The organism is Microbacterium sp. 16-032, assembly GCF_041079455.1.
In the GTDB taxonomy this organism is placed as follows: Bacteria; Actinomycetota; Actinomycetes; order Actinomycetales; family Microbacteriaceae; genus Microbacterium; species Microbacterium testaceum_A.
Window position 1 is genome coordinate 446924 of record NZ_JBFYGQ010000002.1, and the last position, 83152, is coordinate 530075.

At 70.4% G+C, this 83152-nt stretch carries 67 protein-coding genes (1 of these 67 only partly in view); 35 read left to right on the forward strand and 32 right to left on the reverse strand.

Features of this window, described 5'->3' with window-relative positions; genetic code table 11:
- Positions 1 to 500: the 3' portion of a glycoside hydrolase family 76 protein gene (locus tag AB6V31_RS05850; protein WP_369364567.1), read on the forward strand. 535 nt of this gene lie to the left of the window's left edge; the window shows 500 of its 1035 coding nt (coding positions 536-1035); its start codon lies off the left edge, out of view; the stop codon is at positions 498 to 500.
- Here AB6V31_RS05850 and AB6V31_RS05855 read toward each other — a convergent pair.
- Entirely contained in the window at positions 490 to 1950 is a 1461-nt protein-coding gene (locus AB6V31_RS05855; RefSeq protein ID WP_074694128.1) for a GuaB1 family IMP dehydrogenase-related protein, read from the reverse strand. The genes AB6V31_RS05850 and AB6V31_RS05855 overlap by 11 nt on opposite strands.
- A 137-nt stretch (positions 1951 to 2087) precedes the next feature.
- On the opposite strand from AB6V31_RS05855, the gene AB6V31_RS05860 reads away from it, so the two are divergent.
- Positions 2088 to 5774, forward strand: coding sequence for a multifunctional oxoglutarate decarboxylase/oxoglutarate dehydrogenase thiamine pyrophosphate-binding subunit/dihydrolipoyllysine-residue succinyltransferase subunit (locus tag AB6V31_RS05860; protein WP_369364569.1), 3687 nt, complete (start codon positions 2088 to 2090; stop codon positions 5772 to 5774).
- Between the two features lie 373 nt (positions 5775 to 6147).
- On the opposite strand, the gene AB6V31_RS05865 is transcribed toward AB6V31_RS05860, so the two are convergent.
- The 5 genes from AB6V31_RS05865 to AB6V31_RS05885 are packed head-to-tail and all read right to left on the reverse strand — an operon-like array spanning position 6148 to position 12191.
- Positions 6148 to 7449: an alpha/beta hydrolase gene (locus AB6V31_RS05865; RefSeq protein ID WP_369364571.1), complete on the reverse strand. Its 1302-nt coding sequence runs from the start codon at positions 7447 to 7449 to the stop codon at positions 6148 to 6150.
- A complete protein-coding gene (locus tag AB6V31_RS05870) occupies positions 7446 to 9956 on the reverse strand; it encodes a bifunctional lysylphosphatidylglycerol flippase/synthetase MprF (protein WP_369364573.1) in 2511 nt (836 codons plus the stop codon). The genes AB6V31_RS05865 and AB6V31_RS05870 overlap by 4 nt, the downstream gene beginning before the upstream one ends.
- 36 nt (positions 9957 to 9992) lie before the next feature.
- The gene (locus AB6V31_RS05875; protein ID WP_369364575.1) at positions 9993 to 11297 is read right to left on the reverse strand and encodes a GNAT family N-acetyltransferase; all 1305 of its coding nucleotides are present in this window, start codon (positions 11295 to 11297) and stop codon (positions 9993 to 9995) included.
- A 52-nt stretch (positions 11298 to 11349) separates the two neighbouring features.
- Entirely contained in the window at positions 11350 to 11592 is a 243-nt protein-coding gene (locus AB6V31_RS05880; protein ID WP_369364576.1) for a zf-HC2 domain-containing protein, read from the reverse strand.
- Entirely contained in the window at positions 11589 to 12191 is a 603-nt protein-coding gene (locus AB6V31_RS05885; protein ID WP_056228410.1) for a sigma-70 family RNA polymerase sigma factor, read from the reverse strand. The genes AB6V31_RS05880 and AB6V31_RS05885 overlap by 4 nt, the downstream gene beginning before the upstream one ends.
- 112 nt (positions 12192 to 12303) lie before the next feature.
- Here AB6V31_RS05885 and aroA point away from each other — a divergent pair, with 112 nt between their 5' ends.
- Genes aroA through bcp form a run of 3 tightly spaced genes read left to right on the forward strand, consistent with a single transcriptional unit; the run spans position 12304 to position 15186 of the window.
- The gene (aroA, locus tag AB6V31_RS05890; RefSeq protein WP_074694123.1) at positions 12304 to 13641 is read left to right on the forward strand and encodes a 3-phosphoshikimate 1-carboxyvinyltransferase; all 1338 of its coding nucleotides are present in this window, start codon (positions 12304 to 12306) and stop codon (positions 13639 to 13641) included.
- Positions 13642 to 13654: 13 nt separating this feature from the next.
- Positions 13655 to 14716, forward strand: coding sequence for a ribosome small subunit-dependent GTPase A (gene rsgA, locus AB6V31_RS05895; RefSeq protein WP_369364578.1), 1062 nt, complete (start codon positions 13655 to 13657; stop codon positions 14714 to 14716).
- On the forward strand, positions 14713 to 15186 hold the full coding sequence (bcp, locus tag AB6V31_RS05900; protein ID WP_056226909.1) for a thioredoxin-dependent thiol peroxidase: 474 nt from the start codon (positions 14713 to 14715) through the stop codon (positions 15184 to 15186). The genes rsgA and bcp overlap by 4 nt, the downstream gene beginning before the upstream one ends.
- 65 nt (positions 15187 to 15251) lie before the next feature.
- Here the strand turns inward: bcp and AB6V31_RS05905 are convergent, their stop codons facing one another.
- Positions 15252 to 15632: a hypothetical protein gene (locus AB6V31_RS05905; protein ID WP_056226908.1), complete on the reverse strand. Its 381-nt coding sequence runs from the start codon at positions 15630 to 15632 to the stop codon at positions 15252 to 15254.
- Positions 15633 to 15844: 212 nt separating this feature from the next.
- On the opposite strand from AB6V31_RS05905, the gene AB6V31_RS05910 reads away from it, so the two are divergent.
- Positions 15845 to 16093, forward strand: a complete 249-nt coding sequence (locus tag AB6V31_RS05910) for a WhiB family transcriptional regulator (protein WP_013583608.1) — start codon at positions 15845 to 15847, stop codon at positions 16091 to 16093.
- Between the two features lie 189 nt (positions 16094 to 16282).
- On the opposite strand, the gene AB6V31_RS05915 is transcribed toward AB6V31_RS05910, so the two are convergent.
- Positions 16283 to 17779: a sensor histidine kinase gene (locus AB6V31_RS05915; RefSeq protein ID WP_369364580.1), complete on the reverse strand. Its 1497-nt coding sequence runs from the start codon at positions 17777 to 17779 to the stop codon at positions 16283 to 16285.
- Positions 17780 to 18496: 717 nt separating this feature from the next.
- Between AB6V31_RS05915 and AB6V31_RS05920 the strand changes: the two genes are divergently transcribed.
- Positions 18497 to 18871 (forward strand): Rv3235 family protein, encoded by a 375-nt coding sequence (locus AB6V31_RS05920; RefSeq protein ID WP_369364582.1) that lies wholly within the window; start codon positions 18497 to 18499, stop codon positions 18869 to 18871.
- A gap of 59 nt (positions 18872 to 18930) precedes the next feature.
- On the opposite strand, the gene AB6V31_RS05925 is transcribed toward AB6V31_RS05920, so the two are convergent.
- On the reverse strand, positions 18931 to 20157 hold the full coding sequence (locus AB6V31_RS05925; RefSeq protein ID WP_144782283.1) for a pyridoxal phosphate-dependent aminotransferase: 1227 nt from the start codon (positions 20155 to 20157) through the stop codon (positions 18931 to 18933).
- A 148-nt stretch (positions 20158 to 20305) separates the two neighbouring features.
- Positions 20306 to 23101 carry a preprotein translocase subunit SecA gene (secA, locus tag AB6V31_RS05930; RefSeq protein WP_369364583.1) on the reverse strand — a complete coding sequence of 932 codons (2796 nt, stop codon included), beginning with the start codon at positions 23099 to 23101 and terminating at the stop codon, positions 20306 to 20308.
- Between the two features lie 183 nt (positions 23102 to 23284).
- Here secA and AB6V31_RS05935 point away from each other — a divergent pair, with 183 nt between their 5' ends.
- Positions 23285 to 24592 (forward strand): hypothetical protein, encoded by a 1308-nt coding sequence (locus AB6V31_RS05935; RefSeq protein WP_369364584.1) that lies wholly within the window; start codon positions 23285 to 23287, stop codon positions 24590 to 24592.
- Positions 24593 to 24666: 74 nt separating this feature from the next.
- Here the strand turns inward: AB6V31_RS05935 and raiA are convergent, their stop codons facing one another.
- From raiA to mtrA, 5 genes are all read right to left on the reverse strand, one after another.
- The gene (gene raiA, locus AB6V31_RS05940; RefSeq protein WP_369364585.1) at positions 24667 to 25329 is read right to left on the reverse strand and encodes a ribosome-associated translation inhibitor RaiA; all 663 of its coding nucleotides are present in this window, start codon (positions 25327 to 25329) and stop codon (positions 24667 to 24669) included.
- Positions 25330 to 25422: 93 nt separating this feature from the next.
- On the reverse strand, positions 25423 to 26091 hold the full coding sequence (locus AB6V31_RS05945; protein WP_369364586.1) for a ComF family protein: 669 nt from the start codon (positions 26089 to 26091) through the stop codon (positions 25423 to 25425).
- 91 nt (positions 26092 to 26182) lie between these two features.
- Positions 26183 to 27841, reverse strand: a complete 1659-nt coding sequence (locus tag AB6V31_RS05950) for an LpqB family beta-propeller domain-containing protein (RefSeq protein WP_056226890.1) — start codon at positions 27839 to 27841, stop codon at positions 26183 to 26185.
- The gene (gene mtrB / locus AB6V31_RS05955; RefSeq protein ID WP_056226887.1) at positions 27838 to 29523 is read right to left on the reverse strand and encodes an MtrAB system histidine kinase MtrB; all 1686 of its coding nucleotides are present in this window, start codon (positions 29521 to 29523) and stop codon (positions 27838 to 27840) included. Before mtrB ends, AB6V31_RS05950 begins: the two co-directional genes overlap by 4 nt.
- A gap of 7 nt (positions 29524 to 29530) precedes the next feature.
- A complete protein-coding gene (gene mtrA / locus AB6V31_RS05960) occupies positions 29531 to 30211 on the reverse strand; it encodes an MtrAB system response regulator MtrA (protein ID WP_056226885.1) in 681 nt (226 codons plus the stop codon).
- A 163-nt stretch (positions 30212 to 30374) separates the two neighbouring features.
- Between mtrA and AB6V31_RS05965 the strand changes: the two genes are divergently transcribed.
- The 8 genes from AB6V31_RS05965 to AB6V31_RS06000 all read left to right on the forward strand — a co-directional run bounded on the left by AB6V31_RS05965 (position 30375) and on the right by AB6V31_RS06000 (position 40662).
- Complete coding sequence (locus AB6V31_RS05965; RefSeq protein WP_369364588.1) at positions 30375 to 31754, forward strand: glycerophosphoryl diester phosphodiesterase membrane domain-containing protein; 1380 nt, start codon at positions 30375 to 30377, stop codon at positions 31752 to 31754.
- The gene (locus tag AB6V31_RS05970; RefSeq protein WP_369364590.1) at positions 31751 to 32404 is read left to right on the forward strand and encodes a DUF4129 domain-containing protein; all 654 of its coding nucleotides are present in this window, start codon (positions 31751 to 31753) and stop codon (positions 32402 to 32404) included. The genes AB6V31_RS05965 and AB6V31_RS05970 overlap by 4 nt, the downstream gene beginning before the upstream one ends.
- Positions 32401 to 33579 (forward strand): DUF4350 domain-containing protein, encoded by a 1179-nt coding sequence (locus AB6V31_RS05975; protein WP_369364591.1) that lies wholly within the window; start codon positions 32401 to 32403, stop codon positions 33577 to 33579. The genes AB6V31_RS05970 and AB6V31_RS05975 overlap by 4 nt, the downstream gene beginning before the upstream one ends.
- Before the next feature lie 74 nt (positions 33580 to 33653).
- Positions 33654 to 34583, forward strand: coding sequence for a MoxR family ATPase (locus AB6V31_RS05980; RefSeq protein WP_143017800.1), 930 nt, complete (start codon positions 33654 to 33656; stop codon positions 34581 to 34583).
- A complete protein-coding gene (locus AB6V31_RS05985; protein WP_074694116.1) occupies positions 34583 to 35884 on the forward strand; it encodes a DUF58 domain-containing protein in 1302 nt (433 codons plus the stop codon). The genes AB6V31_RS05980 and AB6V31_RS05985 overlap by 1 nt, the downstream gene beginning before the upstream one ends.
- 124 nt (positions 35885 to 36008) lie before the next feature.
- Positions 36009 to 37031: a 3-oxoacyl-ACP synthase III gene (locus tag AB6V31_RS05990; RefSeq protein ID WP_056226871.1), complete on the forward strand. Its 1023-nt coding sequence runs from the start codon at positions 36009 to 36011 to the stop codon at positions 37029 to 37031.
- On the forward strand, positions 37028 to 39706 hold the full coding sequence (locus AB6V31_RS05995) for an alpha/beta fold hydrolase (RefSeq protein WP_369364592.1): 2679 nt from the start codon (positions 37028 to 37030) through the stop codon (positions 39704 to 39706). The genes AB6V31_RS05990 and AB6V31_RS05995 overlap by 4 nt, the downstream gene beginning before the upstream one ends.
- A complete protein-coding gene (locus tag AB6V31_RS06000; RefSeq protein WP_369364593.1) occupies positions 39703 to 40662 on the forward strand; it encodes an NAD-dependent epimerase/dehydratase family protein in 960 nt (319 codons plus the stop codon). Before AB6V31_RS05995 ends, AB6V31_RS06000 begins: the two co-directional genes overlap by 4 nt.
- A 275-nt stretch (positions 40663 to 40937) precedes the next feature.
- Here the strand turns inward: AB6V31_RS06000 and katG are convergent, their stop codons facing one another.
- The 3 genes from katG to AB6V31_RS06015 all read right to left on the reverse strand — a co-directional run bounded on the left by katG (position 40938) and on the right by AB6V31_RS06015 (position 44738).
- Complete coding sequence (gene katG / locus AB6V31_RS06005) at positions 40938 to 43190, reverse strand: catalase/peroxidase HPI (RefSeq protein WP_369364594.1); 2253 nt, start codon at positions 43188 to 43190, stop codon at positions 40938 to 40940.
- Positions 43187 to 43648: a Fur family transcriptional regulator gene (locus tag AB6V31_RS06010; protein WP_369364595.1), complete on the reverse strand. Its 462-nt coding sequence runs from the start codon at positions 43646 to 43648 to the stop codon at positions 43187 to 43189. The genes katG and AB6V31_RS06010 overlap by 4 nt, the downstream gene beginning before the upstream one ends.
- Before the next feature lie 94 nt (positions 43649 to 43742).
- A complete protein-coding gene (locus tag AB6V31_RS06015; RefSeq protein ID WP_369364596.1) occupies positions 43743 to 44738 on the reverse strand; it encodes a stage II sporulation protein M in 996 nt (331 codons plus the stop codon).
- Positions 44739 to 44754: 16 nt separating this feature from the next.
- On the opposite strand from AB6V31_RS06015, the gene AB6V31_RS06020 reads away from it, so the two are divergent.
- The gene (locus tag AB6V31_RS06020) at positions 44755 to 45585 is read left to right on the forward strand and encodes an RDD family protein (protein WP_369364597.1); all 831 of its coding nucleotides are present in this window, start codon (positions 44755 to 44757) and stop codon (positions 45583 to 45585) included.
- Between the two features lie 82 nt (positions 45586 to 45667).
- Here the strand turns inward: AB6V31_RS06020 and AB6V31_RS06025 are convergent, their stop codons facing one another.
- Together AB6V31_RS06025 and AB6V31_RS06030 are read right to left on the reverse strand one after the other, a co-directional pair.
- Positions 45668 to 45874, reverse strand: coding sequence for a DUF3499 family protein (locus AB6V31_RS06025; protein WP_056226859.1), 207 nt, complete (start codon positions 45872 to 45874; stop codon positions 45668 to 45670).
- A 100-nt stretch (positions 45875 to 45974) separates the two neighbouring features.
- Positions 45975 to 46472 carry a MarR family winged helix-turn-helix transcriptional regulator gene (locus tag AB6V31_RS06030; RefSeq protein WP_144782317.1) on the reverse strand — a complete coding sequence of 166 codons (498 nt, stop codon included), beginning with the start codon at positions 46470 to 46472 and terminating at the stop codon, positions 45975 to 45977.
- A gap of 88 nt (positions 46473 to 46560) precedes the next feature.
- Between AB6V31_RS06030 and AB6V31_RS06035 the strand changes: the two genes are divergently transcribed.
- Together AB6V31_RS06035 and AB6V31_RS06040 are read left to right on the forward strand one after the other, a co-directional pair.
- Positions 46561 to 47490: an NADP-dependent oxidoreductase gene (locus AB6V31_RS06035; protein ID WP_369364599.1), complete on the forward strand. Its 930-nt coding sequence runs from the start codon at positions 46561 to 46563 to the stop codon at positions 47488 to 47490.
- 105 nt (positions 47491 to 47595) lie between these two features.
- Positions 47596 to 48030, forward strand: a complete 435-nt coding sequence (locus tag AB6V31_RS06040; RefSeq protein WP_074694109.1) for a hypothetical protein — start codon at positions 47596 to 47598, stop codon at positions 48028 to 48030.
- 21 nt (positions 48031 to 48051) lie between these two features.
- Here the strand turns inward: AB6V31_RS06040 and AB6V31_RS06045 are convergent, their stop codons facing one another.
- The 4 genes from AB6V31_RS06045 to manA form a co-directional block, all read right to left on the reverse strand.
- Positions 48052 to 49443 carry a DUF5719 family protein gene (locus AB6V31_RS06045; RefSeq protein ID WP_369364600.1) on the reverse strand — a complete coding sequence of 464 codons (1392 nt, stop codon included), beginning with the start codon at positions 49441 to 49443 and terminating at the stop codon, positions 48052 to 48054.
- The gene (locus AB6V31_RS06050; RefSeq protein ID WP_369364601.1) at positions 49440 to 52283 is read right to left on the reverse strand and encodes a glycosyltransferase; all 2844 of its coding nucleotides are present in this window, start codon (positions 52281 to 52283) and stop codon (positions 49440 to 49442) included. Before AB6V31_RS06050 ends, AB6V31_RS06045 begins: the two co-directional genes overlap by 4 nt.
- An 88-nt stretch (positions 52284 to 52371) precedes the next feature.
- Positions 52372 to 52695, reverse strand: a complete 324-nt coding sequence (locus AB6V31_RS06055; RefSeq protein WP_074694106.1) for a WhiB family transcriptional regulator — start codon at positions 52693 to 52695, stop codon at positions 52372 to 52374.
- A 146-nt stretch (positions 52696 to 52841) separates the two neighbouring features.
- Complete coding sequence (gene manA, locus AB6V31_RS06060; RefSeq protein ID WP_369364602.1) at positions 52842 to 53996, reverse strand: mannose-6-phosphate isomerase, class I; 1155 nt, start codon at positions 53994 to 53996, stop codon at positions 52842 to 52844.
- Between the two features lie 61 nt (positions 53997 to 54057).
- On the opposite strand from manA, the gene AB6V31_RS06065 reads away from it, so the two are divergent.
- The 3 genes from AB6V31_RS06065 (at position 54058) to AB6V31_RS06075 (ending at position 58437) form a co-directional block, all read left to right on the forward strand.
- Entirely contained in the window at positions 54058 to 55458 is a 1401-nt protein-coding gene (locus AB6V31_RS06065; RefSeq protein ID WP_056226847.1) for an O-antigen ligase, read from the forward strand.
- A 97-nt stretch (positions 55459 to 55555) separates the two neighbouring features.
- Positions 55556 to 57469 carry a glycosyltransferase gene (locus AB6V31_RS06070; protein ID WP_369364604.1) on the forward strand — a complete coding sequence of 638 codons (1914 nt, stop codon included), beginning with the start codon at positions 55556 to 55558 and terminating at the stop codon, positions 57467 to 57469.
- On the forward strand, positions 57466 to 58437 hold the full coding sequence (locus tag AB6V31_RS06075; RefSeq protein WP_056226842.1) for a glycosyltransferase family 2 protein: 972 nt from the start codon (positions 57466 to 57468) through the stop codon (positions 58435 to 58437). The genes AB6V31_RS06070 and AB6V31_RS06075 overlap by 4 nt, the downstream gene beginning before the upstream one ends.
- Positions 58438 to 58542: 105 nt before the next feature.
- Here AB6V31_RS06075 and AB6V31_RS06080 read toward each other — a convergent pair whose 3' ends face one another.
- Entirely contained in the window at positions 58543 to 60585 is a 2043-nt protein-coding gene (locus AB6V31_RS06080) for an acyltransferase family protein (RefSeq protein WP_369364605.1), read from the reverse strand.
- Between the two features lie 7 nt (positions 60586 to 60592).
- Entirely contained in the window at positions 60593 to 61729 is a 1137-nt protein-coding gene (glf, locus tag AB6V31_RS06085) for a UDP-galactopyranose mutase (RefSeq protein WP_369364606.1), read from the reverse strand.
- 149 nt (positions 61730 to 61878) lie between these two features.
- On the opposite strand from glf, the gene AB6V31_RS06090 reads away from it, so the two are divergent.
- Genes AB6V31_RS06090 through AB6V31_RS06145 form a run of 12 tightly spaced genes read left to right on the forward strand, consistent with a single transcriptional unit; the run spans position 61879 to position 75834 of the window.
- Positions 61879 to 63804: a DUF6541 family protein gene (locus tag AB6V31_RS06090; protein ID WP_369364607.1), complete on the forward strand. Its 1926-nt coding sequence runs from the start codon at positions 61879 to 61881 to the stop codon at positions 63802 to 63804.
- Positions 63805 to 65001, forward strand: coding sequence for a glycosyltransferase family 4 protein (locus tag AB6V31_RS06095; protein WP_369364608.1), 1197 nt, complete (start codon positions 63805 to 63807; stop codon positions 64999 to 65001). It begins immediately after the preceding gene.
- Positions 64998 to 66194 carry a glycosyltransferase family 2 protein gene (locus AB6V31_RS06100; protein WP_082450348.1) on the forward strand — a complete coding sequence of 399 codons (1197 nt, stop codon included), beginning with the start codon at positions 64998 to 65000 and terminating at the stop codon, positions 66192 to 66194. The genes AB6V31_RS06095 and AB6V31_RS06100 overlap by 4 nt, the downstream gene beginning before the upstream one ends.
- Positions 66194 to 67321, forward strand: a complete 1128-nt coding sequence (locus AB6V31_RS06105) for a glycosyltransferase family 4 protein (RefSeq protein ID WP_369364609.1) — start codon at positions 66194 to 66196, stop codon at positions 67319 to 67321. The genes AB6V31_RS06100 and AB6V31_RS06105 overlap by 1 nt, the downstream gene beginning before the upstream one ends.
- Positions 67318 to 68562 carry a lipopolysaccharide biosynthesis protein gene (locus AB6V31_RS06110; RefSeq protein ID WP_056226829.1) on the forward strand — a complete coding sequence of 415 codons (1245 nt, stop codon included), beginning with the start codon at positions 67318 to 67320 and terminating at the stop codon, positions 68560 to 68562. The genes AB6V31_RS06105 and AB6V31_RS06110 overlap by 4 nt, the downstream gene beginning before the upstream one ends.
- Before the next feature lie 37 nt (positions 68563 to 68599).
- Complete coding sequence (locus AB6V31_RS06115; protein WP_369364610.1) at positions 68600 to 69661, forward strand: glycosyltransferase family 4 protein; 1062 nt, start codon at positions 68600 to 68602, stop codon at positions 69659 to 69661.
- A 37-nt stretch (positions 69662 to 69698) separates the two neighbouring features.
- On the forward strand, positions 69699 to 70580 hold the full coding sequence (locus tag AB6V31_RS06120) for a glycosyltransferase family 2 protein (protein WP_369364612.1): 882 nt from the start codon (positions 69699 to 69701) through the stop codon (positions 70578 to 70580).
- Positions 70581 to 70628: 48 nt separating this feature from the next.
- Positions 70629 to 71573: a UDP-glucuronic acid decarboxylase family protein gene (locus AB6V31_RS06125; protein WP_369364613.1), complete on the forward strand. Its 945-nt coding sequence runs from the start codon at positions 70629 to 70631 to the stop codon at positions 71571 to 71573.
- On the forward strand, positions 71570 to 72460 hold the full coding sequence (locus AB6V31_RS06130) for a glycosyltransferase (protein ID WP_369364615.1): 891 nt from the start codon (positions 71570 to 71572) through the stop codon (positions 72458 to 72460). The genes AB6V31_RS06125 and AB6V31_RS06130 overlap by 4 nt, the downstream gene beginning before the upstream one ends.
- A gap of 43 nt (positions 72461 to 72503) precedes the next feature.
- Positions 72504 to 73640 carry an NAD-dependent epimerase/dehydratase family protein gene (locus tag AB6V31_RS06135; RefSeq protein ID WP_369364616.1) on the forward strand — a complete coding sequence of 379 codons (1137 nt, stop codon included), beginning with the start codon at positions 72504 to 72506 and terminating at the stop codon, positions 73638 to 73640.
- A gap of 50 nt (positions 73641 to 73690) precedes the next feature.
- Complete coding sequence (locus AB6V31_RS06140) at positions 73691 to 74722, forward strand: acyltransferase family protein (protein ID WP_369364617.1); 1032 nt, start codon at positions 73691 to 73693, stop codon at positions 74720 to 74722.
- 14 nt (positions 74723 to 74736) lie between these two features.
- Entirely contained in the window at positions 74737 to 75834 is a 1098-nt protein-coding gene (locus AB6V31_RS06145; RefSeq protein ID WP_369364618.1) for a glycosyltransferase family 4 protein, read from the forward strand.
- A 93-nt stretch (positions 75835 to 75927) separates the two neighbouring features.
- Here the strand turns inward: AB6V31_RS06145 and AB6V31_RS06150 are convergent, their stop codons facing one another.
- From AB6V31_RS06150 to AB6V31_RS06175, 6 genes are read right to left on the reverse strand one after another with little or no spacing between them, the layout of a single operon-like run.
- Positions 75928 to 77112 carry a DegT/DnrJ/EryC1/StrS family aminotransferase gene (locus AB6V31_RS06150; protein WP_369364619.1) on the reverse strand — a complete coding sequence of 395 codons (1185 nt, stop codon included), beginning with the start codon at positions 77110 to 77112 and terminating at the stop codon, positions 75928 to 75930.
- A complete protein-coding gene (locus AB6V31_RS06155) occupies positions 77109 to 78047 on the reverse strand; it encodes an NAD-dependent epimerase/dehydratase family protein (RefSeq protein ID WP_369364620.1) in 939 nt (312 codons plus the stop codon). The genes AB6V31_RS06150 and AB6V31_RS06155 overlap by 4 nt, the downstream gene beginning before the upstream one ends.
- A gap of 7 nt (positions 78048 to 78054) precedes the next feature.
- Positions 78055 to 79083, reverse strand: coding sequence for a GDP-mannose 4,6-dehydratase (gene gmd, locus AB6V31_RS06160; RefSeq protein ID WP_369364621.1), 1029 nt, complete (start codon positions 79081 to 79083; stop codon positions 78055 to 78057).
- Between the two features lie 51 nt (positions 79084 to 79134).
- Positions 79135 to 80331: a hypothetical protein gene (locus AB6V31_RS06165; RefSeq protein WP_369364622.1), complete on the reverse strand. Its 1197-nt coding sequence runs from the start codon at positions 80329 to 80331 to the stop codon at positions 79135 to 79137.
- 31 nt (positions 80332 to 80362) lie between these two features.
- Entirely contained in the window at positions 80363 to 80770 is a 408-nt protein-coding gene (locus tag AB6V31_RS06170; protein ID WP_369364623.1) for a DUF2304 domain-containing protein, read from the reverse strand.
- On the reverse strand, positions 80767 to 81495 hold the full coding sequence (locus AB6V31_RS06175) for a glycosyltransferase family 2 protein (RefSeq protein ID WP_103206513.1): 729 nt from the start codon (positions 81493 to 81495) through the stop codon (positions 80767 to 80769). The genes AB6V31_RS06170 and AB6V31_RS06175 overlap by 4 nt, the downstream gene beginning before the upstream one ends.
- A gap of 86 nt (positions 81496 to 81581) precedes the next feature.
- On the opposite strand from AB6V31_RS06175, the gene AB6V31_RS06180 reads away from it, so the two are divergent.
- Positions 81582 to 83075 (forward strand): DUF2142 domain-containing protein, encoded by a 1494-nt coding sequence (locus AB6V31_RS06180; RefSeq protein WP_369364635.1) that lies wholly within the window; start codon positions 81582 to 81584, stop codon positions 83073 to 83075.
- Positions 83076 to 83152 lie beyond the last annotated feature (77 nt).

Consider the following 83152-nt stretch of genomic DNA (forward strand, 5'->3'; position numbering starts at 1 on the left):
TCGTCCGCGACGGCATCGAGCACGACGCGGTGCGCCCCGACCTGTGGACCTACAACCAGGGCGCGACGATCGGGCTCGAGCTGCTGCTGGGCGAGTCGGCGATCGACGAGACCGACGCCGCCTGGAGGCACGTGCGCCGGGCGCGCGAACTCGTGCACGCGGTCGAGCGATGGTGTGCCGACGACGAGGGGCTCATGCCCGCGGCCGGAGGCGGCGACGGGGGCCTGTTCGCCGGCATCCTGGCCCGCTATCTCGCCGACGCGGCCGTCGAGCTGTCCGAGAGCGAAGACGACGAGGGCGAGGCCGCGGCGCACGCGGCCCGGCGACTGGTCGAGCGCAACGCCGACGCCCTGTGGGAGGGGCGCCGCGACGGGCTGTTCCCGGCCGACCCGCGCCGCGCGGCCGTCGCCGACGGCGACGACCTGGACTTCTCGGTGCAGCTGGGCGCCTGGATCACGCTCGAGGCCGCGGCGACCCTCGACCGCCTGCTCACCAGCTGACGGGGAGCGCCTTGCCCTCGTCGTACCCGGCGGCCGACTGCAGGCCGACGCGGGCGCGCTCGTGGAACTCGGCGACGGTGGCCGCTCCCGCGTACGTGAACGAGGAGCGCACGCCCGAGGTGATCATGTCGAGCAGGTCCTCCAGGCCCGGACGCTGCGGGTCGAGGTAGATGCGCGACGACGAGATGCCCTCGGCGAACAGCTCCTTGCGCGCCCGCTCGAACGGGTCGAGCGCACCGAACCGTCCCTGCACCGCCTTCGTCGAGGCCATGCCCCACGACTCCTTGTAGATGCGCCCTCCGGCGTCGGTCTGCAACTCTCCCGGCGCCTCGATGGTCCCGGCGAACCACGAGCCGACCATGACCGATGCCGCGCCCGCGGCGAGTGCGAGGGCCACGTCGCGGGGGTAGCGCACGCCGCCGTCCGCCCACACGTGCGCCCCCACCGACCGGGCGGCTTCGGCGGTCTCGAGCACCGCCGAGAACTGGGGCCGCCCGACCGCGGTCATCATGCGGGTCGTGCACATCGCGCCCGGTCCCACGCCCACCTTGAGGATCGTCGCCCCGGCGTCGGTCAGGTCGGCGACGCCGTCCGCGGTCACCACGTTGCCGGCGGCGATCGGGATGCCGAGATCGAGGGCGGACACCGCGCGCAGCGCCCGGAGCATCTGGGCCTGGTGGCCGTGGGCGGTGTCGACGACGAGGACGTCCACCCCGGCGTCCGCGAGGGCGCGCGCCTTGGTGGCGACGTCGCCGTTCACCCCGACGGCCGCGGCGACGATGAGGCGCCCCCGGTCGTCGACACCCGGGCGGTAGACGGAGGCGCGCAACGCGCTGCGTGCGGAAAGGGTGCCGACCAGCCGGTCGCCGTCGACCACCGGCACGATGTCGACGCCCGCGGCCTCGATCCGCGCGAACACCTCGCGCGGGTCGTGCACGTCCGCCGCGTCGAGCGCAGCGGCGTCCCGACGAGCGATGTCACCCAGCGTGGCGTCAGGGAGGGCCGTGGCGAGGCGCCCCGCGGACACGATGCCCCGCACCGCGGACACGTCCACCACCCCGTCCTCACGAGCGACGGCCACGACGATGCCCCGACCGGGCACCGCCGGGAGGATGCGGCGGGCGTCGGCGACGGTGGCCTCGGGCGGGAGGATCAGGGGCGTGTCCCACGCGGTCGGCTGGGCCTTGACCCACGACACGGCCTCGACCAGATCTTCCAGCGCCATGTCCTGCGGCAACACGCCGAGGCCACCGCGACGCGCCAGGGTCGCCGCGAGCCGCGTGCCCGTGACCGAGTTCATGTTCGCCGAGACGAGCGGGATCGTCGCCCCGCTGCCGTCGGCGGGGGCGAGGTCCACGTCGAGGCGGCTGCGCACCTCGGAATGGCGGGGGACGAGGAACACGTCCGAGTACGTCAGGTCGACATCGGGCTGCGCGCCGGAGAACTCCATGGCATCCACCTCACCACATCAGGGGAATGTAAAGACCCGAAAGGCGTCCAGAATCCTCGGCTAGGCTGGCAGGAACGCAGGACGGCGACGTCCGCGTATCCACAGGAATCTTCATCGAGGAAAGCAGGCGATCGACTGTGTCGAGCCAGGTGACGGGCGTCGGTACTTCGAGCGAGGGCGAGTTCGGCGCGAACGAGTGGCTCGTAGACGAACTCTACGAACAGTTCAAAGTCGACAAGCACTCCGTAGACAAGGCCTGGTGGCCGATTCTGGAGGCGTACCACCCGGTCGTCGATGGATCCTCCGCCGCCGCTCCCCCGCCCTCCGCGCCGCCGGCGGCGTCCGAGCCCAAGCCGGTGACGGCTCCCATCCCCGTGGTCGGTCAGGCGCCGGTCGCCCGCACCACGGCGAAGCCGGCCAAGCCGCAGCCGATCCCGGCGCAGGCGCCCAGCGTGGTGCCCTCCGCTGCCGGAGAGAGCACCGAAGAAGACCGCGTGACGGTCCTCAAGGGCATGCCGAAGGCCCTGGCGTCCAACATGGACGACTCGCTCACGGTGCCCACCGCGACCAGCGTGCGCACGATCCCGGCGAAGCTGATGATCGACAACCGCATCGTCATCAACAACCACATGTCGCGCACGCGCGGCGGCAAGGTGAGCTTTACCCACCTCATCGGCTGGGCGCTGATCCAGGCGCTCAAGGAGTTCCCCAGCCAGAACGTGTACTACGCCGAGATCGACGGCAAGCCCTCGGTCGTGGCCCCCGCGCACGTCAACCTCGGCATCGCGATCGACATGCCCAAGCCCGACGGGTCGCGCGCCCTCCTTGTCCCGAGCATCAAGCGGGCCGACACCCTCACCTTCGGCGAGTTCCTCGCCTCGTACGAAGACCTCGTGCGCCGCGCCCGCACCAACAAGCTGACCCCCGCCGACTTCCAGGGCACCACGGTCTCGCTCACCAACCCCGGCGGCATCGGAACGGTCCACTCGGTCCCCCGCCTCATGCGCGGCCAGGGCGCGATCATCGGCGCCGGTGCGCTCGACTACCCCGCCGAGTTCATGGGCGCGAGCGAGAAGACGCTCAACGAGCTGGCGATCGGCAAGACGATCACGCTCACCAGCACCTACGACCACCGGGTCATCCAGGGCGCCGGCTCGGGCGAGTTCCTCAAGAAGGTCCACGAGCTGCTCATCGGGCAGCGCGGCTTCTACGACGACATCTTCGCCGCCCTGCGCATCCCCTACGCACCCATCCACTGGGCCGCCGACATCAGCGTCGATATCTCCGAGCGCATCGACAAGAGCGCCCGCGTGCAGGAGCTCATCAACTCCTTCCGCGTGCGCGGCCACCTCATGGCCGACATCGACCCGCTCGAGTACGTCCAGCGCACGCACCCCGACCTCGAGATCGAATCGCACGGGCTGACCTTCTGGGATCTCGACCGCGAGTTCGTGACCGGTGGTCTCGGCAACAAGCGCGTCGCCAAGCTGCGTGACATCCTCGGCGTGCTGCGCGACTCCTACTGCCGCACCATGGGCGTCGAGTACATGCACATCCAGGACCCGGCCCAGCGTCAGTGGTTCCAGAGCAACCTCGAGGTCAAGTACACCAAGCCCGGCCACGACGAGCAGCTGCGCATCCTGTCGAAGCTGAACCAGGCCGAGGCGTTCGAGACGTTCCTGCAGACCAAGTACGTCGGTCAGAAGCGCTTCAGCCTCGAGGGCGGCGAGTCCCTCATCCCCCTGCTCGACCAGATCCTCCAGGGTGCGGCCTCCGCCGGACTCGACGGGGCCGCCATCGGTATGGCCCACCGCGGGCGTCTGAACGTGCTCACCAACATCGCCGGCAAGACCTACGGGCACGTGTTCCGCGAGTTCGAGGGCGCCGTCGCGATCGGCAGCAAGCGCGGCTCCGGAGACGTCAAGTACCACCTCGGCACCGAGGGCACCTTCATCGGTGACGCCGGCGACGAGCTCCCCGTGTACCTGGCGGCCAACCCCTCGCACCTCGAGACCGTCGACGGCGTGCTCGAGGGCATCGTCCGCGCCAAGCAGGACCGCAAGCCCATCGGCACGTTCTCGTGGCTGCCCATCCTCGTGCACGGCGACGCCGCGTTCGCGGGTCAGGGCGTCGTGGTCGAGACGCTGCAGATGTCGCAGCTGCGCGGCTACCGCACCGGCGGCACAATCCACGTGGTCGTGAACAACCAGGTCGGCTTCACGACGACTCCGACCGACGCCCGCACCTCGGTGTACGCCACCGACGTCGCCAAGACGATCCAGGCTCCGATCCTGCACGTGAACGGCGACGACCCCGAGGCTGTCGTCCGCGCCGCGGAGCTCGCGTTCATGTACCGCGAGGAATTCCACCGCGACATCGTGATCGACCTCGTCTGCTACCGCCGCCGCGGTCACAACGAGGGCGACGACCCCTCGATGACCCAGCCCCTGATGACGAACCTCATCGAGGCGAAGCGTTCGGTCCGCCGTCTGTACACCGAGTCTCTCGTCGGCCGCGGTGACATCACCGAAGACGAGTACGAGCAGGCGAAGCAGGACTTCCAGAACCGCCTCGAGGTCGCCTTCGCCGACACGCACGAGGCCGAGACCGGTGCGAACCCCGTCGTCACCATCGACGCGGCTGAGGAGCCGGCGGTGGGTGCTCCCGAGACCACGGGTGTTTCCCGCGAGGTCGTCCAGCACATCGGCGACGCCTTCGTGAACAAGCCCGACGGCTTCACGGTGCACACCAAGCTCCAGCAGCTGCTCGAGAAGCGCCACGACATGAGCCGCAACGGCAACATCGACTGGGCTTTCGGCGAGCTCCTCGCCTTCGGCTCGGTGCTGATGGAGGGCACCCCGGTGCGCCTCGCGGGTCAGGACTCGCGTCGCGGCACCTTCGTGCAGCGTCACTCGGTGCTCCACGATCGCGATAACGGCCAGGAGTGGCTGCCGCTGGCGAACCTCAGCGAGAACCAGGGCCGTTTCTGGGTCTACGACTCCCTGCTGAGCGAGTACGCCGCCATGGCGTTCGAGTACGGCTACTCGGTCGAGCGCTCCGACGCGCTCGTGCTGTGGGAGGCGCAGTTCGGAGACTTCGCCAACGGCGCCCAGTCGGTCATCGACGAGTTCATCTCGTCGGCCGACCAGAAGTGGGCGCAGCAGTCGAGCGTCGTGCTGCTGCTCCCCCACGGCTACGAGGGCCAGGGACCCGACCACTCGTCGGCCCGCATCGAGCGCTACCTGCAGATGTGCGCGCAGGACAACATGATCGTCGCCCGCCCCTCGACCCCCGCGTCGTACTTCCACCTGCTGCGTCGTCAGGCCTACCAGCGTCCCCGTCGCCCGCTCGTGGTCTTCACCCCGAAGGCGATGCTGCGTCTGCGCGGCGCGACGAGCCCCGTCGAGGACTTCCTCGAGGGTCGCTTCGAGCCCGTGCTCGACGACAACCGCGGGGTCGACAAGGGCGCCGTCACGCGTGTCCTGCTGCACGCGGGCAAAATCCACTGGGATCTGCGCGCCGAGCTCGACAAGAACCCCAACCCCGAGATCGCCCTCGTGCGCCTGGAGCAGTACTACCCGGCGCCCATCGAGGAGCTGACCCGAGTCCTCGGCGAGTACCCCAACGCCGAGCTGGTGTGGGTGCAGGACGAGCCCGAGAACCAGGGGGCGTGGCCGTTCATCGCCCTCGAAGTCGCCGATCAGCTCGGTGGCCGCTCGATCCGCCGCATCTCGCGCGCCGCCGCGGCCTCGACCGCGACGGGTTCGCCGAAGGTGCACGCCAACGAGCACGCCGCGATCATGAAAGAAGCGCTCGCGCGCTGACCCGCACGCCGAGGGGCCCGATCGACATCCGTGTCGGTCGGGCCCCTCGGCGTTTCACCGCACCGGCGGCAGAGGGCTACAGCGTGTCCCCGGGCGCCGCGCTCTCACCGGGAGCTGTCACCGCCGCCGTCCCCGCACCCGAGGGTGCGCACACGCGCGCCGCGGCCGGACGCCTGGCGGGGCCATGATCGCCGAAACGGCATCTCGCCGACGAAGCGGCGTCATCCTGCGGCCCCGTTGTCAGCGAGATGCCGTCTCGCGCTCCCCGCGCCCCGCGTTCCCCGCGCCCGCGGATCGGGCCTACCGCGTCGCCAAGCCGGGTCCGCGATCCATTTCCGGGCGAAGCCGCTCACGCGGTCTTCCGGCGGTGGCCTCAGGATGCCGGCGCAGCCAGCCCCAACGTGGGCGCCAAGGCCGGGATCGCCCAGGCCAGACTGCCGTCGAGAGCCTCGCCGGTGTGCCCGGCTCCCTCGACGATGTGCGTCTGCACCGTGAATCCCGCGGCCTCCGCCGCCTTCGAGTTCGCGAGTTGCCCCGGGCCGTAGGTCTTGTCTTCGCTCCCCCACGTGAAGATCGCCGTGTGGCCGCTGAACGTCCCGGGCGCCGCGGCCGCCATAACCACCGACGGCTTGTTCGCCTGGAAGGCCCCGGCATCTCCGTTGTACACGTCCTTGACCGTCTGATCGACGTGCTCCGACCCCGGGAATTCGTTGCCCATCACGTCGAGCATCTGCCCCCACGTGCCGGGGTACTTGGCCCCGTACAGCGCGGCGCACGAGCCGCCGTTGGAGAACCCGCCGATGGTCCAGTACTTGTGGTCGGTGGTGATGTTGAGGTTCTTTTCGGCCCACTGCGGCACGAGCTGATTGATGTAGGTCGCGACGGCGCCGTATTTAGCGGAGTCGACGCACGTCGGATCGCGATCCGGTGCGGTCAGCTGGTCGACGACGATCGCGATGGGCGCGAGTCCCTTGTTCTTCGCGGCGAAGGCGTCGAGCGCCTTGGCCAGCACCGTCGGGTCGGGGGAACCGGGCTGCCCCATCATGAACACCAGGAGAGGGAGAGCGGGAGGCTTGGCGACCTGGGCCGCGGGGGGCAGGTAGAGCGACGCGTCGCGCGCGGCGTACTGCCCCGTGGGGATCTTCGTGTTCCCCGTCAGAGCGCTGACCGATCCCTTGGCCGGCATGTCGGCCGGCGGCTCCCACGTCTGGTACAGCGTGGCGGGATCTTCGGCGACGGCGTCCTGCTGCGGCAGAGACGCCGGATCGAGGGCCTGGACGCCGAGGATCGCGGCGAGGTTGTGCGTCACCCCGTACGAGGTGTTCACGCCGAGGATCCCCGCCAGCAGGGAGGCGATCACCGCGACGACGCCGAGGACGCGACGCGGCCACGGGGCGCGGAAGATCCCGACGACGCCGATCGCGACGGCGACCATCGATCCCGATGCCCACCAGATCGCCGCGCCGGGCAGCGGACCCTGGAAGGTGTTCATCGCCTCGAGGATCTTCGCGACGACGACCATCACGACGCCGGCAGCGATCCCGATCACGAGCGTGCTCACGATCCGACGCGGACGCCACACGATGACGGCGATCACGCCGAGGGCCGCGATGATGGCGCTGATGAGCAGCATGGGGCTGTCGATCAGGTCGAACGACAGGATGAACTTGTTCACCGGCGTCCCTCCCAGGCGGTTCGGGCCAGTGCGACGATCTCGCGGCGTGAGGCGTCGGGCAGATAGGCGCGTCCGACCGCGGCCCCGATAGCGGGAAGCTGCAGCGGATCGCGGTAGGCGAGCGAGAGCGGGCGGTACCGGGGCCGGAACTTGCCCTTGAAGCGGAAGAGCGACGCGAAACCGTACGCCGGCTCGAGGACCTCGGCGAGCCAGCGCAGAAGTGCCCGGAGAGGTGCCGGGTCGCCGTCGACGGCTTCGTCCGGGTCGTCGGCGAGAGGCGCCCCCGACAGGCTCAACACCGTGGCCCCTTCTTCTTGCAGCTCGAGGGCCGCCTTGGCGATGAGGAACTCCATCATGCCGTTGGGGCCGTCCGTGCGCCGCCGCATGAAGTCCAGCGTCCACCCCGAGATCTCGCCCGCCGTCCACGACGGCATCCAGCTGGTGACCGCCTCGATGCGATCGTCGGGGCCGACCGCCAACAGCAGCCGCACGTCGCGGTCGCGGAGTTCGTCGAGGGAGCCCAGCGTGAAGCCCATTTCGGGCAGGGCGCGGTCGGCGACCCACTCCTCGTCGATGGCGATCACCTGCGAGGCCTGACCGACGCTCAGTTCGTGCCAGCGCGACCACACGGCCGTGTATCCCTCGCGTTCGGCCCGGGTGAGGGGCTGACGCACTTTCTGCCAGCTCTTGCCGGCGAAGGTCAGGCCCGGAAGGTCCATGACCGTCTCGACCCCGACGGGGACGTGTCTCCATCCCAGGTCGACAAGATCGTCGAGGGTGTCGGAGTGAATGCTGTAGAACGCCGGGGTCCACCCGTGCTCGACGCAGTAATCGGTGAAGCCCCGCAACGCCTCCGGGCGCCGCCCCTCGGGGGCGAGGGGGTCGCCGACCGCCAGTGCCACGTCGCCGCTCAGCCGATAGGCGACGGCGCACTCCCGGTCGTCGGAGTACCAGTGGCTGTTCCCGGCCCAGGTGCCGAGGAAGCCGAGGGTGTCGCTCCCGCGTCGCAGCAGATCGCGGTAGTGGCTGTCGTCGACCGCGGCGGGGCGCCGCGAGCGCCGATAGAGCCACAGGAGCGCGGCGACGACGATGGCCCAGAAGAGCACGCCGATCCACTGGTACGCGAACAGAGCGGGCCCGCTGTGCGGGAACGCCATGGACCCGCCCGGATGGGTGAAGGACGGGGGAAGGAACCGTCGCAGCGTCAATCCGAACAGATCGAGCACGGACACCTCCCGGTCGAAGGCGCGGTGCCCGATCGCCTCGACGACGAACAGCGTCGTCGCGCACACGACGAAGGCGAGGGTGACCACCACGGCGACGGTCCGCGCCGCGCGCGGGGTGGCGCGCACCGAGAAGCGCGCGCGGGCGACGACCAGGGCGGCGGCCAGCGCGAGGGGGATCACGATCGTCGCGATCGCCCACAGCACGTACTCCGCGCCGCTGCCGTCGACCCACGGGTCGATGCGCAGGCGCCCGTCCAGCAGGGAGATGACGGGCAGGACGGCGGATGCCACGAGCACGAACTCCGCGACGATCCAGGCCGAGCGCCTCCCCTGCCGCAGCCCCCACGCGGCGACCAGGAGCAGCACGAGCGGCACGATCGCGAGGAGGGCGGGGCCCACACCCCGGGTCATGAGGAGGCCGATCTGCTCGTCACAGACCGACGACGCGACTCTGCCGCACTGCGCGAGCAGTTCGTCGTCGTATTGCGTGTAGGCGTCCACCACGAGCGAGAGCGGCCCGCGGCCTCCGCCGCTGACGAGCGCGACGATCGGGCCGCTGCCCACGACCGCGACCAGCAGGGCGAGGAGGGTCCGCGTCTCGCGCGTCGAACTGCGGTGCCACGACCGGCGCTCCCGGCCCCGCCCGAGCAGAGCCCCCACAAAGAGTCCGATGACCGCCGCCGACAGGCGGTACCAGGAGTCGGCGTCACCCGCGTAGAGCGCGAAGAGGGCCAACAGGGCGAAGCCGACCAGGCGCAGACGACGACGCCAGAGCGTCGGCGCGAAGGCCGATCCGGCCATGACGGCCCCGGCGATCGCCGTGGTCGGGTCGAGCACGGGGACCTCGGCCGCGACGACGGGGCGGAGATCGGTGATCGTCCAGGCGGCGGCGTGCAGGCCGATGCCCACGAGCAATCCGCTGAGCCCGATGGCGGCGAGGAACAGGCTCGTGCGCCGCGATCCGACCAGACGTTCGACGTACGCGAGCGCGGTCAGAGCGAGTAGCACCGACGAGAACGCGTCGATCGTCGAATCCGGCACGACGAGTGCGGTCAGGAGGGTCCACCAGCGGCCGCTGGCGAACGTGGCCAACGGCCCTGCTCCCCAGACCAGCGCGTCGTCGCCCCACAGCGACCCGGTCGCCGCGGCGGACGCCACGACGATCACCGCGACGACGATCGCCACCGGGTTGTGCGACAGGTAGCGACGCAGCGACGCGCCCACCCTCGTCAAGCGCGACGGCGGTCGGTCGGCGACCGGAGGAGCGGCGGATTCGGACATCGGCGAAAGCGTATTGCCAATTCCTATGAGAAGGCGTCAGTACCAGATGTCGAGCAGCGGGGTCGCCTCGGGGGTGAAAGCCCGGTCGACGGAGACGAGGACGTCGGCCCCTGCCCGCACGAGTCCCGCGTGGGCGAGCTCCGTCGAGCGCACCCCGCCGAGCAGGAGCGAGCTCAGGGCGCCGACCGTCAGCTCGACCTCCGACGCCTCGCTTTCGTCCGCCCGGGTGACGACGGCTTCTCCGTCCGCGCCGACGCGCAGACGCCACGTTCCCTCGGCGAAGCCGAGCGGGTCGGCCACGCGGAGCACCACGTCGAGTGCTCCCGCGTACCGCCGCGAGCCCAGGGCCCCGGGCACATCGAGAATGCGCAACCAGTGGTGGTCGGTGAGGGTCGCCGTCACGGCGCGACGGTCGGCGACCATCCACTGCACCGGCGGCACGGCGGGCTGCAGCCACGCTTTCACCCGACCGACGAGGTCGTGCTCGATCGCGAATCGCCAGAGGGCCGCGGACGCCTCGGCGTCGACGGCGAACAGGGCGCGCACTTCGAGCTCGTGCGCCGAGAAGTCGTCGCGCCCGTCGATCGTGTAGACGAGGATGCCCGTCTCGTCGCCGTCCGCGCCACGATAGGCGACCGCGCGGACCTTCTCGCCCGACTTGTCGCCGGGCGCGAGACCCGCGATCCCGCGCCACCGCCCGTCCCACCCGGGTACCGACCCGGGGCGCTGGATGCGCACTCGCTCGTGGACGGCCGCCACGCGCTCCACGACTGCCTCGCGCGGCACGAAGTCGAGCCGCCCGGGTGCCGTCGGACCCGTCCAGCGGGCGCGGCCCGTGTCGATCTGCACGTCGGAGGCCCACGCGGCAGGCGAGAAACCCCAGCGCCCGTAGATCGTCGCCTCGGTGACGGTGAGGCCCGCGATGGCGAAGCCGGCCGCGGCCGCCGTCCGCAGTTCACCGCCGATCATCGCGCGCGCGATCCCCCGGCGACGGTGCGTCGCGGCCACCGTGACGGCGCTGATGGACCACAGCGGGGCGACGCGCCCCGGCGAGGTCGTCAGCTCGGAGGCCCACGAGTCGATCGTGCCGACCGGCACCGCGGGCTCGACGCCCCGACGGTCGTAGACCGCCGTCAGACGGCGGGTCCGCAGGGTCTTGCGCGCGTTCTCGGCCTCGTCGTCGGTCGACTCCCCGCCCAGGAAACCCCGGGCGACCGCCCGCTGGAACGGACGGAACCCCTCGCCGTCGGCATCCACCCGCTCGTATTCGAGCCCGGAGGCGGCGAGGTCGGCGGCGGAGGTCGGGTCGAGGGGCAGCGTCAGAGTGTCGAGGGATGCCATGACCCCAGCCTAGGGATCACCTCCGACACGCGGCGAGCGAACGCCCGCGACGTCAGTGAGTGGCCTGGATGGCGCGCAGGCGCGAGAGCACCTGGTCGCGAAGTTCGTCGGGCGCCGTCTCTTTGCACGCACGCGCGACCACCTCGGTCAGCGTCCGTGCCACGAGGGCCTCGTCCTGGCATCCGGGGCAGTTCTCGAGGTGCGCCCGGATGTCCTTCTGCTGGGTCTTGCAGACCTCGTTGCGGAGGTACTCCTCAAGGTCGCGTCGCGCCTTGTCGCAGCCGCAGTCGCTCATTTCTTCTCTCCCGTCGCGGCCTGGATGCCGCGCTCCTTGGCGTAGTCCGACAGCAGGTCGCGCAGCAGCCGCCGGCCGCGGTGCAGACGGCTCATGACCGTACCGATCGGAGTCTTCATGATGTCGGCGATCTCCTGGTAGGCGAAGCCCTCGACGTCGGCGAGGTACACCGCCATCCGGAAATCTTCGGGGATCGACTGCAACGCGTCCTTCACGACGGATGCCGGCATGTGGTCGATCGCTTCGGCCTCGGCCGAACGGGCGCTGCTCGCGGTGGTCGATTCGGCTCCGCCGAGCTGCCAGTCCTCGAGATCGTCGATCGCGCTCTGGTAGGGCTCGCGCTGCTTCTTGCGATACGTGTTGATGTACGTGTTCGTCAGGATGCGGTAGAGCCACGCCTTCAGATTGGTGCCCTGCGTGAACGTCGCCCACGAGCCGAAGGCCTTCACGAAGGTCTCCTGCACGAGATCGGCGGCGTCGGCCGGATTGCGCGTCATGCGCATCGCTGCGGCGTACAGCTGATCCATGAAGGGCAGCGCCTGCTCTTCGAACTGTGCGCGGGGCTCCGCCTGCGGGCCGGCGTCTGCGGTGTCGTTCATCGCGCGCCAGTCTACGTCGAGCGTGTCGGCGACCACCGGGATGGCCTCCGGCAGGCGGTCGCGTTCGAGAAGTGCGGTCACGTGTCGTCCCCTTTCAGTAGGCTAGGAACCGATGACTCCCCTCGGGTATTCCCTTTCCGCCGCCACTCCCCGCGGTGAGTGGGACGCGCCCGTGTCCGACGGCCCCCTGGATGCCACGGTCACCGTGCCGGGTTCGAAGTCGCTGACCAATCGCGAACTGATCCTCGCCGCGATCGCCGACGGCCCCGGCACGCTGCACGGGCCGCTGCACTCCGACGATTCCGCGCGCATGGTCGACGCGTTGCGCGTCCTCGGCGTCGGGATCGACGAGATCGACACCGGCTCGCCGTTCGGCCCCGACCTGCAGGTGACCCCTCCGTCCTCGTTCACGGGCGACGGCACGATCGACTGCGGCCAGGCCGGAACCGTCATGCGGTTCATCGCCCCCGTGGCGGGCTTCGCCCGTGGCGACGTGCACGTCACCGCCCACGAGAGCGCACTGCATCGTCCGATGGGCGCCATGATCCACGCCCTGCGCGACGTCGGTGTCGACATCGACGACGGCGGCCACTGGGCCCTGCCGTTCTCGGTGCGCGGGCACGGACACGTGCGCGGCGGCGAAGTCGAGATCGATGCGAGTCAGTCGAGCCAGTTCGTCTCGGGGCTCCTGCTCGCGGCCGCGCGCTTCGACGTGGGGCTTCACCTGCGTCACGTCGGCTCGCGCCTGCCCAGCATCCCGCACATCGACATGACCGTCGAAGCCCTCGCCCACCGCGCCGTGCACGTCGAACGCCCCGCTCCCGGCGAGTGGATCGTGCCAGCCGGCCCCGTGCGCGCGAAGGACGTGGCGATCGAGCCCGATCTCTCCAACGCCTCGCCGTTCCTCGCCGCGGCCATGGTCACGGGCGGCTCCGTCACCGTCACGGGCTGGCCGTTGCACAGCACGCAGCCGGGCGCTCTCCTCGTCGACATCCTCGCCGAGATGGGAGCCCGCGTCAGCCGTCGCGGCGGCGCCCTCACCGTGGCCGCCGGAGACGACGGCATCCTGGGTGTCGATCTCGACCTGTCCGCGGCGGGCGAGCTGGCGCCGACTTTATTCGGCCTGGCGGCGTTCGCCGACGGTCCCACCACGCTCCACGGGATCGGGCACATCCGCGGTCATGAGACCGATCGCATCAGCGCCCTCGTCGGAAACCTCCGCTCGCTCGGCGGCGAGGCCCACGAGCTCGACGACGGCATCCGCATCGTGCCGCGGCCTCTTGTCGGCGGCGAGTGGAAGGCCCACCACGACCACCGTCTCGCCACCACCGGCGCCCTGATCGGTCTGCGTGTTCCCGGCGTGCGGATCGACGACATCGGAACCACCGCCAAGACCCTCCCCCAGTTCGCGGCGCTGTGGCAGGCGATGCTGCGCGCTCCCCGCGTATGAGCGAGCAGCGACCGTGAGCTGGCTGGACGACGCCGACGACGAGGACGACCTCCGCTACGACGAGTCGTCCATCCGCGTCCGCCCCAATCCCAAGGCGAACAGGCCGCGGACGAAGCGGCGTCCCGCCCATGCCGACGCGCAGATCGCCCGCGTGCTCGGTGTCGACCGCGGCCGCTACACGGTCCTCGTCGACGAGGACGGCCCCGACGAACGTCGTGTGCTGGCCACTCGCGCGCGCGAGCTCCGCAAGCAGCCCATCGTCAACGGCGACCGCGCCCGCGTCGTCGGCGACCTCACGGGCGACGAAGGGACCCTCGGGCGCATCATCGGTCTCGAGGAGCGCACGTCTCTGCTGCGCCGCAGCGCCGACGACACCGACCAGGTCGAGCGCGTGATCGTGGCCAATGCCGACCAGATGCTCGTCGTGGTCGCCGCGGCCGACCCCGAACCCCGCGCCCGCCTCGTCGACCGCTACCTCGTGGCGGCGCTGGATGCCGGCATCCGTCCCCTGCTCGTCGTCACCAAGACCGACCTGGCCGACCCCACGGAGTTCCTCGCGCACTTCGTCGGTCTCGACCTGCGCGTGTTCACCAGCGCGCAGGGGCAGATGCCCCTCGACGAGATCGGCGAGGCCCTCGTCGGCCACTCGACGGTGTTCGTGGGGCACTCGGGCGTGGGCAAGTCGACGCTGGTGAACGCCCTCACGGGGTCGGAGCGCGCGATCGGTCATGTGAACACCGTCACCGGGCGGGGGCGTCACACCTCCTCGTCCGCGGTGTCGCTGCGGTACCGCGGACGCGCCGGCTCGGGCTGGGTCATCGACACCCCCGGCGTGCGGTCGTTCGGTCTCGGACACGTCGACCCCGCGCACGTCCTCGGCGCGTTCACGGATCTGGCCGAGGTGGCCGAGGAGTGCCCGCGCGGCTGCACGCACCTGCCCGACGCTCCCGACTGCGCCATCATCGAGGCGGTCGAGTCCGGCCGCCTCGGCCCCGGGGCCGCCGCCCGGTTGGACTCCCTGCAGCGCCTGCTGACGACGTTCCAGGGCATCGAGCGTTCTAGGCTGGAGGGGTGACGAACCTCGAAAAGGGCGACATCGCCCCCGACTTCACCCTCATCGACCAGGACGAACACCCCGTCTCGCTGGGCGACTTCCGCGGCCGCCGCGTGATCCTCTACTTCTACCCCGCGGCTCAGACGCCGGGATGCACCACGCAGGCATGCGACTTCCGCGACAGCCTCGCCTCTCTCCAGGGCGCCGGGTACACGGTGCTCGGGATCTCGCGCGACACCCCCGAGAAGCTGCGCGCGTTCCGCGACAGCGACGGTCTGACCTTCCCGCTGCTGAGCGACGCCGACCACGCCGTGCACGAGGCCTACGGCGCGTGGGGCGAGAAGCAGAACTACGGCAAGACGGTCACGGGCGTGCTCCGCTCGACCTTCGTCGTCGACGAAGAGGGCAAGATCGTCGAGGCGATGTACAACGTCAAGGCCACCGGCCACGTGGCGCGTCTGCGCAAGACCCTCGGTCTCGCCGTCGCCTGATCCGCGGATGCCGCGACCCCGCCCCGCACGAGCGGTCGGCGGGGTCTTCGCGTCTGCGCCGTGACTCAGTCGTCGTCGCGACGTCGCGGCGCCGCCGCGCGCACCGCCAGCGCGAGCAGCACGAGACCGACGACGGCCGGCACCGCGATGAGCACGGCGATCGCCGGAGACGCCCACTCCCCCGTCACCGCGCCGATGGCGACCGAGAGGATGAGCAGTTGCGTGACGATCCCCCCGGATCGACCGGCCGAGACATCGCGGGCCGTGGCGACGCCGAAGGCACCGACGATGGCCGCACCGATCACGGTGAGGACGATGAGGGCGACCGAGCTCACCACCGAATCGGTGTCGCCGCCGACGAGGGCGACCGTCTGCCAGCCCGCGAGCGCCAGGATGCCGAGGCTTTCGAGTCCGAGCAGGACCGCGGCAGCGAGACGAATCGGCATCCGGAAAGCCTCCCCGGCGGGCGAATCCGCGCCGTTACGATCTGGAAACCTCGCGGTTACCTCTTGATCAGGCGGAACCGCTATGGGAGCATGGAACAAGCCGTGTGCTCCCACAGCGAAGTGGGGCGAGCAATCGCTCGCGTTCCCACCAGGGTACCGGACCCGAATCCCGGTGCCGAATCGACCAATTTTCTGTTACAAGGAGCACCCCTATGGATTGGCGCGACAAAGCAGCCTGCCTCACCGTCGACCCCGAACTGTTCTTCCCGGTCGGCAACACCGGCCCCGCGGTCGACCAGATCGAGAAGGCCAAGTCGGTCTGCGCTCGCTGCACCGTCACCGAGGTCTGCCTGCAGTACGCCCTCGAGTCCGGCCAGGACTCGGGCGTCTGGGGTGGTCTGAGCGAAGACGAGCGTCGCGCGCTCAAGCGCCGCGCCGCTCGCGCCCGCCGCGCCTCCTGACGTCCGTCGCCGCGCCGAAGCCCGCCCCTCGGGGCGGGCTTTCGCGCGCTCAGGGGCCTCGGCTCGCGCCTGAGCGCTCCGCGCGCCCGACGGCATCCCGAACCTCCGAGACCCGCGCAGGGAGCGCGACGCGGCAGGGAGCCGACGCGACACCGTCCGGATGGGGGGATGCCGCGGGGCGGTGCCGCGTCAGGCCGCGGCACCGCCGATGTAGCGCAGCGGGATCTCGATGGTGACCTCGGTTCCGCTGCCCATCAGCGTGTGCCAATCGATGGTTCCGCCGAGCTCGCCCTGGATGAGGGTGCGCACGATCTGCGTGCCCAGGCCGCGGCCCACCTGGCCCTCGGGCAGGCCGACGCCCGTGTCGCGGACGCTGACCTCGAGCATCTCGCCGGTGCGTTCGGCGGCGATCTCGACGTCGCCCTCCTGACCGGCGAGCCCGTGCTCGACCGCGTTGGTCACCAGCTCGGTGAGCGCGAGCGCGAGGGGCGTGGCGAACTGGCTGGGCAGCGTGCCGAACTTGCCCGTGCTGCGCGTGCGCGCGCGGGTGTTGGGGGCCGCCGCAACCTCGGCGACGAGCTTGAGCACGCGCGCGAAGACGTCGTCGAAGTCGACGTTCTGCGCGAGGCCCTCCGACAGCGTGTCGTGCACGACGGCGATGGCCGAGACCCGTCGCATGGCCTGCGTGAGCGCGTCTCGCGCCTCGTCGGAATGCGTGCGCCGCGCCTGGATGCGCAGGAGCGACGCCACCGTCTGCAGGTTGTTCTTCACCCGGTGGTGGATCTCGCGGATCGTCGCGTCCTTGGTGATGAGCTCCTGCTCCTGGTGGCGGATCTCGGTGACGTCGCGACTCAGCACGATCGCGCCGATGCGCGTGCCGCGGTCGCGCAGTGGGATCGTGCGCAACGAGACCTGGACGCCACGCGCCTCCATGTCGGCACGCCAGGGAGCGCGTCCGCTCACGACGACGGGAAGGGACTCGTCGACGTCCTGGCGCTTGGCCGGGAGGATGCGCGCGGTCACCTCGGCGAGCGACTCACCCTCGAGCTCGTCGTCGAAGCCCATGCGGTTGAACGCCGAGAGCGCGTTCGGGCTCGCGAAGGTGGTGATGCCGTCGACGTCGAGACGGATGAGTCCGTCGGAGGCGCGGGGAGCCCCGCGCCGGGGGGCGGTCGGGGCCGAGAGGTCGGGGAACTCGGCCGAGGCGATCATGCCGAAGACGTCGTCGGCGCAGTCGTTGAAGGTGATCTGCTGCCGCGAGGGGGTTCGCGTCTCGCCGAGATTGGTGTGGCGGGTCAGCACGCCCACCGTCGTCACCGCGTGGCCGTCGCGCGAGAGCTCGCGCACGATCGGCACCGCGCGCACGCGCGTGGGCGTCTCTTCGAACCAATCGGGAGATGCCGAGTCGACGATGCGACCGCTCTGGAAGGCCTCTCGCACCTGGGTACGCCACTGCGGACGGACGCGGTCGCCGACGATGTCGCGGTAGAAGAGCGTCGCCGCTCCCCCGGGCCGCGTGTGGGCGACGGCGACGAACGAGTCGTCGGGAGTGGGGACCCAGATGACGATGTCGGCGAACGCGAGGTCGGCGAGCAACTGCCCGTCGCCCGCGAGCCGGTGCAGCCACTCGACGTCCGCCTCGCTGGAGCGGCCCTGGGCGTAGACGAGTTCACTGAGTGTCGACACCCCTCCACCCTAGGGGGAGCCTCCGATGCGGGCATCCGCACGAGGCGTCCGGCCGGCGCTCGGTGAGGGTGCGGGTGAGGTTCGACCGCCTCGAATGCGTCGGCAGGCTAAGGCGCGGGCGAGAGAAACCAACCCGTCCCCTCGAGCTCTCCTGCCCGGCAGGCCCGGGCGGTGCGCAGGGTGAGGTCGCGACGTCCGCACAACGGTGGACGTGGTGAGGCCAAGACGGAGAGGCACTCACCCCGCGGACGATTTACCGTGACGACGAACGTCGCACAATCGCCCGGAAGCGATCCCGTCCGGGTGGTCGCGCCAGCGCCCGACGATGCGTGCCGCGACCTCGAGGTCTGGGCTCCTCCGCGCCGGGACGCCGATCCCGAAGGCGTTCCCGCGTCCGCCGGCGAGCAGCCCGACATGACGCGGAGAGCGTCCCTCTCGAGCGACTCGTGGGTGACGAGGTCCGTGGAGCTGAGGGAAAGAGTCGCGGTGCGGGACGGTCGGCGCTGCGACGAGAAGAATGACCGCGGCTCCTCCTCAACCTCACCCCGTCGAAAGCCCTCCACAGACACCGCGAAAACTCCATGGCCCGTGCGATGACTGTCCTACTGTCGGCCTCACCCCGACTCGCCGAACCTACGACGCACAGACAGAGGACCCATGCCCGAATCAGCACGGCGACGCGAACCTTCGCGGCGTGCCCAGCAGAACGCCCGTCCAGTGAGCAATCCGGGTCCGGAGCACGCCGCTGACGGCCTCCCCGCCATCGAGGTCTTCGTCGGCAACATGGTCCGCGGTGTCCTCGAGGTGGTCGCCGGCGTCCGTGACCCGGAGCAGTTGGCACGGTGGATGTCCGAAGAGGTCTACCGTGCGCTCCTCGTGCGAACGAGCCTCGCCGCCCGCGCCCGGAGTGCGCGAGGCGTTCAGATGTACCGCGCCGTCCACCATGTCCGCGGCATCCGCCTCTTCTCACCTCGGGAAGGTGCCCTCGAAGCGACCGTCATCGTCTCGGGTCGTCTGCGCACCCGCGCCATCGCCCTCCGGCTCGAGACGGTCGAGCGACGGTGGCGCATCACGGCGCTCCACCTGCTGTAAACGGCGACCGCCCGACGAGACCGCGCCGACCGTGCGGAGAGGTCCCCGCCCGCCCGGGGTCAGGGACGCCAGGACGCCAAGAAGTTGCCGAGACGCTCGATCGCGTCGGTGATGACGCGAGCCTCGGGGAGCGTGACGATGCGCACGTGATCGGTCGCGGGCCAGTTGAAGCCCGACCCCTGGACCAGCAGCACGTGCTCGGCCAGAAGGAAGTCGCGGACGAACTGCGCGTCATCCGGGATCTCATACACGTCGGGATCGAAGCGCGGGAAGGCGTAGAGCGCCCCCCGCGGCATGACGCACGAGACGCCCGGAATGGCCTCGAGGCCCTGCCACGCGGCATCCCTCTGCTCGTGAAGACGACCGGTCGGGGCGATGAGCGCGTCGATCGACTGCACCCCCGACAACGCCGCCTGCACCGCGAACTGCGCCGGCACGTTCGGGCACAGACGAGTGGATGCCAGCAGGTTGATGCCGTGCAGGAATCCCTGCGCGTGCTCCTTGGGTCCGGTGATCGCGAGCCAGCCGGAGCGGTATCCCGCCACCCGATAGGTCTTGGAGAGGCCGTTGAAGGTGAGGCAGAGCAGGTCGGGGGCGACCGTGGCCATCGGGATGTGCACGGCGTCGTCGAACAGGATCCGGTCGTAGATCTCGTCGGCCAGCAGCAGGAGCGAGTGCTCCCGGGCGATGTCGGCGATGCCCTCGAGGATCTCGCGCGAGTACACCGCGCCCGTGGGGTTGTTCGGGTTGATGACGACGATCGCCTTGGTGCGGGGCGTGACCTTGGAGCGGATGTCCTCGAGGTCGGGCTGCCACTCGCGCTGCTCATCGCACAGGTAGTGCACGGGCGTGCCGCCGCCCAGGCTGGTCATCGCCGTCCACAGCGGATAGTCGGGGGCGGGGATGAGCACCTCGTCGCCCTCATCGAGCAGCGCCTGCATCGTCATCGTGATGAGCTCGGACACGCCGTTGCCCAAGAAGACGTGATCGGGGTCGAGGTGGGGGAAGTCGGGCTCCTGCTCGTACCGCGAGACGACCGCGCGACGAGCGGACAGGATGCCGCGGCTGTCGCTGTAGCCGTGGGCGTTGGGGACCGAGGCGATCATGTCGCGCACGATCTGGTGCGGCGCCTCGAAGCCGAAGATCGCCGGGTTGCCGGTGTTGAGCTTGAGGATCGAGTGCCCCTCGGCCTCGAGTCGGTCGGCCTCGACGAGGGCCTCCCCGCGGATCTCGTACAGGACGTCCTTCAGCTTGGATGACTGGTCGAGGGGGCGCAGCGGGCTCATCGGTTCAGGATATCCCCGGGCCGTCGCGGCCAATCGACACCGCGTGGACCCCTCGGTCGGGCCAGTCCCCCGACCGGCGGCCGGACGACGTACCCGGAAACAACGGATGCCGCGCCCCCGACCTCGGGGCGCGGCATCCGTCGTGCGATCACTTCTTCTTGGCGGCGCGACGATCGGCGCGGTTGCTCGCGGCGGGCTCGTCGCTCGGGGCCACCCGCTGCCCGAAGGCTCCGCGGGCGGCGGGGGCCTGCTCGGCAGCCGGCTCGGCCTGCTGCTCGGCCTGACGGAGGCGGTTGGTGGCGGCCTGCTGCACCTGACCGCGGTCGTTGCGGACCTCGACCTCGCCGGCGTCGTTGGCCGCGGAGTACTCGAGGCGCTGGGTCTCGACCGGCGTCGGGGCGAGGCCCTTCGCCTCGACCTGAGCCTCGTCACCCTCGACCTTGCGCACTTCGACCTCGAGGTTGTAGAGGAAGCCGACCGACTCCTCCTTGATCTGCCCCATCATCGACTGGAACATCTGGTAGCCCTCGCGCTGGTACTCGATGAGCGGGTCGCGCTGGGCCATGGCGCGCAGGCCGATGCCGTCCTTGAGGTAGTCCATCTCGTACAGGTGCTCGCGCCAGCGGCGGTCGAGGACCTGCAGCACGACGCGTCGCTCGAGCTCGCGCAGCGCCTGCTCGCCGAGGGCCTTCTCGCGGTTCTCGTACGCGATGCGGGCGTCGGAGATGATCTCTCGCTTGAGGCCCTCGGGCGTGATGCGACCCTTGTTGCCACCCGCCTCGGCCACGACCTCGTCGATCGTGACGCTCACGGGGTACATGGTCTTCAGCTCGGTCCACAGGGCGTCGAAGTCCCACGACTCGGTGTGACCCGAGCCGGTGTGGTCGTCGATGACGGCGGTGATCGCGTCCTCGATGAAGTGCTGCACGCGATCGGCGATGTCGTCGCCCTGGAGCATGTGACGACGGTCGGCGTAGATCGCCTCGCGCTGACGGTTCAGCACGTCGTCGTACTTCAGCACGTTCTTGCGCATCTCGGCGTTGCGCGCCTCGACCTGCGACTGGGCGCTCTTGATCGCTCGCGAGACCAGGCCCGACTCGATCGCGACGTCGTCGGGGAAGTTCGTGCGCGCGAGGATCGCCTCCGCCGCACCCGACTGGAACAGGCGCATGAGGTCGTCGGTGAGCGAGAGGTAGAAGCGGCTCTCGCCGGGGTCGCCCTGACGACCCGAACGACCGCGCAGCTGGTTGTCGATGCGACGCGACTCGTGACGCTCGGTGCCCAGCACGTACAGGCCACCGGCCTCGACCACCTTCGCGGCCTCTTCGGCCACGGTGTCGCGCATGCCCTGGTACACAGTGTCCCACTCGGACTCGTAGGCCTCGGGGGTCTCGACCGGGTCGAGGTTCTTCGCCTTCATCTCCTGCACGGCGAGGAACTCGGCGTTTCCGCCGAGCATGATGTCGGTTCCGCGACCGGCCATGTTGGTGGCGACGGTGACGGCGCCCAGGCGACCTGCGCGCGCGACGATCTCGGCCTCGCGCGCGTGGTTCTTGGCGTTGAGGACCTCGTGACGCACGCCCTTCTTCGCCAGAAGCCGCGAGAGGTACTCGCTCTTCTCGACGCTCGTGGTGCCCACGAGGACCGGCTGGCCCTTCTCATGGCGCTCGACGATGTCTTCGACGACCTGCGCGAACTTGGCCGTCTCGTTCTTGTAGACGAGGTCGGACTGGTCCTTGCGGATCATCGGCTTGTTCGTGGGGATGGGAACCACGCCGAGCTTGTAGGTCGACATGAACTCGGCCGCCTCGGTCTCGGCGGTACCGGTCATGCCGGCGAGCTTGTCGTACAGACGGAAGTAGTTCTGCAGGGTGACGGTCGCGAGGGTCTGGTTCTCGGCCTTGACCGGCACGCCCTCTTTGGCCTCGATCGCCTGGTGGATGCCCTCGTTGTAGCGACGGCCCACGAGGATGCGACCGGTGTGCTCGTCGACGATCATGACCTCGTCGTTCATCACGACGTAGTCGGTGTCGCGCTTGAACAGCGCGATCGCCTTGATCGAGTTGTTCAGGAACGAGATCAGCGGGGTGTTGGCCGATTCGTACAGGTTGTCGATGCCGAGGTAGTCCTCGACCTTCTCGATACCGGGCTCGAGCACGCCGATCGTGCGCTTCTTCTCGTCGACCTCGTAGTCGACGCCGGCCTCGAGCGTGCGGGCGAGCTTGGCGAACTCCGCGAACCAGCGGTTGGCTTCGCCGGATGCCGGGCCCGAGATGATCAGCGGGGTGCGGGCCTCGTCGATGAGGATCGAGTCGACCTCGTCGACGATGGCGTAGAAGTGACCGCGCTGCACGAGGTCTTCTTTGCGCCAGGCCATGTTGTCGCGCAGGTAGTCGAACCCGAACTCGTTGTTCGTGCCGTAGCTGATGTCGGCCTCGTACTGCTCGCGGCGCACCTCGGGGGTCTGTCCCGCGACGACCGTTCCCGTGGTCATGCCGAGGGCGCGGTAGACGCGGCCCATGAGCTCGGACTGGTAGCTCGCGAGGAAGTCGTTGACCGTGATGACGTGCACGCCCTGGCCGGCGATCGCGTTGAGGTACGCGGGAAGCGCCGCGGTCAGCGTCTTGCCCTCACCGGTCTTCATCTCGGCGATGTTGCCGAGGTGGAGGGCTGCCCCACCCATGATCTGCACGTCGTAGGGACGCTGGCCGAGCGTGCGCTTGGCCGCCTCGCGAACGGCGGCGAAGGCCTCGGGCATGAGCTGGTCGAGCGTCTCACCGGCTTCGTAACGCGCGCGCAGCTCGACGGTCTCGTTGCGCAGCTCGTCGTCGGTGAGCTGCTCGTAGTCCTCTTCGAGCGCTCCGGTCGCTTTCACGACGCCCTGCAGTCGGCGCAGGATGCGGCCCTCGCCGGCGCGCAGCAGTTTCTCGAGCGGATTGGCCACGGAGCATCTCCATCTGTCGGGTGCGGCGCCCGCGTGGACGCCGGCCTGCGAACAGGCATACATCGCCCATGTTATCCGTGTTACCCGTTCGTGACCTGCGAGGAGGCCGCAATCCGAAAGAGGAGCGCGCGCCCGCAGCGAACACACGGCGACGCCGCCGAACCCGACGCCTAGGATCGACCCATGGCCGGTTTCTGGGGCAAGAGGAAGCGCGAAGAGCAGGACGCGGCGGATGCCGATCTGGCACGCCGAGCGGAGCTCGCGATCGTCGCGGCCGACGAACGCGTGCGCCTGACCTCGGACGAACTCGATTTCGCCCGCGCCGAACTCGGCGACAAGGCGACCGAGGACCTCGCGGCGGCCCTCGACTCCGTGCGCACCCACCTCGCCGAGGCGTTCCAGCTGCACCAGCTGAACCACGACGAGATCCCCGACACCAAAGAAGAACTTCGCACGCGCAACGCCCGCATCATCCAGCTGTCGCAGTGGGCCGAAGACCTGCTCGAAGAGCGCACCCAGGTGCTCCAGCCCAAGATCGACGCCGTGCGCCGCGCGCCCGAGACCCTGGCGCGGGTGCGCGCGGATCGCGACCGGCTCGCCGAGCGCATCCCGAACGCCCGCGAGGTCGTCGACCGGCTGTCCCGCCGCTACAGCGATTCGGCCCTGGCACAGATCGGCGGCAACCCCGAAGAGATCGAGCAGTTGCTCGACTTCGCCGTGCACACCGCGGCCGTCTCGGAGCGCCGCCGCGAAGCGGGCCAGCGCGAGCAGGCGTCGGTCGCCCTCGAGGCGGCCACCGAAGCCGTTCGTCGGGCGGAATCGCTCCTGGATGCCGTGGACACCTTCGAGATCGAAGCCCTCCGCGCCGAGTCGACTCTCGCCGCCGTGGTCGACGACTCCCGCAACGACCTGATCGAAGCGCGCCTCGGCGCGCAGACGCCGGCCGTGGTCCAGGCCATGGCCACGCTGCAGAAGGCCTTGACCGCGCTCCCCGCCTCGGGATCGCGCAGCGATCCCTTCCAGGCGCTGTCGTCGCTGCGCCAGGCCAACGCCGATCTCGACCTCGCGCGCGAGCGTGCCGCCCGCCCCGTCCCCTCGCAGGATCAGGTGGAGCACGCGATCGACGACGCCGACCGGCAGATCGCCGTCGCCCGCGGCCTCATCACCGGTCACCGCGGATGGATCGGTGCCGACGCGCGCACCCGCTTCGTCGAGGCCGAACGCCTTCGCGCGGGTCTGCCGCTCGGTCCCGTGCCCGAGGACCGGCGCGAGACGGTTCTGGCGACCGCGCGGCGCGCCGGGTCGCTGGCATCCGAGGCCCTGCAGATCGCTCAGCGCGACATCGAGCAGTCCCGCCCGAACGACTGGGGCGGAGATAACCGCGGCGGCGGGTACGGCCGCGGGGGCGGAATGGGCGGCGGCAACATGGTCGGCGGCATGCTCGGCGGCCTCGTCATCGGCTCGCTGCTGGGCGACATCTTCGACGGCTGAGCCTGCCTTCCACGGCTCGCCCCGCACGACGACGCCCCCGGTCCGAGGACCGGGGGCGTCGTGTCGTTCTCAGGTCAGGATGCGACCCCGACGGCCGGGGCGGCCTGGGTTGCCAGCGCGATCACACCGTAGTCCCAGCCCTTGCGGCGGTAGACGACGCTCGGGTGATCGGTGCGGGCGTCGATGAAGAGGAAGAAGTCGTGGCCGACGAGTTCCATGCGGTCGACGGCGTCTTCGACCGTCATCCACTCGGCGCCGAACTCCTTCTGTCGGATGACCACGGGCGAGTAGTCCTCTTCGTCGGCACCGGTCTCTTGCACGGGCACCGAGCCGGTCGCGACGGCACGCAGCACCTCGACGGAGGCGGGCTCGACGTCGATGCCGGCGAGCTCTCCCGTGCCCTTCTCGAACTTCGCGCCCCGGGGGTGGTTTCGCGCGTCGATGCGCTTGTCCTTCGCGCGGCGCACCTGCTCGGAGATCTTGTCGACCGCGAGGTCGAGGGCCGCGAACTTGTCGGTGTCGGTCGCCTCCGCGCGAACGACCGGGCCCTTGCCGTCGAGCGTGAGCTCGACGGTGTCGTCTTCGAGACGACCGTTGCGATAGGAGCGGTGGGTCACCTTGACCTCGAGCGCTTGAGCGCGCGGCGCCAGGTGCTCGATGCGACCGACCTTCTCTTCGACCACCGAGCGGAAACGATCGGTGATACCGACTCCCACGCCGACGATGTTGGTGTCCATCTGTGACCTCCTTGTTCCGGGTTCCGCCCGGTCTAAGGGCGGAACATCCGTCGCCTTCAGTCATCCTTACGCTAGTAGCCCGCCACCCCCGTGTCACGTCTCAATCACCCGGGATTCACCTTCGATGTTCCTGCGACGCGGCGTGTGCGCCAGCGCCACGGCAATCACCTCGTCCGCCCCCGCCGCGCGCAGGGCGCGTGCCGCCTCGGACAGCGTCGATCCGGTGGTCACGACATCGTCCACGACCACGACGACCCCGCCCGGCACCGGTCGGGCGGCGAAGGCTCCCCCGACGTTCTCGCGGCGAGCGCTGCGACCGAGCCCCCGCTGGTCATCGGTCGCGCGGGCCACCCGCAGCAGTCGCTCGTGCGTCCACCCCGCCCGCCGCAGCAGGATGTCGAGGGGGCGGAAGCCCCGTCGCCGGAAGGCCGCACGCGTCCCCGGCACGGTCGTCAGCCGCGCTCCGACGGGCACCGCGAGACGCAGCACGGCATCGAGCGCCGGGGCCAGGTCGCGCGCGAGGCCGGTCCGCCCCTCCTCTTTGAGCGAACGGATGACGCGGGCCGCGACCCCGTCGAACGCGAGCGCGCTCGTGACCGTCATCCCCGATCCGATGGCGCGGTGGATCGGGCTCGGGGCCAGGGCGTCACGGCATCCGGCACAGAGATCGGTGTCGACGACACCGCACCCGGCGCACGCGACGGGGAGCCAGAACGTCAGGGCCTCTCGGAACGACGAGGTCAGGGCGGCGGACAGTGACATGCGCTCAGCCTGCTCCGCGGCGCGAGGGCTCCGCCCGCCCCGCCGCCCCATCGGGGCGGAACTGCCCGGACGAGCGCGCTGGGGAGAAGGGTCAGGAGGTCGTGCCCTGCTGGGCCGCGAGCACGCGGATGCCGGTCGCCACCAGGGTCCACGAGCTGCCGCGACGGCTGTAGAGGCGACCGGTGTCGTCGAGGACGCGGACGCTCGTGCTGCCGGCGGCGAGAGTCGTCGCGCCGTCCGGTGCCGCGGCCTCGGTGCCCCGGCCCCCCACATTGAGCTCGCGCAGACGGCTGGCGCCGTCGACATCGGCCAGGACGCCGACCGTGGTGTCGTCGAGCCACGCCAGATCGAACGCCCCCTGCTGCGCGAACGACAGCACGTGAGGAACCCCGAGATCCACCTCGCCGCCCTCGCGCTGGATGCCGGCCACCCACACCTCGCGCGTACCCGAGACCGTCACGATCGCCGCGACCCGTGTGCCGTCGCGCGAGATCTGCATCGCACTGATTTCGGAGGCATCGGGCCACGCGTTGCCCACGTTGCGCGGAACGCCCTCGGCCGTGATGACCCGCAGCTGCGTCGGAGCGGCGCTCGGCACGCTCCAGATCGCCCCCTCGGCATCGATCGTGGGCGCGATGAGCCCCGAGCGCTCGTCGAGGAGGAAGGTGCGCCCGTCGGCGAGCGCGCTCGCGACGGTGCCCTGCTGCGTGCGGACGGCCGCCAGGCTCCGATCGGCCTCGAGCTCCACCGAGGCCGGCGAGAGCGACTCGATCGCGTCGGAGAGCCCGCCGAGCGACTCGACCGTGTCGCCGGCGAGCGCGCCGAACGCCCCCGCCGTCGTGAGCACGGCCGGAGAGGGGTCGACGCGCGTGACGCGGACCGACACCTCGGACGCGGGGACGGGAGTGCCCTCGACCGTCATCTGGACGTCGCTGATCCCCGCCGTGACGAGACTCTTCGACAGCTGGGTCTGCATGCGGTCCAGCGTCGTCCGGTCGAGGCTCAGAGCGGCCCGCGGCAGCTGCACCTGGGCGACCCCGCTCGACGAGAGCGTCACCGACCGCCCCACCAGGGAGAGCTCGTCGGGGAACGCCGTCTTGACCGCCCCCGCGAGCCACGCACTCGGCTGACCGTCGACCAGGGCCGTCGCCACCCGGCTGGCCACCAGAGCCCGCGGGAACCAGCGGACGTCGGGGACGATGAAACTCCACGTGGGATCGAAGTACGCGATGGATGCCGACTGGTAGACGGTCGGGAACACCTCCTCGTACAGCACGACCCCGTCGGGCGCCGAGGTGATGCGCCACTGATCGTCGACGCGCGCGAGGGTGAACGACAGCGTCTCCGCGGTCCCCGAGGCCGTCGGAGCGTAGGCGCCGTTGGCATCCACTCCCGCCATCGTCGTGAGCGAGACCGTCACCCCGGTGCCGTCGGCGTTCGCAGTGGCGCGGCGATCGGCCAGACGGTCGATCGTGACGCGCGCTCGCGGATCCCACTGCGTCCCGGACGCCAGGAACAGCTTCGCCGTGGCCCAGTCGTCGGCGGGACCGGAGCCGGCGCGGAGGAACCCCTCCACGATCTCGGCGGGAGACGCGTCGTCCTGCGGCCCGTCGGGGACGAACGCGAAGGCCTGCGTGTCGTCGACCTGCGGGCCGCGACCGGGGTTGACGTACCCGGAGGTCGGCAGGCCCGTGCAGGCGGTGAGCACGAGGACGAGGGCGAGGCCGACGAAGGCGATAGCGCGTCTCATGTCGTCTTCCTCACTCCCGGACGGGTGGAGATGGGCTGTGTGAGCCCGAGGGCCTCCAGGGCCCCACCCTGCTCGTCGTCGGGGACGAGCGGCAGGGGCGAGCTGCTGACCGGCTCGCCGGCCCGCGGGAGCGTGAGCACGAAGTTCGAGCCGCGTCCCGGCTCCGACCAGACCGACAGGGTCCCCCCGTGCAGCTTGGCGTCGCCGAGCGCGATCGACAGGCCGAGGCCCGTGCCGCCGATGGTGCGCACGCGCGAGGGGTCGGCGCGCCAGAAGCGGTCGAAGACGCGCTCGACGTCGTCGGGCTGCATGCCCAGACCGAAGTCGCGGACGCCGAGGGCCACGGCATCCCGATCACTGTCGACCGACACCACGATCGGGCGTCCCTCCCCGTGCTCGATGGCGTTGCCGAGGAGGTTGCGCACGATCCGGCGCACGCGCCGGGCGTCCATGTCGACCGGGGTGTACCCGCCCGGCGCGACCAGACGCACGTCCGAACCGTGCCCCTCGGCGAGCTGCTCCATCGAGAGGATGACGTCTTCGGCGAGGTGGGCCAGGCTCGTCGGCTCGAGCTCGAGCTGCACGGACCCGGCGTCGTACCGGCTGATCTCGAGCAGGTCGGTGAGCAGCACCTCGAAGCGCTGCACCTGCGCGTGGAGGAGCTCGGCCGCGCGGCCGGTGGCGGGGTCGAACTCCTCGCGCTGATCGTTGATCATGTCCGCGGCGAGCTTGATCGTGGTCAGGGGCGTCCGCAGCTCGTGGGAGACGTCCGAGACGAAGCGCTGCTGCACGAGCGAGAGGTCGGCCAGCTCCTTGATCTGCGACTCGATGCTGTCGGCCATCGCGTTGAACGAACGGTTCAGGGTCGCCAACTCGTCCTCGCCGCGCACCGGCAGGCGCACGCCGAGGTCACCCGCGGCGAGCTTGGCACTGGTCTCGGCGGCATCCGCGATCGGGGTCGTCACCGATCGGAGGACGAACCACGCGATCGCACCGATCAGCAGGACCAGGACGAGCCCGACCACCCACAGCAGCACCTGAACGAACGCGAGGGTCTGCGAGGCGCTGGTGAGGTCGTATCCCATGTACAGCTCGTAGGAATCGACCCCGTCCTCGGCGGGGAAACGCAGTTGATGACCGACCAGGATGCCGGGAACCTCACGGCCGTCGTCGGCGGGCAGCGCCACCGATTGCCACCACTGCAGATCGGGGCTGGACTGCACCTGCGTGCGCAGGGCATCGGTGACCATGCTCGACTCGAAAGCCGGGGAGATGAAGGGCTGCGGGGCCAGGGGCGACGGCGGGCCGATGCGGTACAGCGCGATGAGATCGCTCGACGACTGCTGCGACAGGCGCGTCGCAATGCCGTTCATCAACGTCTGCGCGGCGGCGGGATCGGTCGAGTCGACGGCGGCGTCGAGGGTGGCCTGGGCCGCCGCGGTGGCGCGCTGGGCCTCGAGGAGCACCTGGTCTTTGCGGGCCGTGAACAGCTCGTTCTGGATGACGAGCGCCATGGCGACGCAGGTCACGAGGATGGTCGCCGCCGTGAGCGTCACCGTCAGCACGATGGTGCGGAACCGCAGCGAGCGGCGCCACAGGGTGGCCAGGCGGTCGCGCACCACGCGCCAATCCCGCCATCCCCGCACCCGTGGCCGCGGGAGGGTGCGCACCGCCCCCGTCATGAGGGGATCAGGCCACCGCGCCGGCGCGGTAGCCCACGCCGCGCACGGTCGTCACGATGCGCGGGTTGTCGGGGTCGGCCTCGATCTTGGCGCGCAGTCGCTGGACGTGCACGTTGACCAGGCGCGTGTCGGCCTTGTAGTGGTAGCCCCACACCTGCTCGAGCAGCATCTCGCGGGAGAACACCTGCTGCGGCTTCTCGGCCAGGGCGACGAGGAGCTCGAACTCGAGGGGCGTCAGGGCGATCGGGACGTCGCCGCGGCGGACCTCGTGCGCGGCGACGTCGACGACCAGGTCGCCGATGCGCAGCGTCTCGTCGACGGGGGCCTGCACGGGACGCAGACGCGTGCGGATGCGCGCGACCAGCTCCTTCGGGTTGAAGGGCTTCATGATGTAGTCGTCCGCACCCGACTCGAGGCCCTTGACCACGTCGGCCGTATCGGTGCGCGCCGTCAACATGATGATCGGGACGCCGGACTCGGCCCGCACGCGCGTGCAGATCTCGATGCCGTCGACGCCCGGGAGCATGAGGTCGAGCAGGATGAGGTCGGGACGCTCGGTGCGCCAGGCGTCGACGGCCTGGGCGCCGTCCGCGCAGAACACCGTGTCGAATCCCTCGGTGCGCAGCACGATGCCGATCATCTCGGCCAGCGCGGTGTCGTCGTCGACCACCAGGATCCGTGAAGTCATTCGGGTGCAGGTCTTCCGTCTCGAACCCGCTCGGGGACGGGTGGAGCGCCCCGGGTGAGGGCGCGTCGTATCGAGAGTAGTCGACCTGCCTGGACGACGGGGGTGCGTGTCGGGGGTGTGTGACACGATGAGGGCACCGCCATGTGACGAGGAGGGGCCCCACATGACCGCGTACCCGGCTTGGACACCGGCATCACGACCGGGCATCGTCCCGCTGCACCCCTACGGGTTCGGCACGATCCTGGCCCGCTCGTTCGTCGCTCTGCGGCACAACCCCAAGGTGCTGCTGGGGTTCGCGCTCGTCGTGCAGGCCGTGGCGTACATCCTCGTGACGGTCGCGATCGGCGGGGTGGCGATCGCGAGCTTCTCGCGACTCGACACCGTCGCCCCGGGCAGCGACGAGTTCGACGCGATCACCGCGGGCTCGGTCGCGCTGACCGGTATCACCGCTCTCGTGCTGGGGGTGCTGTCGGGAGCGCTCGGCGTCGTCGTCCAGGGCGTCGTCGTCGCCGAGGTCGCCCACGCGGTGGTCTCCGAGAAGCCGACCCTGCGGGCCGTCTGGGGCCGTGTCCGCCCGGTGTTCTGGCGGCTGATCGGCTACAGCGCGCTCACGATCGGCGTCGTCGTGATCGTGGTCGGCGTGCTCGCCGGGATCGTGACGTTGCTGGTGATCGCCGCGACCTGGGTCGGAGCGCTCGTCGGCGTGCTGTTCTTCCTCGCGCTCATCCCGCTATCCCTGTGGCTGACCCCGAAGCTGTTCCTCGTCCCCTCGGTCATCATCCTCGAGCAGGCCCCCGTGTTCCGGGCGATCGCCCGGTCGTGGCAGCTGACCCGGGGGCGCTTCTGGTCGACGCTCGGCGTCATCATCGTGATCTCGATGGCGTTCGGCCTCGTCGCCCAGATCATCTCGATCCCCCTCAGCCTCGTGAGCGGGTTGGTGCCGGCCATCATCGCCCCCACGGGCGACAGCGACGTCAGCACCGTCATCGGGTTCATCGCCCTGCAGGTCGTCGGGCAGTTCGGCATCCTCCTCGTCCAGTGCATCGCCCTCGTGGTGCAGTCGACCTCCGCCGTCCTCGTCTACGTCGACGCCCGCATGCGCGTCGAGGCGCTCGATCACGACCTTCAGTCGTACGTCGAGGCCCGCGACGCCGGTGCGAGCGACCTGAGCGACCCCTACCTCGTGGGGGTCGGTCGCGTCGTCGAGCGCCCCGCCCCCGTGCCGTTCGGCGCTGCCCCCGCGTTCGCGGGCTACGCGCCGCCCGTGGGCGCCGCGGGTTACGCCGCACCCGCCGGATACGGCCCGCCGTCGGCCGGTGGTTACGCTCCCGCCCCGCAGGGGTACGCAGCGCCGCAGGGGTACGCACCGCCGCAGGGGCCGCCGGCTCCGCAGGGGCCCGCCGCCCCGCAGGGGTATGGGCCGCCGCAGGGACCCGCGGTGACGCAGGTGCCGGCGCCCGGCGCGACGACCGAGCCCTCGCCGCCCGCAGCGGACCGCTCGCGAACGACGTGGGCAGCCCCCGGGTCGAGCGAAGACGCGTGATCCCCACCGCGCTGGCGGCGGCGTTCCCGCTGCTCCCCGACCCCGACCAGGCCCGCGAATGGGCCGAGCAGGAACTGCGCGATCCCACCTACCAGGCCGCCGAGCCCACGTTCATCGACCGCATCTCGCAGGCGGTCGGGCGGTTCCTCGATGACCTTTTGCGCGTCCCCGACACAGGAGGATGGGGGCCGTCGGCCCTGATCGTGCTGGGCGTCATCGTGGTCGCCGCGATCATCGTCGGCATCCTGATCTGGGGCCGCCCGCGGCTGTCGATGCGCGCCACCGAGCCGGCTCGCGCGCTGTTCGACGACGATGATGCGCGCTCCGCCGACGAACTCCGCGCCGACGCCGCCGCTGCCGCCGGCAGAGGCGAGTGGGACGAAGCGATCGTGCTGCGCTTCCGTGCCGTCGCCCGCGGCCTCACCGAACGCGGGCTCGTCGACCCTCCGCCGGGCGCCACCGTGCGCGCATTCGCCCGCGAGACGGCCGCCGCTCTGCCCTCGCTCGTCCCCCTGCTCGATCCGGCGGCGACGACCTTCGACGACGTCCGATACCTCCGCCGCCCCGGCACCGCCGAGCGCTACCGCGCGGTGGCCGATCTCGACGACGCGGCGGTGCGCGCCCGCGCTCTGCCGGTGGCACCCCGATGAGCGCGCCGACGGCGACCGCCGCTCCCGTGCGCTCCCGGCGCAAAGCCGCGCTCGGGTGGGTCGCACTCGTCGTCGGGCTCCTCGTCGTGGCCCTCGTCGGCGGCACCCTCGTCTTCGGCGGATACACGCAGCGCGCGATCCTCGATCCCGAGTCGGCGGGGCCCGAAGGCAGCCGCGCGGCCGTGCGCATCCTCGAACAGCAGGGGGTCACGGTCACCGTCGCCCGTGACCGGTCCGCCGCCGAGCGCGCCCTCGCGGGCGGCGGGGCCACCCTCGTCATGCGGGACGCGCCGATGCTGTCCGACGAGGGCCTGCGCGATCTGGCCGGACGCGCCGCGCACGTGGTCCTCGTCGAGCCCCGCTCCCGCGCTCTCGACGTCCTCCTCGACGGTTCGGCGCTCGGGGGCTTCTCCGCCGACCTGGCCACGAGTCCCGAGTGCGCCGTCCCCGCCGCGGCGAACGCCGGAACCGCCCGCGTGGGCGAGCTCCTGCGTCCCGGCGACGGCGTCGACGGGTGCTATCGCGTCGACGGCCAGTTCGGACTCCTCCGCTCCGTCGCGGCAGACGGCACGACGGTGACGGCCCTCGACGGCCTCTCGGTGCTGACCAACACCGCACTCCCCCTCGACGGCAACGCCGCTCTCACCCTCGGCGTGCTCGGGCAGACCGACTCCGTGGTCTGGTACGTCCCCTCGCTCTCCGACGCGGATCAGGGGACCACCGCCCCCACCCTCGGCGACCTCACCCCCGACTGGGTGACGCCCGCCCTGCTGTTGCTGCTGACCGCGGCCGTCGCGGCCGCGATCTGGCGCGGCCGTCGCTTCGGGCCCCTCGTCGCCGAGCGCCTTCCCGTCACCGTCCGCGCCACCGAGACCACCGAGGGTCGCGCTCGTCTGTACGCCTCGTCCAAGGACGCCGCGCACGCGCTCGACGAGCTGCGACGCGCCGCCCGCTCCCGCCTGGGACGACTGCTCGGCCTGACAGCACGCACCTCGCCGAACGACGTCGCCGACGCCGTGGCGCAACGCCTCGGCGCGGACCGCGCCCAGGTGCGCGGCATCCTCGTCGACGACACCCCCCGCACCGACCGCGAACTCGTCGCGGCGGCCGATCGCCTCCGCGACCTCGAAGAGAGCGTGCGCGCCGCCGTCCGAACCGAAGGGACCACCCGATGACCGACAGCCCCGAGACCCCCGCAGCCGCGGCCCCCGTCGCGCGCGGCGACGACCACGCGGAGCTGCGCGACGCGATGCACCGCGTCCGCCTCGAGGTCGGCAAAGCCGTCGTCGGACAGGACGGAACCATCACGGGCCTGCTCATCGCCCTCCTCTCCCGGGGGCACGTGCTCCTCGAGGGCGTCCCCGGCGTGGCCAAGACCCTTCTCGTGCGCTCCTTCAGCCGCGCCCTCGGCCTCGACACGCGCCGGGTGCAGTTCACGCCCGACCTCATGCCCGGCGACGTCACCGGGTCGCTCGTGTACGACGCCCGCGCGGGGAACTTCGAGTTCCGCCCCGGTCCGGTCTTCACCCACGTGCTGCTCGCCGACGAGATCAACCGCACGCCCCCGAAGACGCAGGCGGCGCTGCTCGAGGCCATGGAAGAGCGACAGGTGTCGTCTGACGGCGAGAGCCGCGCACTCCCCGATCCCTTCCTCGTCGCCGCGACGCAGAACCCCATCGAGCACGAGGGCACCTACACCCTGCCCGAGGCGCAGCTCGACCGCTTCCTCCTCAAGCTCGTCGTCGACCTGCCCGGTCGCGACGCCGAGGTCGACGTGCTGCGGCGGCACGCCTCCGGCTTCGACCCGCGCCGCCTCGACGACGCCGGTGTCGCGCCGGTCGTCACGGCGCCGCAGATCCTCGCGGCCCAGCGTGCCGCGGCATCCGTCGCCGTCGACGACGACCTGCTCGGCTACGTCGTCGACCTCGCCCGCGCGACCCGCCAGAGCCCCTCGGTGCTGGTGGGCGTGAGCCCCCGCGCCTCCACGGGTCTGCTGGCCGCGGCCAAGGCCTGGGCCTGGCTGAGCGGCTACCCCGCGATCACACCCGACCACGTGCAGACGATGCTCGTGCCCGTGTGGCGCCACCGGATCCGCCTGCGCCCCGAGGCCGAGATCGAGGGCGTCTCGGTGGATGCCATCCTCACCTCGGTCCTGCAGCAGACCCGCGTTCCCATCTGATGTTCGTCACCGGCCGTCTCGCCCTGCTCGTCGCCCTCGGCGTCGTCCCCCTCGTGCTGTTGAGCACGGCGGGGGTTCCGGCGTGGGCGGTCGCCGGCGGATGGGTCCTGCTGTGCGTCGTGCTGGCGGTCGTCGACACGACGCTCGCGGCCGATCCGCGTCGCGTCGAGATCACGCGCACGCACCCCGAGCGGGCGCTGCGCGATGAACCCGTGGCCGGCGAGCTGAGGGTCCGCAACCTCGGTACCCGCTTGCTGCGCGCGCGCGTGCGCGACGCGTGGCAGCCGACGGCCGGCGCCCCCGACGAGCGCCAGCGCTTCACGGTTCCCCCGGGCGAGCGGCGTGCCGCCCCCCTGCCGCTGCTCCCCCGCCGTCGGGGAGAGCTGCGCAGCGCCTTCGTGGTGGTGCGCGCCCTGGGCCCCCTGGGGCTGGCCGGCCGGCAGGGGCGCGTCGACGCCCCCGCCCGGATCCGCGTGCTGCCGCCGTTCACCTCGCGGCGGCATCTGCCGTCTCGTCTCGCCCGGCTCCGCGAACTCGACGGCAACACGAGCCTGCAGGTGCGCGGGCAGGGCACCGAGTTCGACAGCCTGCGCGAGTACGTGCGCGGAGACGACGTGCGCTCGATCGACTGGCGCGCCACCGCCCGCGCGGGGACCACGATGCTCCGCACCTGGCGGCCCGAGCGCGACAGACACGTCGTGATCGTCATCGACACGGGTCGGACGGCGGCAGCGCGCGTGGGCGACGGGGTGCGCCTCGACGCCGCGATGGAAGCGGCCCTGCTCCTATCGGTGCTGGCGACGCGCGCGGGCGACCACGTGCACCTGCTGATGTTCGACCGCCTGCCCCGGGCGCGCGTCACCCGCGTCGACGGGACCCAGCTGCTTCCCGCCCTGGTGGATGCCATGGCCCCGGTCGACCCGCAGCTCATCGACACCGACTGGGATGCCGCCTTCGCCCACGTTCGCGGGTTCACCGTGCGCCCGGCGCTGGTCGTCCTGCTGACGGCGGCCGACGACCCCGACGCCGCGCGGGCCTTCCTCGCCTCGCTCCCCGCGGTCGCCTCGCGCTCGCGCCTGCTGGTGGCGACCGCCACCGACGGCCCCGGAGACACCCCGGTGCACCGCGACGCGTCGGACGTCTACGCCGCCGCCGCGATCGAGCGGGCACGTCACGACGCCGAGCGGGTCGCCGCGGCCATCGTGCGCGCCGGGGGCGACGCCGTCTCGGCATCTGCCGACGACCTGCCGCCCCTCGTCGCCGACCGTTACCTGGCGCTGAAAGCCGCCGGTCGGCTGTAGCACACCCACCCCCATGCAGCCTGCGACATATCTCGCGGCTTATCCTGGGGGGTACCCTTCCAGCCGTCGATGCGTTCCCTCCGCGCCCGGCTGCGCCGTCTACGCACAGGATGCGGGAGATCTCTTGCCAGGTAACGCCACCACGCACTTCGACGATGTGGCCCTCGTTTCGGTGGCGAGCGTCCTGCCCAGCCGCGTCACGACGTCGGACGACATCGAAGACCGTCTCGCCCCGGCGCTGCAGCGCCTGAAGCTCAAGCCGGGACTCCTGCGTCGCGTGGCGGGCGTCAACGAGCGCCGCAACTGGGCGGAGGGCGAGTCCTCCGACGAGGCGACGATCGCCGCCGGCAAGCAGGCCCTCGCCGAGGCGGGCGTCGACCCGAGCGAGATCGGGCTGATCATCAACACCTCGGTGACGCGCAAGCACCTCGAGCCCTCGGTGGCCGTGCGCCTGCACCACGGCCTGGGCCTGCCGAGCTCGGCGATCAACTTCGACGTCGCGAACGCGTGCCTCGGTTTCATCAACGGCATGAGCCTGGCCGCCGGCATGATCCAGTCGGGTCAGGTCAAGTACGCCCTCATCGTCAACGGTGAGGATGCCGACGAGATCCAGGTCAACACGATCAACCGTCTCGTCCGCGAGGACCTCGACCGCGACGCCTTCATGCAGGAGTTCGCCTCCCTGACCCTCGGCTCGGGAGCCGCCGCCGCCGTCCTCGGCCGCGCGAGCGACCACCCCGAGGGCCACCGCATCGTGGGCGGCGTCACGCGCGCCGCGACGCAGTTCTACGACCTCTGCGTCGGCAGCGTCGACGGCATGTTCACCGACGCCAAGGCCCTGCTGAAGGGCGGGCTCGACCTCGTCGTCTCCGCCTGGAAAGAGGCGAAGGGCGAGTTCTCGTGGACCGGCATGGACCGCTACATCACGCACCAGGTGTCCTCCGTGCACACCTCGGCCATCGTCCGCGCCGCCAAGCTCGATCGCGAGCGCGTCCCCGTGACCTACCCCACCCTCGGCAATGTCGGCCCGGCCTCGATCCCGATCACGCTCGCCGCCGAGCAGAAGACGCTGCGCCGAGGTGATCGCGTCCTCCTGATGGGAGTGGGCTCCGGCCTGAACACCGGCATGCTGGAGCTGGCCTGGTGAGCTTCGCGCGCGTCACAGGCCCCCAGGCCACGCTTCCCCCCGCGGGTCTGCCCGGGCTCGACCCGGCCCTGTCGCGCCTCGTGAGTGTCGACGGCGTCCTCGCCGATGCCGGCGCCACGCGCCTCTGGCACGTCCTCGACACGGGCGACGCCCTCGCCGAGCGCGGCCTCGAGCCGATCGGCACGATCGTCGCCGTGCACGGCAATCCCACGTGGTCGTACCTGTGGCGAGCCCTCGTGAACGCCTCCCTCGCGCGCGCCGAAGCCGGAGCGGCCGTGTGGCGCGTGGTGGCCGTCGACCAACTCGAGATGGGCTTCTCGGAGCGATCGTCGCTGCGGCGCACCCTGGCCCAGCGCATCGCCGACCTCGACGCTCTCGTCGAGGGTCTCGGCATCCGGGGTCCGATCGTGACCATCGGTCACGACTGGGGCGGGCCGGTCTCGCTCGGCTGGGCCGTGGAGCATCGCGATCGTCTCGCCGCGGTGATTGCCTTGAACACCGCCGTGCACCATCCCGAGGGGGCGTCGCTGCCGTTCGCGTTGCGCGTGGCCACGGCTCGCGGCATGCTCGCCGCCGGCACGACGGGCACGACGGCGTTCCTCGACACCACCTTGGCGCTGGCCGAGCTCGATCCGGCGGTCAAGGCCGCGTTCCGGGCGCCGTACGCCACCGTCGCGCGTCGCCGCGGGATCGGCGGCTTCGTCGCCGACATCCCCGCGACCCCCGAGCATGAGAGCACGCCCGCGCTGCACCGCATGTCGGCGGGTCTGCGCGAGCTCGAGGTGCCCGCACTGCTGCTGCGCGGCCCGAAGGACCCGGTGTTCGGCGAGGACCATCTCGACGACCTCACCGACCGCCTGCCGCACGCGGACGTGCACCGTTTCGAGGGGGCCGGCCACCTGGTCGCCGAGGAGCGCCCCTACGCCGACGTCGTGCTCGACTGGCTCGACGAGAAGGTCGTGGATGCCGTCGCCCCCGCGACCCGTTCGCGTCGCTCCGCCGCCGCGAAGCGCGCCGGCGCCGTTCCCGCCCCCGAGGCCGCCGCCGCGCCCTCCGGCCACCTGTGGGATGCTCTCGACGCCCGGCGCGATGACGACGGCACCGCCGTCATCGACATGACCACCGAGACCGACGGGGCACCGCTGCGCGTGAGCTGGCGCCGGCTGTCCGTCCGCGTCGACGAGCTCGCCGCGGGACTCGACGCCTTCGGCGTGCGCGCGGGCGACCGTGTCTCGCTGCTCGTGCAGCCCGGCCCGACCCTCACCGCCGCCCTGTACGCGTGCCTGCGCATCGGGGCCGTGGTCGTCGTGGCCGACCGGGGTCTCGGCATCCGGGGTCTGTCGCGCGCCGTGCGCGGTGCCGTCCCCGACGTCGTCATCGGCGAGGTCGCCGGTCTGGCCGCCGCTCGCGCGCTCGGCTGGCCGGGGCGTCGAATCTCGGCCGCGGCCCTTCCCGCCGTCACCTCCCGCGCGCTCGGTGTCGAAGCGAGCCTGTCCGACCTGGCCCGCGCCGGTCGGGGCCGCGCCGTGCCCGCTGCCCCGGGCCCCGACGCCGACGCCGCGGTGCTCTTCACCTCGGGTTCGACGGGACCGGCGAAGGGCGTCGTCTATACGCACGCGCAGCTGACCGCGTTGCGCGACACCCTCGCCGCGCACTTCGGCGTCACTGCCGAAACGGGCCTGGTCACCGGCTTCGCCCCCTTCGCCCTGCTCGGACCGGCGCTCGGCACGCGCTCGGCGACGCCCGACATGGACGTGTCCGCCCCGCGCACCCTGACCGCGTCCGCCGTCGCCGCCGCCGTCCGGGCGTCCGACGCGCGGATCGTGTTCCTGTCGCCGGCGGCGGTCTCGAACGTCGTCGCGACGGCGTCCGACCTGACCCGCGACGACCGCGCGGCCCTCGAGAAGGTCGAGACGTTCCTCTCGACCGGTGCCCCCGTGAGCGTCGATCTGCTGCGCCGCGCGCAAGAGCTCATGCCGAACGCCGTGGCCCACACCCCCTACGGCATGACCGAGTGCCTGCTCGTCGCCGACGTGACCCTGCCCGAGATCGAACAGGCGCGCGGCGACCGCGGGGTCTGCGTCGGCCGCCCGCTCGGCACCGGCCAGGTGCGCATCTCGGCCCTCGACGCCGAGGGTCGCGCCGCGGGCGAACCCCGGACGGATGCCGGGGTCACCGGCGAGGTCGTCATCTCGGCGCCCCACCTCAAGCGCGGCTATTTCCGGCTGTACCTCACCGACCGCGAGGCCCGGCGCGGGCTTCCCGAACGCTGGCACCGCACGGGCGACGTCGGTCACCTCGACGCCGACGGCCGCCTCTGGATCGAGGGGCGCCTCCCCCACGTGATCACCACCGCCGACGGCCCGGTCACTCCCGTCGGGATCGAGCAGGACGTCGAGTCGGTTCCCGCCGTCGAACGCGCCGCCGCCGTGGGCGTGGGACCGGTGGGCCGACAGGTCGTCGTGACGGTCGTCGAAGCCGGCGTGCGGCGCCCCGGTCTGGCATCCCCCGATCTGACCGAGAGCGTCCGCGCGGCGACGTCGCAGCGTCTCGCGGCCGTGCTCGTGGTCCCGACGCTCCCGACCGACATCCGCCACAACTCGAAGATCGACCGCTCGCGCCTGGCCCGGTGGGCGGAGCGCGTGTTGGCCGGAGAGAAACCGACGGCGCCGTGAAGGTCCTCGCCACCGGGTCGTCCGGCTTCCTCGGCCGCGCCGTCGTTCGCGCTCTCCACGACGCGGGGCACGAGGTGCGTACCCTGCAGCGCCGCCCCTCGGGCGTCGACGGCGCCGACGACCGGCTCGGATCGGTCACGGATCCGGATGCCGTGGCATCCGCCCTCGAGGGCATCGACGGGATCGTCCACCTCGCGGCGAAGGTCTCGCTCGCCGGTGACCCCGCGCAGTTCCGCGCCGTGAACGTCGACGGCACCCGCACCCTGCTCGACGCCGCCGCGGCGGCGGGCGTCACGCGCGTCGTGCACGTGTCGTCGCCCTCGGTCGCGCACGCGGGACACGCTCTGGCCGGCGTGGGCGCGGAGCCCGCTGATCCGGATGCCGCGCGCGGCGAATACGCCCGCACGAAGGCCGAGGCGGAGGTGCTCGCGCTCTCCCGCGCCGGCGGGGGGACGGCCCTCGTCGCGATCCGCCCGCACCTCGTCTGGGGCCCGGGCGACACCCAACTCATCGAGCGCGTCGTCGCCCGCGCGCGCCGGGGCACCCTGCCCCTGCTCGACGGCGGCACGGCGCTCATCGACTCCACGTTCGTCGACAACGCGGCATCCGGGATCGTCGCCGCCCTGCACCGTGTCGACGAGGTCAGCGGGCGCGCCTACGTGCTGACCAACGGCGAACCGCGGCCGGTCGGCGACCTTCTCGCCGGCATCTGCCGCGCCTCGGGCGTGACCCCCCCGCGTTTCAGTGTGCCCGCGGGAGTGGCCAAGGCTGCAGGCTCGCTCATCGAGCGGGTCTGGTCCGTGCGCCCGGGTCAGGACGAACCGCCCATGACCCGCTTCCTCGCCGAGCAGCTGTCGACCGCGCACTGGTTCGACCAGACCGAGATCCGCCGCGACCTGCGGTGGACGCCGTCGGTGACGATCGACGAGGGCCTCCGCCGCCTCGCGCGCGCCTGACCCCGCGGCATCCGGCCCCTCCGCCGACCCCCGCGTCCCACTTTTCGCAGAGCATGTCCCGAAAAGGGCTGCCTGACGCCGGCCCAGACAGCCAGAAGTGGGACATGGTCCGCCCCGACCCCCGCGTCCCACTTTTCGCAGAGCATGTTCCGAAAAGGGCTGCCTGACCCCCGCCCAGACAGCCAGAAGTGGGACATGGTCCGCCCCGACCCCGACGCTCCACACGCGCGAAAGGCCCGCCCCCGCGAGGGGGCGGGCCTTCCGGGTGCCGCGGCTCAGACCAGGTCGAACCGGTCGAGCTCGGTGACCTTGCGCCACGCGGCGACGAAGTCGCGCACGAACTTCTCCTTGGCGTCGTCCGAGGCGTAGACCTCGGCGAGCGCGCGCAGCTCGGAGTTCGACGAGAACACCAGGTCGACGCGGGTGCCGATGCCGACCTTCTCGCCCGAGCCGTCCTTGGTGCCCTCGAACGCGTGCTTGCCGCTGTCGAGCGGCTTCCACGTCGTGCCGAGGTCGAGGAGGTTCGCGAACACGTCGTTGGTCAGGGCGCCGGGGGTGTCGGTGAACACGCCCCAGTCGCTGCCGTCCCAGTTGGCACCGATCGCGCGCAGGCCGCCGACCAGTACGGTCATCTCGGGAGCCGTGAGCGTCAGCAGGTTGGCCTTGTCGAGCAGCAGGAACTCCGCGGGCAGACGCGCCTCGCGCGAGGCGTAGTTGCGGAAGCCGTCGGCGATCGGCTCGAGCCAGCGGAACGACTCGATCTCGGTCTGCTCCTGCGAGGCGTCGGTGCGGCCGGGGGTGAAAGGCACCTCGACCTCGACGCCGCCGGCGAGGGCGGCCTGCTCGACACCGGCGTTGCCCGCGAGGACGAGCAGGTCGGCGATAGAGACCTTCTTCTCGCCCTGCGCGTCGAACTCCGCCTTGATCTTCTCGAGGACTTCCAGGACGGATGCCAGCTGCTCCGGGTTGTTGACCGTCCAGCTCTTCTGCGGCTCGAGGCGGATGCGCGCACCGTTCACACCACCGCGCTTGTCGCTGCCGCGGAAGGTCGAGGCGGCGGCCCACGTCGTGGTGACCAGCTGCTGCACCGACAGACCGCTGTCGAGGATCTGCTGCTTGAGGGCAGCGGCATCCGTCTGATCGATCAGCGGGTGGTCGACGGCGGGCACGGGGTCCTGCCAGACGAGCACCTCGGCGGGCACCTCGGAGCCAAGGTAGCGCTCGCGCGGGCCCATGTCGCGGTGGGTGAGCTTGAACCAGGCGCGGGCGAAGGCGTCCTGGAAAGCGGCCGGGTCCTCGGCGAAGCGACGCGAGATCTTCTCGTACGCCGGGTCGACGCGCAGCGCCAGGTCGCTCGTGAGCATGCGGGGCTCGCGGCGGCCGTCGGAGTGCGCCTCGGGGACCATGTCGGCTCCCCCGCCGTTCTTGGGACGCCACTGGTGCGCACCCGCGGGGCTCTGGAAGAGCTCCCACTCGTAGGCGAAGAGGATGTGGAAGAACTCGTTGTCCCAGCGGGTGGGGTGGTAGGTCCACGTGACTTCGAGGCCGCTGGTGATGGTGTCGTCGCCCTTGCCGGTGCCGTGGCTGTTCTTCCAGCCCAGGCCCTGGTCGTTGATGTCGGCGGCCTCGGGGTTGGCGCCGACGTGCGAGTCGCTCGCGGCCCCGTGCGTCTTGCCGAAGGTGTGACCACCGGCGATGAGGGCGACGGTCTCCTCGTCGTTCATGGCCATGCGACCGAACGTCTCGCGGATGTCGTGGGCCGACAGCTGCGGGTCGGGGTTGCCGTTAGGGCCCTCAGGGTTGACGTAGATCAGGCCCATCTGCACCGCCGCGAGCGGCTTCTCGAGCTCGCGGTTGCCCGTGTAACGCTCGTCGCCGAGCCACGTGGTCTCGGGGCCCCAGTACACGTCGTCGTCGGGCTCCCACACGTCGGTGCGGCCGCCGGCGAAGCCGAAGGTGGGGAAACCCATGTCCTCGAGCGCGACGTTGCCGGCGAGGATCATCAGGTCGGCCCACGAGATCGACTGGCCGTACTTCTTCTTGACGGGCCAGAGCAGACGGCGGGCCTTGTCGAGGTTGACGTTGTCGGGCCAGCTGTTCAGCGGGGCGAAGCGCTGCATGCCCGCGCCCGAGCCGCCGCGGCCATCGGTCACGCGGTAGGTACCGGCGCTGTGCCACGCCATGCGGATCATGAGGGGCCCGTAGTGACCAAAGTCGGCGGGCCACCAGTCCTGCGACGTCGTCATGACCTCTTTGAGGTCGCGCTTGACGGCGTCGAGGTCGAGCGCCTCAAAGGCGGCCTTGTAGTCGAAGCCCTCATCGAGCGGGTCGCGCAGGGCGTTGTTCTTCGCGAGGATCTTGACGTTCAGGCTCTCGGGCCACCACACGCGGTTGGCGGAGCCCTGGGTGGGGTGGGGCAGGGCGCCGGCGGGCTCGCTGTCGGCGGGGGCTTCGCCCACGGGCAGTCGGTTGTCGTCGGGGGCGGCACCATCGTGGAAGACGGGGCACCCGTTCAGAGCGTCGCTCATCGGGATCCTCTCGGTTTTTCGGCTTCGGACTTCGCCCGACAATCGGAGCACACGCCCCAGAACGTCACCTCTGCGGTTTCGATGAGAAAGCCGCTTCCCTCCGGCATGTGCAGGCACGGCGCAGACCCGACGACGCAGTCCACGTCGTCGATGCGGCCGCACCCGGTGCACACCACGTGGTGGTGGTTGTCGCCCACGCGCAGTTCGAAGGTTCCGGCGTGGCCGGCGGGTTCGATACGGCGGGCGAGTCCCGCGTCGGCGAAATCGCCGAGCGCGTTGTACACCGACTGCTTGCTCGTTCCGGGGAGGGAGCCGACGATCCGGTCGAAGACGTCGTCGGCGGTGGCGTGCGGCCGGGCGCGGAGGGCTTCGAGGACGGCGATGCGTGTCGCCGTCACCCGCAGACCCGCCCCGCGGATGAGGGCATCCGCGGGAGCGTCCGGTCGACTGTTGAGCATACGACCAGCGTATCTTTTTTTGAGTGAATCAAAAATGACACGCCGGGAAACAGACGGAACCTCGAACCTGGTTCACCCGAGTGAGCGGATGCCGTCACCCCGCCGTCAGCGTCGGAGTGCCCGCCTCGTACTCGGTGAGATCGCCCGTCTCGCCCACGCGCGCCGCACGACGACCCACGACCAGCATGTAGAAGAGGAAGACCCCGAGGGCCAGAGCGCCGATCGCGATCTTGATCTGCCACGGCCACTCGCGCGGGGTCACGAACCCCTCTACGAGGCCCGACAGGGCCAGGGCGAAGACGAGACCCACGGCCACGGTCGCGAGCGACCGACCCGCCGCCGCGAGCGCCTCCGCCCGCGTCCGCCGGCCCGGGGCGACCCATGCCCAGAAGATCTGCAGGCCCGCCCCTCCCGCGACGAAGATCGCCGTGAGCTCGAGCAGACCGTGCGGGAGGATGAACTGGAAGAACAGGTCGCCGCGGTCGAACGAGAACATGATCGCCGCCGACGTCCCCACCCCCACGGCGTTCTGCATGATCACCATGAGCGGCCAGATGCCCGTGACCCCGAACAGCACGCACTGCGCCGCGATCCAGGCGTTGTTCGTCCAGACCGACCCGGCGAAGATCGCGTTCGGGTTCTCGCGGTAGTAGCTCACGAACTGCTCGTCGGCGTAGTTCTGCAGCTGACTCCTATCCCCCAACGCCGCCACGGCCGCGGGGTCGCCCGAGATCCACAGGGCGACGAGCGTCGCGACCACGAGGAAGCCCAGGGTCACGGCGAGCGTGCTCCAGCGCACGCGGTACAACGCCGCCGGAAGCTGCAGCACGAAGAAGCGCGGGAGCTGCCGCAGGACGTTGTCGCGGACGCCCGTGAGACGCAGGCGCGTCCGCGCCAGCAGGATCGAGACGTAGTCGCCCTCGGGCGTGCGTCCGGCCGAGGTCTTGATGTCGGCCAGGTCGGCCGAAGCCGCGCGGTAACGGGTGACGAGTTCGTCGACGTCGGGGCCGCTCAGGCGCTTGCGGCGGCCCAGTTCGTCGAGCCGCGCCCACTCGTCGCGCCGGGCGGCCGTCAGGGCGTCGAGGTCCATGTGGTCAACTGTACGCATGGCTTCGTCGTCGACCCCCGCTCCCGCGGTCGCCCTCGTCCACACGAGCGCCGATGAGACGCTGACCGGAGAGGCCGTCGCCCTCGACGTCCAGCCCGTCGGTTTCTTCTTGCGCGCGGTCGGCGCCGTCATCGACTTCCTCGTCGGGGTCGTCCTCCTCATCGGCGGCGCACTGCTGCTGGTGTCGATGGTCGGGGCGGGCACCCTGCCCGAGTCCGCCGTCCGGATCGGCGTCATCTCGCTGCTGGTGCTCGTGACGGTCGCGATCCCCACCACCGTCGAGACCCTCTCGCGCGGCCGGAGCCTCGGCCGCCTCGCCGTGGGCGCGCGCATCGTCCGTACCGACGGCGGGGCCGCGGGCTTCCGCCAGGCCCTCATCCGCTCGCTCACCGGGGTGCTCGAGGTGTGGTTCACGCTCGGCGCGATCGCGGCGGTCGTCGGCATGTTCACCCCGCGCGCTCAGCGTCTGGGCGATCTGCTCGCCGGGACCGCGAGCGAGCGCACGCGCACGCGCCGGCTTCCTGCTCCGGCCCCGGGTCTGCCCCCGGGGTGGGAATCCTGGGCAGCGATCGCCGACGTGTCGCGCCTGCCCGATCGACTGGCCGCGCGCGTCGCGCAGTTCGTCCGCGGAGCCGACGCGCTCGAGCCGGCCGCCCGGGTACGCGTGGCCGCCTCGCTCGCCGAGGCCGTGCGTCCCTTCGTCTCGCCGCTGCCCCCGTCCGACCCGGAGGGGCTCGTTCGCGCGGTGTCGGCGGTGCGCCGGGACCGCGAGTACCGCGCGCTGCTGCTCGAGAACGAGCGGGCAGCGGCCCTGACCGAAAAAGCGTGAGTCGCCGAAAGCCGTCCCCGCGAGCGGCTATTCCCAGCGACGCGCGCCTGAGGGACGCTCCCTCGCGAGAGCGCTCAGCGGATCAGGTGCGCAGCGTCTCGTGACGAACGACGACCCAACCCTTGGGCACCGACAGCCGGTCGGCGTGGATCGCGCACAGATCGTGCGCGTGCGGGTCGCCCGAGGGACCGAGGGGGCCGAGGGCCGCCATCTGGTCGCCGTAGTCGTAGGTGAGGGTGCTCATCGCCTCGCGGGCGCATCCCACCTTCGAGCAGAGTCTGTCGCGCATCGCGGGTCAGCCTAGTCAGCCCCTCCGACACCGCGCGGACGCCGCGCCGCGCTTCGCTCGCCGAGCGACCGGCATGGACGGTCCGCCGATCGACCGCTCGTCACGCCTTGCGTCGACGCGGAGCCGCGGATCGCGGCGGATCCGCCCGCAGGTGATCGGCGGCGCGCTGCAGGATCCGCGCCAGGTCGGCGATGTCCGCGTCGGTGAGCGATGAGAAGAGCAGTCGGTGCAACGCATCGATGTGGCCGGGGAAGACGGCGCCGAGCACGTCGCGCCCCGCCGAGGTGAGGGCGACCACCACGCTACGCTCGTCGTCGGGCGACGGCGCCCGCGTCACCAGACCCCGCCCCTCGAGCACCTGCGCCTGGTAGGTCAGACCGCTACGACTGTAGACGACCCGGTCGGCGAGGTCCGTCATGCGCAGGCGCCCGTCGGGACTGTCACCCAGGGTCGCCAGCAGCTGGAACTGCACGTAGCTCAGATCACCGGCATCGCGGAGCTGCTTCTCGACCGCGTGACGCAGCAGGCTGCTCACTTCGGTGAAGGCGAAGTACGCCTGGAGCTGCGTGCGGGTGACTTCCGCGGTGTTCCGTGTCATGCCGGAATCCTATCTTGCTTCGAGTTCGTAGCAGTGTTAGCGTCCGGTATTGCTTCGAATCCGAAGCACAACGCGAAAGGACATCCCCATGAAGGCCATGCGATTCCGCGAAGTGGGCGGACCCGACGTCTTGCGACTCGACGACGTCGAGCTGCCGACACCCGGCCCGGGGCAGGTGCGACTGAAGGTCGCGGCATCCGCGTTCAACGCCGCCGACAACGGCATGCGCGCCGGCTTCCTCCCGATTCCCGTACAGCTCCCCCATGTCCCCGGCTACAACGTGTCGGGCACCATCGACGCGGTCGGTGCCGGCGTCGAGGGCGTCGAGATGGGTCAGGCCGTGATCGGGTTCCTCCCCATGCAGACCGACGGCGGCGCCGCGGAGTACGTCGTGGCCCCCGCCGATGCGGTCACGGCGGCTCCCCGCGCCGTCGATCTCGTCGATGCGGCAGCCCTTCCTTCCGTCGCGCTGACCGCGTGGCAGGCGCTGTTCGACGACGGCGGGCTCCGCGTCGGCCAGCGGGTGCTGATCGTGGGCGCGGGAGGAGCCGTCGGCATCCACGCCGTGCGCCTCGCCCACCGCGCGGGGGCGCACGTCATCGCCACGGCGAGCCCGCGCAGCCTCGACGCCGTCGGTGCGGCGGGGGCCGACCAGATCGTCGACCGCACGCGGGCCTCGCTGCTCGACGTCGTCGACGAACCCGTCGACGTGCTGCTGAACCTCGCCCCTCTCGATCCCGACGACTTCGCCGCTCTGGTCGGCCTGGTGCGCGACGGCGGGGTCGTCGTCAGCACCACGGCGTTCATGGCGACCCCCGGCGACGAACGCCGCGGCGTCGACGCCAAGACCGTCTTCGTCCGGGCCGACACCCCGCGGCTCGCCGCGATCGTCGCTCTCGTCGACGCGGGCGAGCTCATCGTCGAGGTGGACCGGCGCATCGACCTCGTCGACCTGCCCGCCCTGCACGCCGAGGCCATGGCGGGGCGCATCGCCGGCAAGGTCGTCGTCGTCCCGTGAGTCGATCGCGGCCCGCCTCTTCGCCCGACGCGCCGACGCCGACCCGCGGGCCGTCCGGCGTCCGCCGGATGACTTCGGGTCGGCGGGCGAACGTAGGATGAACGCATGATGCGTCGTCGGTCCCGCGAAGCGCGACCCGTGGCCCGCCCCTCGCGGCACGGTCGTCACGGCCGTGAGAATCGCAGCCCGGTCGTACGCCCGCCGTTGCCTCCGATCGACACCCGCGTCGAGAGATTCGACATCGCGGTCGGCGCCGCCGCCGAGTTCCTCCGCTCGGCCTGGACCGACCTGCGCGAGGTCTCGTTCGAGATCGGGATCATGCCTCCCGCCGCGGCCGACGGCATCCCGCGCTGGACCGTCCTGCGCGAAGAGAAGCGCATCATCCTCTACCGCGTGCCGATCGAACGCCTGGGTCACCCCCATCACGACGATGACCTGCACCGGCGGATGATGATCGAGGGCGCGGTCTTCCGGGCGGCCGCCGAGTACCTCGACCGCGACCCGTGGGACCTCGGCCCCGAACGCTTCCGCTTCTTCTGACCCGCACCGGGCGGCGCGACGCTACGGCAGGATCGTGAGCGCCGAGGCCGCGGCATCCGCCGGCCACAGGGGGTACGACGCCAGCGCACCGGCGCCCGCGTACGTGACGGCCGCGCGCACGGGCGCCCCCGTCTCGAGACGATAGACGCCCGCCGCGACCGGCACGGCGACGCTCGCGCCGGCGGCGACCGCCGTGGTCACCGCGGCGCCCCCGTCCGCGGGGGTGAGGGTGACGGTCGTGTCGGTGTCGCCGCCGGCGATCACCAGGTTCGCGCCCACGCCCGAGGCGACCGCGATCGCGCTGGGCGTCGAGACGGCGGGCGCGGGGACGTACCAGGCGAAATCGGAGCCCTCACCGAAACCGGTGGTCGACCACGTCGACCCGACGATCGGCGCGGTGGCCGACACGTCGACCGTGTACGCGCCGGCAGCGGCACCCGACAGGTTCACCGAGGTGGGCAGCCCCGCCGTGAGGGGGATGTCGGTGGGGGCGGGAGCGCTGACCGAGGGGTCGTTCGGCACGAGCGTCACGGTCGCCGAGGCGTCGGATCCGGGAGACAGCAGGCGCAGCACCGTGCCCGCCTGACTGGCGTCCGCGGCGGGGACCTGGACGCCAGGCATGACCAGTCGCGTGTCGGCCTGCGCGAGAGGCGCGACCTGATCCACCCCGCCCGGCAGCAGCAGACGCGTCAGCTGCGCCTGCAGCGACGCGTGCACCGGGGCACCCGACGACACCACGCGCACGACCGGGCTCTCTTCTCCGAGCAGCAGACCGGCGAGGGGCACGACACGGCGACCGCCCGCGGGGACCACGAGGTTCTGACCGCTGGGCGGATCCGACACCCCCTTGGCGCCGTAGACCGACAGCTGGACGGTCGCGGGGACGGCTCCGGGATTGGCGAGGACGACCAGATCGTTGGCGCCCGTCGTGGTCGCGCCCCCGACGAGCCACGATTCCGCCAGGGGCGGGCGGCAGGCGGATGCCGCGAAACCGACGAGGTCGCTCGCGGCGGCCGTGGCGGACCCGGCGGCGGCGAGCGGGGACGGGGCGCCGTCACGGGGGGCCGCGCGCAGGGCCTCGGCGTCGCCCGAGGCGTCGGAGGTCGCCCCCGTCAGCGCGGTCGGGGAGGCGTCAGAGTCGGCGGGACCGCTGACCACCTGCTGGCCGGCCGCCGAGCTCAGCGAGCTCGCGGAGTCGGCGCTTCGCCCGAGGGCCAGCAGCGGACCGTCGCACGCCAGGAGCGTGTCGCCGGGCGCCGGCGTGGCCTGCACGCGCACGGGGGTCGCGGAGTACTGCGGCCAGGGCGCGGCGATGCCGACGACCGTGCCGATGACGGCGGCCGTCGCCACCGCGGCTCCCGCGACGACGCGGGCGCTCGTGGCGGCGACACGGACGAGACGACGCTCGCTCATCGGGATCCTCCCGGGTTCGGGCCGACGATGCGCGGCGTCCGGCGGGCGACCCGACGCGAGGCCGCGGTGGGTACCGCGAGCAGGAGCGCGACGAGCACGACACCGAGCGAACCGACGGCGACGAGTCGCTGGAGGCCCAGACGGTGGTCGTCGAGCGCGGGACGCGGCGTGATCGCCGTGTTCACCCGCCACAGGTCGCCGCGTGTGGTCGCCCCCACGGGGTCGAGCAGGTCGCGCTGGTCGAGCGAGGTGGCCGCTCCGAGTCGCGTGCCCCGGATCACGTCGTCCTCGCCGGCGGGGGCCGACTCGAGCAGCACGAACGAGATCCCGCGCGCGGCGAGCCGCGACACGACGTCGTCGGCGGAGGGGGTGACCAGGTCGGCCGCGAGGGCCGCGAGCTCGACGTCCTGATCGTCGGCCGTCGTGCGCGTGGCTTCGACGGTGCTCTGCCCCGAGAGGGTGGCGCTCCCGCCCCACACCACCTGTACGCGCAGCCCGTCGGAGCGCGGGTCGAGGACGATCGTGCCGATGTCGAGCGAACCGCGGCCCTCGGCGGCGACGAACGCCGGGAGGGTCGAGACGGGACCGTTCGTGAGGACGGAGCGGTCGGTGCCGGGGCCGGCGGTCTGCGCGGTCAGGGCCGGGGCGACCGAGACGGCGAGAGCGGCGAGGGCGAGGAGCGCGCCGACGGGTCGGAGCACGCGAACGCGCGCGGGGATGCCAGCGTCCAGGGCCACTACGGCCCCGCCGACGAGCCCGATCCACGCGAGGCTGAGACCCGCTCCCGGCCAGATCGGCACGGGCTCCGAATGGTCGAACGACACGGCGATCCCCACCGCGGCGAAGGCGGTGGCCAGGCCCGCGACGGCGATGACGATGAGGGCGGATGCCGTTATCCACCGCGGCGTGAGCACGGCGAGCACGGCGAGGACCGCGAGAGGGGCCACGAGCAGGCCCACCCACCAGACCGGTCCCTCCGTCAGGCTGGCCCACCCGCCCGGGTCGGACGTGGGGAACCCGGCTGCCAACAGCGCGCGGCCGAGCGGCGTGGCCGAGGCCTCGGCTCCCGCGTAGACGATGCCGGGGTCGGCGAGCAGGCCCCAGGGGTTGCCGGCGCGCACCTGGGTCCACACGAGCGGGGCGAAGACGACGGCCGAGGGGATCAGGAGCCACACGACGCGGGCGACACCGCGGCCGGCCACGAGCGCGACGACGACGAGCGCCGCCGACCACAGGACCACGACCGCCGGCGCGAGCGAGGGCGCGCACGCGAGGACGGCGACGAGCAGGAGGGATGCCGCCCCCGCGGGAGCCCACGAGCGATGCGCCACGCACGCGGCGTAGAAGAGCCACGGCAGAAGCAGGTGGACGAGCACACCGGCCGGGCGCCCCTCGGTGAGGGACGCGAGGAAGGTGGGGGCGAGCGCCCAGGCGACACCGGTGACGATGCGCAGCATCGACGACTCGGTCACGCGGGTCGCGGCGAACCACCCGCCCAGCACCGCGAGCGGAAGAGCGAGCACCCACAGCACGACGAACGCGCGCGAGGGGTCACCGGGCGACAGTGTGCCGATCAGGGCGACGAGAGCCGAGAACGGGTCAGCCGGGCCGATGGCATCCAGGCCGAGGGGGCGCGCTCCCCACGCGGCGTCCTGCCACAGCTGGGCGACGCTCTGGCGCAGCGGGGCGAGCGCTCCCCCGCCGAGCACGGGCCACGCCAGCAACGGGGCGAAGAGGGCCGCCGAGACCGCGAGGGCGCCGAGCACCGCCCATGCTCCCCCGCCGACGAAGAAGCGCAGTTCCGAGCGCACGGGGGCGTCGGGGTCGGCGACGTCGCTCTCCCAGCGCAGCCGCATCTCCGAGCGGGAGACCCGGAGCGGCGCGAGTCGTGACCATCCGACCACCCGCGAGGAGCGGATGCGACGACGGGCCCGGGCGATGGCCGCCGGTCGGGCCATGACGAGCAGCGTCGCCCCCCACTCGGGGAGGACGCGGTACGGGACCTTCGAGACCAGGTGCAGGATCGTGCGCCACAGGGCGAGCGGCAGCAACGACAGCCAGTGCAGCGCCACCGCCGGAGCGGGCGCGTAGACCAGACGGCGGTGGAGTTGCGCGGTCCGTGTCGCGAAGGCGCGCCGCCGCGCGCGGCGGCGACCGCGGGCCATCGCCGCGACCCCGTCGCCGGCGACGGCGACACGGGCGGCGGGCACGAGCGAGACGAGGTGGCCCGCGAGACGCGCGCGCACGCCCAGATCGAGCCCCTCGTCGGCGCCGCCCAGCGCGGGGTCGAGACCGCCGAGCGCGGTCCAGGCGTCGCGGCGGACGAGCAGGCCGCGGACGTCGGCGCCGAGCACGTCGGCATCGCCGTCGCGCTGTCCCTGATCGAGCTCGCCGGCCGCGAGTTCGACGGTGCCGCCGTAGCGGTTCATGCTCACGCCCAGCGAGAGGATCGCGTCGCGGTCGTCCCACGCGACGAGCTTGGGGGCCGCGACGACCAGCGGGGGCGAGAGTTCGAGGGCGCCGGCCAGGCGCACCAGGGCGTCGGGGTCGGGCGCGGTGTCCTGCGCGAGCAGCCAGACCGCATCGCCGGTGAGGCGTGGGGTGGCCAGGGCCGTGGCGGCGGCGAACGAGGTGCCGGCCGGGGCCGTGATGACTCCCTCCGCACCGGAGGAGGCGGCGAGACGCGTCAGCGCGGAGTCGGAGCCGCACAGCACGATCGTGAGGGCGTCGACCGGGCGGGTCTGGGCGGCGAGGGCCGAGAGAGTGCGCTCCAGATGGTTCGCTGCAGGAGTGCGTCCTTCGGGACGCACGACGAGGATGGCGTGAACACGGGCGGGCATGACGCGGATCAGCCTAAGCGCGTGCTCCTCCGATCACGGACGCCGCGCCGTCGGCGCGAGGATCGTTCGAGCGGACGGATGACGCGGATCAGGCGCGACGCTTGAGCTTGCGGCGCTCGCGCTCGCTGAGGCCGCCCCAGATGCCGAAGCGCTCGTCGTTCTGCAGCGCGTACTCGAGGCACTCCGACTTGACGTCGCACGACGTGCAGATGCGCTTGGCATCTCGCGTCGAGCCGCCCTTCTCGGGGAAGAACGCCTCGGGGTCGGTCTGCGAGCAGAGCGCGTCGGTCTGCCAGGCGAGTGTGTTCTCTTCGGTGGAGTCGATGTCGCGGCGGACGCCGGGTACACCCAGATCGACCGGATCGACGAACCAATTCTCCGGGACACCGGACCGGTACTGCGACGTCGCCATATCGTCCTCCGCCTCGTTCAAGCCCCCATGACGCGGTTCCGCGCAGTCATAATTACACCCGTGTCATTCCGCTGAGTCAAGTCGCGGATCGTAAACCCTCAAGGGCGAGGTGAACCTTTAGCCGCGTCCCCGGCGTGTCGCGGCTCTCACGCACCGGGCATGGCGACGAAGACCTCGCCGCCACCGTCCGCGGCGAGAGGGGACTCGTCGGGCGTGACGAGGGCGGCCTGACCCGGGAGCACGGTGATGCTCCGCCCCGAGGCGCCCGTGAGCACGGTCCCGCCCGTCACGCCGAGGGCGATCGCGACACCGCGGAGCTCCAGGCTGCCCGCGGCGCCCACCTCGAAGCGACCGAGCGCGAAGTCGGCGATCCCGGGCGCGAAGACCTCGGCGTTCTCCCCCGTCGCGACCGGGCGCAGGAACGGGGGCTCGGCCGGCCGGAAGTCGACCAGGGCGAGCAGTTCGGACACGTCGATGTGCTTGGGTGTCAGGCCCCCGCGCAGCACGTTGTCGCTCGCCGCCATGATCTCGACGCCGAGACCGGCGACGTAAGCGTGCAGGACGCCGGCGGGGACGAAGATCGCCTCCCCGCGGCGCAGCTCGACGAGGTTCATCAGCAGGGCCACCACGATGCCCGGGTCGGCGGGGTACGCTGCGTGCAGCGAGCGCGTCAGGGCCAGCTCGGCGCCGAACTCCGGCGCCTCGGCCGAGGCCGCGGCATCCACGATCTCTTCGATCTCGGCGCGCTCAGCCTCGCCGAGCAGCCAACCGATCGCGGAGCGCAGCGCGTCGTCGCCGGCCAGGTGGGCCCGCAGGGTCTCGACGGCGGGAGCGTCACCCAGGGCCGAGACGAGGGTACGCGTGCGCTCCAGGTCGCGGAGCCCCGCGAGGGCGGTGAAGGTGTCGCTCAGCGCGACGATCACCTCGGGCTTGTGGTTGTCGTCCTTGTAATTGCGCTCCCCCGCATCGCGGGGAATCCCGGCACGCTCCTCACGGGCGAAGCCCTCGACCGCCTGCTCCTTCGAGGGGTGCACCTGGATCGAGAGGGGAGCTCCCGCGGCGAGGAGCTTCAACAGGTACGGCAGCTTCGCGGGAACACCCTGCTCGGCCGCGACGGCCGGCAGCCACGCGTCGAGCGTGCGGGCGGAGCCGTCGTGCACCTCGGCCGGCGATCCCGGGTGGTCGCCGAACCACACCTCGGCTTCGGGGGCCCCGGTGGGCTCGCGCCCCTCCAGGTCGGCGATGAGGGTCGGGCTCCCCCAGGCGTAGTCGCGGGGGGTGTTCGAGATGGCGATCAGCACGGCGTCAGCATAATGTGCGCACCCGACGGCGACGGATGCCGACCGCTACCCTGAACAGACCATGGCGATGCACACGAATCACCCGGTGTCGGCGCTGCCGACGGCACCGGCGCGCGAGACGACCGGGCACCTGCTGCTCCGGGCCTGGTGCGTCCTCCTGCTCGTGCTCGCCCTCGGCGGTGTCGGCCTCGTACACGCCGTCGGACCGGCCGCGACCGCCGTGGTCGTGGCGGCCACCGCCGTCGTGTCGGCAGTCGTGTGGCTCGTGGTCCGCCCACCCCTCGCGGTCCGGCGACTGCCGTGGATCGCCGCCGGCTACCTCGTCTGGGCGACCGCATCGCTCGCATGGAGCGCGTGGCCCGCGGCATCCGTCCTGACTCTCCTTCTGCTGTGGATCACGACCTTCCAGGGACTGTTCGTCGGCGCCGTCCTCACCTGGAGGGATGTCGTGCGGGCGATTGCGTCCGCCGCGAAGTGGGTAGTCGGGCTCTCGCTCCTCTTCGAGATCGCGGTCGCTCTGATCGTCCGGGGACCGCTGCTCCCGGGATTCGCCGCGCCGACCGCAGGCGCGGATCCGGTCGCCCCCTGGTCCGACGGCGCCCTCCTCACGGGCGGCCGGATCCAGGGGATCTACGGCGACGCCGACCTGTTGGCGGCCGTCATGCTCGTCGCCATCATCGTCTTCGGCGTGCGGTTGGCGGCGGGGGCGCCTCGGCGGGCCCTGCTCATCGTGTGGATCGCGGTGGCCGGATTCCTCTTCGTCCGCGCCGCGTCGATCACCGCCGTCATCGCCGCGGCCTTCGTCGCGCTCGTGCTGGGGACCGTCCTGGTCATGCGGACGGCCAAGCGCCCCGGCGAGCGCACGCGGTGGTACCTGCTCTACGCCGCGATCGGGCTCGGTGGCGCGGCGGCGCTGTGGTTCGGGCGCGACACGATCTTCGAGATGCTGGGCCGCGGCGCCGACCTCACGGGTCGCGAGGGCATCTGGGCCGACGTGCTCACCCGGGCCGACCAGCATCCGTTCATCGGCTGGGGGTTCTCGACGCCGTGGATCACCACGGAGCCGCTCATCGACGGCTGGATCGTCGACCAGGGACAGACCGTCGCCCAGGCGCACGGCATGTGGCTCGACGCGTACCTGCAGCTCGGCGGGGTGGGCGTGGCACTGCTGGCGCTCGTGTACCTCGCCTACCTGTGGAGGTCGTGGTTCTTCGCCGTCGATCGCCCCCGGTGGGACCTGCGTGCCGACCGCCCGCACTCTCCCCTCACGCTCCTGCCGACCCTCGTCGGCGCCCTCCTCGTCGCGCAGGGACTGACCGACTCGGGCCCCCTGCTGCTGTGGGGCTGGATGTTCGTGGTCCTGTTCGGCGCGAAGATCAAGCAGACCCCGCTCGTGGGGGTCGGCCCGAGCGAACAGAGCATCTCGATCGAACGCGGCGAACTGCAGCGCCCCGCGCTCTGACCGGCAAGCGTCGGACGCTCAGGGTGGCGCGGAGAGCGCCCGGTAGACTTCCCGCTGGCCGTCCGCGGCCGCGGCTCCTCGACCGAAAGATCTCTTCGTGACGTACACCCTGCAGAACGCCGTGCTGCCGCTCGACCGCGACCCCGACCTCCTCCCGTTGTACGTCGACCCCGAGACGTGGTCGACCATCGACGAGGAACCGGTGCGGGTCACCAACGTCGCCCAGCTCAGCAACATCCTCGATCGCCACCGCGCCCGCATCGTCGCGGGTCGACGCGTGTCGTTCGGCACGTACTTCAACGCCTTCCCCGCCTCGTACTGGCAGCACTGGACGGCCGTGCGCCAGGTCCGCCTCACGGTGCACACCTCGGGCGACGCCACGGTGCTCGTGTACCGCTCGAACGGCGGCGGCACCAAGCAGCGCATCGAGACCCGTGAGGTGCGCGGCGATGCCGTCGCCACCTCGTTCGACCTCGTCCTCGATCAGTACAGCGACGGCGGCTGGATCTGGTTCGACGTCGCCGCCGACCGCGCGGACGCCATGTTCGAGGGCGCCGAATGGACCACCGAGCAAGAGCCGGTCCGCGGCGGCAAGGCGAGCATCGGCGTCACGACCTACAACAAACCCGACTACTGCGTCGAGACGCTGAAGGCCCTCGCCGACGCGCCCGACGTCCTCGACGTCGTCGACCGGGTGTTCATCATCGACCAGGGCACCGACCTGGTCGAGGCGCAGGACGCCTACCCGGAGGTGGCCGAGCGTCTCGGCGACACTCTCCAGGTGCTGCGTCAGCCCAACCTCGGCGGCTCCGGCGGCTTCGCCCGCGCCATGGTCGAGACCCTCGCCCGCGAGGGCAGCGACTTCGTGCAGCTGCTCGACGACGACGTGCGCATCGAGCCGGAGTCGATCCGCCGCTCCGTGGTGTTCGGACGGTACGCCTCGGTGCCCACGATCGTCGGCGCCCACATGTTCGACCTGCTCGACCGGCCCAAGCTGCACGCGTGGGCCGAGGTCGTCGACGACGCCCCCTTCATGTGGCGCGCGCTGTACCAGGAGCGCCTCCCCCACGACTTCAGCGTCGCCAACCTGCGCCAGAGCCCCCTGCTGCACATGCGGCTCGACGCCGACTACAACGGCTGGTGGATGTGCCTCATCCCCACCCGCATCCTGCGCGAGATCGGCCTGTCGCTCCCCGCCTTCATCAAGTGGGACGACGCGGAGTTCTGCGTCCGGGCTCGGGATGCCGGCTACCCCACGGTCTCCATGCCCGGTGTCGCGCTCTGGCACGTGTCGTGGCTGGGCAAGGACGACTCGATCGACTGGCAGGCGTACTTCCACGCGCGCAACCGCATCGTCGCCGCCCTCCTGCACTCGCGATCGTCGCTGGGCGGGACGCTCATCCGCCACAGCCGTCGCGTCGACCTCAAGCACCTCATGATGATGCAGTACTACCCCGTCGAGCTGCGTCACCGCGCCCTGCGCGACGTCCTGTCGGGTCCCGATCACATGCGCGCGAACCTCGCCACCGCCATGCCCGAGGCCCGGCTGGTGGCGAAGAAGCACGCCGAGACCGTCGTGCACAAGGACTCCGGCGTCCCGCTGCGCTCGCGTCGCGGCCGCCAGGTCTTCAAGCTGCTCAAGAAGCACGAGTTCGACAGCCCGACCGGCCTGTCGCTGCGCACCTTCACGGCGCGGACGCTGGTGTCGCACTGGTTCCACACCCCCAAGCCCGAGAACGTCGCGCAGCCCGAGGTCGAGTTCGGCAAGGGCGACGCGCACTGGTGGCGCGTGCCGCGCTTCGACAGCGCTCTCGTGAGCGCCGCCGACGGGTCGGGCAAGAACATCTACACGCGCGATCGCGCGATGTTCCGCCGCATGCTCATCGACAGCTGGAAGCTGCACCGCCGCCTCCAGCGCGAATGGCCCCGCCTGTCCCGTCAGTACCGCCGCGCCCTGCCCGACCTCGTCTCCGAGGCCAACTGGCGCGCGACCTTCGAGGAGCGTCCGTGACCACGGCCCCGTTCGACCCGAAGACCGCGACGATCGTCGTGGTCACCTACAACCGCACGCACCTGCTGACGCGGTTGCTTGAGAGCATCGAGCGCATGGACCCGGCGCCCGGTCGCCTCGTCGTGATCGACAACGCCTCGACCGACGACACGACCGCGGTGGTCGAGTCGTTCCGCGACCGCCTGCCCACCGAACTGGTCTACCGCCGCCTCGACACGAACACCGGTGGTTCCGGGGGCTTCAGCGAGGGCATGCGCGTCGCCTACGAACTCGGGTCCGAGTGGATCTGGCTCATGGACGACGACGTCGAGGTGGTCACCGACGGGCTCGCCCGCATGGGCCACTGGACCCCCCGCTTCCGCAGCATCCAGGGCCGCCGGTACGACTACGACGGCAGCGAGTTCTACTGGCAGTACCGGGTGGCCGAGTCGATGGCGATCCCCATCCCCTTCGCTCCGGCGGAGTTCGACGACTCCGGCTTCAAGCCGATGAACTCGGGCTGCTTCGAGGGCATGTTCATCCACCGCGACATCGTGGCCAAGATCGGCCTCCCCGATCCGCGCTTCTTCATCTACTGGGACGACCAGCTCTACGGGTGGTTGGCCTCGCGCCAGACGCCGTCGGTCATCGTGAACGAGTTCGTGCTGCGTCGCACGCGCGAGATCAAGCAGTGGGACATGGGCATCCGGCACATGAACGCCTCGAGCGACGCGTACCGGTACTACATCATGCGCAACCGCGCCTACCTGCAGAAGTACTACCGCGCGCTCGGCGTCTACCGCGCGCTGCCCTTCACCCTCGGGACGACGCTCACCTTCGTCAAGGAACTCATCCGCCTCGTCGTCGTCGAGCGCAAGATCACCGGCACGAGCCACCTCTTCCGCGGACTCCGCGACGGCCGGCGCATCCTGCACGACGCGTCGTGGAAGCCCATGCCGCCGCTGGAGCAGTCGCAGCCGGTCAGCTGAACCGATCGCGCGGCTCGACGCGGGGCACCACCCGCGGGGCCGCACGGCCGTCCGCCGAGACGGCAAGCGCACCCGTGATCGGCGGGCTCCGCCGCACCCCTCGGCTCAGCCGATCGTGACGGGGAGCTGCTCCGCCACCGACGGGCCGAGCGATCGCCCGTAGAGGCGGGTCAGGTGATTGTCGTCGCGGTAGACCGCGACGTTCCCGATCACGCCGACGCAAAGGTCGTCCGGGCAGATCCAGGGCGTCAGATCGACCAGTTGAAGCCCCGCACGATCGAGGTCATCGGCCGGATTCCGGTCGGCCAGCGACGCTGAACGCGGGACGGCGCAGTCGAGCGGGTCGCCCGCCTCGATCACGCAGTCGTACATGTTGAAGGCGAAGCGTGGGTTGTCGCGGAAACCGAGCACTTCGACTTCGGCACCCTCCATCCGGTCGAGGAACCGCTCGATCCCCGGACGCAGGCGCTCGTCGTCCTCACCGGCATCCGACCGCGTCACGACGGTCATCGCCGCGTCGGGCCGAACCTGCTCGACGAGCTGGATGGCCGCTTCGCGCCACCCGTCGCACCGCTCATCCATCCCCGGCTCGTCGAGACCCATCGAGCACCCGCCCTTGATGAGGAACACCACGCCCCAGCCGTTGGCCTCGGCCACGGGCCGGAGGGCACTCGTCATCTGCTGGGAGTGGGAGTCGCCGATGACGACGACGGTCTGGCGGGCTCCGGGTGTTTCACTGGTCTCGGAACAGGTCCCGCGCAGCGCTTCAACATCGGTCGCCCACTCGCCCGTGCACTCGCGGTCCAGGAGCATCCACTCGTCGTCGAGCAGTGTCGGAAGCGGAAGCAGCGGGGCATCCGCCGCGGGCATGGGAAGCGAAGGGTCGCGCAGAACGGCCGCTCCCGGGTTCGTCTGCAGGGCACGCGCCTCGATGGCCCGCTCCTGCGCCCAGGTCGACGTCTGCCAGGCCCCGACGGGCACGGCGACGACGGCGGCAGCGACGGTGAGCACCGCCACCGGCACGAGGACCGAGGGGTCACTCCGTCGCCAGGCGCGGACGGGACGGTCGACGGCCCACGTCAGAAGACGAGCGAGCAGCAGCGAGAGCGCGATGATCCCCGCCCCGCCGACCAGGCCCACCTCGGTGCGGCCGTTGACGATGAGGAAGGTGACCAGGATCGGCCAGTGGACCAGGTACAGGGCGTACGCGTCGCGACCGATCGCCTGCAGCGGTCGTGAAGAGAGCAGCGCGGCGAGGGAGAACCGGCCGGTCTCGCCCGAGCCCGACACGACGATCGCCGCGGCGCACAGCACGGGCCACAGCGCGAGGAACCCGGGGAACCCGCCCTGGACGTCGAGCACGGCGCCGAGGACGAGCAGGCCGGCCAGCCCGGCCCATCCCACGAGCGTGCGCGCCACCCTCCCGAGACGCACGTGGGGCAGGGCGACGACCAGCAGCGACCCCGCGGCGAACTCCCACAGCCGCGCCCCCGTGTCGAAGTACGCCAGCTGCTGAGCCGAGGCGGTGCGGACGACGGAGTAGACGAACGAGATCGCGAACACCGCGCCGAAGACCACACCGACCACGCGGTCGGGCGACCATCCGCGACGTCGGACCACGACCTGGCAGCCCCAGAGCAGGAGCACCCACAGCACGAAGGCCTGCCCCTGCACCGACATCGACCAGAAATGCTGGAGCGGGCTCGGGACGTCGGTGCGGGCGTAGTAGTCCACCGACTCGGATGCCAGCAGCCAGTTCTGCACGTACCCGAGCGATGCCCACGCCTGCTCGGCGACCGAACGCCGCATCGCCTCGGGATACACCGCCCACACCACGGCCAGGATGCCGACCAGGGTCACGGCCGCCGCCGGGAGCAGGCGGCGGAACACACCGAGCAGGTGTCGGATTGGACGGACCGGAGCCGGGCCCGCCATCCGACGGACGAATCCGCGGGTGAGGAAGAACGCCGAGAGCATCAAGAAGACGTCGACGCCGCCCGAGACCCGCCCGAACCAGACGTGGTACGACACCACCAGGAGGATCGCGACGGCGCGCAGACCGTCGATGTCGCGACGGTACGCCCAACGCCCCTCCGCCGGCCGCTCGACGGGCACGGGACGGGTGGGCGACCCGAGGGTCAGATGCACGACGACGTCACGCGAGCTGGTTGTTCCACATCGAGAGGGCGGAACCGATCGCCATGTGCATGTCGAGGTACTGGTACGTGCCGAGGCGACCGCCGAAGTGCACGTCCCGCTCCCCCTTGGTCAGCTCGCGGTAAGCGAGCAGGCCGGCGCGATCGTCGGCGGTGTTGACCGGGTAGTACGGCTCGTCCGCGCGCGTCGCGAAGCGCGAGTACTCGCGCACGACGACCGTCTTGTCGGTCGGGTAGCGGTCGGCACGCTCGGGGTGGAAGTGCTTGAACTCATGGATGCGGGTGTACGGCACGTCGGCGTCGGCGTAATTCATCACGCTGGTGCCCTGGAAGTCGCCGATCGGCAGGACCTCCTGCTCGAAGTCGAGCGTGCGCCACGACAGCTCGCCCTCGGCGTAGTCGAAGTAGCGGTCCACCGGTCCGGTGTAGACCACGGGCACCTGCCCGACGGTCGCCTTCTTGTTCAGCGGCTGCGACTCGTCGAAGTAGTCGGTCGAGAGCTTCACGTCGATGTTCGGGTGATCCGCCATGCGCTCCAACCAGGCGGTGTAGCCGTCGACGGGGAGGCCCTCCCACGTGTCGTTGAAGTAGCGGTTGTCGTAGGTGTAGCGGACGGGCAGTCGCGAGATCACCTCGGCGGGCAGATCCTTCGGGTCGGTCTGCCACTGCTTCGCGGTGTAATCGCGGATGAACGCCTCGTACAGGGGGCGGCCGATCAGGGCGATCCCGCGCTCTTCGAGGTTGGCGGCATCCTTCGCCTCGAACTCCCCCGCGAGCTCGTGCACGAGCGCACGGGCCTGGTCGGGGGTGTAGGCGGCCTGGAAGAACTGGTTGATGGTGCCGAGGTTGATCGGCAGGGGGAAGACCACGTTCTTATGCGTCGTGTACACGCGGTGCACGTAGTTCGTGAACTGGGTGAAACGGTTGACGTACTCCCACACCGTCGGGTTGGAGGTGTGGAAGAGGTGGGAACCGTACTGGTGCACCTCGATGCCCGTTTCGGGCTCGTTCGCCGAGTAGGCGTTTCCGCCGATGTGATGACGACGGTCGATGACGGTCACCTTGCGACCCGCGGCGGCCGCGCGCTCGGCGATGGTGAGGCCGAAGAAGCCGGAGCCGACGATGAGGAGGTCCATGCAGAGAGGCATCTTTCGTGTCGACGGGTGCGCGAGGACGGAAGCCGCGCTCTCCCAGTCTAAACGGGCACCCCGCCGGGGCCTTCAGGGGCGGGTCAGCGACCGTCCGTTAGCATGGCTGACTGTCGTCGAGCGAGAAATGGGAGTGCATGAGCGATTCCTGGTCGGTGATCGTGATGCCGTTGATCGTCTCGATCCTCGCACTCACCGTCCCCGGAATCCTGGTTCTCGCGGCCGGATGGGGCGTGAGGCGCCTGCGCATCCTCGCCCTCGCGCCGGTCGTGTCGATCGCGCTCCTGGGCGTCTCCGCGACCATCGCCCCGATCGTCGGCCTCGGCTGGTCACCGCTGCCGCTGCTGATCCTGTCGGTCGTCGCGGCGGCCGCCGCGTACGGCCTGCGGCGCTGGGTCGGCCCTGAGGTCGAGGATCGCACGCCGCGCCGCGTCGCGATCGGCGGCTCGCTCGCGCTCGTCGTCGCCGCGGTGGTGATCGCGCTCCAGCTGGCATACGTGTTCGGCGCCCCCTCCAACATCTCGCAGACGTTCGATGCGATCGTTCACCTGAACACCGTGGCGTTCGCCGTGGACACCCACGACGCCTCGGCCTTCCACATCGGCGCCACCAGCGACATCGGCTTCTATCCGAACGGCTGGCACACCGTGGCGGCGCTCGCCGCCGAGGTGACGGGCGTCTCGGTCCCCGTCGCCGTCAACGCGGCGAACATCGCCCTCGGCGCCGTCGCGTGGCCGCTCTCGGTCGTCGCGCTGAGCACTGCGCTGCTCTCGGAACGCCTCGCCGTCGCCGTGAGCTCGGCAGCCCTGGCGACCGGTTTCGGCGCCTTCCCGATCCTCCTGATGTACTTCGGCGTCCTCTACCCGAATGCCATGGGGTACGCCGTCCTCCCCGGCGGCGTCGCCGTGGTCGTGCACCTGCTTCGATCCCGCGGTCTTCCGGCTCTCGTCCGTGCGGGCGTGCTCCTGTTGGTCGCCTCCGCCGGCGTCGGCCTGTCGCACCCGAACGCTTTCCTCGGGATGGTGGCTCTCGGCGCCTCCATCGCCACGGTCCAGCTGGTCACGGACGCCCTCGCGCACCGGAGTCGCCGCCGCTGGATCACCGTGGGCGTCATCCTGCTCGGCATCCTGCTCGTCCTGGTGTTCCTGTGGCGGTTCTCTCGGACGAACACAGAGATGTCGCGCTGGGCCCCCTGGCAGAGCACCGCCCAATCCATCGGCGAAGCCCTCCTGCTCTCGCCGCACGGCTACACGATCACCATCACCGTGTCGGTCCTGGTGATCACCGGCCTCGTGACGATTCTCCGCACGCCCCGACTCCTCGTCGTGGCCGCCCCGATGGCGGTGGCGTCGGTCCTGTTCGTGCTCGTCTCGGGAACGGCCGTCGGCAACCCGATCCGCGAGATGTTGACCAACCCCTGGTACAACGACTCGTTCCGGCTCGCCGCCCTGCTTCCCGCCGCCGGTATCCCCGTCGCGGTGCTCGGTGCGGTGACGATCTGGGAACTCGCCTCGCGGGCGCTGCGCGCGCGGTCGTCGCGGCGATCGCTGCAGGTCGCGCTCGCGGTCGTCGGCGTGCTCGTCGTCTTCTCGGTCGGAGCGAGCCCGAACATCATCCGGGCCGCCCAGGAGGCGCGCGGCGCCTACGCGTTGACGCCGACCTCTCCGTTGTTGACCTCCGACGAGGAAGCCCTGTTGGAGCGCCTCCCCGAGACGACGCCGCAGGACGCGCTCATCGCCGGAAGCCCCTGGACGGGTACCTCCTTGGCGTACGCGATCGGCGACCGTGAGGTCCTGCGCAAGCATGTGTTTGGAACGTTCGGCCCCTATGAGGAGCTGCTGAACAACGACCTGCGCGACATCGAGTCCGACCCGCGGGTCTGCGAGGCGGTCGACCGCCTCGGCATCGACTACGTGCTCGACTTCGGCTCGCAGAACGTCTGGAACAACCCCGGCGTGGGACTCGACCGCAAGGGTCTGTACGACCTCACCCCCTCGCAGCACCTCGTGCTCGTCGACTCCCAGGGGCCGAGCGCCCGGCTCTTCCGTATCGAGGGGTGCTGAGTGGAGCGCTCTTCGACGGTCGCCGTCGCCTACGACTGCCTCTTCCCCTTCACCACGGGCGGCGGCGAGCGCCAATACCGCGCCACGGCCGAGGTACTCGGCGACCTGGGCTTCGAGGTCGACTACCTCACCTCGCGGCAATGGGACGGCGAGACCCCCACGGAGGGACGCTTCCGCGTCCTTTCGATCACCCCTCGCCTGTCGCTGTACGACGACCGGGGCGTGCGGCGCATCCCGGCGGCTCTCCGCTTCGCCGCCTCGCTCTTCACTTCCCTGGTGCGCCGGCGCCGCCGATACGCCGCCGTGATCGTCAGCGGACTGCCGATCTTCAACGTCTTCGCTGCGCGCCTCGCCCTTCTCGGATCGGGGACCGCGCTCGTCATCGACTACCTCGAGGTGTGGCATCGCCGCCAGTGGGTCGAGTACGCGGGACCCGTCACGGGAACGATCGCCTGGGCGCTGCAGCGCGCCGCCGTCGCGATCACACCGGTGGCCACGTGCCACTCGCAGTTGACCGCCGACCGGCTGCGTCGCGAGGGCCTGCGTCGAGCGCCCCTCGTGAGCCCTGGTTTGATCGACGGTGCGGTGAAGGTGGCCGAGCCCGGCCCGGCGGCCCGCCCGCCCTACGTCCTTTACGCCGGCCGACACATCCCCGACAAGCGCGTGGACGTCCTCCCCGCCGCGATCGCCGCGGCCCGCGAGCACATCCCCGACCTGCGCCTCGTGATCCTCGGCACCGGTCCCAGCTCCGAAGCCGTCCGGGCCGAAGTCCGCCGCGTGGGCGGGGAGTCGTGGACCGACTTCCCCGGCTTCGTGTCCGAGGCCGAGCTGGACCGCCTCATGCACGGCGCCCTCGCCCTCGCGAACCCCTCGCGCCGCGAGGGGTACGGTCTCGTCGTCGTCGAGGCGAACGCGCACGGCACCCCCGTCGTCCTCGTCGCGGACGAGGGCAACGCGGCCACCGAACTCATCGAAGACGGCGTCAACGGCGTCGTCTCGCCCACCACTCGACCCGCCGACCTCGCCCGGGCCATCCGGGACGTCGCCGACGGAGGTGACGACCTGCGCCGCTCTTCGCGCGCCTGGTACGACACCGCCGTCGGCACCCGAACCATCCGCCGCACCGTGGAAGGCATCCTCTCGGCACTGCCGCTGCCGAGCCCCGCCACGGTGAAGACGAAAGAAGACAGCCCGTGACAACTCCCGCACCGTCCGACCTCGAGTTGACGATCCTCATGCCCTGCCTCAACGAGGTGGAGACGCTGGAGGTCTGCATCCGCAAGGCGCAGGGCTTCCTCGAGCGCAGCGGCATCCAGGGTGAGATCCTCATCTCCGACAACGGGAGCACGGACGGCTCGCAGGCCCTCGCCGAGGGTCTCGGTGCGCGGGTCTCGCACGCCCCGCGCCGTGGCTACGGTGCCGCGCTCATCAACGGCATCGAGACGGCCCGCGGTCGGTACATCATCATGGCGGACGCCGACGACAGCTACGACTTCGAGAACCTCGAGCCGTTCGTCGAGCGCCTGCGCGCGGGCGCCGACCTCGTCATGGGCAACCGGTTCCGCGGCGGCATCGAGCCGGGTGCCATGCCCCCGCTGCACAAGTACCTCGGCAACCCGGTGCTCTCGTTCATCGGCGAGCTGTTCTTCAAGCCGGGCATCCGCGACTTCCACTGCGGCCTGCGCGGCTTTAACCGCGCGCGCATCCGCGAGCTCGACCTGCAGACCACGGGAATGGAGTTCGCCTCCGAGATGGTGGTGCGCGCCTCGCTGGCCCGCTTCCGCATCGAAGAGGTGCCGACGACACTTAAGAAGGACGGGCGCTCGCGTCCGCCGCACCTGCGCAGCTGGCACGACGGGTGGCGCCACCTCCGCTTCCTCCTGCTGTTCGCCCCCCGGTGGCTCTTCGTCTACCCGGGGCTGGTCGCCTTCTTCCTCGGCGCGATCGCGGTGGGGGTGCTCGCCTTCGGCGGCATCCGCGTCGGGGGCGTGGGCTTCGACGTCACGACCATGGTCTACGCGAGCGCCCTGTGCGTGATCGGGTTCCAATCCTTGCTGTTCTTCTGGTTGACCAAGCTGTACGCCACCCAGGAAGGGTTCCTGCCCACGAGCGAGAGATACCGACGCATCGTGGCGAAGTGGTCGGCCGAGCGCGGCCTGTTGATCGGTGTGGGTCTGTTCTTCCTCGGCATCATCATCGGCATCGTCCAGGTGGCCCTGTGGGGCAGCCTCGACTTCGGTGCGCAGAATGCCGCGCAGGCCGTGCGCATCGCCGTGCCGAGCGCGTTGTTGATCATCCTCGGTTTCCAGACGGCGATGATGAGCTTCTTCTCGGGCGTGCTGACCACGCCCCGGCGCGAGCAGCGCCCCGAAGCCGTCATCGAGAGCTAATGGCCGCGCGCCGCGTCCTCGTCGACCTCCTGGGATTCACCGGCTCGCGCGGGGGCACCGAGACCTACGTCCGCGAGCTGCTCCCCCGCATCGCCGATCTTCTGCCCGACACGCGCTTCGCCGCGCTCACCGGGCGCGATGGCACCGACCGCGTGTCGGCGTTCTTCCCCGGCCACGTGCAGACGGTGTCGTGGGTGGGTTCCGACCCGGCGACGTGGGCTCTGGGCGCGGTCGCGGCGACCGATCTGCTCGCTCGGCGGGGGCGCGCCGATCTCGTGTGGGCGCCGGCGAACTTCGGTCCCGTCTTCCGCGGAGTCCCCCGGGTCGTCACCGTGCACGACGCGATCTACGACGAGGTGCCCGGCGGTCTCGCCCAGCGGGCGCAGCGGAGTGCGACCTCGCTCCTCATGCGTCGCTCGGCGCAGACGGCCGACCGAGTCGTGACGGTCTCGCACGCCGCCGCCGACAGCATCGGGCGCTTCCTCGGCGTTCCCGCCTCGCGTATCGCGGTCGTGCACAACGGCAGCTCGGAGCCGGCTCCGGTCGCCGCACCGGGCGGCGTCCTGTCGGCTCTGGCCCTGCCCGCGGATCGCCCGGTCGTGCTGAGCGTCGGCAACCGCATGCCGCATAAGAACTTCCCGGGGCTGCTCCGCGCCCTCGCGAGCATCGCACCCGCCGAACGCCCCGTGACCGTCATCGCCGGCAGCAAGCTGCCCGACCCGCTCGCCGACGACGTCGCCCGGCTGGACCTGGAGCGCGACGTGATCCTGCCCGGCTGGGTCAGCGACGAGCAGCTCGAAGCGCTCTATCAGCGCGCCGATCTCTACGTCTGCCCGTCTCTCGCCGAGGGGTTCGGTCTGCCGGTGGTCGATGCGCTGCGCCGACGCGTTCCCGTTCTCGCCCACGATGTCCCCGTCCTGCGGGAAGTCGGTGGCGACGCTGCCCGCTACGCCGATGCCCGGGATGCCGACACCTTCGGCGCCGCGATCACGGCGGCGCTGCGGGCCCCCGTCGATGACGTCGCGCGGGCGGACGCGCAGCGGTGGGCGTCGCGGTTCACGTGGGATGCCGCCGCCGAGGCGACCGCGGGAGTGCTCGACTCCGTCGCTGCGGGAGCTCGACGGTGACCGCCGCGCCCTCCATGAAGCGGCGGCTGCTCGGCTTCCTGCTCATTCCCGCGATCGCGGCGCTCTCGCCGCTGATCGCTCTTCCGGCCGTGACCGCCATCGCCGGTCCATCCGGGTGGGCGAGCGCGATCGCGGGCGAGTCCATCGGCACCTTCGCGGCCATCGCGATCGGCTGGGGGTGGGCCACCGTCGGACCGGCCCTCATCTCGATCGCCGGCGACGACGACGAGCGGGCCCGCCTGTACCGGGAATCGATCGCCGTGCGCCTGTCGATCTCGGTGATCGCGCTTCCCGCGCTCGCCGTCATCTGCTGGTTCGTCGCGTCGCCCGGTTCGGAATGGCTCACCATCCTGATGGGCATGCAGGGCGCGCTGATCGCTCTGTCGTTCACCTGGTTCTGCGCGGGCGTCGGCGACCCTCGCACGATCGTGATCTTCGACGCCGCGCCTCGCCTTCTGGCGAACCTCGCGGCGGCCGGTCTGGTCCTGACCACCGGGGTCGTGGTCCTCTACCCGCTCGCGGGCATCGTGGTCACCCTCGTCGGCACCTCGATCTTCACGGTGCGGTTGCTGCGGCGGCATCCGGGATCCTGGCCCCGCGTGCGCGACCTGCCTCGCCTCCTCCGGGCGAACCTCGCCGTCGCATTGAACGACGCGGGCCTGAGCGGATACTCGAGCGTTCCGGCCCCGGTGGTCAACGTCACCGCGATCCCGTCCGCTGCGGCCGGGTACGCGACGGCCGACAAGATGCTCAAGCTCGGGCAGTTCATCCCGATGACGCTCGCCAACGCACTGCAGGCCTGGGTGGGCGAGGCGCACGGGCACCACCGCGGGCGTCGCATGAGCATGTCGATCGGGCTGGCGGCAGTCGCCGGTCTGCTGGGGTGGGCGGGCTTGGCGCTGGTCGGCCCCTGGCTGACCCAGACGTTCCTGCCCGCCGCTCCCGCTCCCTTCGACATCCTGTTCGTCATGGGCCTGGTGTTCTTCTTCTTCTCCGTCCGCACCGCCGTGGCCCGCCTGGTGCTCTTCCCCGCCGGGCAGGCATCGGCGGTCATGCGCGCGACGCTGCTCGCCACGGCCGCAGGAATCCCCCTCATGATCGGCCTCGGCATCGCCTGGGGCCCGATCGGCGCGGCCCTCGGCTACGCGTTCACCGAGGGAGCCGCCGCTCTCCTGCTCACCCGCCGCTGCCTGCGCGTGCTGCACGACCTGCGCCACACCCCCGCCGAGGCCGCGGCGTGAGCCCTCACGCTGCACGCCCCCACGAAAGGACCGCGCGATGACCATCGCCGTCAACGGCCGCTTCCTCATCGACTCCTTCGGCGGAGTGCGACGCTTCGCGACCGAGCTGACCCACCACCTCGCCGAGTCCCGCGACGACATCGTGCTGCTGGTTCCGGCGTCAGCCGACACCTCCAGCGTGGAGGGGATCCGCACCGAGACGGTCGGGCGCCTCGCGGGGCCCGCGTGGGAGCAGCTCGAGCTGCCGCGCTGGCTGCGGCGGCACGGATCGCCACTGCTGCTCAACCTGGCGAACATCGCGCCGATGACGTACCGCCACCAGATCACCGTTCTGCACGACATCGCCCCCGCCATCCGCCCGCAGGACTTCACGCTTCCGTTCCGCCTCCAGTGGCAGCTCGCGGTCCGTTTCGGCATGCTCCGTCGCGGGCAGCGCCTCGTCACCGTCAGCCACGCCTCGCAGCGAGAGATCGCCGAGCGGTTCGGGGTGGACCCCACCGCGATCGAGGTCGTCTACGAGGGGGCGGACAGCCTGCCGCTCATTCCGCGGCAGACGCCGCCCGGCGAGCGCCGCACGCGCGTGGTCGCCTTCGGACGCCACGGGGCCGCCAAGAACACCCGCGCCGTGATCGACGCCCTCGCCCTCCTGCCCGCGTCATCCGACGTCGACGTGGAGTTCGTGGGCAACCTCGACCCCGAGCTGGAGCCCCACGCCGCGTCTCGGGGCGTTGCGCCGGCGAGGATCCGCTGGACCGGCCCGGTGAGCGACGACGAGCTCGCGGCCGCCTTCGCCCGGGCGGACGCGTTCGTGTGGCCGTCGCTGCACGAGGGCTTCGGGCTGCCTCCCCTCGAGGCGCAGCGGCTGGGTGCTCCGGTCCTGGCATCCGACATCCCCATCAACCGTGAGATCCTCGGCGATTCCGCGCGGTACTTCGCGCCCACGCAGCCGGAGGAACTGGCATCCCTCCTCTCGGAGATCTCCGACTCCCCCGCGCTTCGCGAGACCCTGTCGGAGGCGAGCCTCGCCAACGCGGAACGCTTCACATGGGATGCCACGACCACCGCCTGGAACCGGATCATCGACCGCGAGGCGCGCTGATTCCCGCACCGGGCTCCCCGACAGGCAGAATCGTCTGGTGAACATCGGATTCGTCGTGACGACCCTGGGTCGCTTGGACCCCCTCCGCGCCCTCCTCACCTCCCTCGAGGGGCAGCTGCGCGACGGCGACCACGTCGTCCTCGTCGCGCAGGGGGCGCAGGACGAGGTCGCGACCCTCGCCGCGGAGTTCGCCGAGCGCGGCGTCGCCGTGTCGGCCACGACCTCCGGACGGGGTGCGTCCCTCGGCCGCAACACCGGGGTGGCGGCCCTCCCCGCCGGTGAAGCCATCGTGACCTTCCCGAACGACAACACGACCTACCCGGCGGGAACCGTGGCCGCCCTGCACGACGCCGTCGACGACGCAACCTTCCGCGCCGGGGGGTTCACCTCGTGGGACGAGCGCGGCCCCAAGACGACGCTGCCCGAGCCGGGCACCCCTCTCGACAAGTACAACGTGTGGTCGGTGATCGAGATGGGGATCCTGATGCGTCGGTCCCTCTTCGACGCCGTCGGCGGTTTCGACGAGCGGATGGGACCGGGGGCCTCGACACCGTGGCAGGTCGCCGAAGGAACCGACCTTCTGCTGCGCGCCCTGGCGCACGAGCCGGGTCTCGTCCGCGACTTCCGATGGCTGCCGGCATCCGTCCACGTCGACGGGATCTCGACGGGATTCGGTCTCGGGGCAGCCGAGCGTCGCCGCAAGCTCCGCGCCTACGGTCGCGGCACGGGCCGTGCGTTCGCCGTGCACGGCTACCCCCTGTGGTGGCGGGCGGCGTTCACCGGCGCTGGTCTGCTCTACGGCGTCCGCAACCCCCGGCCGATCACTGTCCTGGACGGCTGGCCCATGTTCGTAGGGCGTCTCGAGGGCGCGCTGGGGAGGACGTTCGGGCAGGCCCGGATGGTGTCGACCACCCGCTGATCGGGTCCTTCCCCGGGCACCGCCGACCCCCGCTGATAGGGTGGGGAAGTGTCATCCAGAGTTCTGATCACCGGCGGAGCCGGCTTCATCGGGTCCCATTTGTCGGAACGCCTCCTCGCCGAGGGCAACGAGGTCATCTGCGTCGACAACTTCTTCACGGGTTCCCGCCGCAACGTCGAGCACCTCTTCGACAACCCGCGTTTCGAGCTGATGCGTCACGACGTGACCTTCCCGCTCTACGTCGAGGTCGACCAGATCTACAACCTGGCGTGCCCCGCCTCCCCCGTGCACTACCAGCACGACCCGGTGCAGACCACCAAGACGAGCGTCATGGGTGCGATCAACATGCTCGGTCTCGCCAAGCGCCTCCGTGTGCCGATCCTGCAGGCCTCGACCTCCGAGGTCTACGGCGACCCCGCCGTTCACCCGCAGACCGAGGACTACTGGGGCAACGTGAACCCCATCGGCACCCGCTCCTGCTACGACGAGGGAAAGCGCGCCGCCGAGACGCTCTTCTTCGACTACCGGCGCCAGCACGACCTGTCGATCAAGGTCATCCGCATCTTCAACACCTACGGCCCGCGCATGCACCCCAACGACGGCCGAGTCGTGTCGAACTTCATCGTGCAGGCCCTGCGCGGAGAACCGATCACCATCTACGGTGACGGCTCGCAGACGCGCTCGTTCTGCTTCGTCGACGACCTCGTCGACGGCATGGTGCGCCTGATGAACACCGACCACTCGGTGACCGGCCCGATCAACGTCGGCAACCCGGGCGAGTTCACCATGCTCGAGCTCGCGAACGCCGTGCTCGAGATCACGGGCAGCACCTCGACCATCGAACACCGGGAACTGCCTCAGGACGATCCCAAGCAGCGCCAGCCCAACATCGACCTCGCCCGTCGCGAGCTCGGCTGGGAGCCGACGATCGCCCTGCGCGCGGGCCTCGAGCGGACGGTGGAGTACTTCCGCGGGGTGCTCGCCTCGGCATGACGATCGAGATCTTCGTCCCCTTCTGGGGCGACCCCGAATTGCTTTACGCGACAGTCGAATCGGTGCGCCAACAGGATAATTCGGACTGGCGTCTGATCGTCATCGATGATTGTTATCCCGATGAGTCGGTCGGAGCGCACTTCGACGGAATTGATGACGCTCGCATCTCGTACACGCGCAACACGACCAATCTCGGGATCACCGAGAACTACCGGGAGGCGATCCGACGCGCGACGACCGAGCACATCGTCATTCTCGGTTGCGACGATCTTCTGCATCCCTCCTACCTCGACGTCGTCGCACGGACCATCGAGGCGGTGCCGACGGCTGACGTGATCCAGCCCGGAGTCGATGTGATCGATGAGACCGGTGCAATCGTTCGGCCACTGGTGGATCGTGTCAAGCAGGGGATCCTGGCTCCGCGCGGTGGGCAGGGTGTCGCGGTTCTCACCGGCGAACAGATGGCGACCAGCCTGATCCGAGGGGATTGGCTGTACTGGCCGTCGCTTGTCTTCCGGACCGAGGCGCTCCGACACTTCGACTTTCGAGATGGGCTGCCGATCATCCAGGATTTGGCTCTCCTCATGGACATCGCGTTCGACGGCGGCACGCTCGCCTTCTCCCCCACCGTCTGCTTCTCATACCGTCGACACGGTGGCAGCGCGTCTCAGAAGACTCTGCTGGACGGGCGTCGGTTCCGCGACGAACGCACGTACTACGCCCTCGCGCGACAGATCGCCCACGCCAAGGGGTGGCGTCGAACGGAGCGCGCAGCTCGACTTCGCCTGATGTCGCGGTTGCACGGCATCGCCGAGCTGCCCGGTGTCCTGCGGCACGGAAATCGTGCCGGGCTAGAATCAACTGTCGCGCACATCTTCGCGATCTGACCGTGGCCCCCCGCGGCCGCCCCGCACACCAGGAGTTTCCCGAATGCCCGATCACGTCTTGATCACCGGCGGAGCGGGCTTCATCGGCACGCGCCTCGCTCGCCGCTTCGTCTCCGCCGGCTTCCGCGTGAGCGTCCTGGACTCTCTCATCGAGCAGGTCCACGGTCCCGATCCGGAGCGCACGTCACCGCTGCTCGCTTCCCTCGACGGCGTCGCCGAGGTGCATCGCGGTTCGGTGACATCCACGGCAGACCTCCGTCGAGCCCTCGTCGACGTGGACATCGTCATCCACCTCGCCGCCGAGACCGGCACGGGGCAGTCCATGTACGAGATCGATCGCTATGTGGCCGCGAACGTCGGGGGCACCGCGAAGTTGCTCGACCTGCTCACCAACGAGCCGCACAGCGTGCGGCGGATCGTCGTGGCCTCCTCCCGATCGATCTACGGTGAGGGCGCCTACCGCGCCGAGGACGGAAGCGTCGTCTACCCACCGCACCGGTCCGACGAAGCCATGGCCGGGGGGGATTTCGATGTGCACTTGCCTGGACGCGACCCGCTGACTTTGGTGCCCACCGATGAGACCGCGAAGCTGCACCCCTCTTCGGTGTACGGAATCACGAAGCAGATGCAGGAATCACTCGTCTTGACCGTCGCTCCCACGATCGGCGTCGAGGCGGTTTCCCTGCGCTACCAGAATGTGTACGGGCCAGGACAGTCACTGAAGAATCCGTACACCGGAATCCTTTCGATCTTCTCGACGCTCATACGGCAGGGCAAAGAGATCAACATCTTCGAAGACGGCGAGGAAAGCCGAGATTTCGTCTTCATCGACGACGTGGTGGAGTCGACGTTCCGCGCGTCGACCGTTCCCGCCGCGGCGGGCGGAGTCTTCAACGTCGGCTCTGGCGAGGCTACGACGGTGACGCAGGTCGTGGAGGCCCTCATGGCCGCCTTCGACGTGAGAGTGCCGACACGGATCACGGGGAACTATCGACTAGGCGACATCCGGCACAACGTCGCCGACACCACCCGTCTCCGCGAGATCGTGGGATACACGCCGCGAGTGAGTTTCGCCGAGGGGGTTCGGAAATTCGTCGAATGGGTGCTCACTGAGCCCGTCGAAGGTGATTCGTACCAACGGTCGCTCGACGAGATGGCATCCCGGAACCTCCTGAAGTGAGGATGTCCCGGGCACTTCGGGGGCATGCCTTCCCCTATCGCCGGAATTCCTTGAACCTCTTCCGACTGGTGTTGGCCGCCACCGTCCTTTTCGCGCATGCGTGGTACATCGCCGGGCGCGGCGTCGGCCCTGCCCTGCACGGCGAGAATCTCGGCGGGTGGGCTGTCGCCGGGTTCTTCGTCCTGAGCGGCTTCCTGATCACCCGGAGTCGTCTCCGCACCGCGGCGGGAGAGTATCTCCTCCACCGCGTAATGCGAATCTATCCGGCGTTCCTCGTCTGCCTTCTCGTGACCGTCTTGATCTTCGCTCCGGTCTCGCTTCTCCTGAGCAACGGATCACTGGCCGGGTATCTCTCCACCGCGCCCTCGCCGGCGCAATACGTGTGGGGGAATCTCGGGCTGCAGATCACGCAGTACGACATCGGCGCGACGCTCGACAGCGTTCCCTATCCGAACGCGTGGAACGGTTCCCTCTGGACCCTCTATTTCGAGTTCCTCTGTTACCTCACCGTGTGGGTGCTGGGGGGATGGGCGTTCTTCCGCCGCTCAATCGTGCCCGCGGCGACGCTGTTCGTGCTGTCCGTGCTCGTCTGGGCGAACATCTCGGTGGCGACGACCCTCGGGCTCGATCAGAATTTCGTGCTCTTCTTCAAACTCCTCCCGTTCTTCCTCGGCGGAGCGGTGGCGCACTTCGTCATCGACCGAGCAGGGATCAACACGATCGTCGGGATTCTCTCCCTCGCCGTATCGCTGTCGCTCATCGTGTTCGTGCCGGTGTGGGGAGGACAGATCGCCGCGCCGTTCCTCGCCTACGGGTTGCTTTTCCTGTCGTCAGTGATCCCCCAGCCCAGCCTCATTGCTCGAAACGACATCTCCTACGGCTTCTACATCTACGCGTGGCCGGTGCAACAACTCGTCGTCCTCGTCGGGGGCCATCGCGCCGGGATGGCCGTCTACATCGGCGTCACCGTCGTCATCACAGCCATTCTCGCGACCGCAAGTTGGTGGGCGGTGGAGCGTCCGAGCATGCGCGCCGTCCGCAAGATCCGGCCCTCCGCAGAGCCCGTGGCTCACAACAGCTGATCGGAACACATCCCATGGCACGAATCTTCGTCGACCTGTTGTCTCTTACTGGGACCAAAGGCGGGATGGAGACGTACGCTCGCGAACTCTACAAAGAGCTCGGCCGTCTCGCTCCTCAGCACGAGTACGTGGGTTACTTCAGCACGGAAGGATGGAAGCTCGATCGGTCCTGGTTTCCGGGACGAACCATCGCGTCCGGCATCAGCGGCGAGAATCGGTTCGCGTGGGCGTGGGGAGAGCTCACGTGCGGGCGCGCCGCTCGCGCTGCGGGCGCAGATCTCTTGCATTCACCGATGACGCTCGGACCGGCGCGCACCCGGATGCCTGCCGTGATCTCGATGCACGACATGCTCTACTGGAGCCACCCCCAGTTCATGTCGACGCCGATGTACACCCAACCGGTGAAACTGATGGAACGTCTGGCCGCACGTAACGCGACCCGCGTACTCACCATCAGCGAGGAGTCCCGACGGGCCATCCTGCGCTACCTCAAGGTGCCCGCTTCTCGTGTGGATCTCGTTCCACTGGCGGGAACAGCCGTGCCCGGTGCTGATCGCTCCCGCGCCGGCGAAAATGGGCCGATGGTTCTCGCCACCGGCAACCGTCGTCCTCACAAGAACTGGCCGTCGCTGATCCGCGCACTCCCTCTCGTCCCTGAGGCACATCGTCCGCGCGTCATCGTGACGGGGAGCCACGGTGCCGACCCGTTGGCCGACGTCGTCGCCGAAACGGGGATGGAGGAATGGGTCGAGCTCAAATCGTGGGTCAGTGATGAGGAGATGCGCGACCTGTACTCCACGGCCACCGTTCTCGCGATGCCGTCATTCGCGGATGGGTTCTCCCTGCCCGCGCTCGAGGCCATGATGGCAGGGTTGCCCGTGATGATCAGCGACATCCCGGTCTATCGGGAAGTCGTGGGAGACATCGCCCTCTTCATCGACCCGAACGACCTGCAGTCGATCGCGGATGCCATGATCACGGCCTCCACGCGACCGGACGTTCTCGCCGATCTCTCCGCGCGGGGGCCCGCGCGTGCAGCTCAGTTCTCGTGGGAGCGCACCGCTCGCGGCACGCTCGACAGCTTCGAGAAAGCACTCTCGGAACGGCGTTGATCGTCTCGCTCACCTGATCCCGTTCGGGAGTGATTCGCCTCAACGCCTACGTTCGACGAGGTGGGCGGGAACGTCATCGCCCACCCCTCGACGTCAGCGCAGCGCGACGCGCTCGATCGTCTCGGCGACGAGGTCGAGGCCGCCATGCACCGGGTAATGGTGGTTTCCGACGAAGAGACCATCCGTATGGACACGGTCGGCTGCGGGCAGAGCTTCGGGCACGATCGCATCGAGGTGCGCCATCACGGGGTTGCGAGTGAAATTTCCCGCCACGATCGGTCGCGACTCGATGCCGGCTTCGGTGAATGCGCGCACAACGTCAGCACGTCTCCCGGAAAGAGGTCCCTCGAGGATCATCGAGAACCCGAACCAGCTGCTCTGCCCCGTCTCCCGCTGGATGCGCACCGCATCGATGTCCGCGAAACGCTCCTGGAAGTACGCCGCGTTCTCCCGACGCCCCTGGACGAGGGCGGGTACCTTCTTCAGCTGCTCCAGCCCGAGAGCACCTTCCATTTCGAGGGGACGGACGTTGTATCCCGGAAGAACGAAGCGGAACAGATCATCCCAGGCATCGCCGCTCTTGTCGTGGACGTGATTCCGATCGGGCAGCTCGCGGGTCCACCCGTGGGACCGGAGCGACAGCATCTCCTGGTAGAGCTGCTCGTCGTCGGTGACGATGAGCCCGCCCTCCATTGTGGCGATGTGATGCGAGAAGAACGAGCTGAAGGTACCTGCCAAACCCGCAGTACCGGCATTGATGCCGTCGTGGACGGCGCCGAGGGACTCGCAGTTGTCCTCGAGCAGGACGAGACCGTGCGTTTCGGCGATCGTGCGCAGACGCACGAGGTCGTTGGGGTTTCCGAGCAGGTTCACCGCCATGATCGCCCTCGTCCGCGGCCCGATGGCCGCCTCGAGGAGGTCGAGGTCGACATTCAAAGTGTCGAGGTCGATGTCGACAAACCGGGGCTTCAAGCCATACTGCGAGAACGGATAGTAGGTCGTCGGCCAGGACACCGCAGGTACGAGGACCTCGTCGCCGCGCGAGAGGTCGAATCGCGGGTCGAGCACGGCGGCCGCGACGGCGATGAGGTTGGCAGAGCTGCCGGAATTCACCATCACCGCGAACTGCGCGCCGAAGTGCGCGGCGAAGGCGCTTTCGAACTCACGAACCCGGGGTCCGTTCGTGAACCGCCCGCTGGCGATGACGTCCTGCAACGCAGCGTATTCGGCGTCATCCCACGTCGTGGTGGCAAGGGGGTAGGCCGGTTCGCGGTTCATCGAAGTCCTTCGGTGTCGGAGCGGGTGAGGAAGGCGTCGTAGCACTGTGCCATTCCCTCACGGATTGTGGTCTGGGGCACCCATCCGTGGGCACGGACGCGGGTGGAGTCGATGAGTCGACGGGCGACGCCGCTCGGCTTCGTGGTGTCGAACTCGAGCGCTCCGCGATAGCCGACGACGTCGCTGGCGACCTCATAGAACTCGCGGATGCTGTGGTCGTACCCCGCGCCGACGTTCATGAAATCCGGCCAAACCGCCATGTCATCCAGCGATGCGACCATCCACGCGGCAAGGTCGGGAGCGAAGGTGAACTCTCGTCTCGCGGTCCCATCCCCCCACACATCGACATGGTCCGCGTTCGTCGCGTGAGCCCGGTGGGTCTTGTAGAGCGTCGAGGCGATGAGGTGCGAGCGCACGGGGTCGAACGAATCGCGCGGACCATAGAGGTTCGAGGGCAGGATCGACCGATAGGCCGCTCCCGTCTGCCGCGCGGCGTACCTCACCGCCGTGAGTCCCGTGAGCTTCGCCAGACCGTACCCCTCGTTCGCAACTTCGAGTCTCCCGTCGAAGAGCGACTCCTCAGAGACCGGGTTCGGGGCTGTCGCGGGATAGGCGGCCGCAGAGGCGATGTACAGGTAGCGGGGTACGTCTGTGTTCACCGCTGCAGCGAGCACCGATGAGTCGATCCGGAGGTTGTCAACCAGGTACGGCAGTGGCCGGGCGAGCTTGTCCCCGATGCCGCCGACGAAAGCGGCGGCGTGGATGACGACATCGGGCTTGACGTCCCGAACGACGTTGAGCGTCGCGACGGGATCGCTCAGGTCGACGTTGCCGCGGGACGGCACGACGAGGTCGTCATCGGGTCGGTGCGTTCGCCAGGCGTCGACGATGCTCGAACCGAGCATGCCGGTACCGCCGGTGAGAAGGGCGCGCACCCGCCCCTCAGCTCTGGACCTGGTCGATGAACGGGCGACCCTCGACCTCGAGGGCTGCGGCGTCGGCGTCGACCATGATCTGCGCGAGGCGAGGGGTGTGAACCTTCGGCTCCCAGCCCAACAGGTCCTTCGCCCGGCCGTAATCGCCGATGAGCGCGTCGACCTCGGTGGGGCGGAGGTAGCGCTCGTCGAACTTGACGTACTTCTCCCAGTCGAGGCCCACGTGCTCGAAGGTGAAGCGCAGGAAGTCCTTGACCGTGTACGCCGTGTTCGTGGCCAGCACGTAGTCGGTCGGCTCGTCGTGCTGCAGCATGCGCCACATGCCTTCGACGTATTCGGGCGCGTAGCCCCAGTCACGCACGGCGTCGAGGTTGCCCAGATACAGCTCCGACTGCAGTCCCGCCTTGATGCGCGCCGCTGCCCGGGTGATCTTGCGGGTGACGAAGGTGCCGCCACGGCGAGGCGATTCGTGATTGAAGAGGATGCCGTTGACCGCGAAAAGGTCGTAGGCCTCACGGTAGTTGCGCGTGATCCAGTATGAATAGAGCTTCGCGACGCCGTAGGGAGAACGGGGATAGAACGGAGTTTCTTCGTTCTGCGGCGGCGGCGTCGCGCCGAACATCTCGGAGCTCGACGCCTGATAGAAGCGACAGTCGACGTGAGCGGCACGAATCGCCTCGAGGAGACGGATGGTGCCGACGCCTGTGATGTCGCCCGTGTACTCCGGCTCGTCGAAGCTGACGCGAACGTGAGACTGAGCGGCGAGGTTGTACACCTCGTGCGGCTGGATCTCGTTCAACAGCGTGACCAGGCGCGAGCCGTCGGACAGGTCGCCGAAGTGGAGGAACAGCCGGTGGTCGTCCGCCTGCGCCGGCTGGTACACGTGGTCGATACGCTGCGTGTTGAACGACGAGGACCGTCGGATGAGGCCGTGGACCTCGTACCCCTTCGACAGCAGAAGTTCGGCGAGGTAGCTGCCGTCCTGGCCGGTGATGCCCGTGATGAGGGCGCGTTTGCGGGGTTCGCTAGACGTCATGGGTTTCGGATCTCCTGTTGCCCCGGGGCGGTCCGACGGGTGCACGGAAGTCTATCGTGCCGGGGCTGTGCTTCCCCGGGAGGGCCGGCGCAGTCCCATCACGTGCACGGCGATCCCGAGCAACGGAGCCGCCGAGAGCGCCACGACGACCCGCTCGTACGGTCCTGCGGGCAACAAGAGCAAGAGCACGGTCGACAGTGCGGCGATCACCCACCCGCCCACGTACCAATCGTGGCGTGATCTGCTGAGCAGCGCCGGGCCGGTCACACACAGCGCCGCGACGGCACCTGCGCTCGCCACGATGCCGGCCGCGACCCATCCGGGCACCGCGTACCGCCCGCCCGGGAAGAGCGCGAGAAGGGTTTCGCCGAAGCACGCGGCGAGAATCGACCCCACCGCTGTCACCGCAGCGAGAGCCGACAAATACAGAGCGAGGCGTCGACCGAGCGGTCTGTCGCTGGATCGGAAGTCGACGATGAGGTAACTCTGCAGAGCCATGATTGGCACGATCAGCGGGGCGCGCGAGATGGTGATGGTGAGGATGAGGGATGCCACGATGGCTGCGTCGACGCCCGGCATCGTCGTTCGCAGGACGACGGGGATGCCCGTGACGATCAGGCCCGTCGCAGCGGCCGCCGTCACCGTGCCGACCGTGTTCACGACGAGCCGACGCGCGCCCACGTCGAGACGGAATTGCCCGACGACACGTCGGCGCACGAAGAACCACACCAGGAGGAACGCCCCGCCGAAGGGCACCGAGACGGCCGCGGTGAGCAACGTGTGCGGCGCCTGCAGCGCGAGCGCGAGCATGACGAGCAGCGCCCGCAGCAGGGCGTCGACGACGACGAGAAGTGCGGCAGCTCGCCACAGGGAAAGACCGTAAAGAACCCCCGCCAATACGGCTGTGGCGACGTAGCCCACGACGGCGACGACAATCCAGATCGCGGAACCGACGATGTCATCGGGAAAGGCCGAGGGAGCGACCACCAAGGTCACGACGACCGCTACGACGGCGGCCGCGGTCGCGATCCGCAGAGCGAAGGCACGGAGGGTCGATCCGTCCGCCGGTGTCGTTCCCGGTGTGGTCGCCCGCGAAATCTCCTGCTGCACCCCCGCCAGAGCCGCGACGAGGACGTACACGGTGGACCAGTAGACACTGAACGCCAGATAGGAACCGCTGTCGGGCAGGACGACGGGGGCGAGGAGTTGGATGGCGTAGCCGACGGCGCCCGCGATCGCGGTCGCCAACAGAATGTAGGAGAGGGCGCCTGCGCGCCCTTCAGTCGGCCGGGCCACCGGACCGCGGCTCATCGCCGGCGGGTCGTTCACTCGCGCTCAGGTCCCCGGGTGCCCCCTGGCGCAGAGAGTCGACCTGTGTGCGGAGGATCGCGACCTCTTCGGCGACACGACGGATCTCTTCCTCAGCGCGGGACAGCTCCCACGACAGGTGGAGCGCCACTCCGACGAGCAGAGCAAGCGCAAGCGCGAAGAGGAGGTTCGAGGGGACGGCGACGCCGAGGAACCCTGCGAGCCAGCCGAGCAGACCGGGAAAGACGCCGAGCACGAGGATCGCAAGACCCACGACGAGCCACAGCGTGGCGTACTTCTCGCGCAGCTGACGCCGCATCAGGAAGACGATGATGAGGATGAGGACGAAGAGGCCGAACCCCAGGGCCGCGATGGTCATGCGCGAGGCCTCCGACGAAGAGTTCCACGGAGAACCGCGAGCGCGAGCGCGAATACCGAACGAAGGAGGTACACGCTCGCTCCGAGTGGATTCTGGCTGGGCTTCCCGTGCACACGGGGCCGCATCGCCACGGGAACCTGGGTCACCGTGAGGCCGGCATGGACTGCCTCGACGAGCGAGTCGAGAGTGTCGCCGAGATACTCGGCCGGGTAGTAGCGCACGTACTGGTCGATGGCGCGACGGTTGGCCGCGCGGAAACCGCTCGTGACGTCCGTCAAGCGCACACCGGCGACCCGAGAGACGACGCTTGCCAGCACCACCATCGCCCACCTCCGGGGGCCACGCACCGTGTAGTCACCGACCTCTGCGAATCGGGCACCGATGGAGATATCGGCATCCGCCAGGCCCGCGAGAACTCGGGCGACATCCGCAGGATTGTGCTGCCCATCGGCGTCCACCTGGATGGCCCGGTGATACCCCTCGCGCTGGGCGTAGGTGAAACCCGTCTTCATAGCGCCGCCCACTCCGAGGTTGAAGGGCAGCGTGAGCACGCGGGCGCCCGCCGCGGCCGCCACATCACCTGTTCCGTCGACCGAACCGTCGTCGACGACGACGACGTCGTAGGCGGGGTCCGCGGCGCGGATTTCAGCGATCGTCGAACCGACGTTGGCTGCTTCGTTCCAGGCGGGAACGATCACCAGAATTCTGTCGGCAGTGGCGGTCATGTCATGGTCATCCTACCTGTCGACTCTCCGTCGACCGGATGCGCACCGCTGGCTCCGACTACGATGCTCTGGTGACGACCGCCCCCATGACAGCTGCTCCGACGCGCCGACGGGGCGCAGCGGCCCTCGCCATCGCCATCCCCGTGCTCCTTTTCCTGTCCCTCGTATCGTGGGCGTTCGCCAGCCCGGTCGGTTCCTCCCCCGACGACGATTTCCACCTCCCCTCGATCTGGTGCGGACTCGGCGAACGTCCGGGGCTGTGCGCCCCAGGCTCTGAGCCGGAGACCCGGAGTGTGCCTGCGGCGCTGACGGATGCCGCGTGCTTCGCGTTCAAACCGGACGTCAGCGGATCGTGTTGGAACCCCAGTGAAACCGGCATGGTGGACACCCCGAGGGTGAACGTCGGGCTCTATCCCCCTTTGTTCTACGGAACCATGTCCCTCTTCGCGAGCGACGATATCCAGACCTCCGTGTTGACGGTCCGTATCTTCAATTCCCTGCTGACTGTCGGAGTGCTAACGGCCGTCTTCTTCGCGCTCCCGCGGAGACTGCGACCGGCACTCGTAGTCTCCGCCGTCGGAGCCGCGGTCCCGCTCGGAATGTTCGTCGCGGCGTCGACCAACCCGTCAGCCTGGGCCTACATCTCGGCGGCGACGGTGTGGATCTGCCTCTACGGCGCGATGCTGACAGACGGACGCCGACGCTGGCTTCTCGCCGGGCTGGCCGTCTTGGGAGGTGTGCTGGGCGCGGGAGCCCGTGCGGATTCCGCCGCCTACGCGGTCCTGTCCATCGTCCTGGCGGTCATCCTCGGGGCCCGCAGGGGCCGGTCTCTCTGGGCTGCGGCCACGGCATCTCTCGTCATCGCCGCCGCCGCCGTCGCGTTCTACCTGTCGGCTCGACAAGGAGGCGCGGTCGTCACCGGACTCTCACTCGACCCCGTACCGCTCACGATCGATCAACACATCTCGAACTTCCTCAATATCCCGACTCTCTTGGCCGGCGCGCTCGGGGGCTGGGGACTGGGGTGGTTGGACACCTACATGCCGAGCGCCGTCTCGACGCTCTCACTGATGGTGGCCGCCGGAACAATCTTCGTCGGAGCACGCGGAATGACCCCGCGTCGCGTCATCGCGTTCGCCGTCAGCCTCTCCGCCCTGTACCTGGTGCCGTTCGTCCTGCTCGCGCAGTCCGAGGCGATGGTCGGCGCCCAGATCCAACCGCGGTACATCCTCCCCCTGCTCGTCATCTTCCTCGGGGTCGCCTCGGCCAGCTGGGACATCGAGCCCAGCTGGACGGTCGCCCGGATCGTCTTCGCGGGAGTGGCTCTGAGCGTGGCGACGGTGATCGCGCTCCATGTCAGCATCCGCCGCTACACCACTGGAGTGGACGACCCGGCGATCAGCCTCGGAGCCCGTGCGGAGTGGTGGTGGAACGGGATCCCCTCCCCCTCTCTTGTGTGGGTCGGAGGTTCCGTCGCCTTCATCCTGGCCTTCGTCCTGCTCGGTGTCGCACAGCGCCGCGCACTCCGGTCAGCGGCCCTCACCGTCCCTGAAGATCGTCGCAACCCCTCGGACGTGTGACCTCGGACGTGTGACCTCGGACGTGTGACCTCGGACGTGTGACCTCGGACGTGTGACCTCGGACGTGTGACCTCGGA

Coding starts and splice junctions, on each gene's coding strand:
- AB6V31_RS05925 (WP_144782283.1), bottom strand. CDS start 20,157: ATGAGCCCGCTGCGCCCCCTCGACCAGTCATCCAAGCTGAAGGACGTC.
- AB6V31_RS06040 (WP_074694109.1), top strand. CDS start 47,596: ATGATGCGTCGTCGGTCCCGCGAAGCGCGACCCGTGGCCCGCCCCTCG.
- AB6V31_RS05985 (WP_074694116.1), top strand. CDS start 34,583: ATGTTCGTCACCGGCCGTCTCGCCCTGCTCGTCGCCCTCGGCGTCGTC.
- AB6V31_RS05945 (WP_369364586.1), bottom strand. CDS start 26,091: ATGTCACTGTCCGCCGCCCTGACCTCGTCGTTCCGAGAGGCCCTGACG.
- AB6V31_RS06045 (WP_369364600.1), bottom strand. CDS start 49,443: ATGAGCGAGCGTCGTCTCGTCCGTGTCGCCGCCACGAGCGCCCGCGTC.
- AB6V31_RS06105 (WP_369364609.1), top strand. CDS start 66,194: ATGGCCGCGCGCCGCGTCCTCGTCGACCTCCTGGGATTCACCGGCTCG.
- gmd (WP_369364621.1), bottom strand. CDS start 79,083: ATGACGTCTAGCGAACCCCGCAAACGCGCCCTCATCACGGGCATCACC.
- AB6V31_RS06035 (WP_369364599.1), top strand. CDS start 46,561: ATGAAGGCCATGCGATTCCGCGAAGTGGGCGGACCCGACGTCTTGCGA.
- AB6V31_RS06135 (WP_369364616.1), top strand. CDS start 72,504: ATGCCCGATCACGTCTTGATCACCGGCGGAGCGGGCTTCATCGGCACG.
- AB6V31_RS06175 (WP_103206513.1), bottom strand. CDS start 81,495: ATGACCGCCACTGCCGACAGAATTCTGGTGATCGTTCCCGCCTGGAAC.
- AB6V31_RS06180 (WP_369364635.1), top strand. CDS start 81,582: ATGACAGCTGCTCCGACGCGCCGACGGGGCGCAGCGGCCCTCGCCATC.
- glf (WP_369364606.1), bottom strand. CDS start 61,729: ATGGACCTCCTCATCGTCGGCTCCGGCTTCTTCGGCCTCACCATCGCC.
- AB6V31_RS05910 (WP_013583608.1), top strand. CDS start 15,845: ATGGATTGGCGCGACAAAGCAGCCTGCCTCACCGTCGACCCCGAACTG.
- AB6V31_RS06010 (WP_369364595.1), bottom strand. CDS start 43,648: ATGCTCAACAGTCGACCGGACGCTCCCGCGGATGCCCTCATCCGCGGG.
- AB6V31_RS05950 (WP_056226890.1), bottom strand. CDS start 27,841: ATGAGACGCGCTATCGCCTTCGTCGGCCTCGCCCTCGTCCTCGTGCTC.
- AB6V31_RS06130 (WP_369364615.1), top strand. CDS start 71,570: ATGACGATCGAGATCTTCGTCCCCTTCTGGGGCGACCCCGAATTGCTT.
- AB6V31_RS06030 (WP_144782317.1), bottom strand. CDS start 46,472: ATGACACGGAACACCGCGGAAGTCACCCGCACGCAGCTCCAGGCGTAC.
- AB6V31_RS06145 (WP_369364618.1), top strand. CDS start 74,737: ATGGCACGAATCTTCGTCGACCTGTTGTCTCTTACTGGGACCAAAGGC.
- AB6V31_RS06020 (WP_369364597.1), top strand. CDS start 44,755: ATGGCTTCGTCGTCGACCCCCGCTCCCGCGGTCGCCCTCGTCCACACG.
- AB6V31_RS05965 (WP_369364588.1), top strand. CDS start 30,375: ATGACCGCGTACCCGGCTTGGACACCGGCATCACGACCGGGCATCGTC.
- AB6V31_RS06055 (WP_074694106.1), bottom strand. CDS start 52,695: ATGGCGACGTCGCAGTACCGGTCCGGTGTCCCGGAGAATTGGTTCGTC.
- AB6V31_RS05885 (WP_056228410.1), bottom strand. CDS start 12,191: ATGAACGACACCGCAGACGCCGGCCCGCAGGCGGAGCCCCGCGCACAG.
- AB6V31_RS05875 (WP_369364575.1), bottom strand. CDS start 11,297: ATGGCATCCCTCGACACTCTGACGCTGCCCCTCGACCCGACCTCCGCC.
- AB6V31_RS06015 (WP_369364596.1), bottom strand. CDS start 44,738: ATGGACCTCGACGCCCTGACGGCCGCCCGGCGCGACGAGTGGGCGCGG.
- AB6V31_RS05855 (WP_074694128.1), bottom strand. CDS start 1,950: ATGGAGTTCTCCGGCGCGCAGCCCGATGTCGACCTGACGTACTCGGAC.
- AB6V31_RS05935 (WP_369364584.1), top strand. CDS start 23,285: ATGGCCGGTTTCTGGGGCAAGAGGAAGCGCGAAGAGCAGGACGCGGCG.
- AB6V31_RS05975 (WP_369364591.1), top strand. CDS start 32,401: ATGAGCGCGCCGACGGCGACCGCCGCTCCCGTGCGCTCCCGGCGCAAA.
- aroA (WP_074694123.1), top strand. CDS start 12,304: ATGACTCCCCTCGGGTATTCCCTTTCCGCCGCCACTCCCCGCGGTGAG.
- AB6V31_RS06050 (WP_369364601.1), bottom strand. CDS start 52,283: ATGCCCGCCCGTGTTCACGCCATCCTCGTCGTGCGTCCCGAAGGACGC.
- mtrA (WP_056226885.1), bottom strand. CDS start 30,211: ATGACTTCACGGATCCTGGTGGTCGACGACGACACCGCGCTGGCCGAG.
- AB6V31_RS06090 (WP_369364607.1), top strand. CDS start 61,879: ATGAGCGATTCCTGGTCGGTGATCGTGATGCCGTTGATCGTCTCGATC.
- AB6V31_RS06150 (WP_369364619.1), bottom strand. CDS start 77,112: ATGAACCGCGAACCGGCCTACCCCCTTGCCACCACGACGTGGGATGAC.
- AB6V31_RS05870 (WP_369364573.1), bottom strand. CDS start 9,956: ATGTCCGAATCCGCCGCTCCTCCGGTCGCCGACCGACCGCCGTCGCGC.
- mtrB (WP_056226887.1), bottom strand. CDS start 29,523: ATGACGGGGGCGGTGCGCACCCTCCCGCGGCCACGGGTGCGGGGATGG.
- AB6V31_RS06025 (WP_056226859.1), bottom strand. CDS start 45,874: ATGCGCGACAGACTCTGCTCGAAGGTGGGATGCGCCCGCGAGGCGATG.
- AB6V31_RS05905 (WP_056226908.1), bottom strand. CDS start 15,632: ATGCCGATTCGTCTCGCTGCCGCGGTCCTGCTCGGACTCGAAAGCCTC.
- AB6V31_RS05880 (WP_369364576.1), bottom strand. CDS start 11,592: ATGAGCGACTGCGGCTGCGACAAGGCGCGACGCGACCTTGAGGAGTAC.
- raiA (WP_369364585.1), bottom strand. CDS start 25,329: ATGGACACCAACATCGTCGGCGTGGGAGTCGGTATCACCGATCGTTTC.
- AB6V31_RS05980 (WP_143017800.1), top strand. CDS start 33,654: ATGCACCGCGTCCGCCTCGAGGTCGGCAAAGCCGTCGTCGGACAGGAC.
- AB6V31_RS06170 (WP_369364623.1), bottom strand. CDS start 80,770: ATGACCATCGCGGCCCTGGGGTTCGGCCTCTTCGTCCTCATCCTCATC.
- AB6V31_RS06065 (WP_056226847.1), top strand. CDS start 54,058: ATGGCGATGCACACGAATCACCCGGTGTCGGCGCTGCCGACGGCACCG.
- AB6V31_RS06115 (WP_369364610.1), top strand. CDS start 68,600: ATGACCATCGCCGTCAACGGCCGCTTCCTCATCGACTCCTTCGGCGGA.
- katG (WP_369364594.1), bottom strand. CDS start 43,190: ATGAGCGACGCTCTGAACGGGTGCCCCGTCTTCCACGATGGTGCCGCC.